This window comes from Tepidibacillus sp. LV47, assembly GCF_048381575.1.
GTDB lineage: Bacteria > Bacillota > Bacilli > Tepidibacillales > Tepidibacillaceae > Tepidibacillus.
This window is the reverse complement of the sequence record NZ_JBLWIF010000002.1, coordinates 230,687-346,029: the sequence shown is the minus strand read 5'-3', so window position 1 is coordinate 346,029 and position 115,343 is coordinate 230,687. Positions and strand designations below refer to the sequence as shown.

Sequence of the window (115,343 nt, the reverse complement as noted above, 5' to 3'; positions counted from 1 at the left end):
CGCATTTACTCTTTTGTCTTCTCTTTCAACAGTAATTTCCGAAGAATATCGATTTGCTTCTTGAACAAATAATGCAGCAGGTCGAGCCCGCAAACCCGTTTTTAGTTTCACAATAACTGTACTTTTGACCATCGTTACGTCCCCCTGTTTCATTCTTTTCGTTATTATACCATGACTTTAAAAAAATTACTGATGACTCCGTAATTTGTTCGCAATTTCGTCTAATTTTCTCAAGCGATGATTAATTCCTGATTTACTTACCTTTCCACTTGGAATGAGTTGACCTAATTCGGTAAGGTTTAATTCTGGATAACGCAATCTTAATTCTGCGATTTCTTTTAACTTAACTGGCAAATTCTCTAAACCAATTTCTTTATCGATTAATTTTATATTTTCAATCTGCCTCATGGCAGCTCCGATCGTTTTATTTAAATTCGCCGTTTCACAATTGACCAAACGATTTACAGAATTCCGCATATCTTTGACAATACGGACATCCTCAAATTTGAATAAAGCTTGATGTGCACCAATATTGCTAAGGAACTCCGTGATTTTTTCCCCTTCTTTAATATACATAAAATAACCTTTCTTACGTTCTGTCCATTTTGCATTTAAGCCAAATTCATTACATAAATTACAAAGATCGACGACATGGTTATAATCATTTGAGGAGATTTCTAAGTGATAGGAAGAACTTTCTGGATGATTGATGGAGCCTCCTGCTAAGAATGCGCCGCGAAGATAAGCCCTTTTACTATCCGTATCAGGAATAATACTCTTTTTAATCCCTGGGTAGAACGTAAACCCTTTTTCAGCAATCGCTAGTTCGTTTAAGATTTCTTCAATCTTAACCGGAATACGGACTAAATAAATATTGTTTTTCTTCAATCTCATCTTTTTTCGAACTAATAATTCTGCATGAATTTGAAAAAGGTCTTTGATCAGGGTATAGATTTTTCTAGCGATCGCCGCGTTTTCAGTCATGATTTCCAATTTGATTTGTTGGTTGCTGACTTGAACACTGCCATTCATTTTAACAATCGCAGATAGTTCAGCCAGTTTTGATTTCCGGTCTTCCCCAAAGACATAGGTGAGCTCTTTTTTTGTTTCGGAAGCAAAGGACATCAAGATCACCTCAATTCTATTTGCTTGCTTGCTTCCCTTCTCCCTCTAAAATCGTAAGAATTCGTTCGCTTAATTTATCAGCATTATGGCGGACATACTTTTTATATGTTAAAAATTGATCTGCCACAACCTGATACCCTTGAGATAAGAGAAGCTCTTTATTTGCTGTAACTGGTTCCGCCCCTTTATGCCGATAACGTTCAATAATTTCTTGAGAAATTTTTCCCTCGTGCACAATAACCACATCAATAAAGCGCTTTCCAACATGTTTTTCTACTGCCCTTACATGATCAATCGCTTGATAATGATCCGTTTCTCCAGGTTGGGTCATGACATTGCAAATAAAAATTTTCTTCCCTTTTGCGGATAAAATCGCATTTTGAATGCCTTTTACGAGAAGATTAGGAATAATGCTGGTATAAAGGCTACCTGGGCCAATTAAAATCCCGTCAGCTGTTAAAATCGCCTCAACCGCTTCATCCAATGGTTCAACATCGCGAGGTTCAATAAATACCTGTTGAATAGCTTTCCCCGTTTTTGGAATACTTGATTCTCCTTTTATTCTTGTGCCATCCGTATATTCAGCAATTAAAGAGACTTTCTGTAAGGTTGCAGGAAGGACTTTCCCTTTAACAGCTAAAACGCGGCTTAATTCTTTAATCGCAGAAAAAAAATCACCAGTTATATCCTGTAAAGCAGCTAGTAACAAGTTTCCCAAATTATGCCCTGCCAGCCCTTCCCCATGTTGAAAGCGGTATTGTAAAACTTTCTCCAACAAAGGTTCGGTATCGGCAAGGGAAACAAGGACATTACGAATATCTCCTGGAGGAAGCATATCTAGCTCATCTCGCAGTTTTCCTGAACTGCCACCATCATCAGAAACCGTTACAATCGCTGTGATATCCAGATTTTTTTTCTTTAACCCCCTTAAAATGGCAGATAACCCTGTTCCTCCTCCTATGGCTACAACCTTATATGGTTTCACTCTCATTGATTTGATCTCCTTATCATCGGTCTTTTTCAATATCACGATGTTGAACACTTACATTCCAGTCTTTTTCAAGTGAATGGGCAATATATTCTGCAATTGCAACAGAGCGATGCTTTCCCCCTGTACAGCCAATTGCAATGACGAGTTGACTTTTCCCTTCTTTTTGATATTTTGGTACAAGGAAATGAAGGAAATCCGTTAATTTAGTAATAAACTCTTGGGTTTCAGACCATTTCATCACATATTCATAAACAGGCTGATCTAAACCTGTTTGCGGACGCAATGAATCTACATAATGAGGATTTGCCAAAAAGCGAACATCAAAAACAAGATCCGCATCGATTGGGATTCCATACTTAAACCCAAAGGAAACCACATAAATGAATAAGCGATTTTTTTCTATTTCACCAAATCGAGCAATGATTTTTTCCCTTAATTGACTCGGTTTTAATGCACTTGTATCAATAAGATCACTTGCTTTTCCCTTTAATTCTTCAAGTAATTTCCTTTCTAAAATGATTCCTTCAATTGGCGATGAATTTGAAGATAAAGGATGTCTTCTTCTAGTTTCTTTATATCGACGAAGGAGTGTCTTATCATCTGCATCTAAAAAGAGAATTTGATAACGGATACCTTCAAGTTTATCAAGTGCCTTTAAAGCTTCTGATAAATTCTCAAAAAACTCTCGACCCCTTAAATCGATCACTAAGGCAACTTTATTGATTTTACCACCGGATTGAATCATTAAATCAACAAAGGTAGGAAGAAAGACAGGTGGTAAATTATCGACACAGAAAAAGCCAATATCCTCCAAACTTTGAATGGCAACTGTTTTTCCTGCACCTGACATTCCTGTAATAATAATTAAATGAATTGGACCCGATTCACTCATTTTATTCACCCTCGTCTCTCATATCTACGGCTTCTTTATACAACTTATACATGAAAAAGTGCAGCTGCTCCAATTATTCCCGCAGTATTTCCTAAAGTTGCCGGTACAATCTGAACATTTTTTACAATATTTTTTAATCCATGTTGATAAAACGCTTCGCGAATGGGTTCAAATAAAATATTTCCAGCTTTTGAAACCCCGCCGCCAATGATGATGATCTCAGGATCAAACAAATTAGCAACTGTAGCTAATGCTTTTCCTAAAAGGTAAGCTGCCTCTTTTACGATCGCCATCGCTTCTTTATCCTTTTCTTTTGCGGCATCTAAAACACTTTTTGCCGTAATCTCATCTAATTTTCCTTTGTATCTTTCCGTAAGTATTGAATCTTTTTCCTTCGCAACGACTTCTTTTGCCATGCGAATGATACCTGTTGCAGAAGATACGGTTTCTAAACAACCCACATTGCCGCAACCACAAACGATTCCCTTATCGGAGATGGGGATATGCCCTAATTCTGCAGCCATCCCATTTTTACCATGGAGGATTTTCCCATCCACGATAATTCCTCCACCAATTCCTGTACCGATCGTTGCCATTATCACATGTTTAAATCCTTTTCCCGCTCCAACCCAAGCTTCACCAATGGCAGCAACATTTGCATCATTTTCAATTTTTACAGGAATCAGCAACTCATTCTCCAAAATTTGCTTTATGGATAAATCCTTCCATTTGAGATTTGGAGCCATGCGAACAATTCCAGCGTCAATATCGAGGAGCCCTGGTATTCCCATTCCCATTCCTTTTACTTGTTCCCACGTTAAGCCAAAATCTGAGGCGATTTTTCTTACATTTTGGACAATATCGTCAATAATGGCTTGGTACCCATCTTTGGTACGCGTAGGAATCTCTGTCTCAAAAATAAGCTCTCCTATTTTCGAGATCAAACCCATTTTAATGGTTGTACCACCTAAATCAACACCTACATAAATTTCTTTCTTTTCCATCGCTATTCCCCATTCTATTTTTTTATACTGTAAGTACTTTTTGTTTATAAATAGGATCGAGATGGTAAGAGATTAAATCATAATCAGGTGTATAGATAAACTTTCCCGTAATGACTTGATCTGATGAAAAAATGTGTTCAAAATAAATATTATCACCTTTAGCTTTAGGTAAAGAAAGTACTTGATTCATATTTATCCATTCAAGAGTTCCTTCTTCACAATCCTTTTTTAATGTTCCACGAAATTCGGTTGCATAATAGGTAAACAGCATCCATTCCTCAACTAACTCTCCATTATTTTCGATAATGATGGAAAAAATTCCTCGAAGTTGAGGATTTTCTAAAATTAGATTTGTTTCTTCATAAAATTCTCTTTTCACCGACTCTTGAAGGCTTTCTTTTGGTTCGACTTTGCCACCAGGTACCACCCACCAACCTCGTTTAGGCTTTTGTAACATTAAGATCTGGTCCCCTCTTTGCAAAATACAATTTGTTACTCTTTTCACAAGATTCACCTCTATTACAAGAATAGCACCTTTTTAGTATATTAACAATCTTTCTCCTTTAATACTGGCGTTTAAAAAATGTGTTTGTATATTCCATAAGCACTGATCTTTCGTCAAAAAAAAGAGGCATGGTTATCTACCATGCACACATTGATATACTGTAAACCATTGATTATTCTTGATCCTCTAGGCTTTCGATATAATGTTGTGCAGCCATCGCTGCAATACTTCCATCTCCAGTAGCCGTTACGACTTGGCGAAGTTGTTTCTCTCTGACATCTCCTGCAGCAAAGATTCCAGAAATTTTTGTTTCCATATTTTCATTGGTTAAAATATACCCAGCCTCATTAGTGATACCAAGATTCTGAAATGGCTCTGTCATTGGGTCCATTCCAACATAGATAAATACACCTTGTACAGGTAAATCTTTGATTTCTCCTGTTACTTTATTTTTAATCCGAACGCCTTCGACACGGTTTTCTCCTAGAATTTCTTCAACTGTAGTATTCCAAATAAATTCGATTTTTTCGTTTTTAAAAGCGCGGTCTTGTAGAATTTTTTGTGCTCTTAATTGGTCGCGACGATGAATGATGGTGACTTTGGAAGCATATTTGGTTAAGAATACAGCCTCTTCTACTGCTGAATCTCCACCACCTACTACGACTAATTCTTTCCCTTTAAAAAATGCACCATCGCAAACAGCACAATAAGAAACGCCACGGCCAGCCAATTCTTTTTCACCAGGTACACCAAGTAAGCGGGGCTTGGCTCCTGTTGCAATGATGACTGCTTTTGCTTTATAGTCGCCATTTCCGGTTTTCACGATTTTATATGGAGTTCCATCTACAATTTCTTTTACATCCCCATATGCATATTCGGTTCCAAATTTTTTGGCATGATCCAGCATCTTATTGGCTAATTCTGGTCCAAGGATACTATCATAGCCTGGATAGTTTTCGATCTCTTCCGTATTTACCATTTGGCCGCCAGGAATTCCTCTTTCAATCATGACTGTTTTTAAATTGGCACGTGAAGCATATACAGCTGCAGTCATTCCAGCAGGACCAGCACCAATAATGACAACATCATACATTTTCTCTCCGCTCACAGATAGTTACCTCCTATCTAAACATGAACTTTATTATTGTTCAAATCATAATATATATCTTACTGATTTTTACTTCAATTGTCGAGTACCCCATAGGGTATAAGTTTTTACATCGTAGATCCTTCTTATTTTTCCCATTGAAAAGAAATCAATTAATTGAACTGATGATCATCTGAAAAATAGGCTGAAGTTAAAACTTCTTGGATTCGTTTTACATTTTTCATAATCGTATGTTTCGATACAAGATAGAATACTTCTAATCTTTCAATCGGAATCGGATGATCGCGAAAATGGGAAATTATATATTCAAGTGCAGCTGCCCATCCTTCTGCTTTGCGAATTTGCGGGGTATTAGGAATCGTATTCGCTAGAAATACATGCCATAATTTCTTGGCATCAAGGATTTCAAAAAAAGAATATCTTCCCATCATTTCTTTTTCTATAATAGCTAAAACTTTTATCCAAGAATCTTTCCAATGCTTTTTATCAGGAGTTAACCGGCCATATTCCATGACTTTTTGATTCTTCTTCAATAAATAAGGGGGCTTAGCATCAAGATCTTCTAAAATAAACAATACCCTCTTCTTTAACGAGAAAGATTGCTCTTCATCGATTAATATTTGACGGAGAATCTCTTCCCCTTGTTTTTCATCAACAAAACGAAGAATGGCAATCACTCGTTCTTTCGTTTCCTCATCTCCATACTTTAACCCCTTTAAAAGGCTAAAGGAGAGAAAAGGTTGGCTAAAATATTGTTCAGGATCCGCTTCAATCCGATCCATCCAATCATGAAAGGGAAGCTGATGATGATAAGGAAACTTTGGCAATTTTACCTTCGGTTCTTTTTCAAGCCAACTTAAAAGTTCCAGATAAAATTCAGCTACCTTCGATGGTTGTTGAAGCAGTAATTGTTTCCACCATTTTTCTGCTATGTCATAACGCTTTGTATTTAATGCAGCAATTGCACCGTAATGAAATATGAGCCAATCCCCTATACCATCTTTAATCATCTTTTTCAGATATTTAAAGGAAAATTCATCCTCTCCTAAGATGCCAAAAGTAGTGGCTAATTTATACATTCCTTCTCGATGAATAGGAACCACTTTTTTCAGTATCGTAAGATAGTTTTCATATTGCTTTTTGTCTTGTAAATGATAATAATAAATCGCAAGGTTCGCTAGTGCGTGAATATTGGTCTGTTCCCTTTCTAAGACCAACTCTGCTTGCTCGATTGCTTTATTTACATTCCCCATGTAAAAATAGGCAAGGGATAGATTGTTTCGAGCAATGATAAAGTCAGGATTGACTTCTAATATTTTTAGCAACAGTTTAATGGCTTCATAATATTTTCCCTCTTCAATGGCACGCTTTGCCTGACGATGCCAAATCAATAATTGCAAATTGTCGTTTTCTCTTTGTTCATTAGAAAGTTCTAACTCATAGGTCAAATATTCCAGCATTTCTTTCGCTTCATCTACGTATTCGCCATTAGGATCAATTTCAAGATAGTACTTTACATAATGATAGGAAGACTCCAAATCATCAAGATAGGTATAATTACTGGCTAAATAAAAATAACACTCGGTCAAGTTCGGATCAAGTTTTTCAACAACATAGAGTAAGAGTTGAGTGGATTCTTCAAATCTCCCCATCTCAGCTAAAATTTCGGCGATATAACAATAATGAATAGGGTTCGTGGAATCATATTCAACACTTTTCCAAAGGTATTTTAAGGCCTTTGTATAATTATGCTGTTCGTGATAATGCATGGCCCTTTCGAAGAAAAAATCCGCATCAAAAGCCATTGGAATCACGTTATTCTTTTGTTTGGCTGTCATGCGATTTCGTTTGTCCATAATAGCCTCCAGCTTTACACGATTTCCTATAAAAATAGTATAGCATAAATAAGACAAAGATTCTTGTACCTGTGCCATCCAAATAGATAAAAAGGGTTTGTATATTCCATCGCGCTCCGTCATCCGCGCCCTTCTATGAATAATGATGAAGGAGAGAAGGGCACTTTTGAAAGTCGCATATGGAATATACAAACCCCTAAATGACAAGTGGAAGAAAGTTATACTTATTTTTTTAAAAAAAGAAGGCAAAATGCCCTCTTCACCAATTTTGCTCCTCTAACCTGTTCATAGGATTAGAAGAGAAGAAATAAAGGTATGAATGTGGAATTAAAATATTACCAATTACTAATAAGGAAGTTTATAAAAATATTATTTCACTTTTGCTAAAACTTCTTGTTCAACGTAGCGTACAATTTCATCCGCCGTTTCCATTTGCAGAACTTTTTCGGTTACTTGTCTCATCTTTGCTACATTTAATTTTCGGATCAAAGAACGGGCTTTAAGAACGGATGACGCACTCATACTGAATTCATCCAAACCCATTCCTAATAAAATTGGGATCGCCGGAAGGGTACCTGCCATTTCGCCGCACATCCCTGCCCATTTTCCTTCTTTATGAGCAGCCTGAATTACCATATTAATTAAGCGTAATACGGCAGGATTAAAAGGTTGGTATAAGTAAGATACCCGCTCATTCATCCGGTCAACAGCCATCGTATATTGAATTAAGTCATTGGTACCAATGCTGAAAAAATCAACTTCTTTTGCAAGTTGATCGGCAATGACTGCTGCTGCAGGGATTTCAATCATCATCCCTACTTCCATCTCTTTGTTGTAGGGGATGTTTTGTTGATCTAGTTCTTGTTTGACCTCAGCTAAGACTTGATTTGCTTGTCGTAACTCCTGTAAAGAACTAATCATTGGATACATCATCTTAATATTGCCATAGACACTTGCACGCAGAATCGCACGAAGCTGTGTTTTAAAGATATCAGTACGATCTAAACAGAGACGAATCGCCCGATAGCCAAGGAACGGATTCAATTCCTTAGGCAGATCAAGGTAAGGTAATTCTTTGTCCCCGCCAATATCTAAGGTCCGAATCACAATGGGATGATCTTTTGCAAACATTTCTGCCACTTGTTTATATGCTTCAAACTGTTCCTCTTCAGAAGGGAGGTCGGTTCTTCCCATATATAAGAACTCTGTACGGAATAAGCCAATTCCTTCTGCCCCATTTTCAACAGCAGCTTTTGCATCATTTAGATTGCCGATATTGGCGGCGATTTCTACACGATGACCATCTTTGGTGATGGAAGGTTCTGTCTTCAGCTTTTTAAGTTCTGCAAGTTCTGCTTCATAGGCTTTTTTCTTTGCTGTATATTCTTCAATTAGCGAAGAACTCGGGTTTTTATAAACGACTCCCTCAATGCCATCAACAATGAGATAATCTCCTGCTTGTACCTCTTCAAGAATATTCTTTAGTCCTACAACTGCAGGAATTTCCATGGAACGAGCCATAATCGCCGAATGAGAAGTTCGACCGCCAATATTGGTGGCAAAGCCCGCAACTTTATCCCGATCTAATTGGGCTGTATCGGAGGGGGTTAGATCGTGAGCAACTAAAACAACAGGTTCATTGAAGTCTTCTAACGATTTTTCTTCTATTCCAGCAAGTCTTTTCAAAACCCGACTGCTTACGTCGCGAATATCGGCAGCCCGTTCTCTCATGTACTCATTATCCATACTTTCAAAAATGGTAATGAATTGATCTGTGATTTCCTTTAATGCGGCTTCTGCGTTAATGGACTCCCTTTGAATTTTATCTTTTACTGCGCCAATATATTCTGGATCTTGCAAAACGAGAATATGAGCAGCAAAGATCTGCGCTTCTTTTTCTCCTAATTTTTCCTTTGCTTTTTGTTGAATCGCTTCCAACTCGCTGATGGATTGCTTTACTTTTTCTTCAAAACGTTTTATTTCTTGTTCAATGTCATTTACTTGATATCTTGTTACATCTACTTTTTCTTCTTTTAGAAGAAAAGCAGGCCCCATAGCTATTCCTGATGAGGCAGCGATCCCTCTCCATTCCATTGCTCATCCTCCTTATTCGTGTTCTCGTTCGATAATTTCTCCGATTGCTTTTAATGCCTCTTCCTCGTTTTCTCCATTTGCAATCACTTTAATTTCATCACCTTGACGAACACCAAGGGACATAATGCCCATAATACTTTTAGCATTCACCTGTTTTTCTCCTTTTACGATCGTAATTTCACATGGGAAAGAGCTTGCCTTTTGTACTAATAGTGTAGCAGGTCTTGCATGAAGTCCTGTTGGATTTTTAACTGTAAATACTTTTTCTACCATTTGATTATTCCTCCTTGTGATTCTAAAATTTTTTAATTATGAACAAGTTATTTCTTTTCAATAATTGCAATTTCTGTGGTCCCAGCTTTTACTTCTCCTTTATTAACATGAAGGAATTGATTCTCATTTAAATTGGTGAAGACAATGGGTGTAATCGTTGATTTGGCATGGGTGCGGATATAATCCAAATCGACGTTTAACAACGGTGTTCCAACCTCTACTTCTTGTCCATCTTTCACCAATAATTCAAATCCTTTTCCTTGTAGATTAACCGTATCGATTCCTACATGGATGAGAACCTCTAAGCCACTATGAGAAACTAAACCAATCGCATGTTTAGTCGGAAAGATGGTGGTGATTTTTCCTTTTATAGGAGAAACAACTTTTCCATCTGAAGGATTGATCGCAAACCCATCCCCCATCATTTTACCAGCAAAAACTTGATCTGGCACCTCTGAAAGGTCAATGACTTCTCCATCTAATGGAGCAACGATATATTCGATACCTTCTTCAACGGTTTCTATATTGTTTGGAATGACATTGATCAAGTTCTTTTGTTCCACTGCTTCCGGTGATTGACCATTGATTATTGCTTTTATTTGTTCCTTTAAGGAGTCAGACTTTGTTCCAAAGATCGCTTGAAAGTTATTGCCCATTTCCATGACTCCTGCTGCTCCTAATTTTTTTAATTCTTCTTTATTCACTTTCGTTGGATCTTTTACCGTAACCCGTAAACGAGTAATACAAGCATCGAGTACACTTAAGTTTTCCTTCCCTCCAAAGGCTTTTAAAACTTTTGCAGCAAGACTATCTGAATGATCTGCTGTATTTTCAACTCGATTTTCCTCGTCTTCTCGGCCAGGGGTTTTTAGATCCCATTTGCGAATCGCAAAGCGAAAACCAAAATAATAAATTACAGAAAATACTAAGCCCACTGGTATGACGAGCCACCATGCAGTACGGTTTGGTAAAATTCCAAAGAGGATATAGTCGATGACACCGCCAGAGAAGGTCATCCCAATTTTCACATTTAGGATATGCATAATCATAAAGGATAAGCCAGCAAAGACCGCATGGATCGCAAATAAGACAGGTGCAATGAACAAGAATGTAAATTCAATCGGTTCTGTAATTCCTGTTAAAAACGATGTTAAGGCTGCAGAACCAAGGATTCCTGCAACAATCTTTTTCTTCTCAGGCCTTGCTTCGTGATACATCGCTAAGGCTGCGGCAGGAAGACCAAACATCATAAATGGGAATTTACCTGTCATAAATGTTCCAGCTGTAAAAGGTACCCCATCTTTTAACTGTGCGAAAAAGATATGTTGATCCCCATGAATGATTTGACCTGCTTTTGAGACATAGTTCCCAAATTCATACCAAAATGGGGCATACCAAATATGATGAAGTCCAAATGGAATTAAGGATCGTTCAATCAAACCAAAGATAAACGCAGCTAACGTTTTATTTTGATCGATCATACTGTGAGAAAACACATTTAACGCATTTTGAACAGGCGGCCAAATAAAAGTCATTAAAATACCCAAGATTAATGCAGATCCTGCAGTGACAATCGGCACAAAACGTTTCCCTGCAAAAAAACCTAAAAATGGCGGGAGTTGGATGGTGTAATATTTTCGATATAAATAAGCGGCTAAAATACCTACGATGATCCCACCAAAAACCCCTGTTTGCAGCGTTGGAATACCAAGTACTGTTGCATAAGATTGACTTTTTGCAACCATTTCAGGGGTGATATGAAGAATGTCTCCCATCGTAATATTCATGATCAGAAAACCAATGATTGCGGCAAGACCAGCAACTCCTTCTCCACCAGCAAGTCCAACAGCAACTCCCACAGCAAAAAGGAGTGGAAGATTACTAAATACGATTCCTCCTGCATCCTCCATCACATTTGCAACCAGTTGAATACCTGGACTAGTTAAAGCTGGAATTTTTTCTATTAACTCAGGGTTTTGCAGTGCATTCCCAAAAGCTAACAAAATTCCAGCTGCAGGTAGAATGGCAACAGGTAACATCAATGCTTTACCTACTTGTTGCAACACACCAAAGATTTTTTTTAGCATCGTTAATCCTCCTTTAATTTATAATTTCTGCTAATATCAGCAGGAAATACCAAAAAAGAAAAAGGCATGAGTAATAATTGTGATCTATGACTAGGATGTCATAATCACCAAAAAATTACTCATGCCTGATCGAATCAGTAACACGTAGACGCTTTCATTTTTGATTGTCATTGATATGATCTAAGATTCTTTGAATATGCAACGTAAGATAGCTTACCTCTGCCTCTGGTATTTCTGCCTTTAACGTATTTTGCATGATCTTAACTAATTTCCAAGCGAGATTATAACATATGGGGTACTCTTTTTGCAATAAAGAACTTAAGGGATGATTTTCTCCTAAGTGTTGGTTTTGCTCCGTTCTTTCAATGGCAAAGCGCAAGTGTGTCACTAGGCGGGCATAATCGATGGACTCCTTGTCAATCTTGATCGCTAATTCTTCTTCAATCACATGAATCAACTGATTGACAAGTGCTGAAAAACGATTCATTTTGTTAATACTTTGATTGGTCCTAAGACTATTAAGATGAAGGGTAATAAACCCAGCCTCATCTTCTGGGATTTCCAGATTTAATTTTTGTTCTAAAATCTTCAATCCTTGTAATGCGAGAGCAAACTCTTCTGGGTAAAGGGTTCGAATTTCAAATAAAAAGGGGTTATCGATATTAATTCCCTGTTGTAAACGTTTTATCGCAAAGGAAATATGATCAATAAAAGAGACTAAAAATTGTTCTGTAAAATGAAGATCCGACTTCTTTTCAATATATTGAATCACATCATGAATCGCATGTATCGTTTCATCATCAGCTTCTGTAAGAACACGTAAGATGGAATCGCGGTTTGCATCAGAAGAAAGGGTAAATACTTTTTCAATCGCTTGTAGTTGTTCATCAGCCAAATATTCTCCTTTTTTACGGTTAAAACCAATCCCTTTCCCTAAAAGTACAACTTCGTTTCCCCGTTCATCTTTGGCTAATATGGTATTATTATTTAGAATTCGCAGGATTTGATAAATTTTTTTATTCTTCATTTCCTTTCCATCCTCTTTTTTATATTGACAACCCTTGTTCATAGATTTGGCGAATAATATCTTCGATTTCTGGTTCCTCGATGGTTAAATCCCTAATTTCATATCGATTCGATAGTTGATGGATTAACTCCGAAGCACTTATCTTTTCCCGATCAAATTGAATCCATTTCCGTTTTCCTTCCTCTTTAATAAGTTTTGCCCCCTGTACCTCTATCTTTGCATCAACTTCTAAATCCACAATCAAAAAGCGATTTTTCCCATATAACTCCTTAATTTTCGCTAATTCCCCATCATACATGACACGGCCTTGATCAATGAGGATCATCCTTTTTGTCAGCTTTTCAATATCTGCCATATCATGGGTCGTTAATATGACAGTAACCCCCCGCTCTTTATTGATCTGTTGAATAAAGTTACGAATCTTTTCTTTTGCAACGACATCTAAGCCAATGGTAGGTTCATCTAAAAAGAGGATGATGGGATCGTGAAGTAACGCTGCGGCAATATCTGCTCTCATTCTTTGTCCTAGAGAAAGTTGACGGACAGGGGTCTGGTAGAACTCATCAATTCCCAGTATCTCTGTAAAAATCTCCATATTCATTTTATAGCGCTGTTCAGGGATTTGGTAGACCCGTTTCAACAATTCAAAAGAATCAATGGTCGGAAGATCCCACCAAAGTTGGATCCGTTGGCCAAAGACCACACCTATTTGTTTGGCATTTTTTTGCCTTTCCCGATAAGGAATCAATCCATTCACCCGTATTTCCCCTGAAGTAGGAACAAGGATACCGGTTAACATTTTGATCGTTGTCGACTTACCAGCTCCGTTTGGCCCAATATAGCCAACCATCTCTCCTGCCTCAATGGAAAAAGAGATATCATCAACCGCAATCTTTGTGATATATTCGCGGTGAAAAAGGCTTTTTAAAGCCCCTATTATCCCTTCTTCTCTTTTTGGGATTTGATACTGTTTTGTAATATGTTTTACTTCAATAAGACTCACAGAAACACCTCCAGCGTTAAGAACCCGTTCCCTTATATCGATCTAATCCTTTCATCCAAAACCGCCAGCAAAGATAGAAGAAGATAATCCCCACAAACGGACTGAAAAAACCGAAAAAGGATGGAAAATCCCCTGTTTTCCCTAACAATAATAAGGATGGAAAATAATTGACAAAAGCGAAGGGGATGACGAAAATTAAAAACCACTGAACAATCCTAGGATAGATGGATAACGGATAATTCATTAAATTTTTGGCAGGAAATAATACCACCCAGTAAAGCTGTTCTGAACGGGTTGTCCAGAAGGCTACTGCCGAAATGAAGACTAAGATTCCCCCTTGAATCAATACTCCTCCAAGAACGGAACCAGCAAAGACTAGCCATTGTAGCAAGCTAAATGAAAGATGAAGTTGATGGTAAGCAAAGATAAAGGCAATGATACTAAAAAGGAGTTGGCCAAAGGCGCCCACATCAAACTTCATAGCAATAAAATGGAAAAAAGGATGTATGGGGCGCACCAAAAAGCGATCAAACGTTCCATTTAAAATATATTGGTCCAAATTATGGAAATGAAAGAAAAAAAGCAAAGAAATACTCCACGATAAGACGGATAAGGCAAACAAAAAAAGCAATTGCCAAAAGGTCCATCCTGCTAAAGCTTTAAAGGAATATAACATCACCCACATAGTAATGGCCATTCCTGTGTAATTCATCGCCCATCCGAGAATATTCATAATAAACCCATAGCGGTATTGGAGTTGAGCCCGGATACTTGCGGAAACAAAGTGAAGGTATAATTGAATGGGTAACAGAACAGATTTCTTATCCAATTGACATTTATCCCCCTTGCACCGTTACCTTTTGCGAGACTTTGCGCCAAACAAACCGCAATACGAAAAAGCTAACTAGAACCCAGAAGAGTTGAATAAAAATGGCACTGATTGCTTCAGGCCCTGCTAGTTTTTCGACGAAAATGGCGTTAGGAACAAAAAAGATGCCCTGAAAAGGTAAAAAACGAGCCAATGTTTCTAACCAATCAGGGAAAAACCATAAAGGTACAACCGATCCGGAAAACAAGGAAATAGAGAAATAAAAAATATCCTCGACACCGCCTGTTTCCACTAACCAAAAGGTAAACAACCCAAAAATTAATTCAATGCTAAAGCGAATGAGAAAACCTAATATGGCAGAAAAAATAAAAAGAAACCATTGACTGAAAGTATAGGGTACTTGCAAATGAAACCACCAAAATAAGAGAACATATAAGGGTAAAACAGCCGTAAGCATATGAAAAGCAATGCTTCCTAGATCCGAAAATAAGGCCCGCAGGGGGTAATCATAAGGGCGAATCAATTCCATCACGATATCTCCTGTACGCACCTTTTCTTGAATCTCCCAAAGAGGAGTACCTGCGCTATGAATTCCTTGCAGCATTTGGCTGACAAAGATATAACTGAGCATGGATTGAAAAGACACTCCTGCTACAATGTTTTTATCAAGGTATAAACCGTACCAAATGACACCCCATATAAATAGAAAAATAAAATTAGAGAACACACGAGTCCAAGCATCAAAACGATAGGCGGCTGCCCGTCTGAAAGAACTGCGGGAAAAAGCCAAGTACATCTGTAATTGTCCCATAAAACCTCCTTGTAATGAATAAAAAATCAAGTGAACATAGCCACTTGATTTTTTAATTCTATTATTTTATTGTAAACCAATTGATTAAGCAAGATGAATTTTTAATACTTGAGTTTGTCCTTTACTTACATTCTCTTGCGCCAGTTTTTCCATCTTTCCTACTTTCTCCCGGTTTGTAATCACCAATGGAGTAATGGTACTTTTGGCCTTTTCCTTGATGAGATTAAGGTCAAAACTAATCAAAGCATCACCGGCTTTAACTTTGTCCCCTTCTTTCACATGTGCAGTGAAACCTTCTCCTTCCATTTGTACCGTTTCTAAACCGATGTGGATTAAAATTTCTAATCCACCTTTACTGCGAATTCCCACTGCATGTTTCGTATGGAAAAGTTGAATAATCTCCCCATCAATGGGTGCAACTACTTCTCCTTCTGTTGGTTCAAAGGCAATGCCATCTCCCATCATTTTTTGAGAAAAGACAGGATCAGGAACTTCTTCGATCGAAACGATTTTACCACTTATTGGAGCGACAAAGGTTTCTTCTGTTACTTTTTCTCTTTTACCAAATAATTTTCCTAACATCCCAATCACCTATCATTTTAGAATTTATTTTTATTTTATATAAAAGGCTACTGACTCATACGGACGTAAAGTTAATTTGTGGATATTATTTTCTGTGTCCTTATAATTGGAAATTAAAATTTTTGCATTTCCCTCAAGCTTGATTTCTTCAGGCAACGCAAATATCGTTTCTTTGCCGTAGAAATTATTGATTACAAGAAGAGCCTCGTTTTGGTACCTGCGAATATAGGCAAAAATTTGCGGATCGTCTTCTAAGATTAGTTGATAATCCCCATAAGCAATTATATCGTATTCTTTTCGCAATTGAATCAGCTTTTTGTAGTGATAAAAGATCGAATCAGGATCCTTTAAGGCTTGTGCAACATTGATTTTTTGGTAGTTGGGAGCAACAGGGATCCAAGGCGTTCCCGTTGTAAACCCTGCATTTTTATCCCCATTCCACTGCATCGGTGTACGGGAATTATCTCGCGATTTTTGCTTGAGCGCTGCCATGATCTCTTCTTCTGATTTTCCTTTTTCTTTTAATAAATGGTAAGCATTAATCGATTCCACATCGCGATAATCGAAAATATCATCAAAGTAAGGGTTGGTCATCCCGATTTCTTCCCCTTGATAGATATAAGGAGTTCCTTCCATCAAATGAATGGTAGTGGCTAACATTTTGGCTGATTCTTTATGGTATTCTTGATCATTGCCAAAACGAGAAACAATCCTTGGCTGGTCGTGATTGCTCCAAAAGAGAGCATTCCAGCCACCGCCTTGATGCATGCCTACTTGCCATTCACTTAGGATTTTTTTCAACTTAATAAAGTCAAAAGGAGCCGCCACAAACTTTTCTCCATTTGGATAATCCACTTTTAAATGATGAAAACTAAAGGTCATGCTTAATTCTTTTTCCTCTGGATTCGTATAACGAATACAATTTTCAATCGACGTGGATGACATTTCTCCTACAGTTAAAATGTCAGGGCGTTTGGCAAAGACCTCACGGTTCATTTCTTTTAAAAATTCATGAATGCGCGGGCCATCGGTGTAGAATTTCCTTCCATCATCCGTTGGCGTCTCTAAGGTATCATTTGGAAAGGATTGATCCTTTGAGATGAGATTAATCACATCTAAACGGAAACCATCCACACCTTTATCTAACCAAAAATTCATCATTTCATATATCTTTTTCCGAAGTTCTGGATTTTCCCAGTTTAAATCGGCTTGGGTCACATCAAAGAGATGGAGATAGTATTGGTCCGTTTTTTCATCATATTGCCAAGCACTCCCCCCGAACTTAGACAGCCAATTGTTCGGAGGTTGTCCATTGACACCATCCTTCCAGATATAAAAGTTACGATAAGGATTCTCTTTTGATTTTTTCGCTTCCTTAAACCATGGATGTTCAGTGGATGTATGGTTGACCACGATATCTATAATGATTTTGATCCCGATTTCATGGGCTTTTTTCAACAGTTCATCAAAAGTTTCCATGGTTCCATAGTCTGGATTAATTTTGTAGTAATCACTGATGTCATAGCCATTATCCCGTTGGGGAGATTCATAAATAGGGGTAAGCCAGATTACATCAATACCAAGCTCTTTTAAGTAATCTAGTTTTTCAATGATCCCTTGTAAATCGCCAATTCCATCCCCTGTTGTGTCTTTAAAACTTTTTGGATAGATTTGATAAACGACTGCTTTTTTCCACCAAGGCTGTTTCAACGTCAACACCACCAATTTTATCTTAATTTATTAGAGATTGTAAATCGATAAAAAAGGAATACCATTGGCGTAATCCCAACGAAAACACCAATGGTAAACGCAGTTCGCCTTACTTTCTTCTCAATTTACCCCATACATAGGTTAATACGAAAGGTACGATCAGAACAATTGCCATGCCGATAAAGAAGGGTACCCATTTTTCTGGAACAATGGAAAGAAAACCAGGTAGTCCACCTACACCAATCGATGGTGCAATAACATCACTAACAGTAATCACCATTGCCCCAATGGCAGATCCAATCATTGCCGAGATAAATGGATATCTAAAGCGCAAGTTCACTCCAAACATCGCTGGTTCGGTAATCCCTAAGAAAGCAGAGATTGCCGATGTTAGTGATAAACCTTTTACTTTTTCATCTTTTGAAACAAACATCATGGCTAAAGCTGCAGAACCTTGAGATATATTGGATAATGCTACAATTGGCCATAAGAAAGTTCCGCCAATAGAACCGATGAGTTGTAAGTCAACGGCAAGAAAAGTATGGTGCATTCCTGTAATAACAATAGGTGCATAGAACGCTCCATAAATAAGTCCTCCGATGATAGGTACAGTATCAAAGATGCCGGTAATGCCTGCTGTTAACCAACTACCAATCTTAAACGTTACTGGTCCGATGATGACAAAAGCAAGAAACCCAGTAACTAATAATGCGATTGGAGCAACCAGTAATAATTGAAACGCTTCAGGAATGCGGTTTCTTAAATAAATTTCCAGTTTCGCTAGAACGTAGGAAGCAACCAATATAGGAAGTACTTGCCCTTGATAACCTACTTTTTGCACAACTAAACCAAATAGATTCCAAGTTGGGATCTCTTTTGCTGCCCCATATCCCCATGCATTTAAAAGATCAGGATGAACAAGCATCAAACCAAGAACAATTCCAAACAGCGGGCTTCCTCCAAATTTCTTCACGGCCGACCAACCAATTAAACCAGGTAAGAAGACAAAGGCGGTATTAGCAATTAGATTAATCATACTCGCCAAATCTTTCCACTCTGGATATACATCTACTACCGCTTCCTTAAAGAAAATCCCTTTTCCCGTCAGAATATTATTAATTCCCATTAACAAACCAGCGGTTACAATTGCCGGTAGAATCGGAATAAAAATATCCGCAAGCGTTTTCACGGCACGTTGTAAAGGATTTAGTTTACTCTCTGCTGCATCTTTAATATCTTGTTTGCTTCCTCTTTCAATTCCCGTGATTTCAACCAATTGATCATAGGCTTTATCCACTAATCCTTGCCCAATCACCACTTGAAATTGGCCATTTGCTGAAAAGGAACCTTTGACAATATCTATTTTTTCTAGTGCTTCTTTATCAACAAGGCTTTCATCTTTTAATGCAAAACGTAATCTTGTCACACAATGGGTGGCAGCTATAATGTTCTCTTTTCCACCGATTGCTTCGACAATTTTCTCAACTGACTCTCTTTTAATGCTCATGATATTCCCTCCTTGTATTCGTTTTCATAACAAAATGATAACTTGTTCAAACAAGTTTTGTCAATACTTGTTTAGACAAGTTTATACTTATTTCGACATTTTATGACATAAACATTCTTTCTTTTATCATAAATAAAAATAGGTTTGTATATTCCAACATGCTTATGGAAACAAAAAATGGCTTGTATGCTTAATAGAACATACAAGCCCAGGTTTTTAGTAGTAAGGGAGCTATTGCTCCAAAATCCTAAACCCCGCAGTTATCTACGACGGGCAAAATCAGAGAAAACAAAACGATCAGGTCGGTGACGTGATTCTGTATATTCAAATTGAGTTCCATCTTGGAAATGGACAAAGTTTTTCACAACAACGACTAAATTAAATCCTTTTAAATCTAAATGCTCTTTGTCTTTTATTGTCACAGGTTCCACTTGAATAATTCGTTTTGCAAAACCAATTTTTAATTGCAGGATATTTTCTATATAGTCATAGATTGAAACTCGAGCGATTTCTTCTGTTAGATCAGAAACATATTTTTTTAAAAAATAGTTAACATCAAAAATAATTTTTTCCCCTGCTAATTCCCTTACACGATAGATATGATATGCTTCTTCACCAATTGGTAAATTTGTTTTCTTATGGAGGGATTGATCAATGATGATCTCCTCAAATTTAGGAACATATGTCTGAAAAGGCTGATTATTACCTTCACTTGCTTCCTTGAAACTAACAAGACCTCCGAAGGAGAATGTAATTGGGTGTTTATCTAAGACAAAAACGCCCTTCCCGTGCAAACTGTGAACAAAACCTTCTTCTGCAAGCAACTCTAGTGCTCTACGAATAGTCCCTCGGCTGACCCTATATTTTTGACAAAATTCGTGTTCAGAAGGTAGTTTTTCACCTGGCCGATAGGTTCCGGCTAGTATTGCATTTTTAATCTCTTCGTAGATTTCGAGGTATCTCCTGTGCATAAAACCCCTCCATGGTCTTCCTATCTCTTTTATACCATAATACCCGATTTTATACACTACATATCTAAAGCTTTATATTTTTGTTCTTCTAATTCACGTAATTCGACCCGACGAATTTTCCCTGAATTTGTTTTTGGTAATTCTTTTATAAATTCAATTCTTCTTGGATATTTGTAAGGAGCTGTCAGGCGCTTCACATGTTCTTTCAATTCTTCTTCTAATTCCAATCCACCATAAAATCCTTCCTTTAAGACGATAAATGCCTTAACGACATGCCCTCTGATTTCATCAGGACTAGCAACAACGGCGCATTCTTTCACTGCAGGATGTTTCATCAATGCATCTTCTACCTCAAACGGTCCAATCGTATACCCTGAACTGATAATAATATCATCTCTACGACCTTCAAACCAGAAATACCCTTCTTGATCTTTTCGCGCACGATCGCCTGTAATATAGTAATCACTACGAAAGGCAGCTAAAGTTCTTTCTGGATCTTTAAAATAACCTTTAAAAAGTGCTGGATGATTACGATGAATTGCAAGATCCCCTACTTCACCTATGGCAACCGGCTCTCCGTTTTCATTGATAATTTCAATAGCGTCGTTAACAGTTGGTTTACCCATTGATCCAGGCTTTACTTTCATATCTTTTAAAGTCGCTACCATTAAAGTTCCTTCGGTTTGACCATAGCCATCACGTACTTCAATTTGAAAATAATTTCTAAAAACATCAATCACTTCACGATTTAACGGCTCTCCTGCAGATACAGCACTACGTAAATGAGAGAGATTATATTGACTTAATCCATCCACTTTAGCCATTAAACGGTACTCTGTCGGGGTACAACATAAGACATTCACCTTGTAATTCTGTAATAGGGTTAAATATTTATGAGGCTGAAACCTTCCATGATAGATAAATCCTGTTGCTCCTTTGCCTAAGATCGATAAGAAAGGACTCCAAACCCATTTCTGCCATCCAGGCCCCGCTGTTGCCCAAACAAGATCATGTTCTTGAATATCTAGCCATAAATCTGCAGCGATCCGTAAATGGGCATAGGCCCATCCATGACTATGCAATACTCCTTTTGGAAAACCAGTTGTTCCTGAAGTGTAAGTTAGAAAAGCAATATCGTCTTTTGTAGTTCGTATTGTTTCAAAGGTTTGCGATTCATTTTCCATTAATTGTTCAACCGAGAGCCAACCATCAATTTCTTTCCCGTAAGAAATTTTAACTTGTAATGTTGGCATCGGTTCAGTAATCAAATCAATCTCTTGATGGAATTCGGAATATGCGATGATCGCTTTTGCTTCTCCATGGTTGATTCGATAACTAAGATCTTTGGCACGTAACATCTCTGAAGCAGGAATGATTACAAGACCAGCTTTTAAACAAGCGAGATAAATCACGTAGGAGAAAATGAATCGTGGCATCATTACTAATACCCGATCCCCTTTTGTTAAACCCAACTTTGTCAATGCATTGGCAAGTTGATTGGCCTTGTTTAAGAGGTCGTTATAGGTTATCTCTTCATAATGTCCTTCTTCATTTTCCCATTTCAGTGCAACTTTGTCGGAAGCAAACTTCTCAATCTCTTGTGTTAAGTTGTATCTATTCGGTGCGATCAGTTGTTTAAGATCCATGACCATTCTCCTTTTCTTCAGTACTTATTCTTTTAATCCTCTTCTTTTAATCCTTTACTTCTTTATTACTTTATTATAATACTAATTCATATGACTTGGTACTAATTTTTATTTTAAAAAAAATCCCATATCCTATTTTTTTGAGGATAGGATTGGGATTTTATTGAATTCAATCGATATTATTCCCGAGGATTGCTTATTTTTAATGATTGTAAAATCGCTTTGGCAACTCCATTTTCATCATTGGTGGCTGTTACTTGATCTGCCTTTTCTTTGATTTCTGCATTCGCGTTTCCCATTGCGACAGCCAACCCTACGCGCGAAAACATAGATAGATCATTATAGCTATCACCAATCGCCATTGTTTCTTCCATCTTAATTTTTCGTTCACGGGTAAAGTATTCTAACGCGAGTCCTTTTTGGGCATGAATATCGGTAATTTCTAGGTTATCATACCCTGAGGAACTGACGGCAACGTCAAATTGAAGGAGATATTGTTCTACTTCTTTTTTCTTTCCTACATCTAAAGAAAAAGCGAGTATTTTTAGAATTTCGATGTTCGGATCAACAAACAGAGGTTGATAATCATCAACGACGCGAACACTACCCCGTTCAATCCGTTCTTTTGCATTCTCAAGGAATCGATCAGTGTCGAAATAAGGATTCGCACTTGATAAAATATCAATAATGGTAGCTAAGCCTTTTTGATAATCTTTAATATATGTTCCTTCATTCGTAAAAACTTCATAATACATTTCTTTTTGGTCAAGGTAATCGGCGATTTTTCTTGCCTTATCCCCTTGTAATGGAAATGATGCAATTCTTTCCCCGGTTTCTGAACGTATTTCTGCACCATTTGTAGAAATAATCGGGCAAGAAATTCCTGCTTCTTGCAGTAAATAAATCGCTTCCTGATAGGAACGGCCGGTAGCAACGACGAATTCGATTCCTGCTTTTTGCGCTTGTTTGATCACAGTACGGTTTTCTTCACTGACCGTTTGTTTGCTACTTAATAATGTCCCATCCATATCGCTAGCGATGCATTTAATCATGATAACACCTCTTTTATTAAAAATGGACCATGATTCTTTTGTGCTGATCGAAGGTGGCAATTTCGTTTACACCCAATTCTTTTAACACCCTTCTTCCTTCTTCTACGCCAACATGAACATGTTCAGGTTTATGGGCATCAGAGCCTAAGGTAAAAGGAATACCTAGTGAAACCGCCTTTTTAATAATTGCAGGGGCAGGAAAAATTTCTTTTACTACTTTAAAAAGTCCTGAGGTATTGACTTCCAAGGTGAGATCCTGTTCTTTGATCACTTTTAGCGTTTCAACGATCAATGGTGTTAAATCCCTTTGAGGTACATGGCCATGTTTTTTAATCACGTCGAAATGGCCAATAATGTCATAAAGTCCTGACTTTGCAGCTCCTTGAACAGCACGATAATATTCGGTAAAAATCTCATCAATCGGTTTCTTTTGCCAACCTTCTATTTGCCGACTGTCTGAATGATCCCATTCCCCTAAAAAATGAACCGAACCAATAATATAATCAAAAGGGTAAGGAGAAAGTAAATTTTCGATCTTTTCTTCAAACCCTTCAACATAATCAGCTTCAATACCTACTTTAATATCGATTTGCCCCCGATATTCCTTTTTTAAATCGAGCGCTTCTTGAACATATTCATCTAATTGCTGAAGTTTCATAGCAGTTCCAGATGGAATTTTTTCCTCTGGAAGATGAATAATGGGCATATGATCAGATAGTCCCAATTGATCAAGCCCAATTTTAATCCCTTGTTCGATATAATCTCTTAACCTTCCATCAGCATGGCCACAACGTTCATGGTGTGTATGATAATCGATAAACATCTGTATCACATCCTGCTTACGATTCTCTTTTACTTAAGTTTGGTTTTCGGTTATATTTTTGATCTTGCAAAGGACTTTGGTGGCGTCTTTGTAATTCTTCCATTACCTCCCGTAAAAGGATTCCTTTTGCTTGAAATAATACAAGCAAATGATAGAGTAGGTCACTTGCTTCATTAATGATTTCTTGACGATTTTCATTTTTTGTAGCGATAATCACTTCACTTGTCTCTTCCCCAATTTTTTTCAATATTTTATCTGTACCTTGTTCAAAGAGATAAGTGGTATAAGAACCTTCAGGACGTTCTTGATCTCTTTTTAGAATGAGGTTGGCCAATTCTTCAAGTATTTTACTAGGCTCATGTTCTTTTTCTTCTTGAAAGCAAGTATATGAACCCGTATGGCAGGCGACTCCTATTTGTTCTACTAGCACAAGCAAGGTATCTTGATCACAATCCAAGCGTAATTCTTTCACTTTTTGAATGTGACCAGAAGTTGCACCTTTATGCCATAGTTCTTGTCTTGAACGACTCCAAAACCATGTTTCCCCAGATTCAAGCGTTTTTTTCAAAGATTCTTCATTCATATAAGCAACCATGAGTACTTGTTTTGTTTGAACATCTTGAATCACCGCTGGCAATAACCCTTGTTCATTCCATTTGATTTGCGAAAGATCGATTTTTGGTATCAATTCACTCACCGAATGTTCAACCCTCTTTCTCGTAGTTCCCTTTTTAATTCGGGAATTTTTACTTCACCATAATGAAAGATGGAAGCAGCTAATGCTGCATCTGCTTTTCCGATTTCAAAGGCTTCTGCAAAATGTTCCGCATTTCCACCACCACCAGAAGCAATCACAGGGATTTGAACAGCTTCAGCAACCATTCTTGTTAATTTTAAATCAAAACCTTGTTTTTTTCCATCCTGATCCATACTTGTTAGAAGGATCTCACCTGCTCCTCGTTTTTCTACCTCTTTTGCCCAATCGCGAACCCGTAAACCCGTTGGTTTTCTTCCTCCATGAGTAACTACTTCATAATCTTCCCATTCCTCGTTATATTTAGCGTCGATGGCTACGACAATACATTGGTTGCCAAATACCTTTGCTCCTTGATTGATGAGGTCTGGATTGGCTACTGCACTGGAATTAATGGAGACTTTATCTGCTCCTGCTCGTAAGAGTGCTCTCATGTCGTCTACCGAACCAATCCCACCCCCAACAGTAAAAGGAATGGAAATCGATCCGGCCGTTTGTTCAACCACATCAATCATCGTTTTTCGCCCTTCATTAGTTGCGGAAATATCTAAAAAAACTAATTCATCGGCACCCTGTTGGTCATAAACCTTCGCCAACTCTACAGGATCACCTGCATCACGCAGTTGAACAAACTGAATTCCTTTTACAACCCGCCCATCTTTTACATCTAAACAAGGGATAATGCGCTTGGTTAACATCGTTATGCCTCCTTGATCCGTTGTAATGCTTCTTCAAAGGAGAGATTTCCTGTATAGAGGGCTTTGCCAACAATCGCTCCACCTATTCCCTCTTCTTCATATTGCTTTAACTGAATCAGATCCTCAATTTGGCTAACTCCACCAGAAGCAATTACTTCTCCTTTGGTTTCTTTGGCAAATTGTCGTGTCGCCACAATGTTTGGTCCTGTTAATGTCCCATCTTTTGCTATGTCGGTAAAAATAAACCGCCTTACTCCCATTTTAACTAATTCTTTTCCAAGTTCGATCGCAGGGACTTGACTGGTTTCTAGCCAACCCCGTGTTGCTACATATCCATTTCGTGCATCGATACCAACCGCAATCCCCTCAGGATTTAACTCAAGGGCTTGTTTTAACAATTCCCGGTTTTCTAATGCAGCCGTTCCCAAGATAAGACGAGAAACTCCAAGTTGAAAATATCTTTGGATCGTCTCCAATGTTCGGATCCCACCCCCTAATTGGACAGGAATATCAATCACTTTGACGATCTTCGCAATCACTTCCATTTGGATCGGTGCTCCTTCTTTGGCTCCATCAAGATCCACAAGATGCAACCAGGTTGCACCCCTTTTCTGCCATTGTTTTGCGATTTCGATGGGATCTCCATAAACCGTTTCTTGTCCATAATCTCCTTGAAATAAGCGGACACACTGTCCACCACGCAGATCGATGGCTGGGTAAATGTTAAAACTCATACGATCTCCCCCTTTGCAAATCGATCCAACAGTTTCATGCCAACCTGGCCACTTTTTTCTGGGTGAAATTGCATGCCGATGACATGGTTCTTCCCAACAATCGCTGGAACCTCTTGATAATAATCGGTCGTTGCTAATAAGATGCTTTTTTCTTCTACGTCAACATAGTAGGAATGGACAAAATAGACATGCCCTCCCTCTATCCCTGCAAACAATGGATGATCTTTTTGCAAAATCTTTAATTCATTCCAGCCCATATGGGGAATCTTATAATCTCCCGCAAAACGTTTCACATGACCGCGAAATATTCCTAATCCTTGATGATAGCCATGTTCTTCACTTGAATCAAACAATAACTGCATTCCAAGACAAATTCCTAAAAACGGTGTACCTTGTTCAATCAGTTGATGAATGACAGGGATAAGCTCTTTTTTTCGTAGATTCTCCATAGCATCGCCAAAAGCCCCAACACCAGGTAAGATCACTTTATCCGCAGATAGAATCTCTTTTGCCCCATCAGTAGCTTTTGCTTCAAAACCTAATCGTTCTAATGCTTTTTGCACACTGTGTAAATTCCCCATTCCATAATCTATAATGGCAATCATTACAATACCCCTTTACTCGAAGGAATTCCTTTTTGCTTTGGATTGATTTGAATCGCCTCATGCAGGCTTCTACCTAATGCCTTAAAAATCGCTTCAATCATATGGTGAGAATTGCGGCCATAGTGAACAATCGTATGAATCGTCATCCGTGATTCGAGAGCGAATTTCCATAAGAATTCATGAAATAATTCCGTTGCAAATGTCCCAATTCTTGAATCAGGAAGGTCAATCCGATATTCCAAATGGGGACGATTGCTAACATCGACAATCACTTGACCTAACGCTTCATCCATGGGAACAACACTCATTCCATACCGGTTGATCCCTTCCTTGGAACCTAATGCCTCTTTAAAGGCTTGACCTAAGCAAATCGCGATATCTTCAACGGTATGGTGATCATCAATCTCAATATCTCCTTTAGCTTTAACAGTTAAATCGAAATGACCGTGTTTGCTCCATAAATCCAACATATGTTCAAGGAAGGGAACCCCTGTCTCTAGTTCTGTTTTGCCTTCCCCATCGAGGTTTAATACCACTTCAATCTCTGTTTCCTTCGTTTTTCGATAGATTCTTGCTTTTCGTTCCCGTTCCATTACCGCTCACCTTCCAATCGAACTGCTATCGCTTTTCCATGGGCATGTAGCCCTTCCTTTTCTGCTAACGTGATAATTTTTTCCCCATGTGCAAAAAGTGCTTCCTTACTATATGCGATAATACTTGATTTCTTCATAAAATCATCCACATTTAACGGCGAAGAAAACCTTGCCGTACCACTTGTCGGTAGCACGTGATTTGGTCCTGCAAAATAATCGCCTACAGGTTCTGAACTATATGTTCCTAAGAAAATCGCGCCAGCATGCTTAATTTTTGGAAGCCATGCAAAGGGTTGTTCGACCATCACTTCCAAATGCTCAGGAGCCATTTGATTCACCTGTTTAAAAGCCTCTTCTAAACTCTCGACAACAATAATTCCACCATAATTCTCAATCGATTCCCTTGCTATTCGTTCACGTGGTAATTGCTGTAACTGTTTTTCCACCTCTAATTGGACTGCTTCTGCTAAAGACTCAGATGTTGTCCATAAGACCGACGAGGCCATTGGATCATGTTCAGCTTGGGATAATAAATCGGCCGCAAGATAAACAGGATTGGCATTCTCATCAGCCACAATCGCAATTTCACTAGGACCTGCGATCATATCGATTCCCACTTGGCCAAACACTTCCCGTTTGGCTAACGCAACGAAAATATTCCCAGGACCGACAATTTTGTCTACTGGTTTGATCGTCTCCGTTCCATAAGCTAAGGCAGCGATCGCTTGTGCTCCACCCACTGCATAAATCTCATCAATTCCTAAAATTTTTGCCGCTAACAATACATAAGAATTCACTTTTCCTTCTTTATTTGGCGGAGTAACCATCACAATCTCTTTTACTCCCGCTACTTGAGCAGGGATCGCATTCATCAATACGGAAGAGGGATATGCTGCTGTCCCTCCAGGTACATAGATCCCTACTCGATCCATTGGTGTTACCTTTTGCCCTAAAATGGTTCCATCTTCTTCGGTGCTAAACCATGATTCTCGTTTTTGTTTTTGGTGAAAGGAGCGAATCTTTTCTGCTGCCTCTTGTAAAGCAGAGACAAAAGCTGGATCTTCCTTCTGATCAGCTTGTTCAATTTCTTCAACAGGGACTCTAAGGGATGATAGTTCTACATGATCAAATTCCTTGGTAAAAGCAAGGAGGGCCTTGTCCCCATTCATTCGTACTTGTTGGATGATTTCTAAAACCCGTTGTCTTTTCTCTTCAAGATTGTCGTTGTTTTCCCGACGTTTAAATTCTGTATACTGGCGATAGATCTTGATCATCATAAACCCTCCTTAGATTACTTCTTTTAAGCGTTCTATAATCTCTTTAATGACTGCTTGTTTCATTCGGTAACTCACTTGATTGGCGATTAGGCGAGTCGATATTTCGGCAATGGTTTCATATTCGACAAGACCGTTTTCTTTTAATGTCTGCCCAGTAGAAACAATATCGACAATACGGTCAGCTAAACCAACGATCGGCCCTAATTCAACGGATCCATGAAGTTCAATCACTTCCACCTGTTTCCCCTGTTCGCGAAAATATCTTTCTGCCACTCTTGGATATTTACTTGCGATTCTTGGCATGATTCCCTTTGGCTCCACTCCAGATAGTCCAGCTACGGATAAACGGCATTGACTAATTTGCAGATCAAGGAGTTCATAGACTTCTCGCCCTGTTTCCATCAAAACGTCTTTGCCAACAATCCCGATATCTGCTACTCCATATTCCACATAAGTAGGGACATCCATCGGTTTTGCCAGGATCCATTCCATTTCTCCATCTTCCGTCGTCAAGATTAATTTGCGGGTATCCTCAATATCTAATGGGATAGGGAGCCCTGCCTTTCGCCATAGATCGATCGCTTCTCCCATAATCCGACCTTTTGGCACAGCAATGGTTAATCGTTGTTCTTTCATTCCTCTATGTCCTCCTGTAAAAAGTAAATCCGCTCAATAGAACGAATGAATTGAAGATCCTCTTTGGAATCTATGCGTATCGTCTCCACAACCATACCCTTTGTCTCACGTAATTTGACGGCATAACGTAATGCTTCATCCTGATGTGCCAAATCATAAATGATACAGACTTTTTCCTTTGATTCCTGTTTGATCGTTGCAAGTTCAAGAATCCGATCAATATGCATGGCAAAGCCTGTCGCATATTGGGGGTTATTAAACGAGGATAATAAGGAATCATATCGTCCACCACTACATATGGGAAAACCTAATCCTTCTCCAGTTGCTTCAAAGACCATTCCTGTATAGTATTCCAAATGGGGAACAAAAGCCAGATCAAAGGATACGTATTTTTCTACTTGATAGAGTTGAAGGAGCTCATAAATTTGCACAAGCTCATTAAGGGCTTTTTGTGCTTTTTCTGAAGAAGTGATTTTCCTTGCTTTTGCTAAAACGCTAAAATCCCCTTGTAAATCAAGAACGGATAAAAGGGTGTTTTCTTCAACAAATCGTTGATAGCCTACAAAATCCCGTTTTGCTAACATTTCTTTTAAAGCCTTTTTTTGTTCTTCTTTATCGATCCATTCATCCAATATTCCATTTAAATATTCTACATGACCAACGATAATACGAAATGAATCGATTCCTACTTGTTTCAACGATTGAATCGCAAGGGTTAACACTTCGGCATCCGCATCAGGTGTTCTTTCTCCGATCAGCTCAATTCCAGATTGATAAAATTCTGAAAAACGGCCTGCTTCATTTTCTTGTGCACGAAAGACATTTGCATGATAGGAAATACGAATCGGTAATGTTTCATTTCGTAAAACAGAAGAAACAACCCGTGCAATTGGAGCAGTCATATCTGGACGTAAAACAAGAGCATTCCCTTGACGGTCGAGTAAACGAAACATCTTCGAATCGGAGATCGCACTTGCTTTGCCGACGGTTTGATCGTATTCCAAGGTTGGGGTGATTATCTCTTGGTAGCCCCAACGGGAAAATAAGGTCTGTAAACGATTCTCTATTTCTCTTTTTTGACTTGCCATCTCTGGTAAAAGATCACGAAATCCGATTGGTTTCTCAAATTTTTTTAACGTTGCCATTGCTCTCATCCTTTTCGCTTCACGATACTTTACTATACTACCAAACTAAAGCGTTTTTATAAAGTCTATCACCAATGGACATAAGCGTCAAGAACTATTTTGTCTCTATGAGCATTTAGTATGGTTTGTATATTCCATAAGCAGCGACTTTTGGGAGTGTATACACGGACAACAGAGCGCGTTGGAATATGCAAACCTATTTAAAAAAGCTTTGCAGCAAAATGCTACAAAGCTTTCTCCTTAATCACTTTACTTTTCGACTTCTTCGAATGGTAATAAGCCTGTTCAATCGTTTGGCCAATTTTTTGTCTTCGTTCTATTTCCTTTTGTGGATTCAACCCTTGTTTTCGTTCTAGATCCTGATACAACAGGGTTGCAAAGGTACCAATCTCTGTTCTTAATCGTTCAATCTCAATCTCTTTATCAAAAGACAAGTGAAGGCTTTTTACCCCATAGATTGGACTCATTTCATCAAGTGCATCCTTTGCCATTCCTTCTGGCATACATTTAAAAGGATAGATATGAAGGATTCCGTCTACTCCATCTTGTTCAATATGATGGCGAGCATAGGCCACAGTGGGTTGCCCATCGCCGCCAATTTCATGTTCTAAAAAAGGTTTGGCAAAAGGTTCTCGAACCCAACGATTTCGATGATACCAGCCAAGAGCTTCCAGTTTCTCTAACCATGGTTTTAAAAGGGGGTGCTGATTTAGATAATGCATCTTTAATCCTTTAAATGCCCCTTTGATAAAATGACTTAAGCGTATTCCTTCTACCGCTTCGATTCCATGCTGCCCTAATAAATGGTCAACGGTTCCCCGATTGGCAAAGGAAGTAAGAGCCACATAAATTTCGCCAACAACCACCACTTTTGGCTTGGGCTCAGAATCTTGCGGAATTGAATCCAGATCATAGAGTGCCGCATTCTTAATCTCTTCAATTTCTTCTAACGTATGAACGTGATCCAATTTCTCAATCCAATATTTCAAACGGATAGTGGTCATCCCTTTTTGATATTCGTGAGCACGAGTTACTAATGCTTTATTTTGTAGTTCTTCATAAGCAAGGAGCTTTTGCCACCCAGGCCAAACAATCTGTTTTAATTGTTTGATCAATTTGAATTCTGCCTTTATAGTCTGAAAACGTCCTTTACCTTTACCATGGTCAATTAAGATGGTGTCTAAAAGTCGAATGAGTTTGTTAATCTGATCATTTTCTGCCACATTGGCTAATTCTTGAAGGAATGGGATCAGATCACGCCCCTCATTATCCAACGCAATCATTTCAAAAGTATGTCCATAACGCTTTAACTTATCCGCGTATTCTTCACGTAATGCTTTTTCGCCAGCGATGGCATACCAGCCAAAAGTACATGGTCCCTTTCCCCTTGCCATAAGTAAAATAATCCTTCTTGGTTCAACAATTTGCCCTATTTCCTTTGCCTCTTTTTCTAAATCCTCTAGTAAACGATCCAGAGTTTCACGGACACTTCCCATGCTGAAAGCATAAGGAGAGCAGGTTTCCGTGTAATGAACATTTCCCCTTTGGATAGTTTCCTCATTTACTGGTTTTGGCGGGTATAAATAATGTTGTAGTCCTAGTTGATACCAAGTTTCTTTTAAAAGCAAATCAATTCCTGGACCCATATATGGCCAAATAAAAATCGGTCTAAGATTTCCCTGTTGAGCCACTTCTTTAACTACAGGATTTTTTTCTAAACTGCTTGTGAGAATCACCCTGTTATTCTGTAATCGTTCATCCCGTTTTTGTTTAAGAAAACCAAGAATGGTTTCAAAGCGGGTATGAAAACCAACTCCGCCTGTTTGTTCATCAAATTTAAACGTCCAAACGGGTTTTCCTCTCTCACGAATATATTGACTAAAATATTCAACTTGAAATGCGTCAGGATGGCAGCCAAAACTGCCAATGACAATAAAACCATCCACTTGCTCGAATACATAATCAATAAAAGCAAGTCCTAATTTATGAGTATCATAAAATCCATTGATCTGTTGGTAGTATTGCTTTAGTTGTTCAAAGGGAATATCCTGAATCGTAAAGACTTCTACACCTTTTTTCATAAAATACTTTTTAATATCAGCAGATAGTGCAGGATCTTCAGTTAAATAGTGCCGCCCAACGATCGCTAAACGAACTTTCTCTTCATTTGCCAGTTTCTGTTCGTAATGATCGCTTTTCTTCACAACGATCATCTGGTAAGCCTCTTCAAAAGCATTTTCTAATTTTTCTTTGAACGATTTATCTAGACCGTTACTTTTTCCCATGATATCTTGATATAGTTTGAAACAAACATGGCGCATATGAGATTTCTCAATGGATTCTATCTCTGGTGCGATAATTCTAGGAAGGGATTCAACTTTATTCAAAAGATATTGGGTTTTTTGAGGACCTACCAATTCTTGGAATACTTTGATTTGTTTTTCATTGCTTTGCCTTAGATGATAACCGGCGATACTCCCTAAAGAGCGAATAATCACGCCATTTAAATCGCGATACTTGGCACATGTGGTAGAATCGGGATATTCTCCTTTTACAATCGGTGTGATTAACAGATCAATCTCTGGATGTTCTTGAAGAAGATAGTAAATATGACCCACATAAATTCTTAAGGGTAAACAAAAGTCAGAACTCGCCAAAGTACTTCCTGCTTCAACCATTTGCGGTTTTGTCATTTTTGTTTTTCTTATAGGAAACTGCAAATTTTCCAGAAAGCGAAAAATCACTTGGCTTCCTAAATATTTTCCCGTAAAAGCAGTCGATACCCCGATAATTGGTTTTTGTAAACCTTTCATGCTTATGCGGTCCCCCTTTCAAACAAACGTTCTACGAAATTTCGCTCTTGTTGATCTGAAATCATGCCATCAAACATACCAAAGTCGCAATCAATGGATTTATATCCAGAGATAGGAACCCCATTTTCTAAAAGGGTGATTACACCATGACAAGTTCGATCACAAGAAGGATGCTTACAAGTTAACGATTCCGTCTGATAATGAGAATTAAGTACCCATTCAAAACCTTTAAATGCTGTATCATACCCTTTCTCATATGCTTCTTTGGCTAGCAAAGCGACTCCTAATGCCCCTGCGCCAACAACCAAACGGGGATCGTCAGCAATAATAAACTCATCCTTCGATAACTGTAATGTCTCTTGAAATGCTTTTTGTATCGCTTGATTGAGGAAAGTACCTCCTTGGGCAACGATGGGAACGGATAACACTTTTCCTTTTCCGATATCAGATAAATAGGTACGGCAAATAGAATAAGCAAGTCCCATAAACAAATCATTGGTTTTAAACCCTAATCTTGCTTTATGAATGATGTCTGATTCACCAAAAACAGCACAACGGCCAGATATTCTTGCTGGCGCTTTGGAAGTTAGGGCAATCTTGCCAAATTCCTCTAAAGGAACTTCAAACCTTCTTGCAATGGCTTCAATGAACGCCCCTGCGCCAGCTGCACATTTATCATTCATCGCAAAATCAATTCCATGATCATTGAGCACAATGATTTTGGCATCATTGCCACCAATATCCATAATCACCTTCACATCGGGAACAAAATGTTTCGCCCATGTCGTATGAGCAATGATTTCGGTTGCCTTTATATCTGAAGTGTCTTTGGTTTTTCTCGTAATCATATCCCTTGCTAATTCAGCTGCACTTCCCGTTGTACCGATTCCCCCTAAGGTTTGGCCGTTAGGAAGATGTTGTTCTAATTGGCTCAATGCCGTTTGAATCGCCTTAATCGCATCGCCTGAGGTTTCCACTGACCCAACTGCCACGATGTCGATTCCTTTTTCTGTCCCTTTAATTAACGCATACTTGGTACCCCGTGATCCTCCATCAATCCCTGCAAAGTAGATTCCATCTGCTAAACGCACTTTATTTGAGGGAGTAGGAGTCTTATCATCGATCTTTTTCTTGCTTTCCTTTACCCGATTGATCGGGATTTGCAGTTGACTTTGAGCTTGAGGGTATTCTTTTACATTTTTTGCTAGAAGAGATCCTTCACACCTTCCACCTAACGTATCAAGGATCGTAACCTGATCTCCGATTCGCTCAATCGGTTGGGAGAGTTCACAAGCATTATGACAACCATGGCAAAAACGAACCTGACTATCAAATTCCCGTGTAAAGAAATCCTCTTTAAACGAAGATCCATTCCCTGCTTTTAATTTTTCATCGCGAACAATAACTGCCATACCGATGGCGCCCATAATATCATGGTGAGGAGGAACGATCACTTTTGTCTCAAGTTGACGTTCAAAAGCATCTATGACTCCTTTATTAAAAGCAACCCCACCTTGAAAGAGAATAGGTTCCTTTAGTTTCTGCTCTTTGACTACGTTGTTTCGATAGTTTTTCACCATGGCATCACAAACGCCACGAAGTCGTTCCGACAATGCTACCCCTTTTTGTGTGAGGTGACGAAAATCTCGACGGGAAAAAACGGTACAGGTGGAGTCAATTTTTGCTGATGTTTTGGCTTTAAGCGCAATATCGCCAAAATCATCAAGAGAGATTCCCGCTTCATCGGCAATCTGTTTTAAAAATTCCCCTGTGCCTGCTGAACAAATGGTATTCATATTAAAGTAAACAGGAGTATTATTCTCATCAAAAACGATTACTTTCGAATCTTGACCGCCAATTTCGATAATTGTTCCTATTTTCGTTAAAGATTGGTGAGGGTCGTTTGGATCTTTTATTAATCCTTTTTTCAATAAATGGAGAATTCCCATTGAATGGGCAAAAATTTCGGTCCTTGTTAAATCACCGCCAAGGAGATGGCGGTTCAATTCCCGGCCGCTACCTGTTAGTCCAAGACCAGCAACTTGATGGTCAGAGATGGACTCTAAATAGGACTGAAGAGCATGTTTTACTGCATCCACTTGTGTCGGAAATTGATCATGACGCATATAGACTGGTTTCCCAATTAAATCTCCATTTTCGTTAATGCCAACAACCTTCACTGTTGCCGACCCGATATCAACTCCAAGATAAACCTTTTGCATTCTTAACTCACCCTTAACCTATATCATTTGATCTAAATTTATCAATCAAATATTGATTATCTCCAATCGTTAGCTTTTTTAAACAGCAAAAAACTCTCATAACCTACCTCGCAAAAGTATCTAATATCTAATTCGCTAGAAGGTATAAAAATCCTTTATTTTACCAATTAGATCTATGATTTGTATTTGTTATGCAAAGCAAAGACCCACATATAAAAAAAGGGTTGTATATTCCATCGCGCTCCGTCATCCGTGCCTTTCTATGAATAAAGATGAAGGAGAGAAGGGCACTTCTGAAAGTCGCAGCTTAAGGAATATACAAACCCCTAAATGCTATTTATTTACCATCCGAATCAACTTAGCCGGGTTTCCTGCCACAAACGCATACGGGGGAACATCTTGGGTCACTACAGACCCAGCACCAACAACGGCATGATCCCCGATCGTCACGCCAGGTAAAATGAGCGAATTGGCACCAATCATTACATTAGAACCAATATACACATCACCAAGCCGATATTCGTCGATCAGATATTCATGGGCTAAAATCGTGGTATTATAGCCAATAATCGTATTCTCCCCAATATGGATTTTTTCTGGAAACATCGTATCCATCATCACCATTAAGGCAATCGCAGTTTTTTCCCCTATTTCCATATGAAGAAACGTCCGATACAACCAATTTTTCACAGACAACCAAGGGGTAAAACGACCAATCGTAATGATGATAAAACTTTTAATGACCTTCCAAAAGCTTACTGTATCATACACTTGCCAAAGGGAATTACTTCCTTGCACTGGATATCTCTTTGTTTTCCTCATCTTCCTTGATTCCTCTTACAATGGGAATTAAATCACGCATATCCTCAATAATATAATCTGGATGAAATTGTTTTAGGAATTCTGGTCCTTTTAAGCTCCACGCTACACCAATCGCAGTTATACCCGCGCTTTTCGCAGCTTGAATATCATATTGGGAGTCTCCTACCATTAACGTCGTTTCTGGATCGGCATCAAGACGTTCCATTGCTAATAACACGGGTTCAGGGGCAGGTTTATGAAACTCTGTATCTTCATAAGAGACAATCGTACTTATCAATGTATCCAAGCCAAAACGCTTAAGCCCCATCATCGTTGTCTTTAACATTTTCGTTGTAACAATACCTAGGGTAGCCCCTTCCTGTTTTAATGTTTCCAGCACTTCTTTCACATGAGGGAATTCCCTTACATACTCATCATGGGTACGTAGATTATGTTCACGGTAAACTTCAACCATCTTCTGTGCAAGCTCTTTACCACCAAAAATCTCCATTTGTTCATATAATGGTTTGCCCATATGAGGAATAATCATCTCGCGATTGTATTTGCCTGGAAAAAATTTCTCCAGTGTATATAAAAACGAATTTAAAATCAATTCATTCGTATTCAGAATCGTTCCATCTAAATCGAACAATAGTGTCTTATATTTCACTTTGCTTCTCCCTTCATCACAAAATCAGTATGAATGATAATTCGCTGCCACACCTTTGCTGTTAATATCGTCATCAAAAAGGCCACACTCACACGAATCAATAAAAGATAAAGCACATTAATCCCTAAAGGAACAAAAATTAACGTATCTTCAATAACGGCGTGGCTGGCAACTAAAAAAATCGATAGTAAATATAAATCTTTTTTTGAAAAATTCTCTTCTTTTGCACTCTCGATGATCACCCCAGCCCCATATGCTAATCCAAAAATCAATCCCGCAAGCAGTGGAACAGAGGTTTTTCCTGAAGAGAGCCCTAAGATTCTCGTTAAGGGTTCTAACCATTTGGAAATAGTTTCAATCACATGTAAATCTTTTAGAATCTGAATACCAAGCATTAAGGGAAACACAATGATGATAATCTGCCAAATACCAAGCAAGGCCTTTTCAATTGCGAACAGTACAATTTCCGTCCATGTTTCAGGATTTTGTGTCGAACTGGCGACCAAACCATATTGAGCTGCCTCTCCCCCTCCATTCCAAAAAAGATGGATCAAGAAGGCAGCCAGAAAAGACAATCCAATGCGAATTCCTATTGGCACCATCACATGAACACCGATTTTTTTCGCAACCGCTGTTTCCACGAGTAAATTATGTGCAAAACTTAACATCATGGCAAGGATAAAGACATGTTTTACGGTCAAATGAAGGGATAAAATCGCCCCAATTGCTGCATAAAGATTCAATAAATAGCCTAACGCCAAAGGAATCGCTGCTTCTCCAGGAAGTCCTATCCATTTCATTAGTGGATAAAAGATCCGAACGACCCAGTAAATGACAGGTGTAAAATTAAGGATCGTTACGATAAAGGTGATAGGAAAAATTACCTTCCCTAAAACCCATGTCGTTTTTACACCTGACATAATTCCCTTTTTCCATGTTTCTTTCGTCATCATTCTCTCTGCCTCTCAAATCTAGAATTGGCTTGTATGTTCTAACGCTCCGATCCCTCGCAGCATATAGAACATACAAGCCTTTTTAATCTTCATAATGAAGAGGATGATCTACTTTATATTTCCGGTACCACATCAGAATCAGCGCAGTTAAAATGAGAACCACACCAATCAACTGAGCAATTCTAATGTTTCCATATTCCATATAACCTGGTTCGAATAAGATTCTCATCGGCGACCACAATGCATTCATCAAGTCTGCAAGCCACCTTGGTCCATTAAATGCCAAGCTGTCGGTTCGCAATCCTTCGATATAAAAACGTCCAATGGAATACCAAATAAAATAGCTGAGGAAAACCATTCCGCGAATTGGATTCTTTTTTCGTAACCATAACAACAAAAAGACGCCAATGAAATCCCAAAGAGATTCATATAAAAAGGTGGGATGATAATATACTCCATTAATATTCATCTGGTTAATGATAAATTGTGGCAGGTGCAGCTTTTGCAAAAATTCAAGAGAAACTGGGCCACCATGGGCCTCTTGATTCATAAAATTCCCCCAGCGACCAATCGCCTGACCGAGTAAAATACTGGGTGCTAATAGATCAGCCAGTTTCCAAAAGGAAATACCTTTCTTCTTCGCAAAGAGATACCCTGTTAACACCGATCCGATTAGCGCACCGTGAATCGCTAATCCCCCATGCCAAATGGCAATGATTTCCGAGGGATGCTTTGAATAGTAATCCCATTGGAAAAGGACATAATAGGCTCTTGCTCCAATAATCGCGGCAGGAACAGCATAAATCAAAAGATCCATCAAAAGATCCGAATCAAAGCCAATTCGTTTTGTTTCCCACAATGCTAATAACAAACCAACAATCGCTGCCGATCCTAGGATGATTCCATACCAATGAACCTGTAGTGGTCCAAGTTGAAACGCAATGGGATCCATATAACCTGTAGCCATTTTTATTTTCTCCTTTCTAATGCTCCTCGTCCATCAATTCAGACAGACGTTCTGTGAATTCTTTTGCTGCGTGATGTCCCATTCTTTTTAGCCGATAGTTCATCGCAGCAACCTCAACAATGACAGCAAGATTACGTCCAGGACGGACGGGGATTGTAATTTCAGGAATTTCGGTATCGATAATCTTTATCGTTTTTTCATCGAGGCCCAAACGTTCATAATCTTTATCCTTATCCCACATTTCCAATTTAATGGCAAGGGTAATTTTCTTATGAATACGGACAGCACCAGCTCCAAAAAGAGTCATGACATTAATAATTCCTAAACCACGGATTTCTAAGAGGTGACGAATCACTTCTGGTGCTGTACCGATCAATTCATTTTCTGCCGTTTGACGAATTTCCACCGCATCATCAGCAACTAAACGATGACCGCGCTTGACCAGTTCTAATGCCGTTTCACTTTTACCGATTCCACTTGAACCCATGATTAAGATGCCGACACCATATACATCGACTAACACACCGTGAATGGTAATGGTTGGAGCCAATTGAGCTTCAAGATAGTTGGTGAGTTTACTGATAAAACGTGTGGTATTCATCGATGTTCTGAGAAGGGGAATTCTCTTCTCACAAGCAACATCGATCAATTCTTTTGGTGCAGGAAGATTACGAGCGATAATAATCGATGGTGTCTCATCATGGCATAATTTTTCCATTCTTTCTTTCCGTACTGTTGAAGATAATCCTTCAAGAAAGGTTAATTCTGTCTTTCCTAATATTTGTACTCGTTCATAAGGATAATAGGTAAAAAAACCCGCCATTTCTAGACCCGGCCGGCTTAAGTCACTCACCGTGATTTTTCGGTCAAGATCAGCAAGCTCGCAGACTAACTCTAAATCAAAAGCATCTTTTAAATCTTTTACTTTTAGTGGCTTAATCACAATATTCCCTCCATTAGGAGATGATATGAAATCTAAATTAGCAGAACAGCGACTGATGTACATCAGTCGCTGTTTGTTTTTTTCATTATTATAAAATTTTTGCAATTGAAAGTAAAGAAATAGAATTTTCATCAGATTACACTTTCTTCTGTATCCTTATCGAAGATGTGAATCTTATTCATATCAAAAGCCAACTTCACATTCGTACCTGCTTTGATTTGGGAACGGGCATTGACTCTTGCTGTAACCGAATCTTTTCCGATTCCCGATAGGTAGAGGTACATTTCCGCACCCATATGTTCTGCAACTTCAACTACCGCACTAAACTGACTGTTTGGCGAAGACTCTAAGAAGATTAATTCATCATGAATATCTTCTGGACGAATTCCTAATATGACCTCTTTTCCTACATACCCTTTTTCCCGTAAAGTTTTGGCTTTTCCTTCAGGGATGACAAATTGTGCCCCCTCTGTTTGAAATACGACAGAATTGTCACTGGCTAGCAATTTTCCAGGAATAAAATTCATAGATGGAGAACCGATAAATCCGGCAACAAACATATTTTTTGGATGGTTATAGATATCTGTTGGTGTGTCGACTTGTTGAATCACGCCATCTTTCATAACTACAATTCGATCTCCCATGGTCATTGCTTCCGTTTGGTCGTGAGTAACATAGATGACCGTTGTCTCTAGACGTTTATGCAATTTACTAATCTCAGTTCTCATTTGTACACGTAGTTTAGCATCGAGGTTTGATAATGGTTCGTCCATTAAGAATACTTTTGGTTCACGAACAATGGCGCGCCCTAAAGCAACCCTTTGTCTTTGTCCGCCAGAAAGAGCTTTTGGTTTCCGGTCAAGGAGATGCTCGATATCTAGGATTTTGGCAGCTTCATGAACTCGTTTATCAATTTCTTTTTTGGGGAACTTCCTTAATTTCAGACCGAATGCCATATTGTCATAAACGGTCATGTGTGGATATAAAGCATAGTTTTGGAATACCATTGCAATGTCTCGATCTTTTGGTGCTTTGTCATTGACTCTCTCATCACCAATATACAGATCACCTTCAGAAATTTCTTCAAGACCCGCTATCATCCGCAATGTGGTTGATTTCCCGCAACCCGATGGACCAACTAATACGAGGAACTCTTTATCTTTGATTTCAAGATTAATATCTTTGACTACTTCATGGTTGCCGTAACGTTTGTACACATGTTTCAATGTTACACTTGCCATAACTTATCCCTCCATCGTAAGAACATAGAATCATTTATTTCTTGTTTCTAGTCTACCTTTTGATGAAAACGTTTTCCATTCGCATTTCTTACAAAAAATTATTAGCGATTCTGTTCAATTTGCTCAAAACGCTTTTTCAAGAGGGATAGCCATTTAAAAGTCATGGCATCATGAAATCGTTTCACATCTAAACCAGTCAGTTGTTTGACCTTATCAATACGATATTGCAAGGTATTGCGATGAATATAAAGCCTTCTTGCCGTTTCGCTCATGTTCAGATTTTCTTCCAAGAAAACCCGAATCGTCTCTTCTATTTCTGGATCTAACGTCAACATCCATTGCTTCGGAATAAGAGATTTCAACTCCTCACTAGGTATTTTCGCGATCATCCTTTCGAAAAAATGATTCCAAGGGGAGAAGATTTTCACATCAACATAGAACCATGTTATCCAAGACATATCTTGAATCAATTGAACACTATGATTTAAAAGTTTCTCGATACTTGTTGCAGGTTTATGAATTCCGATTTTCACTTCTTCATGCCACTCATTTTGTAACATTTCATACAGTCCAAAGGCAAACTCATCTACTTCGTCCTTTTGATCAAGTCGTAGTTTCTCGTTAGAGACCAAGACCAGTAAACTACGTTGAGAGATTGGAATCGGTAATAATGTACCAGGTATATAGGACTGAATAATATCAATGAATGACTTTTCTTCCCAACCTTGTTCCTTTTTAAGAAACAACACGGGAAACCAACCGTTATGCCATCCTTTTGCTTCCTTGACCCAATTTGGGATTTGCATCCTTTCTATGGCCTTTTCATTGGTTAGAATTTCCGTCAACCAGTCTTTTAGTTTTTCTTCGATCGACTTGGTATTTACCAAAAAATCGCGAATGGAGGAAGCGATTTGTTGCAATTCTTCGATTGTTAGGGTTTGTTTTTGATCTGCAACTTTTAAATAGATTCTCTCTTCTTCTGTTTCTAAGAGGAGTATTGTATTCGTATCTCGTTGCTGTTCTTTTTCCATTCCTTTTTTGACGCGAATCAGTTCCATTCCCTTTTTCAATCCAAATCTCTCCTAGCACCCAATTAAGCAAGGACGAATTTTTGAAACACTTCCCATACCCCATGATCATTATTCGTTTTGGTCACATAGTCAGCAATCGCTTTTACCTCAGGGCGAGCATTTCCCATGGCAACACCTAAACCTGCTAATTCAATCATATCTCGATCATTATAACTATCGCCAATCGCTATCACTTGCTCCATCGTAATCCCTTTTTGCTTAGCAAGAAAGCGAATCGCATTTCCTTTTGTCGCTTCAGGATGGGTAATTTCCAAAAAGTATGGTTTGGAAATTGTAACATGAAGTTGATTTCCATATCGGTATTGATATTCTTTCTCTAATGTTTGAATGTTAGCAGGATCATCGATAATTAGGATTTTGATGGGCTCAGTTTGTGATTCATCCATTTGTTGAAGCAAATCATCAACCACATGATAGGATACATCTGATGCTTTTGCATAGTCTCGAATATACCGATCCTCTTCTTCCACATAAAGTTGATCATCGAGATAGATTTGAATGTGTTTATTCTTCTCTTTTAAATCTTTTATAACATCGATCGATAACTCATAGGGAACCAATCTTTGAAAAAGGAGCTCACCACTTAAAACATTCTTAATATATGCTCCATGATAAGTGATAATGGGAACGTCTAATTCAATGGCTTTTGCATATTTTTTAGCGGATTGGAACATCCGCCCTGTTGCTAAAGTCACCATTACTCCTTTATCGACGGCTTCGCGAATCGCTTCAATCGTTTGTGACGATATCGTCAAATCATCAGCTAGCAATGTGTCGTCTAGATCGATTGCAACAAGTTTGTAGTTCATCTTGGATTTCCTTTCTGATCTGAAATTTCACTTTATTTATTTTAGCATAATAATTGAAAGTAAAGACAAAAAAAGGGCACTAATGTTAATGATTAATGCCCCATTATTTACAAACAAACCATCTACTCCCCAAAATTTTGCTCAAATAAAGCGACTAGACCATTTAAGGCATTTACTTCATCAGGTCCTGATACCTTTAATTCAACTACTTCTCCTTTTGTAACCCCTAAGGCTAATACACTCATTAAACTTTTCCCATTTGCTTCCTTATCATTTTTTGCAATCTTGATCTCACTTTGATACTTACTCGTCTCTTTAACTAACTTGGATGCAGGTCTAGCATGTAAACCTGTCTCATTTGTTACGATCACTTTTTTTGTAAGCATCATTTCACTCTCCCAAAAAATTTTTAATCGTCTTTATTCTAATCGCTAATTTAATATAAAGCGGTAGATGGCATGCGCAACTCCGTTTATTGATTATCTGATTTTGGTTTAAAAAATTGAGGTAAATATTCCTTATGAGCTTCTAACATTTCATCAAGAATTTGTTTTGCAATAGTGTCAGAAGGAACTAATGGATTAATCGTCATAGCTAATAATGCTTTATGATAATCTCCTGTGACTGCAGCTTCTACTGTAACACGTTCAAATGATTTTATTTGTTGTACTAAACCCCTTACAGGTATAGGTAAATCCCCAATAGCAATAGGTTTAGGACCTTCTTTTGTAATGACACAGCTGATTTCTACTGCTGATTCATCAGGTATACTTGCAATTGCCCCATTATTTCTTGTATTTACTGGTTGTATATCGCCTTTATCATTATAGATGGAACTAATTAAGTTACACGCAGCATCACTGTAATATGCTCCTCCCCGTTTTTCCAATTGAGGAGGTTTAATATCTAAATTAGGGTCTTTGTAAAGTTCAAATAATTCTTCTTCTATTTTCTTAACTACTTCAGCACGTGTTCCTTCTTTTTGGAAAGATTCCAATTCTTGTTCTAGCATCTTGCTAGTTTGATAATAATAACGATGGTAAGGACATGGTAAGATACCTAACGCCTTTATAAAATCTTTTTCCCATTCCAAATCAGGAATATTTGCTGGAGTAATTCCTGAAGGAGTTCCACCAGTCATTAACTCGATCAATTTATCCGTTATCTTCTCACCATCAAGATAAACATTAAGCCCAAATACCATATGGTTTAGACCAGCAAAATCAATCCGTACACGTTGGCTCTGTACTCCTAACATCTTTGCTACACCCATATGCATCCCAACTGGAACATTACATAACCCAATCACTTTTTTGATAGCACCGTAACGTAATAAAGCCTCAGTAACCATTCCTGCAGGATTTGTAAAGTTGATTAACCATGCGTCTGGGCAAAGCTCTGCCATATCTTTTGCAATATCTAAAATGACAGGTATGGTTCGCAGTGCTTTAAACAATCCTCCAGGTCCATTGGTTTCTTGACCAATCACACCATATTTTAGTGGAATCTTCTCATCCTTAATTCTAGCATCTAACAATCCTACACGAAGTTGAGTCGTAACGAAATCTGCACCTTTAAGGGCTTCTCTTCTATCTAGAGTTAGGTGGATCTCCATAGGAATTCCTGCTTTTTTCACCATTCTTTTAGCTAATTCACCAACAATTTTTAGTTTTTCTTCCCCTTCCGGTATATCTACTAGCCATAATTCTCTAACTGGAAGTTCATGATAGCGCTTTATAAAACCTTCTACTAACTCAGGAGTATAACTAGAACCTCCACCAATCGTTACTACCTTAATTCCATCTTTCTTCATATTCCTAACCTCCTGTTTTTAAAAATAGATTCATATAAATCAACAAATTCACTTGCTAAATCTTTAATTGTTATCGCATTCATTAAATGGTCTTGAGCATGAATCATAAGTAAGCTTATTTCTTTTTTTTCCCCAGCTGCTTCTTGGTGAATTAAATTGGTTTGAATCTGATGTGCATTACTTAATTCTTTAGAAGCTTCGTCTAGTGATTTTCTAGCAGCTGTGATGTCACCAGCTTTGGCATGCATGATCGCTTCCATTGCTGAACTTCTTGCATTTCCTCCAAAAAGGATTAACTGAAACACTGCCTCCACATTATCCATTTTTTATACTTCCTTCCAAATTCTTTATTCGTTTAAATATGTTTATAATTGATAAGTTCAATATGGTGTTTGTTAATAACTTCCAGAGTTTTTGGATGGGTTAATATATTCAGTTCATTTACCCGCTGTACATTATAAGAACTTCCTTTTAACAAATCATGATCTAGATAGGCTGGATGACACATCAATTCTACGGTTTCTCCTGTATACTGTAATTCTAATAAATGTTCAATTATTTCTAATGTAAGGTTATCTCCATAAAATTGATAAATAAAATGATCTGTTGTTTTAATTTGCTTGTATTTTTCCTCTTGAAGAGGATCCTGAGTAAATTTGCGTACAGGAAGCTGGTATTTTTCAGCTAACTTTATGACAATGGGTAAAATTGCTTCGTGGGTATGGACATGGTGATGACTATCGATGTGTGTTGGTTTAAAACCAAATGATAAAAACTTTTCAAGTTGATAAGTAAATTCCTTTTCTACGTCTTCTATTTTTACGTACTTATCTAAATCTCTAAGGGAATGAAAATATCCACTATCGTTTACTAATGATGGAACATTTTCAGCCACTGGTTTTCCTGTTGTTAAGACAAGATGGATTCCCACTCCAAGATCTGGATTCTCTTTCATTAAAGAAATTGCATGTTCAGTTCCTGGCATGTTTGTCATCATAGAAGTTGAACGAACAATCCCATGTTTAAACGCTTCAATAATTCCTAAATTAACTCCCTTAGAATATCCAAAATCATCTGCATTTACTATAAGTTTGATTTTCATCATCCCCTATGTTTGAAGTTTGGGATATCTTAGTTATCACCTGCTGCTACTGCATTTTTACTAGTAGCCAATTCCATCTTGGCATAATCATTTTCTTCTTCTAGTTTTTGTTTATCCCATATACGGAAGAATGGATAGTAGATAATAAAAGCCACAACCATATTAACTAATTGAAGTATACTACCGGAAATTTTCCCACCCGTTGCTAAATAACCACTAATGATAACAGGAGTCGTCCATGGCACTGCAATTCCACTTGGTCTGGCAACTAGTCCTGTTTTCATCGCAAAATAAGAAACAAGGACAAGGGTGATTGGCGTTAAAATAAATGGGATTATTAAAATTGGATTCATCACAATAGGCATACCAAAAGTGATCGGCTCATTAATATTAAAGATACCTGCACCAATAGCTAATTTTCCTAAACTTTTCATTTGCTTACTTCTCGCTTTCAAGATCATAATCAGAACGAGAGATAAGGTCGCACCTGAACCACCTACATAGATCCATAAGTCAAAGAATTGTTGCGTAATCACATTTGGAAGTAAAGCATCTGGATTGGCTTGATAAGCAAGACGATTTTGATCCATAAGTGATAACCAAATTGGGCCCATCACTCCTCCAACAATTGCTGCACCGTGCAAACCAGTTGACCATAATAATTGGACCAACATTACTGCAATTAATGCTCCACCTAAACTACCACCTAAGGAATTTAAAGGTGCAGCTAATATATCACTAATAATGTTATGAATGCTTTGGAATGATGTTTGTTCGATAATTAAGCGTAATAGCCAAACCACAGTAATAACTGCAAATGCAGGAATTAAAGCAATAAATGATTTTGCAACAGCAGGTGGAACACCATCTGGCATTTTAATAACAATATTCTTTTGAATGATTTTCCGATAAATTTCAGTAGACAAAATCGCTAAAATCATCGCAACGAACATACCCTTGCTTCCCATCAAAGCTTGTGGAATAGCTCCTCCAACTGTAAAAACCTCTTTAGATCCTGGTGGTGTAAACATAACATTAAAAGGTGTAGCTAACAAAAATGCGGCTACGGATATGGCACCTGCAGATAGAGCATCTACTTTATATTTTTCAGCCAAACGATAAGCAACCCCGAAACTTACAAATAATGCCATAAGGTCAAAAGTCGCTCCCACAGGATATAATAACTTCGTTAACCACTGTTCACCAAAAGTTCTTGCCATAAATTCGTTATAACCAGGTATAGGCAAAAAGCCTAGAACTAGAAAAACAGACCCAATAATTAATAAAGGCATCGCTAGAATAATACCATCTCTTATCGCTTGCAGGTGTCTTTGTTCAGCAATTTTCCCTGCAATAGGCATCACATGCTCTTCTAGGAATTTAATAAATTTTTCCATATACTTCCCTCCCTATTTTTTCAAACTCAAGGCAAACTCTAAGACTTTCTTACCATTTACCATTCCGTAATCAGTTGGATTAATCATTTCAACAGGGATTCCTTTTGTTTCACCATCCTTCTTAAATTGAGTGAGTTTATAGCGAATTTGCGGTCCTAAAAGCAATACATCAGCTCGATCAAGATGATTTTTCACTTCATCAACTGATACAGCCCAAATTTCTGCATCTATACCTTGATTATTGGCCTCCTGTTGCATCTTTTGGACTAACAGACTTGTAGACATTCCTGCTGCACAACATAACAATATTTTCATACATCATTCCTCCCTTATTTTTTTAGTTCTATAATATTTGCAAGGATTATGCCAAAACACTAACACAATGAATGCGTTTTCAACAAAACACTTGATAGTTATTATCATTTTTTTCGGAAAATATTAAAAAATATATTTTTTAAATCTAGTGTTTTATTCAATGATACTTGTGTTTCGCCCAAACATATGCAAAAATAAAAAAAGCAAACACTATTTTGTAGTGCTTGCTCTTATACATAATAGTCAACACCCTCTTGAACCTTTTTCACATCAAAAAAATTCATAATATAACATATTTCATCATCAGGTATTTCAATATCATAAATTTGTTCTAATGATTTCAAAGCATTTTTCACTACAACATATAGATGTTGATGATTGGTAATATATTTCTGACTATCCTTATATTCGACGATTGTTTCTTCAGACTTTAATCGGTCAACCATTACGCTCATGTGAAGTGCTATCCCAATTAAATTGTCTCGATTAACTTTTAAACCCAAGTTGTTTTCAATTTCTACTATAGTCTTGCGAATGTTAGGAAGCACGGTATCGCCATTAACATATTTCATATGATATTTAAGTGTCTCCCCCATTTTGCTAAATGCTTGTTCAATGTCTATTAAATGTTGAATTGAATTAATGGCTTTTAAATTTAAAACCTCTTCTATGGAAAATTCAGGTATATTGTCATCAATATTGAAATTACTGATCACACAAAGTATATTTTTCTGGGATTTTAGTTTTTTAATTCTCAGTTTAATATCTTCTTTCCCAACTATATTAATAGGGATTATTTCAAGTAATTGTTTGTCAAATTTCAAATGACTTTGGAGAATGTTTTTTATCATTAAGGCACTACCTTCCCCTGTTAAACAAGCCGTAATAATGGCCAATTTTGATAAGGAGTTATTATTACGTATTTCTTGAGAATTTAAAATATCAAACTGTGTAATATTTATTACATCTTTATATATTTTTTCTAAAGAATATCCTAACATAGCTTTACGCACAGCTTCTACTACATGTAATGTACTTACAAAAGGTACGACTTTTATTGGAACTCCAGTATCCTCTTCTACCATATCTCCAAACGCAAGAAGAGAACCCATATCAACTAAAAATAGATATCCTGCCTTTCTATTTTCATCTTTAATCTGTTTCTTTAATTGTTCTAATACCACCTGTGGATTTTGATCAAGAGGCATATCGATACTAGTTGCATATTTTGTCCCTAGAAGTCGATGGGCAACTTCAACCATCCCTTTTGAAATTCCATTTCCATGAGTTATCACAGCAATTCCAACAGATTGTTTCGTTTCTTCTACATCTTTTTCATCTAAAACAAAAAACATTGTAAGAAAACCTACTTCATCTATAGGTAAGTCAATTTGAAGTGTTTCTTCAATCATCTTCACACATTCTAAAGCTAAATTAAATTCATTTTTATATTTAATTCTTACCTTATTTAACTGTGGATTTATTATTTTTTTTCCTCTTCTAATCCTTTCTATAGAAGATTGAATGTGAAATGCCAGCCCTAAAAATACCTTTTGACTTAAGCCCTTGTTTAGTTTTTTTTCGGCATATTCCACTATTTGTTCAACTAAATGTATGATATTAGAATCAATGACATTGCTGATATCCTTTTGTTCAATCTTTTCTTTTACTCCTAAAATATACTTAGCAAAGAAATTTTCAATATCATTTTCCATAATCATATCTAACTCTTTTTCATCAATTCCTCGCTGTCTTAGTTCATGAATTTTTGAATCAATCATTTCATAAATGTTTTCAGTATACTTTTCAGTTTCTACAGAAAAATTTTCGTGATTTGGATCAAACAAATAATACTTGTTATCCAATCCAATCAACTTATCAATTATGTGACGATTTTTTTTGGCAATTAAAAGTCCTTCCTTAACATAGTTAGGTAAATCAGTACTGTTAATTTTAATACTTTCCTTTTTCTTTGAAACAAAATCTGCATAGGCTTTTGCACAAGCTAATTGAATATCTGTCTTTAATTGGCCAATGTTATTAGGACAATGATAACTTAAAAAGGCTCGTAGCGAATTAGTTGAAACTTTGATGTCCTGTCCCAATCGAAATGACTCTTCTCTAAAAAAACTAGTTATTAAATTTAATCTTTCCTCTAAACTCCTCTCCCTTAAGGGAGAAAGATTAATGATCATTGGTATTCTCCTGGTAAACGTTTTCAATAATGTTGATTCAGGACTTTCTGTGGTTGCAGAAATAATAAGTACATTTGCGGCTCTTTCAACATCAGTTTCGCCCAACCTACGATAAATTCCTTTATCCATAAAAGTAAAGAACATCTCTTGTCCTTCAGCAGGAAGTCGATGAACTTCATCTAAAAAAAGAATTCCATCATTCGCTTTTTCAATAAGTCCTATTCGATCAGAATCCGCACCAGTATAAGCCCCCTTTTTTACACCAAATAATTGGCTAATCAATAATTGTGGATTATTTGCATAATCTGCACAATTAAATGTAACAAAAGGAGCATCTTTTTTTAATTTCCCTATCTCAATCGCGTAGGTATGCATTAAACCTGCGAACATTGTTTTTCCTACACCTGTTTCTCCTAAAATTAAGCTGTGCATTCCTTTAGGTGGATAAAGTATTGCGGCCTTTGCTTGCTCTACTGCAGTAGTGAGGCTTTTATTTATACTTACAAATTTATCTAACGTTGTATCATGTTTATTTCTTTTAGATTCTTTTAGATGAAATAATACAGGTCGACTTTTTGTCTTTTCTATTTTTCCTTCTTTCCATAGCTGATTTAGGTCACTACTAACATTTGCGCGGCTAAGTCCTAATGAATCAGCTATATCTTTTGCTGTAATTCCTTTATCCTTTGCTAATTCGCTAAGTTTTTTATAAACTAAATCAATTCTCCTCATATATTGATCATCCTCTAAACTTTAATAGTTTAGATAAAATCGATTAAAAAGCAAAGGCGCCATTTTATCTATTCTCTAAATTTCAGTGTAATTTAAAATCTTGATATAATTTTATTTAATATATTTTTAGTACGTACCACTTGTATTTTTACTATAATATTTTAATATCACATTATCAATTAAAATCAAATACAATGTCAATCCCTTTGATCGTGCTTATAATTAGGAAGATATGCTTTTTCTGCAATGTCTCCTAAACCTATTACACCTATTTTCAAAACGATCTCCCTCTTTTATTGGATATGTTATTCTTTATTCCTATTTTTCAAACCCATTGGGATGAAATCTGTGCCAATTCCATGCATCTTGGATAATGTCTTCTAATGTTGGATATTGAGGTTTCCAGCCTAGTTCTTTTCTCGCTTTTTCCGAAGAAGCGATCAAGATCGCCGGATCTCCTGCTCTCCGTGGTGCAACCACTGCAGGAATCGGATGCCCAGTTACCTTTCTGCAGACCTCAATCACCTCTTTGACTGAGAATCCCTTCCCATTCCCAAGATTATAGATTCCACTTTCATTGGTATTGTTTAATTTTTGTAAGGCAAGGTAATGTGCTTCAGCTAAATCCATCACGTGAATATAATCACGAATCGCGCTGCCATCTGGAGTGGGATAATCGTCACCAAAGATGGATACGTTCTCCCTTCTCCCTAAAGCAACTTGAAGAATAATAGGGATAAGATGAGTTTCTGGAGTATGATCTTCCCCTATTCTTCCTTCAGGATCTGCACCTGCCGCATTAAAATAACGAAGGATTACATATTTCAGCCCATATGCTTGATCTGACCACTTCAGCATCCTTTCAATTGCTAATTTGGTTTCTCCATAAGGATTTGTTGGTAAGGTAGGATCGTCTTCTTGGATAGGAATGTTTTGTGGTTCACCATAGGTAGCAGCAGTAGAAGAGAAAACCATTTTCATTACCCCATATTCCACCATTTTCCTAACAAGATGATATGTACCAAGTACATTATTCTCATAATAATCAAGGGGTTTTGCTACGCTTTCACCGACTAAGGAATTTGCAGCAAAATGAATCACCGCATTTATCGAGTGTTCGGTGAAAATCTGATCTAATAGTTCGCTATCACGGATATCCCCATGATAAAAATGTTCACTTAAAATGGCATCTTTATGTCCTTTTTGCAAATTATCTAGAATTATCACTTCTTCTCCTTTATGTTGTAATAATAATACCGTATGACTTCCTATGTATCCTGCTCCACCTGTTACTAGAATTGCCATGTTCCCTGTTCTCCTTGTTTCATAAGATACTCTTTGACTGTATGAAAAATATATTGGTTGCCCATTACATTGGGACTACGCCCATCTTTTAAAAGAACTTGAGATAAAGCCCGTCCCTCATTTAACCTTTGCTTTTCAAATCCTTCATAAATATCAATAAAATTCCAACCTTTCGCTTGAATAAATTCTTTTGACCGTTCTAAATAATCTTTCGGTTTTAAACCTAATAAGTTACTCCCCATTTCCGTAGTACGGTTTGGAGAAAGGAATACAACCTTGGCATTGGGCGCTTTTTCTGCAAATTGATTCATGATCTTTTCAAGATTTGCTAGTGTTAGCTCAATAGGGATATTTTGTCGATAATCATTAAATATGGCCATTTCAAAGAGAATGATTGTGGGAACTTGTTGTTTTATCACTTCTGCCAAATCCTGCTTTAAAATCTCTGTTGTCGTAAGAGATCCATAATCATTCACTATATAACTAAGTTGTCCTAAATCTTTAACATTCGATTTTAAGTCAGATTGTAATAGAGAAATCCAGGTTTTCTCTTTTGGAAGAGATGACTTTTGCGGGATACTGCTTCCCAATAAAGAAATACGCGCAGAACCGTATCGTTGTGATTCTTTCACTAAATCATTAAGAATTGTATCATTTGCCACATCCGATTTTAAATCCCCTTCATTAGGAGCATCATCTTTATTTTGTTCTTGATCTACCTTTGTTTTTTGCCCAATATTTGCTACTATGGCTTGGTTTTTATTCCTTTGATCGAAATAGATGTTACCAAATATGATGACAAAAATCGTAGATAAGAAAAGAAGAATAATGAGTAAATATTGACGGACTAAAACTCTCATATGATATCCCCTTTTTGTTCTTCAGGTATGATAAATAAAGCAATAATGTAAGCGAAGATTAGAGGAAATAGCCCTGTGGGGATGATTAATAAAGCATAAATTAAACGGACAATAGTTACATCAATGTTAAAATATTCTGCGATTCCGCCCATGACTCCCCCAATCATCCGATTCCGCTTCGATCTTCGCAACTTTTTCATTCGGTTTTCACCCTTTCTAACAATACATTATATATCTAATATACATCATCCTTATTTATTCAAGGATACTTCTATTTTTTGTTCTGAACGTTTGCGATCTCGTTCTAAAATCCGTTTCAGATATATACCAGTGTATGACTCAGGAACATTTACAATTTCTTCTGGGGTACCCGTTGCAACAACCGTTCCTCCACCATCTCCGCCTTCAGGACCTAAATCGATAATATAATCAGCGGTTTTAATCACATCAAGATTATGCTCAATCACAAGAACAGTGTCGCCATTATCGACCAACCGATGAAGCACCTTAAGCAATCTTGCTACATCATCCATATGAAGACCTGTCGTTGGTTCGTCAAGAATGTATAAAGTTCTTCCATTACTGCGACGGTAAAGCTCAGATGCTAGTTTTACCCGTTGTGCTTCTCCACCGGATAACGTGGTGGCGGGTTGTCCTAATTGAATATACCCTAAACCAACATCATAAAGAGTTTGTAATTTTCTTTGAATCCGAGGAATGTTTTTGAAGAATTCTAATGCATCTTCGACCGTCATATCAAGAACATCAGCAATGGTTTTCCCCTTATATTTCACCTCTAATGTTTCCCGATTATACCGTTTTCCTTTACATACTTCACATGGTACATAAACATCCGGCAGAAAATGCATCTCGATTTTAATAATCCCATCGCCTCGACAAGCTTCACAACGCCCGCCTTTCACATTAAAACTAAAACGCCCTTTCTTGTAACCTCTTACCTTTGCTTCTTGTGTTGAAGCAAATACCTCACGAATGTCATCAAACACCCCAGTATAAGTTGCTGGATTGGAACGAGGGGTTCGACCGATGGGTGATTGGTCGATCGCAATCACTTTATCCAGATGCTCCAATCCTTCAACTTTTTTGTATTGCCCAGGTTTTACTTTTGCGTGGTTTAATTCTTTTGCTAATGCTTTGTAGAGAATTTCATTTACCAATGTACTTTTGCCAGAACCTGAAACACCGGTTACACTGATAAACACTCCTAAGGGAATATCTACTGTAATATTTTTTAGATTGTTTTCTTTTGCCCCCACAACTTTTAACCATTTCCCATTTGGTTTTCTTCTTTCTCTTGGAACAGGAATAAACTTTTTCCCACTTAAATATTGCCCAGTTAACGATTGATCATTTTGCATAATTTCTTCTGGTGTACCTTGTGCCGTGACATAACCTCCGTGAATCCCTGCGCCTGGGCCAATATCAATAATATAATCAGCAGCTAACATCGTGTCTTCATCATGTTCGACAACAATCAAGGTGTTCCCTAGATCCCTCATTCGTTCTAAAGTTTTAATCAGTCGGTCGTTATCCCGCTGATGCAAGCCGATACTTGGTTCATCAAGGATATATAGTACCCCCATTAAACTAGATCCGATTTGCGTAGCTAAACGAATCCGCTGTGCCTCTCCACCAGAAAGGGTGCCAGCAGAACGGCTTAATGTGAGGTAATCAAGTCCCACATTTGCTAAAAAGGAAAGGCGGGATTTAATCTCCTTCAATACTAAAGAAGCAATCGTTTTTTCTTTTTCCGTTAACTCTAGTTTTTCAAAAAAAAGAATCGCCTCTTTAATCGATAGATCGGTTACATAAGCAATGTTTTTACCGCCAACGGTTACCGCTAACACCTCTTTTTTGAGGCGTGTTCCTTTACAAGTGGGACAAGCTTTATGGCTCATATATTGCTCGATATGATCACGAACATGGTCAGAAACAGTCTCTTTGTATCTTCGTTCAAGGTTAGGGATGACTCCTTCAAAAGGGATGAAAGCTTCCTTTACTTGGCCAAAATCATTTGTATAATGAAACCGAATCTTTTCCCCTTCACTTCCATAAAGGATGAGGTTTAACTGCTCTTTTGTGAGTTGTTCCACAGGAGTTTCCATATCAATACCAATATGGTCGCAGATCGCCTCTAGGAGTTGAGGGTAATAATTAGAACTACTTCCCGCCCAAGGTTCAATTGCCCCTTCGGCTAAGGTCCGTTTGGGATCGGGGATAACAAGATCGGGATCCACTTCCATCTTACTTCCTAGGCCATCACAAGTAGGACAAGCTCCATATGGACTATTAAAGGAAAACATTCTTGGTGAAAGCTCATCGATGCTAAAACCGCAAATAGGACAAGCCAATTTTTGGCTAAATAATAACTCTTCTTGGCCAATGATATCGACCAATACTTGCCCATCTGCCAATTGTAAGGCCGTTTCAAGGGAATCGGCTAACCTTGTTTCAATATCAGATTTAAGAATAATACGATCGACCACTACTTCGATGGTATGTTTTTTGTTTTTTTCTAGTTTGATTTCTTCTCCAAGATCATAGATTTCTCCGTCGATCCGAACGCGAACAAATCCTTCTTTTTTTATATAGTCTAATGTTTTCACATGTTCCCCTTTACGTCCCTTGACAATCGGGGCTAAGATTTGGATTTTCGTTCGTTCTGGATAAGTTAAAATCCGATCTACCATCTGATCGATGGTTTGGGCAGAGATTTCGACACCATGTTCAGGACAATGGGGTTTGCCAATTCGCGCAAATAACAAGCGCAAATAGTCATAGATTTCAGTAACCGTTCCCACGGTTGAACGGGGATTGCGGCTTGTTGTTTTTTGATCAATAGAGATCGCTGGAGATAGACCTTCAATGGAATCTACATCTGGTTTATCCATCTGACCTAAGAATTGCCTTGCATAGGCTGAAAGAGATTCTACATAACGGCGCTGCCCTTCTGCATAAATCGTATCAAAAGCTAAAGAGGACTTCCCTGAACCGCTTAGTCCTGTTAAGACAACGAATTTATCTCGTGGTATAGATACATCGATATTTTTCAGGTTATGAACTCTCGCTCCTTTAATTTCAATCGATTCTTTTGCCATTTTTAAGCTCCTTCCGCCTTCAATTCAAATAAGAGATCACGCAATTTTGCTGCTTGTTCGAAATCCAATGCTTTTGCAGCGGCATGCATTTCCTTTTCGATGCGTTCGATCATTTGTGCCCGCTCTTTTTTCGTGAGCTTTTTCTTTTTACCGTATTCAGCTTGATCTTCGGCTACTTTTACAGCTTCAATCACATCGCTGATTTTTTTCTTAATCGTTTTTGGAATGATGCCATGTTCCTGATTATATGCCATTTGGATCCTGCGACGACGATTGGTTTCATCGATGGCGATTTTCATTGAATCCGTCATTTTGTCCGCATACATAATCACTTTTCCATTGGCATTCCTTGCCGCTCGGCCAATCGTTTGAATTAATGATCGTTCTGAGCGCAAGAAGCCTTCTTTATCCGCATCTAAGATGGCAACAAGGGAAACTTCGGGAATGTCTAATCCCTCACGCAAAAGGTTAATTCCGATTAAAACGTCAAATTCACCTAAACGTAAATCGCGAATAATTTGCATTCTTTCTAATGTTTTGATATCCGAATGAAGATAACGAACCTTAATTCCAATTTCTTCTAGGTAGTCGGTTAAGTCTTCTGCCATTTTTTTTGTTAATGTAGTGACTAATACCCGTTCCTCTCGTTTAATCCGTTCTTGGATTTCTCCTATTAAATCATCGATTTGTCCTTTAATAGGTCTTACTTCGATTTCAGGGTCCAATAATCCTGTTGGCCGGATAATCTGTTCCACCACTTCAGGGGATTGTTCTAATTCATAAGGTCCAGGTGTTGCCGAAACGTAAATAATTTGATGAATATGCTTTTCAAACTCTTCAAACGTTAGTGGTCGGTTATCTAATGCGGATGGCAGGCGGAAACCATGCTCTACTAATATTTCTTTTCGTGCCCTGTCTCCGTTATACATTCCTCGAATCTGTGGGATGGTAACATGGGATTCATCGATAATCATGAGAAAATCATCTGGGAAATAATCTAACAATGTATAAGGGGTGGAACCAGCAGGTCTTCCCTCAAGATGGCGAGAATAATTTTCAATCCCAGAACAAAATCCTACTTCCTGCATCATTTCAATATCATATCTGGTGCGTTGTTCTAATCGTTGAGCTTCTAATAATTTTCCTTGTTCTTTTAGCTCCTTTAACCGTTCTTCTAATTCTGCCTCAATATTTTTAATTGCCCTTCTCATCTTTTCTTCACGTGTGACAAAGTGGGAAGCAGGGAAAATGGCCACATGTTCCCGATCCCCAATAATTTCCCCTGTTAAAACATCGATTTCACGAATTCGTTCAATTTCATCGCCAAAAAACTCGATCCGAACCGCTTGCTCTCCTCGAGATACAGGGAAAATTTCCAAAACATCTCCTCGAACCCGAAATGTACCACGGACGAAATTCAGATCATTTCGTTGATATTGAATATCTACCAGCTTGCGCAGGATTTCTTTCATGTCTTTTTCCATGCCAACTCGCAAGGAAAGAACAAGATTGCGGTATTCTTCTGGCGAACCTAAACCATAGATACTAGAAACACTAGCAACAATAATCACATCTCTCCGTTCAAATAAAGCACTGGTTGCTGAGTGACGCAATTTATCGATTTCATCGTTAATCTTCGCATCTTTTTCAATATAAGTATCTGTTTGTGGAACATAAGCTTCTGGTTGATAATAATCATAATAGCTTACAAAATATTCTACTGCATTATGAGGAAAGAATTGTTTGAACTCACTGGCCAATTGTGCAGCTAAGGTTTTATTATGAGCGATAACCAATGTTGGTTTATTCACTTTAGCAATGACGTTGGCCATGGTAAAGGTTTTCCCTGTACCTGTTGCTCCTAATAGTATTTGATGTTTTTTATTCGCTTTTATCCCTTGAACTAAAGCTTCAATCGCTTTAGGTTGATCTCCTTGTGGTTGAAAATCGGATACTAATTGGAAGATCTGTTCCACAACCAATCTCCCCTTTCGTAACAATTTAGCAAAGCAAATCGTTCAAAACTCGAACTCTTAGTACATACTAAAAGATAATTATAACATATTTATAGTAAAAATTAGCTTTTGACCAGTATTTTATCATTAGAAGTTATGTTCTTTTACCTATTCAAGAACAAATGTTCTTTATTCATTATAGGCTTTTTGTCAACCATTTTCAAATCTTGTTGCTTGCTTTTTATGTTCTATATCTATTTTCATACGTTAAAAAAAGGTTTGTATATTCCATCGCGCTCCGTTATCCGTGCCCTTCTATGAATAAAGATAAAGGCGAGAAGGGCACTTCTGAAAGTCGCAGCTTATGGAATATACAAACCCCCTAAATGATAAATGTTATCTGGTAGCCTAGATCAATCATATTTTTATGTTTAAGCGCTTCGGGAAACTTTTATTACTTTTTGTTTCAATAATTGCAATAGATTCGTATCTTTTACCTCGATGTAATAAGGGGCTTGATCATCAGGTGCAAGTAAAATTCCTAACTGGTGATGGTCCCCTGCATATAGAGAATGTTGTACCAACTTAATGTGGCCTGCTTCATTGATGATCTCCAATTTCGTAAAAGCAGGCTGTAATTGAAGTGCATCATACAACTCTGTTCGGGTAGCAACCTGCATACCATTTACCTTTTTAATCACTTCACCAGCTTTAATCCCCATTCGATCTGCAGGACTGTTTGGAAGTACTGCTAATATCTTCAAACCATCTTTTGGATGAACGTATATTGGTGGCAAAACTCTTTCTTTACGTTTTCCCCACAAATGAATTCCTTCGTGTGCAAGTCCCGCAAAAATCGCAGCAATGAATTGAAACGGCATCCATTGTTCAGCTAGAAAAGCCATAGCGAGTAACAACATGCTATAAATGATGAGGTGCTTTGCTGCGATCTTACTTTTCTCATAGGAAGAATAAACAATTGTCAATTCAGAATAGCCAATGAGAACAGGAACAGGAAACAGCGAAAACGTAGTTGCTGCCCCAAAGATTGGCCACCATGATCCAAACTGAAGCGAATTCATCGTAGCATCTCCTGTTGCTACTAGAAGAAATAACGGGGCAAGCCAAAAGGATTGGATATGATATCCACCCACTAATTTCCCTCGTTTGGTTTCAACAAATAGTGGGGTTGCTTGTTTCCCTGCTTGAAGTCGAATCAGGATCCCCTCTACCAAATGTAAAATGGCTACGATCGCAATAAGGGAGGGTACATGAATATCTTTTAGAACATTTAAAATTGGGTCAAAAACTGATGCCTGAGGAACTGGGAATATCTGTATCAGTGAAACCATGAGACCTAAGATCCCAACAGAATAAGATAAACAGAGAAAACGTATATGAAAAAGGGCTAAGATTCCAGTAATCAGCCAAAGAAGCCACATCCCCGTTGGCTGAAATACCACACCTAAACCAACCATTAATAAAGAAGCAATCATTCCGCCTATAAAACCATAACTAAGAGAAAGGATTACTTCTTGAGAAAGGGAATGAATACGGGCACTAAATAATTTCCGTTCCAACTGAATTTGTCTCCTATATTGTAATACAAGCAGGAATATACCAATATAAAATAACGGTTGGAGAAATAATAAACCGATTTGAGTTAACATCTGTTGTAGAATGGCCATTCGCCGTTTCCTCCTTTAAATACAAAAACCACAAAACAAAACGTTTTGTGGTTTTACATTCGACATTTCCCAGATGATTCCTTCTTATTTGATCAATTTTAATAAAGTCTCAATCGCTGCCTTTAATTGCAAATCATTTTCAGGATCTTTGATTCGCTCAATAATTTTATCTTGTAATTGATTAGCCGTTTGTTGATCCACAATCCCGGTAGCTTTTAACCCATTTGCCCGTTGAAAAGCGATCACTGCTTTTTCTGTCCCTTCATCAAAGTAACCATCCTTTCTTCCAGGCCTATAGCCGATCCCTTCAAGGATTAATTGTAGATTTTTCACATCATTATTATTCATATCTAGTTTAAGAAGAACATTTTCAGGAAACGGTGTAGTGTGGAAATACTCAGGTTGAGATATTTTTACATCAGGTTGAATTCCTTTCCCATTAATCCAATATCCCTTTGGTGTAAGCCATTTTGCAACGGTTAATTTCATATTACTTCCATCTGGAAGATCAAATGGATTCTGAACCGTACCTTTACCAAAACTGTTCTCACCAACGACAGGGTAATGTCCCGCTTCTTGCAATGCAGCTGCTAATATCTCAGATGCACTGGCACTTCCTTTATTAATCAGGACCACAATAGGATATTTTGCTGATTCCATTTCGGAGCGATAAGTTTGTCGTTTCTTATTCCGATCTTCGATTTGAACAATAATACCATGGTTTGGAACTACAAGGTTACCAATCTCTAAGACACTCTGCAAATACCCTCCTGGGTTTCCACGTACATCTACAATTAGCCCTTTGATGTTTTGGCTCTCTAATTCCTTTAACGTTTTTGCAAAATCATCAGCTGTTTTCTCTGCAAAATTGGAAATTTCAATTTTCCCTATCAAGCCTTTTGCTGTTTGAATCGTACTTCCTTGAACGGTTTCAATAGGAATCTCATCACGAATCACGGTTATCGTAATCGGTTTATCCATTCCTTGTCTTAAAATCTCTAATTCCGCTTTACTCCCTTTGGGACCTCTAATTTTGTTTACAGCCTCAAAAAGACTTAATCCTTCTAGCGATTCACCATTCACTTTTAAGATTTGATCTCGAGGGCGTAAACCAGCTTTTTCTGATGGACTGCCCTTAATGGGGGCAATAATGGTCACTTTACCATTTTCCATTGTGACTTCTGCGCCTATCCCTTCAAAGGAGGAGTCCAACGTACTATAGAATTCTTTGGCTTCCTCTGCATTCATATAGGTGGAATGAGGATCTCCTAATGTATCTACCATTCCGCGTATAGCTCCATCTACTAATTCTTTTCCATCCTTTTTTTCCACATAGGAATTAAGGATGGTATTATAAGCGGCAATCAGTTTATCCATATCTTTTGGGATTTGCTTTCCTTGCCCAATCGCTGTGGATTCTAATCCGACCAGTGCGCCAAAGGTCGAGTTATTACGAGCAACCACGATGGTCAAAAAACTGCTTAACATCATTGTTATGACTAAAAGCACTGCTAAAGTACGGCCCTTCATCTTCATACCACGCACCACCTTTATTCAGTCTGTTCTCATTATATGATGGGCATGTACAAAATATTATTCGATTATCTTAAATATGTCCATGGGTTTACAACTGAACCGTTTTTCCGTACTTCAAAGTGAAGATGAGGACCAGTTGATCTTCCTGTGGAGCCAACTTCTGCAATTTTTTGCCCTTTCTTCACCGCTTGGCCAACACTTACCATAATTCCACCATTGCGAATATGACCATATAACGTTTGTATTCCGCTTCCGTGATCGATCATCACCACATTCCCATATCCATTCATCGTGGATGCAACAATGACAACCCCATCATCAGGAGCAATGATTGTAGTTCCTTGAGGTGCTGGAATATCTAACCCAGCATGGAATTTTCTTGTTTTGTAAATGGGATGAATTCGCCAACCAAAATCGGAAGATATGCGACTATATCCAGGTACAGGCCAAGCGAATTTTCCGCCATTATAGGAAACAGGGAGTTTATTCTGTTTCTTTAATGCTTCAGCTTGAGCTTTTGCCAATTGGTCTAATAATCTTGCTTCTTCTTCTGTCGCTTCATTAAAATCTTCTTGTTCTTGCCGTAATTTCTGTACCAATTGTTGTTGGGTCGAATCAAGAGAAGCCATTCTTACCTTTTGTTTTGCTTGTTCAGCTAATAAACTACTTTTCGTTTGTTCCACTTCTGCATATAATTCCTTTAGATTGGCTAAAGATTGATCGATTTCTTTTTTCTTTTCAGCCACAAGATTTCGATCTTTCACATTCTCTTCTAAGATTTTTTTATCTGATTCAATAATTTGTTGGATAGCATCGAACCGCTGAATAAAATCGGAAAAACTTTCAGCCGATAATAAAACTTCAAGATAATCGACATCACCATGCTTGTACATCAAACGAACCCGTTCTTTTAATAATCCTTCTCTTTCTTTAATTCGTTTTTCTGCCTCTTCTAATTCAAGTGCTGCCTTTTTTGCTTTATCCTGTACCGCTTCAATTTGTGTTTCTAGATTGATCAATTTTTGTTCTTGTTGATCAATTTTTTCGGCGATCGACAAGACTTCCTGTTCGGTAATCTTCTTATTTCTCTTGATTTGATCAATTTGTTGGTTTAAATTTTGTTTCTGTTTTTCTGACTCTCTTTTTTCTTTACGGATCGCTTCGATTTTCTTCTTTATTTCTGATATGGTGTCTGCCTTAACAGGAGTTGATAAAGGAATCAAAAGCCAACCCAGAAAGGTTAGTGTTAAGAGTACAGTCACCCATTTTTTTCTTCTCATCCGTTTTCTCCTCTCCTTTAAAATTTTTATTTCATATCTTTAAGAATCGACGAACAGACATCATGCTTCCCCAGACTCCAATAAAAGCTCCAATTCCGATTAATAACCCAGAAATCTGGTAAGCTAATGGATATAAGGGCAGGAATTGAAGGAATGATATGGATAGATTCGTATTCATCTGTTCTAGCAAATAGCGATAACCGAGGATAATTGCGAGAATCGGTATGATCGAACCAATAATTCCTAGTAATAGACCTTCTACGAAAAACGGCCAACGAATAAACCAATTGGTTGCTCCTACGAGTTTCATGATTTGAATTTCTCGTCTTCTTGAATAGATTGTAATTTTTATCGTATTGGAGATTAAGAACATGGCTGTAAAAGCAAGTCCAATTATAAAGACGATTCCAATATTACGAATCCAGTCGGTAATTTTAAATAGTCTTGAAATCGTTGTTTTTCCGTAATCAACGTCTTCTACGAAATTCAATTTGGCAATTTTCAAAGCTATTTCTTCAGTTTTTCTAGGATCTTTCGCTTGTACAATAAATGTATCATTTAATGGATTATCCTTTTCTAACCCTTCTAGAAGATCTGCATCCTTACCTAAACGCTCTTTTAATCTCTTTAATCCTTCTTCTTTAGATATAAAGATTAACGACTTGACGCCCTCTATTTTTTTTATTTCGTTTTCTACGGTTTTTATTTGACTGTCGTTAATATTTAAATCTAAAGAAACAACAATCTCTACTTGGTTTTCTACTAAATTTGCCATGTGATTCACATTCAATGCGAGTAAAAGAAATATGCCTAAGATGAGGAGAGTTACAGTAACAGCACTGATCGATGCAAATGTCATCCAACCATTTCGCCCAATGTTTTTTAGTCCTTCTCTAAAATGTCGGCCGAATGTTCTAATCGTCATAGCCATATTCACCTCGTTGCTGATCCCTTACGACTTGTCCGTTTTCAATCGCTATGACCCTTTTTCGCATATGATTCACAATTTCTCGATTGTGTGTTGCCATAACGACCGTTGTTCCTCTGAAATTAACTTTTTCAAATAACTCCATGATCTCCCATGAAGTATCTGGGTCAAGATTTCCTGTTGGCTCGTCCGCGATAATAATAGAAGGGTTATTAACAAGGGCGCGTGCTAGTGCTACCCGTTGTTGTTCTCCCCCCGATAATTGGTTTGGAAAAGCTTTTAATTTATCTTGTAGTCCTACTAATTCAAGAACTTCTGGTACACGTTTGCGTATTTTGCTTTTTGGTGTCTCGATCACTTCCATTGCAAAAGCTACATTTTCATATACTGTAAGGTTAGGAAGCAATCGAAAATCCTGAAAAACAACGCCAATATTTCGACGAATCATGGGAATCTGTCTTTCTTTTAAACGATCGATGTTAAACCCATTAATGAAAATTTCACCTTTTGTCGGCTTTTCTTCACGATACATTAATTTAATAAACGTTGATTTCCCTGCCCCACTTGGCCCTACGACATAAACAAACTCATTTGGTTTTATTTTTATATTGATTCCTTGAAGAGCATTTACACCATTGGGGTAAGTCTTCCAGACATCAAACATTTCAATCATCTTTTCACACCCTTTTTAATATTCTAAGCTGCAATAACCAAGTCTAGTTTTAACCATTCGACATTATCTTGTTAAATCCTTTTTTTTATTGCAATGTAAATTATGTTTTTGCAGTCGTTTTTTACCATAAACGACAAATTTTCATCTTTTCGCCATATGATTTGCTAGAAAAAGTATTTCCTAGGAAATTTTTAGCGAAAGAATCAAGATAATGTAGAAAGGGTCTTTTATTAGAACGAATTTGTCGAAAGGAATGTTTCATTGTAACATAAAAAAGCCTCTACCAACTTCGTGATAAAGGCTTGGAATCTACCATTTCCTCACATTCTACTCCTCTTTTATCGATTGGGCGATTTCATCAAGTAATTGAATAATCTCATTCGAATAACCTTCTAGTTCCTTTAACTTCTGTTCAGCTAATGCAAGATCTCCCTTTGAATAGGCTATAGCTGCTTCTTTTGCTGTTTGATGGACCAGTCGATGCGGCTCTTCCATCCTTTGATAGGTCGTCAAATTTTTAAATCGACTAGCTTGTTGACTATAATACCATTTCCCTAAGCGACATTGTTTCTCACTTTGAATAGAATCTGTATCAACTTGGACATAACCTAACAACATATTATAGATTCGCCATTTCCATAATAGATGATCAGTTTTGGCTAAGTTTAATAACCCCTTCTCATCCACTTGAATTCCAATTTGATCAATACTCTTCCGTAATCTTTCAGACATTGTACTTAAATTATAAATCGCTTCTCCAGTGGCGATACCTTTTTCTTTCCCAACACGAATTAATTCATCAATCTGCTGATTTTGTTCTGTGATCTGAGCAATTGCGGCAGCTTGTTCTTGATTCGCGGCAGCAATCCCTTGCATTGATTCGCTGATTTGATTAAATGTATCAATAATCTGCACTAACTGTTGAATCGCCTGTGTTGATTCTTGAACACCGTGGTTGACAATCTCCCCCGTCTCAAGAATCCAGGATTTAATAGAGTCTGCATCAGATACTAATTCCTGAATGGTCGTCGATATGGAATTCACCGATTCCTTCGAATGCTCAGATAACTTCCGTACTTCTTGAGCCACAACAGCAAAACCAAGTCCATGTTCTCCAGCTCTTGCCGCTTCAATATTTGCATTTAATGCTAATAAATTGGTTTGATCGGCAATATCGCGGATGAATTGGATCATGTTTTCCATTTGTGAAATTTTTTTCACAAAATCATGAATAGCGGCAATCACTTTTTCGTATTGATCTTCTAAATTGGCCATTTTCTGCAAGGCATCTTCAATCACTTTCTGCCCTTTTTTTGCTTCTGATACAGATTGATGAGAAAAGTCAGCTGCTGAATTAGAAGTCGATGCAACTTCCTCGACTGCCGAATTAATCTCCTGAATCATTTGTTGAATTCCCGACGACAATTGTACTTGTTGATCAAGGGACTCTAAAAGTCCTTTCACCTGATCAATTTGAGCATTATAGAAGACTAACTCAGATACACCATTTGAAAATAATGATACGAGATGGGTTGTATACATTTCGACCCAAACCATTTGACAAAGTAATAGCAATTTTTGAAAATAGCGTAATTTAGGTGCAACCATTCTCCAATCCGATTCTGAAAGAAGCTGTTCTTGAATGGTATCTATTATTGTTTCTGTAGCACCGATGAGCCAATCGGGTTGAAGTTTTGTTTCAAGTAGTAGTTCGATGATTTTCCATTGCTTTTTCCGAAAATACTGACCATTTTCCACCACTAGTTCAGTCAAAAATGAAGAAATATATTGTTGCCAAGTACTTATTTGAAAATCATCGCCTACAATCTCTTTGACTTTCTCTAATAATCGTTGTTCAATGATTGGTTGGTGCTTCTGAATAAGTTGACGAAATTCTACCAGAAGTTCAGGATTTAATTCCTCAAGTCCGATATATCGCATTTTTTCGCGAACCTTTGAATCTAAGTCCTCTATATGATTTTTTTCACTTATGAATTCCGATTGAACTCCTTGAACTTTATATTTCCAAAACCAGCCCACGAATTTCCCCCCTATAATGATCACACTACTTATGTATAAACATTTATACAAAGTTTGACATTTTCCTGCTCTTTTTTTAGATGATTTTGTGAAATTTTTGAAGGAGACATCACTCCATTTTTAAATCATATCAAGATATCGGCTTGTATTACTACGTAAAAAAAGGAACAAAGTCTTTTCACAACTTTGTTCCTTAAAGTCTAACTATTTTTTATGCACTTTTGCGTATACTTTTGTGGGTAAACCCCAAATATGAATAAAACCAACAGCCGCTTGATGGTCAAACTGGTCATCTTGATTGTATGTGGCCAGTTCATAAGAATATAATGATTCCTCAGAAGAACGGCCAACGACAATGGCATGGCCTTTATGCAGTTTGACCCGAACTTTACCCGTTACCACTTCCTGTGTTTTATCAATAAATGCTTGTAAACTTTCCATTAATGGTGAAAACCATAATCCTTCATAAATCATATTGGCAATCTTTTGTTCAATCATCGGTTTAAATTGAGCCATCTCTCTTGTATGAACGAGACTTTCTAGAGCTTGATGAGCTGTGATCAAAACGGTGGCAGCAGGGGTTTCATAGATTTCACGGGATTTGATTCCCACTAACCTATTCTCCACATGGTCGATGCGGCCGACTCCATGTTTTCCTGCGATTTTGTTTAATGTTAAGATTAATTCATCAAGGGGTAATACTTCTGAATTTAGGGCAACGGGAACACCTTTGTTAAAGGTAATCTCCACTTCTTCTGCTTCATCTGGTGCGTTTTCAATCGAAGCGGTTAATTCATACGCTTCTTCTGGCGGAGCTACCCATGGGTCTTCAAGAACACCTGCTTCACAACTTCTTCCCCACATATTTTGGTCGATACTGAAGGGATTTTCTTTTTTAATCGGAATGGGTATTCCATGTTTTGCTGCATATTCGATTTCTTCATCCCTTGTCATCGACCATTCGCGAACTGGTGCAACGATTTTCAAATCAGGTGCTAACGCAGTTACCGACACATCAAAACGCACTTGATCATTTCCTTTTCCTGTTGATCCATGGGCGACTGCAACTGCTCCTTCTTCCCTTGCAATCTTAACCAGCCACTTGGCAATTAATGGCCTGGATAATGCAGAAACCAATGGATATTTGCCTTCATATAAGGCATTTGCTTTTAACGCAGGTAAGATCATTTCTTCGGCAAATTCTTTTTTCGCATCGATGACATAAGATTTGATTGCCCCTACTTTTAATGCCTTCTCTTTGACAAAATCAAGGTCTTTTCCTTCCCCAACGTCTAAGGCCACAGCAATGACATCGTAATTATATTTCTCCTGCAACCATTTGATGGCAACCGAAGTGTCCAAACCTCCCGAATAGGCTAAAACAACTTTCTCCTTTTCCATTCCCCTCAAGTCCTTTCTCTTTAAATCTGAAACAAAGAGGTTGTTTAATATTTATTCATACAAGAGAATAATAATACAAACAGAAGAAAAAATAAAGACCCTATTTCTTCCCCATTAACGCAACCAAAATCGCTTTATGTGCATGAAGCCGATTTTCCGCTTCATCGAAAACAACAGAATGTTTCCCTTCTAGTATTTCTTCTGTTACCTCTAATTCTCGGTATGCAGGCAAACAATGCATAAAAATATAATCTTCCTTTGCTCGCATTACCAACTCTTGGTTCACCTGATAAGGTGCAAAAATTTTTTTTCGAAGTTCTTTCTCCTCTTCTTGCCCCATACTTGCCCAAACATCAGTATAGACCACATCAGCACCCTCAATCGCTTCCTTAGGATCGTTGGTAATCAGGATTTTACTTCCAGTTTTCATTGCTTCTTCTTCTGCTAGCTCGACGATTTCTTTCTTCGGTTCATAGCCACTTGGAGAGGCAATCGCAATATTCATTCCTAATTTGGCTCCACCAATCAATAACGAATGAGCCACATTATTCCCATCACCAAGGAAAGCTAACTTCAATCCCTGTAGTTTGCCCTTATTTTCATAAATCGTCATAAAATCAGCAATTGCTTGTGTTGGATGAAAGAAATCAGATAAACCATTAATAACGGGAATAGTCGCATGCCTTGCCATTTCGACCAGTTTTTTCTGATCATCGGTTCTCATCATAATCCCATCGAGATAGCGGGAGAGGACACGAGCTGTATCGGCGATGGTCTCGCCACGGCCGATTTGTAAATCTTGCTTGCTAAGAAACAACGCATGCCCCCCTAATTGGATCATTCCCACTTCAAAGGAAACTCTTGTACGAGTGGAAGATTTTTCAAAGATCATTCCTAATGTTTTCCCCTGCAAAGGTTGATAGATGATTCCTTTTTTTTGCTTTTCTTTTAGCTCTAATCCTAAAAAAATGAAATATTTAATTTCTTCAGGCGTATAATCGGCTAATGTTAAAAAATCTTTTCCTTCAAAAGCAAACGAAGATTCGGAAAAAGTTTCAGATAACCTCATTTCGAACTCCTCCTTTTTGCAAGATTTTTTCCTGAAATTCTCTTAATGTAAAGGGAAACGCCTGGCTCTTTTTCGAATAGGAATTCACTTTTGCTAATGCTTCATCTAAGCTCCACCCTAAAGCCATAATTTCACCTGTCGACTTCATTTCTGGTCCCAATTGATCGGTAATCCCTGGTAATTTTTGATTAGAAAAAACAGGAGCCTTCACGGTATAAAAAGGAGTTTCCTCTAAAACGCCGATTGGATAAGGAAGGGACTTTAATTTCTGTCCTAATTGAACCATTGTCGCAATTTTGATCATTGGAATCCCTGTTACTTTACTGATGACCGGAATCGTTCGCGAAGCCCGAGGATTGACCTCTAAAACATAGATTTTATCACCATAAAGGATCATTTGAATATTTACAAGACCCACAAATTTCCCGTGTTTAAGTACTTTTTCTACAGTTTTTATCACTCTTTTTTTCTCATTAGAACTGAGTGAAAACGTTGGTAAGACAGCTGTACTATCTCCTGAGTGAATTCCTGCAGGTTCAATATGTTCCATAATCGCAGGGATAATCCAATCCTCTCCATCTGCGACTGCATCCACTTCGATTTCCTTTCCAGGGATAAATTGATCGATAAGCAATGGATAGAAAGATTGATCCTGAAGAGATTGTTGCAACTGATTAAGATATTGGGTTAATTCTTCTTGTGAATGAATCACTCTCATCCACTGGCCGCCAATGACAAAAGAAGGACGAATCAGTATGGGAAATCCCAGTTCAGCTATCGCCTGATCCAGATCCGCCATATTCCAGATGATTTTACCGGGTATCGGCTCAATTCCAGCTTGAACAAGAAACTGATTAAATTGTTCCCGATCCTCCATTTGCTCGACAACCGATAATGGCGTTCCTAATAGCGGTACCAATGAATCTAGTTCTTTTCCAAGCTTTAACCCCGTTTGCCCGCCAACTTGATAGATGACGCCATCGACTTGTTCCTTTTCAAGGATCGGAAGGATATCCTCAACCGTTAATGGTTCAAAATAAAGACGGCTAGACATATGGTAATCGGTGCTCACGGTCTCTGGATTATTATTGATCACAATGGAATGAATTCCTTGTTCTTGTAAAGTTAATGCCGTATGAACCGCACAATAATCAAATTCGATTCCTTGGCCGATCCGAATCGGTCCAGAACCAATAACGGCAATTTTCTTCCCTGTTAACCTTTCTCCATCATCTTTCCCATGTCTTGTGGAATAAAAATAAGGAGTTCTCGCTTCAAACTCTCCTGCACAAGTATCCACCGCTTTATAGGTGGGTTTAATCTGTAATTCTTTCCATTTCTCCCTTACTTCCCTTTCGGAGATACCAAGAGTTTTGGCAATAAAACGATCAGAAACCCCTTTTGTTTTAACGGCAGCTAGTTCTTCCGGTAAAATGTCGTCGAGGGAATATTGCTTTTCCTTCCAAGATAAAACTTGTTGTTCTAGTTGAACCATTCCTTGAAACTTAGTTAAGAAAAAAGGATGGATATGAGACCAACGTTGGATGGTTTGAATGCTGATTCCCCTTCGTATCGCTTCTGCGATCATAAAAATCCTGCGATCATCGGCGATTTTAATCCCTTTTTCTAGTTCCTCATTCGAAAGCACTTTTAATTCATCGAATAGCAAATGATCTTTGCCAATCTCTAAACCACGTATCGCTTTATAAAATGCTCTTTCAAACGTCCGATCAATCGTCATCACTTCTCCTGTAGCCTTCATTTGTGTACCCAGCCGACGATTGATATAAGGAAATTTATCAAAAGGCCACCTTGGAATTTTTACAACAACATAATCTAAGGCAGGTTCGAAACTAGCGTATGTGTTTTGTGTAATTGGATTCTTAATTTCATGTAAGGTGTATCCTAATGCCAGTTTGGTAGAAATGCGGGCAATGGGATATCCTGTTGCTTTTGAGGCTAAAGCACTAGAGCGACTTACCCGTGGGTTCACTTCAATGACATAATATTTGTCCCCATCAGGATGAAGGGCAAATTGAATATTACATCCACCTACCACACCTAAAGCTTTAATCACTTTTATTGCTGCTGTTCGCAGCATTTGATATTCCCGATCATTTAATGTCTGGGATGGAGCGACAACAATACTATCTCCCGTATGAATTCCCATTGGGTCGATATTTTCCATATTACAAACGATAATACAATTGTCTTCTTTATCGCGCATCACTTCATATTCAATTTCCTTCCATCCAAGTAGACTGCGATCCACTTGGATTTGACCAATGGGACTCTCCTTCATTCCTCTTGTTGCAATTTCCAGTAATTCTTCCAAATTCTCAGCTACTCCGCCTCCTGTTCCCCCTAATGTATAGGCAGGGCGGATAATAACAGGGAAGCCAATAGTCTTTGCAAATTGAACAGCTTCTTCAATCTTATTCGTAGTGATACTTTCAGGAACAGGTTCGCCAATTTCTTCCATTGTTTTCTTAAAAAGTTCGCGATCCTCTCCTTTTTGAATCGCCTCAATGGAAGTACCTAGTATTTCCACCTGATACTTCTTTAACACTCCTGCTTTTTCTAGTTCAATCGCAAGATTGAGTCCTGTCTGACCCCCTAATGTCGCCAATAGTCCATCAGGTCGTTCTTTGGCTATAATCGCAGTTAAAGATTCAACGGTTAAAGGTTCAAAATAAACCTCATCCACAATCTCCTCATCAGTCATAATCGTCGCTGGATTATTATTCACTAAGATAATCTTTTTTCCTTCTTCACGCAAAGCCATACATGCTTGTGTTCCCGCATAATCAAACTCAGCCGCCTGACCAATCACGATAGGTCCTGAACCGATCACGAGTACTTTTTGAATCTGCTTTTCCATTTTATGCATATTGCCTGACTCCTTTTGCTAGCTTACATGTTTCGACAAAATCTTTAAAAATCTCAAAGGCTTCGACGGGGCCTGGATGGGCCTCTGGATGAAATTGTACCGATTGAATCGGGAGATAACGATGCTTCATCCCTTCCACCGATCCATCATTCACATTCCGATGGGTGACAATAAAATCCGTCTTTTCTAGCGACTTTTCATTAACGACATACCCATGGTTTTGGGAAGTAATCCAGATCTGTCCTGTTTCCAGATTAATCACAGGATGGTTAACACCTCGATGACCAAATGGGAGTTTTTCCGTATCTGCACCAAAGGCTAAGCCAAGAATTTGATGCCCTAAACAGATTCCTAAAGTAGGATGAGAACTAGCCAATCGGTGGTACCCTTTTAACCAAGGGGTTAATTCTTTAGGATCCCCTGGGCCATTAGAGAATAAGATACCATCCGCATCCAATTTCATGATTTCCTCAATAGGATAATCATAGGGAATAACAGTCACCGCACAACCTAAAGATCGTAAAGATTCGATAATCGAAAACTTACTGCCAAAATCGACCACCACCACATGTACCCCATCTCCCGGATAGTATTGGGGAGTAGAAGTTGTTACCCGTTCAACGATTGGCAGAATTTCTCCTTTTTTCACTCGTTTTTCTTCCTTCTTTCGTTGTTCCAAAAATTGACGTAATCGATCAAAATCTAATGTTTGACTAATCATGCCATAAAGGGTTCCATGTTTGCGAATGATTTTGGTCAATTCCCTTGTATCAACACCTGATAACCCTGGAATTTGATATTGTTGTAATACTTGTTCAAACGTCTGTCGATATTGACTATGACTAGGTTGATGGCATAATTCAGCTACAATTACACCAGCTACATAGGGACGAATACTCTGATCATCCACCACATTAATTCCATAGTTACCAATTAAAGGATAGGTGAAATTCACGATTTGTCCTGCATAGGAAGGATCGGTGAGTACCTCCTGATAACCGGTCATTCCTGTTTGAAAAACAACTTCACCCGCCGAATCTTGTACTGCACCGATCCATTCTCCCTCAAACCAATCGCCTGTTTCTAAAAGAAGATATCCTTTTCTCATTTTCTTTCTCCTCCTATCCGCTTTACACTGATCTTGTTTGCCTTTCACTCGCTCTTTTTTTCTCATTTTTCAACCATTGATCGATACTTCTTTTTAAGATTGCGACGGCTTGATCAATCTCCTCTTGTGAAACATTTAACGGTGGTAATAAACGTAACACATGAGGTCCAGCTGTTAATAATAGCAATCCTTGATCTTTTGCAATTTGAATCAAGTCAGCAACAGGGATCTCCCATTCGATACCGATCATTAACCCTTTTCCGCGGATCTCTTTAAGTTGCGGGATATCTCCTATTTCTTGCTGTAATTGCTCTATTAGATAGCTACCCATCTTCACCACATGGGCTAATAGATTTTGTTTTTCGATGGTTTCAATCGTGGCCAAACCTGCTGTTGTCGCTAAGAAATTTCCGCCAAAAGTAGATCCGTGGCTTCCTAAAGAAAATCCCTCTTTTAATTTTTCACGCGCAGCCATTGCTCCAATTGGAAATCCGCTTCCAAGCCCTTTTGCCATCGTGATGATGTCTGGTTGAATGGGATAATGTTGAAAACCAAACCATTTTCCCGTTCTGCCAATACCCGTCTGTACCTCATCAATGATCAGTAAAAGATCATGTTTTCTTACTAATTTTTCTACTTCCACTAACCACTTTTCATCAGCTGGATGAATTCCCCCTTCACCCTGTACCACTTCTAAGAGGATTGCCGCAGTATGAGCGGAAATAGTTTGCTTAAGCTTTTCAATATCCCCAAAAGGAATGGAAACAAACCCTTCTGGCAGTGGCTGAAACCCTTCTTTTACTTTTGCTTGCCCTGTTGCTGTCAGTGTTGCTAATGTTCGGCCATGAAAAGATTGTTCAAAGGTAATGATCTGGTACCGGGCTTGCTTTTTTATGACTTGCTGGTATCTCCGTGCTAATTTGATCGCCGCTTCATTAGCTTCTGCACCACTATTGGCAAAGAAAACAAGATCCATCCCACTAATTTCCGCCACTTTTTTCGCCAATTGAATCTGAGGTTCGATGACAAAGAGATTGGATGTATGCCAAAGCTTATCAAGTTGTTCGGCCACTTTTTGTTTTACTTCTTGAGGAACATGACCCAGCTGCAGGACGCCAATTCCAGAGGTGAAATCCAGATAAGCATTCCCCTTTTCATCCCAAAGCAAGCTCCCTTCACCTTTTACAGGATGAATCAGTCCAGCAGGATATGTAGGAAAAAGCGGAATCATAAAACCACCTCTTGTTTACAAATTCTTGTTCCAATTTCATCTTCATCAAGGACTTTGGCTAAAACGCCATCTTGGCGCCCATCTACCACATAGATATCATCGATTCCCTTTTCTAGACATTCCATTGCTGCCTGTACTTTGGGAATCATTCCTTTCACAATTTCACCTTTTGCAATGAGATGCTCAATATTCTTTGGACTTAATTGATGGATAATCTTTTTCTTTCCTTCTTCCGTGCGAAAGATTCCTGGAGTATCAGAGACCATGATTAATTTTTTCGCTTGTAAGTAGACGGCAAATGCTTGTGCCACCATGTCCGCATTAATGTTATAGATTTGACCCTGTAAATCGATCCCTAAAGGACTGATAACAGGGATCACCTTCTCTCTCTGAAAAAAAGGTAACAAAGGAAACGAAACACTTTTTACTTTTCCTACATAGCCAAGAGAAGGATCAAGACGTTCTGCTTGAATCATTCCGTAATCAATTCCGCTTAATCCAACTGCCTTTCCACCTAGGGCTTGAATTCTTCTGACGATCTCCTTATTTTCTTTTCCATTTAACACCATCTCGACCACTTGTAACGTTTCTTGATCGGTGATCCTTAATCCATTGACAAAGGAAGATTGGATCCCTAATCGTTCTAGCATCTTGGTTATCGAAGGACCTCCGCCATGAACAATAACCGGAAACCAACCGTCAGCTATCATTTCGATCATCTCTTGGTAAAATTGATCTGTTAATTCATTTAAGACACTGCCACCGATTTTGATGACAATCAATTTAGGTTCGATACGTTGCATTGATCCGAACGTACTCATAAGTTAAATCACACCCCCAGGCTTCAGCAGAATATTCCCCAAGATGCAGATCGACTTGAATCTCTACTTCACTTTGGCTTAATGCTTCTGTTACCTCTTCTTCCTCATATCGTTGTTTTTGGCCATTTTTTAGGACCATAATCGGACCTAAGGTAATATCGATTGTATGAGGATCTACTGGATAGCCGCTATTTCCAATCGCCACAATGATCCGCCCCCAATTCCCGTCTGCACCATACAATGCTGCTTTGACTAAATTACTTCCTACGATTTTTTTGGCAATAGTTTTGGCCATCATCAAAGAAGAGGCGCCATCCACTTTTACCGAGACCAATTTAGTTGCTCCTTCACCATCTTTTGCAATCCATTTAGCTAATTGTTGTGCTATATAAGTAAAACCTTGATAAAAAACTTCCCACTCGGGATGATTTTCATTAAGAGGCGTGTTTCCTGCTAAGCCATTTGCCATGGCCAGAACCATATCATTGGTCGAAGTATCCCCATCTACCGTAATCATATTGAACGTTTGATCGGTTACATCACGTAATATCTTTTGTAATGCTTCTGGATGGATGTTGGCATCGGTCGTAATAAAGGCTAACATCGTTGCCATATTGGGATGAATCATCCCTGAACCTTTCGCAGTACCGCCGATGGTGATCTTCTTTCCTTCTATTCCAATTTCTATGGCGAGAGACTTTACAAATGTATCTGTGGTTAAAATCGCTTCACCAAAAGCGAGCCCATTTTCACTTGATATCGAATCAGGGAGTTTTGCAATTCCTTCAACAATTCGCTCCATCGGCAGCCTCTCACCAATGACACCCGTTGAAGAAACCGCTACATTCATAGGTGAAAGATCAAAGGTTTTCGCTACCGTATCCCTCATCTCATAAGCATCCAATAATCCTTGTTCACCTGTATATGCATTGGCATTGCCGCTATTGACAATGACAGCTTGCAAGTAAGGTGAATCGGCTAATGATTCCTTAGTTACTTGAATGGGTGCTGCTTGAAAGATATTCAATGTATAAACAGCAGCACTTACTGCGGGAACTGCGGAAATGATAAGACCTAAATCTTTCTTTTTCTTGCGAATTCCGCAATGAATACCACCTGCTTGAAACCCTTTAGGCGAAGAAACACTTCCATTTGGGATAACCCTGATTTTTTCTTGTTTCAGTTGATTCATCATTTTCCACACCTTCTTATGGATAAATTGGAATTTGGGTAAGTCCTAATGTTTGCTCCCAACCCATCATTAAATTTAGATTTTGGACAGCCTGACCAGCCGCACCTTTCATTAAATTATCAATAACTGAAAAAAGAATAACCCGGCCTGTACGTTTATCGACATAATAGCCGATATCACAAAAATTGGTTCCATAAACCTGCTTAGTTTCGGGATATTCCCCTTGTTTGCGGATACGGATAAATGGCTGATCCTGATAATCCTCTTGATAAAGCTTTGCTACAGCTTCATCGCTGATGTCGTCTTCTAGTTCTAAATAAATCGTTGATAAAATTCCCCGTGTTATTGGTAAGAGATGAGTCATCATTTGCACCGTTTCTTTTTTTCCACTAAGTTTCGTAAGGATTTGTTCAATTTCAGGAATATGTTGATGTTTTCCCACTTTATAAGCTTTAAAATTCTCATTCACTTCCGAGAAATGAGTATTTCGTGAAAGCCCTCGACCTGCACCTGACACTCCTGACTTTGCATCAATGATTACAGAGCGAATGGGAAGTTTTCTCCGATAAAACGGAGCTAACGCCAATAAAATACTTGTCGCATAACAACCTGGATTGGCAATAAAATTAGCTTCTTTAATTTCATTCACAAAGACTTCGGCCAACCCATAAACCGACCGTTCTAAGAAACGAGGTTCTGCGGCATTCTTTTTATACCATTCTTCATATAACACCGGATCTTTTAAACGAAAATCCCCTGATAAGTCGATTACTTTAAATCCCGCATTGAGAAATTTTGGAGCAAGATCTTTACTCACTCCTGAAGGTGTTGCCAGAAAAACCAGTTCGCTCGTTTCTTTTAAATCGGCTATTTTTTCATCAGCAAGTTCGGAAACACTCCGGATTGGGATATTGATGAAAGAACGAAAATGGGGATATAACTCATCTAATTTTTCTTGTTCTTGCGTATGGACAAATAAGTGGCGAATTGATACGTTTGGATGCTGATGCAAAATTCGAATCAATTCAACACCACTATAACCACTCGCTCCAACGATCACTACATTTAACACCATTCATTCCTCTCCCATAAGAAACTTTTTCCTTGTCACATAATTATTAATTTCTTTGAATCATTATACAATCGTATATTTATAAATTCAATTGTTTTTTTATACATAGTTTGTACTTTTTTAAAAATCTATAAAAAAGGTTGTACTTTGCAAAACGAGTTCCTTGCAAAATACAACCATATTAAAGTTATTCACACTTAACAAATTCTCGGTAGAAGCATACCCGATAATCGATCTAAACGGCGAGTACTTCCCAGTGGGGTTTTTAGGTAAAGCCGTCCTTTTCCTTTTCCCGTCACCTTTCCAATGGCTTTTGCGTATTTTCCTATTTCATATTGATGTAAAATGGATAGAACCTTCTCTTCATCCTCTTTTCCTACGATAAAAATGACTTTTCCTTCATTTGCCAAATAAAATGGCTCATAACCAAGGATATCGCAAGCTCCTTGCACTTCCCTTCTTACGGGGAGGAGCAATTCATCAATTTCCATCGTGACGTGAAAGTCTTCACAGATCTCTACAAGTGTCGTAGCCAGACCACCCCGAGTTGGATCTCTCATGATCCGAACATGATTAGAGGCTTGTAAAACCTCATCAATCATATGATTTAATGTCGCACAATCACTTTGAACTTCTGTCTGAATCCCTAAGTCTCCTCGAGCAGCAAGAATCGCTATCCCATGATCACCTATTGTCCCACTAATGATGATAGAATCCCCTTCTTGCATTCTTTCAGGGTTTACCGTATGTTGTTCATCTATCCAACCGATCCCTGTGGTATTAATATAGAGTCCATCTGCACTTCCTTTTTCAACTACTTTTGTATCACCAGCAACGATTTTTACACCAGCTTTTTTCGCTTCTTCTGCCATGGAATGAACGATTTTCTTTAGATCAACAATCGGAAAGCCTTCTTCGATGATAAAACTGGCAGTGAGAAACTTTGGAATCGCTCCACTTACTGCTAAATCATTAACAGTTCCTGTTACGGCTAATTTCCCTATATCTCCCCCTGGGAAAAAGAGCGGTTTGATTACAAAACTATCTGTGGAAATAGCAAGCCTTGAATGTTCCATAGAAAGAATGGCTGCATCCAATTTGGCTTGTTCTTCATGGCCAAAGGTATCTACAAATACTTCCTGAATCAGTTGGTGGGCTAATTCTCCCCCATCCCCGTGGGCTAAGCCGATTCGATCATTCATAATTATTCCTCCCTCATATATTGATAGTGGGCAGCACATGTTCCTTCACTCGATACCATGCAGGGCCCAATGGGATGAAGAGGGGTACAAGCTTTATTAAAAAGAGGACACTCCTCAGGTGTAATAATCCCCCGAATGATTTCCCCACAGCGACATGCGGTTTTACGCGGCTCTCCTACTATAATATTAAATCTTTTCTTCGCATTTAAGTGGGCATATTCTTCTCGCAAATCTAAGCCACTGTTTTTGATGATCCCGATTCCCCGCCACGCTTCATCACTCAGTGTCAAATACGTTTCCATTAGTTTCTGGGCTACTTGATTGCCTGTATCGGTGACGATACTTCGATGATCATTGATAATCTCTGCTTTTTCTTGAAGGAGCAATTGTAAAAGTTTATAGATACTGCTTAATATTTCTACCGATTCAAACCCGCTTATCACACCAGGGATCTGATATTCATCCACCAGATATTGATAACTATTTTTCCCTAATACAATGGATACATGGCCTGGTAATAGGAATCCATCGATCTTAACAACCTCAGATTCTAGTAAATGACGAATGATTGGTTCTACCAATTTCGTGGTTAACCACATCGAAAAGTTCGTAATTCCTTCATCATCTGCCATTTTCAGGGCAACAGCAAGAACAGGAATCGTGGTTTCAAACCCGATTCCTAGAAAAACGACTTCTTTATCTGGATGCTTCTTGGCGATTTCCACTGCATCGACAGGGGAATAAACGACTCGAATCTCTCTGCCTTCAGTTTTCGCCTCCATCAGCGAACGCTTCGTACCTGGGACCCTGATCATATCGCCAAAGGTACAAATGATTCGATTTTCCCCTTCCGCCAATTGGATCATTGCGTCAATCGATTTTTGATCGGTCACACAAACGGGGCAACCAGGACCAGAAATAAGCTTCACATGATCCTTTAACGACTTTTTAATCCCCGTTCTTGCTAAAGCCATCGTATGGGAACCACATACTTCCATGATCGCTGGAAGTCTTCCATATTTATCTTTATATAAATTCGCTAAGTTCATCACTTTTGCTAATAACTTTCGACTCAACTCAGGGTTGGAGGATTCATTCAGAATCTCTAGCATCAGCAAGCTTCCTCCATTCCTCAATACTGACCATTGCATATTCTTCGTCAACGATGGACATAGCTTGTCCTGCATGAACAACCACGTATTCACCCACTTGCACATCGGGGACAAAGATAATACCTACTCTCATTTTTGACCCCATAACATCCACTACTGCCGTATATTCCTCTTTTTCAATTACTTTTGCTGGAACCCCTACACACATTCCTTACTCTCCCTTTCCTCAATCCTTTAATTCGAGTCTTTATTTATAGCATTTGCTGCGACGATTAACTGACCGAATGCAATTCCCCCATCATTACAAGGAACCTTTTTATGGGTATAAACTTCAAAGCCTAGCTGCGAAAGTCTCCTTTTCATTTCACTAGTTAAAAATGGATTATGAAAGCTGCCCCCTGATAAAACCACTTTTCGGTTCCAGTCTGTTTGGAAACTGGAGACCTGTAGAAGTGCCTCCACAAGAGCAGTAACCACTGTTTGATGAAACATCTGAACGATATCAACCACTGGTTTCTTCTGTAAAATATCCTGTGTTATATGATCAATCATTTTGGTAAAATCGATCTCTAGTCCCTGATCCCCATTTTCTTTAATTTCAAAGGGGTAGGATTCTTGAATCGTGATTTCTTCAGGCATCATTTCAGACAAACGGATTGCTGCTTCACCATCATAGGTGGAAACCTGACAAATGCCTAACATAGCACTAATCGCATCAAACAAACGGCCACACGTCCCTGCTAGCGGCGTATTGACCTTCTTTTCGATCATTTTCTTTAAAATATTAATCTCGTATTCTTTCTCTTTAAAAAGTTGATTTGCTAGTCTTACTCCCTTTTCTCCTAAATAACCAATCATCATCCCGACAGCATTGCGCCAAGGCTCTTTAATCGCTTTTTCCCCACCTGGGAGGGGAGTATAAGTAAGATGAGCTAGTCGCTTAAAAGAACGGGCGTCTCCATAGAGGATTTCAAAACCCCAAATATTACCATCTTCACCATAGCCAGTACCATCTAAAATGATCCCGTACACAGGTTCAGTCAGCTGATTATCTTCCATACACGCCACATGATGGGCATGATGATGTTGCACTTCAAACATCTTCCCCTGCATGTCCTCCGCCAATCTTCTCGTTGTAAACTGGGGATGCATGTCTACAGCAATCACTTTTCCTTGAGTTCCCATCCATTTCATGAGATGGTGAAATTCATTCTTAAAAAAATCGACAACCTCCAAGTGATCCATATCCCCAATGTGAGGTCCTAAAAAGATCTGCTCATGTCTGCCAATGGCAAAGGTATTTTTTTGCTGCCCACCTAAAGCTATCACATCATGGACAGGCTGCTGTGTTGGGATTGGATCGGGAACATAACCTCTTGAACGCCTTAGAAAAGTAAGCTCACCATCAATGACCTGAACCACCGAATCGTCTAAAGGATGTAAAATTTCTCGATTCGTGGTAAGGATAAAATCTGCAATTCCCTTTAATCCTTTTCGTGCCTCCTCATCTTTATAAAGAATCGGCATTCCTGAAGGATTAGCACTTGTCATCACCAACAAACGAAGGTCTGGATCTTCGAATAATAAATGATGTAATGGCGTATATGGCAACATGACCCCTAGTGTCTTTAACCCTGGAGCCAAGTTTTTCGGCAACTGGTTTTTTTTCTTTTGCCTTAAGACGACAATCGGTGATTCGGGGGATTGAAGGATTTTCTCTTCTTTTGGGCTAACAAAACAGTGATCCCTTGCAACTTCTATCGAAGCAGCCATTACCGCAAGGGGACGGTTTGGCCGTCTTTTTCTTTCCCTTAATTGAGAGATAGCATCCTCATTAAACGCATCACAAGCAAGGTGATAGCCCCCTAGGCCTTTAATGGCAACAATAAAACCTTGTTTCAACAGCTGTTGTACTTTTTCAATGGCTTGGTTATGTTTCCCCATCACTTCTCCATCGATGGATAATAATTCAACTTCTGGCCCACAGGAAGGACATGCAATTGGTTGGGCATGATGTCGACGATTCTTAGGATTCTCATATTCCTCCTGACAGGTTTCACACATCTCAAAGGAAGACATGGCCGTATAGGGTCGATCATAGGGTAATTCAGAGATAATCGTATAACGGGGACCACATTGGGTACAGTTGATAAAGGGATAACGATAGCGAAAATTACTTGGGTCTTTCATCTCCCGTAGACAATCTTCACATACCGCCGAATCGACAGGAATCACTAAGGAGGACTTCCCCGTTCGTTCACTTGGGATAATCGTAAAATCTTGATATCCTTTAGGATCTATTTCTTCAATATCAATCGAATCCACTCTCGATAACCTTGGAGGATGGAGCTTGACTTCAGCGATCATTTGTTGCAGGGATTCTTCCTCCCCCTCCGCTACAATTCGTACCCCATCCATATTATTTTGGACAATTCCCTTGATGTCATATTTTTTAGCCAATTGAAAGATAAAGGGGCGAAACCCCACCCCTTGAACCCGTCCTTTTATTATTAATTGGCTGGCTTTAAGCATTTTTGATAGGCACCCCTGATCCAATTGAGCCATTCTTCTAATCCTTCTTCAGTCTTCGCTGAAAGTTGGATCAATCGCGATTCAGGGTTAATCCCTTTTAAGTCTTCGATCGCTTGTTGTACATCAAAATCTAGATAAGGAAGCAAATCAATTTTATTTAACACAACCAATTCTGTTCTGCGGAACATCACAGGATACTTTGGAATTTTATCATTTCCTTCTGGAATACTCAAAACCACCACTTTATGAGCTTGACCTAGATCATACCCAGATGGACAAACGAGGTTACCTACATTCTCAATAAATAAGATATCAATTTCATCTAAATTAAATTCAGGTAACACTTTTGCCACCATTCTTGCATCGAGATGACAGCCACCATTGGTATTAATTTGTACCGCTTTTGCTCCTAATGCACGAATACGGTCCGCATCTTTTTCCGTAGCCAAATCCCCTTCGATCACACCAATGCGAAATTCACTGGATAAGGCCTGTACGGTTTTTTCTAACAATGTCGTCTTTCCCGCCCCAGGTGAACTCATAATATTAATCACTAAGGTTCTACTTTTTTGGAATTGCTCTCTATTAAATTCAGCGGCCTTATTATTATTTGATAGAATGTCTTCCTCTAGAACGATTTTCATATTGATTTCCCCCTCTGTAAAGATTGTACACAACTTTGACACATAGCTTTTCGTGGTTTGTATATTCCAACCCTATACAAACCTATCTAATTTCCTTTGTAAGATTTCACTTTAAACGTTTCCCCAGCAATCAACTTCCCACTCGGAAAGTTACATACAGGACATACCGCAATCCGTTGTTCCGGCATATACTCTAATTCACAAATCACACATTTGGCTTTTGCTTTCTCATGAATGATGGTTAGCTTGGCATTCCTGTCCAGAAAATCAAACCCCTGAGATTTATATACATCAAAAGCCATTTCTAATGCATCTGGCAGTGCATTACTCAATTCTCCAACTATTAATTCTACTGCTTCTATTTTTTTGATATTCCTCTTTCTCGCATCTTCTTCAATTAATTGGAGGATATCACCCATCAAGGCCATTTCATGCATCTTCATCCTCCCCTTTCTACTAAAATAAACCATTTACCATTTTTTTCTTTTAAAGAGTAAAACTTTGGAGTGAATTCGCCTTCACTTTTTTCAATAAAATATTGCTTATTACATGCCAGACAGATCAATTTCTTTTCAAAAGGAATCCAATGAATCAAGGAATGACAGGCTGGACAGGTTTTATCCAGGGCTTTCATCTCTTTCCCATTAGAATAAAGACTAATCGAACGATTCTCCAAAAAAAGATCCTTAACTCCTATAAACTCATTGGGATGAAGCTGACCAAGAGGGAGCCATTTCATCCCAGCCATCTCATCAAGAAATTGATCGATCTTCTCAAAATCCTCTTCTATCAAAGGGGAAACAAATTCTTTTGCAGCCCCAAAAAGGCTCTTTTTCATCTGAGATAAGAACTCTGCCCGGTTCACATGGTTTCCCTCCAAATTTTAACCTGTTGAACTACTTTTTCTATGAGCTTTGGCAATTGTTTTTGAACCGTTTCTGATAATTCAAGACCTAATTGAAGGGAATAGGGCTGAATACCAAACATGATCATTTTTTCGGGTAATCTTTCCCGAAGTTTGGCTGCAGATAATACTTCTTGAAAACCCACTTGATGAATTGACATTTTGATCCCGTAATACTTGGGTATTTCCTCATCCTCAATGGTTATTAGTTCTCCTGCCAGTTTTCCCGCATTGATCGCATCAATGATAATCAAATAATCAGCTTCCTCAACGGGTTCTAATAATTTGATTCCATCCGTTGTCCCTTCTACGATCTCAAGATAAGGTGACTCTGGTAGAAGTTCCCGTAAATAAGGAAGAATATGCACGCCAACACCCTCATCAGAATAGAGGGTGTTGCCAATGCCAATAATAATGATTTTTTTTTCTTTCTTTTCTTCTGTCATCATCTGTTACACACCTTCAGTTTCTATGTTCGCATTCAAACTTGTAACCTGTGAAAATGGAAGATACCGTTCCGTTTCTTGTGAGCCAATCTTCACGAAATGCCATATAAATATGGATCACCATAAACACCATAAATCCCCATGCCACAAGATGATGCCAAGATCGAACGGAAAAACTATCTCCACCAAAAAGGTATGGAACCCAAGAAAAGAATTTCCCCCAAAACGATTCTGGATTGGGTTCAAAATATAAGTAGTATCCAGTAAACATCATGATCAGTGATCCTGCGCCAATAAAAATCCAGTAGCTTAGTTCAGCTAAGGCGTTATGGCCAATATAATGTTTTTTCTTATTTTTTAAGAATAGATAAAATTTAAGTGTTTCAAATGTTCCCTTCCAAAACTCTTTTCGTAGCGGATTAGACTTTGCATATTGATTCCCAACAAAAACCCAATAGAACCGAACAAGTAAATTGATCGTAAAAACAAAAGCAGTAAAAAAGTGAATATAACGGACCCAGCCCATCAAATAGGAATAATAAGCTTCTCCTTGGACCGAAGCAGCAACAAAAGGATGAGCAATATAAACACCTGTAATCATCAAGATGATGATGGCAAGGGCATTGATCCAATGGAATATACGTACTGGAAGCTCCCATACATAGACTTTTGTGAAGTTTCCTTTCATATTTCTGCTTACATGGTTTGGGTCAAAGGTAAATTCAGGCTGATACCTAGGAATTGGATTTGGTTCAGTAGGGATCGACATCAATTTTCCCCTCCTAATAACCAATTTTCAGTTCGGTCATTTTTTCATTTTCTAAGTCTGTCAAATGAACAGCACAAGCCAAACATGGGTCAAAGGAATGGATAACCCTGAGAATTTCGATAGGTCTTTCTGGATCTAAAACAGGCGTACCTCTTAACGCGGCTTCATACGCGCCCACATTTTGATCATCAATTCTTGGTGAAGCATTCCAAGTCGTTGGAACAACCGCTTGGTAATTTTTTGTCTTCCCATCTTCAATTTCAATCCAGTGACCTAACGAACCGCGAGGAGCCTCCATCCAGCCTACACCTTTTGTTTGTTTTGGCCATGTACTTGGTTCCCACTTTGTACGGTCAAATGTTGTTTGATCCCCATTCTTGATATTCTTCAATAGTTCATCCATATCGTTGCGTAACCAATTGGAAATTAAAACCGTTTCAAGTCCTCTTGCTAACGTTCTACCCAAAGCAGACTGCATCGCAGTGATCGGTAAATCTAATTTTTTCAAAGTGCTGTCGATAATCTCAACAAACTCTTTTTTGCCTAGCGCATATCCTACTAACATCCGAGCTAACGGACCTGTTTCCATCGGTTTGTTCTTCCAACGTGGGGATTTTAACCAACTATATTTATCATCCGTGTTTAAATTTTTATAAGGTGCTTTTGGACCATTATAATTTAGTGTGGTTTCCCCTTCCCAAGGATGCCTAGCACCTGTTCCTTGCCCATCATAGGTATACCAAGAACGATCAATAAATTCCTTGATTTGTTCTGGATCTCTTGGATCAACATCATAAACTTTACTTAAATCACCGTCAAGGATAACACCACGAGGCATTCGGTAATCCTTTACTTCCTTCCAATCACTCGTGGAAAAATCCCCATAAACCAAGTAATTGTTTAATCCTCCCCCATAGGTCCAATCTTTATAGTATGAGCCTATAGTTAAAAGGTCAGGAATATAGACTTTGTTCACAAATTCTATTGCGTCATCAATGAGTTGGGAAATATAAGCTAATCGTTCTGCATTCACGCCTGTATCACTATTGATATTGAGTGGAGTCGCCATTCCACCAACCACATAAAATGGATGAGGGTTCTTTCCTCCAAAGATTGTTTGAATTTTTACCACTTCTTTTTGCCAATCTAGTGCTTCAAGATAATGAGCTACTGCAAGTAGATTGACCTCAGGTGGTAACTTATAAGCAGGATGGCCCCAATAGCCGTTTGCAAAAATACCCAGTTGCCCACTATCCACTAATTTTTTAATTTTATTTTGAACCTCTTTAAAATAACCAACAGAAGATTTTGGCCAATCCGAGATCGACTGAGCAATGCGACTTGTCTCAGCAGGGTCTGCTTTTAATGCATTAACCACATCCACCCAGTCTAAAGCATGCAAGTGATAAAAATGAACCACATGGTCATGGACAAATAAAGTTTCATTCATCATCTCTCTGATTAAATGAGCATTTCGAGGAATATGAATATCCAAAGCATCTTCAACGGAACGGACGGAGGACAAGGCATGGACAGTGGTACAAACTCCACAGATCCTTTGAACATAGGCCCAAACATCTCTTGGGTCCCTACCTTGAACAATAAGTTCAATCCCCCTTACCGATGTTCCCGAACTAAAAGCATCTTTAATCACTCCGTTATTAAAATCTGCTTCAATTCTTAAATGCCCTTCTATTCGACTAACTGGATCGATCACCAATCGCTCCATTGATTATTCACCTCTATTTATTGAGATTTCTTGTTTTTTATGGTCTTTTTTCATCGCGGTAACTGATGCATGAATAGCAACACCTGCTAATGCAGCCCCTGTTGCGTAGAGGCCAACTTTTTCAGGATTGATCGTCGTTTGTGTACCAGGGATTTCTGCCTGACGAACATAGAAAGGACCTTTATCCCAAAATTGATTTTCCGTACAACCAATACATGGATTGCCTGATTGGATAGGGAAGCTCACCCCACCATTCCAGCGAATTTGTGCACAAGAACTATATGTAGTAGGACCTTTACAGCCGAGTTTATATAAACAATATCCTTGTTTTGTTCCTTCATCATCAAAGCTTTCTGCAAACAGGCCTGCATCAAAATACGCACGACGGTTACATGTATCATGAACTCTGTGTTGATAGAAAGCTTTTGGCCTCTTCTGATTGTCCAGTTCAGGAATCGTCCCAAACGTGATAATATGGGCAATTACACCCGTCATTACTTCGGCAATTGGTGGACAACCTGGTATTCGAATGACGGGTTTATCTTTAATCAAATCAGTAACAGGTACTGCGTGTGTCGGATTAGGCTTGGCTGCTGCAATTCCCCCCCAAGAAGAACAACTTCCATAAGTGATTACCGCCATTGCTCCTTTTGCTGTTTCAAGAAGAAGTTCTTTTGCAGACCTTCCACCAATCATTAAAAAGTCATCCTTTAAAGGAATACTTCCTTCTACAACTAAGACATACTCCCCATTATATTTTTTAAGGACATTTTGACGTGCTGCCTCAATATGGTGACCAGAAGCAGCAGATAAGACTTCACTATATTCTAGCGAAATCATCTCTAGTAAAACGCTTTCAGCTTTAGGATGAGTAGAGCGTATAAATGATTCAGAACAACCGGTACAGTCTTGCATTTGTAGCCAAATCACTGGAACACGTTTTTTAGTTTCCATGGCCTTTACTACAACATCTGTTTGAGAAAAACTTAAACCCATTGTAGCAGCCAACGCCGTACACATCTGTAAGAAACGTCGACGAGAAATCCCCCTTTCCAGAGCCGATTCTAAAATCGTTTTCTCCCCATCCATTCTTTTCTCCCCCATCTTTTCTAGAATCATAATAATAAAATATTTGATTTATAATTTTTAAAACATTATATCATATAAAAATAGTAGCACTTATTATTATAAAAAGAAAGATTATACAATTATTTTGTTCACAAATTATTCATAAATTACGACATATAGACAATATATTCATAGTAGAAATACTAGATTTATACCTTAATTTCCAACTTAATAAGATCTATAATTCGCTAATATTATAAATATTCATAATTCATCTCATTTATATTAAATTCTCTAAAAATAATAAATTTTTTTTGAAATGACTTCCAACATTTTTAACTTATCTTTATAATGATGAATAGACAATAAATTTTTTAAGTTACAAGAGAAGAGGGGATCTGGGTGGAAGTTGGCTTTTTAGAAGTGTTAATGATCGGATTTGTCCTCGGAATGAAACACGCCATTGAGCCTGACCATATCATCGCTGTCTCTACCATTGCCAGTCAAAGCAAAAGTCTTTGGCGCTCCACATTGGCAGGTGTTTTTTGGGGGATAGGACACACAGCAACGATTTTTATTGTTGGGATCTCTTTCATTTGGATTAAAGGAGAAATTCCAGAAACATGGGCTATGTCCTTAGAATTTTTGGTTGGGATTATGCTTGTGGTTCTTGGAGTCTCAACGATTCTTACCTACAAAAAGAATAAAATCCATGTTCATCAGCATGAACATGATGGGGTCATTCATAGCCATTTTCATCACCGTCATCATGCTCATGACCATCCAAAAGACGAAAAGAAGACTTCCTATTTAAAATCTTTAATGATTGGTTTTATTCATGGACTAGCAGGCAGTGCAGCCATGATTATTTTGACGATGTCTACCGTACATAGTCCGTTGGAAGGAGCCATTTATATTCTCGTTTTCGGGATTGGCACAACTCTTAGTATGTTAACCTTTACAACCCTGATCGGTATTCCTTTTGTTTTGAGTGCAAAACATGTTCAGATGAATCAATCCTTAACGATTTTTGCTGGGGTATTAAGTACAATATTTGGAATTTATTATATGTATAATTTAGGAATTACTGAGGGTTTGTTTAAGCTGTGGGTCCAATAAAAAAACGGGCATAGCCCTAACGGGTTCCGTTTTAGAGTATAAAAAATGGAGAGATATTGAAATATCCCTCCATTTTTTATTTCATTTCTATACAGTCCTATTGATTGACGATTTCTTTTGCTTTTTTGATGATATGTTCAGCGGTTAAGCCGTACTTTTCTAATAACTCATCAGGCTTTCCTGATTCACCAAAAGTATCTTCTACACCGACGCGTTTTACAATCGTTGGTGCGTGTTCAGTAACCACTTCAGCAACTGCACTTCCTAAACCGCCATAAATATTATGTTCTTCAGCAGTGACGATTCCCTTCGTTTCTTTAGCAGCCTTGATGATGATCTCCTTATCAATTGGCTTCACTGAAGACATGTTGACCACACGAGCAGAAATTCCTTCTTGCTCCAATTGTTTTGCCGCTTCAAGAGCAGGACTTACCATCACACCCATGGCAATGATAGTTACATCTGTCCCATCTTTTAGAACTGTCCCTTTGCCAATCTCAAATTTGTAATTTTCATCAAAAATAACAGGAACGGCTGGACGGCCTAAACGAATGTACATCGGTCCATCATATTCTACTGCTGCATGAATGGCTTGTCTTGTTTCTTCTGCATCTGCTGGAACAATCACGGTCATATTGGGAATCGCTCTCATCATCGCAACATCTTCCACAGCTTGGTGGGAAGCACCATCTTCGCCTAAAGTGAGTCCAGAGTGGGTGACGACAATCTTTACATTGAGTTTAGGATAACAAATGGAGTTACGAATCATATCTCCCACACGAAGGGTCCCAAAGAGAGCAAATGTACTAACAAAAGGAATTTTTCCTGTGGTTGCAAGACCTGCAGCTGTGCCAATCATATTAGCTTCAGCAATTCCCATATCAAAGAAACGATCCGGATATTTCTTAGCAAAATCAATGGTCTTCGTTGATTTCGCAAGATCAGCATCTAAAACAACAACGTTTGGATATTTATCCCCAATTTCAAGTAATGCTTTCCCATATGCATCACGGGTTGCGATTTTAGTCATTTTGCTTCCCTCCCAATTCTGCTAATGCTTGTTGTAATTGTTCTTCATTTGGAGCCGTTCCATGCCAACCGACCTGATTTTCCATAAAGGATACACCTTTTCCTTTTATAGTGTTGGCAATAATTAAGGTTGGTTTCCCTTTGGTTTGTTTTGCCTCTTGAATCGCATCATGAATTTGATTCAGATCATGGCCATCAATTTCAATCACATGCCAACCAAATGCGCGGAATTTCTCATCAACTGGTGCTGGATTGAGAATATCTTCAACAGGACCATCAATTTGCAGATGGTTGTAATCAAGGATTGCAGTTAGATTGTCCAATTTGTAATGAGCAGCTGCCATAGCTGCTTCCCAGATCATTCCCTCTTGGATTTCCCCGTCACCAATCATGACATAGACCCGATAATCTCTTTGATCTAATTTCCCGCCAAGGGCCATACCATTGGCAGAAGATAATCCTTGGCCCAAGGAACCTGTACTTTGTTCTACTCCTGGTAGGGATTTACGACTTGGGTGTCCTTGGAGTCGAGAATTAATCTTCCTGAAAGTCATTAGCTCTTCTTTTGGAAAAAATCCCTTTTCTGCTAGAGCAGCGTAAAGAACAGGACTCGCATGACCTTTACTTAAAACAAAGCGGTCACGATCTGGGTCTTGAGGATTCTGAGGATCAATCTTCATCTCATGAAAGTATAAATAGGTAACAATGTCTGCGGCAGATAAAGAACCACCCGGGTGACCGGACTTGGCTTCAGCTACCATTTTGACAATATCTTGCCGAATGGTGTTCGCAATTTTCTTTAATGAAACATGTGTTTGTTCATCTAAAGGCATATTCTTCCCTCCATCAAAATGTGATTTAGTGATTTTGATTGGCGATTTTATTTTTTAAGTAGGCATCGATAAAAATATCGATCTCTCCATCCATAACGGCATTCACATTTCCTACCTCAACATTGGTTCGATGGTCTTTCACTAGAGAATAAGGATGAAAGACATAAGAACGGATTTGGCTTCCCCAGCCGATTTCCTTTTGTTCCCCACGTAATGCGGCTAATTCTTTTTCTTGTTCTTCCCGTTGTTTTTCATACAATCTCGCTTTTAGAATCTTCATCGCTTTTTCCCTATTCTTAATCTGAGAACGTTCTGATTGACAAGTGACCACAATATTCGTAGGAAGGTGAGTGATCCGAACCGCTGAATCGGTAGTATTGACATGTTGGCCACCAGCACCACTGGAACGATAAGTATCGATTTTTAAATCCTCGGGGCGAATCTCAATATCGATATCCTCCTCAATCTCAGGCAGAACATTAACAGAACTAAAAGAAGTATGACGCCTTCCTGATGCATCAAAAGGAGAAATGCGAACCAGACGATGAACTCCTTTTTCCGCTTTTAAATAACCATAAGCATTACGACCTTTAATCAAAAGGGTTACACTTTTCACCCCTGCTTCTTCACCAGCCAAATAGTCTAAGGTTTCTACCTTATAGCCATGATCTTCAGCCCACCTTGTATACATTCGCAGTAACATCGAGGCCCAATCCTGTGATTCCGTTCCCCCTGCACCAGGGTGAATTTCTAAAATGGCATTATTTTTGTCATATGGTTCATTAAGTAATAGCTGAAGTTCAAATTCCGAAAACCGTTTGCTTAATGACTTAATACTTTTCTCTATGTCCGCAAGCATCGTTTCATCTTGTTCCTCTAGGGCTAATTCGAACATCACTTGCAGATCTTCATATTGTTGTTCAAGGTTATTCATTTGCTCTGTTAATTCTTTTAATGCATTGATTTCACTAATCACTTTTTGTGCCGCTTCATTATCATCCCAGAAATTAGGTTGGGCCATGATCTGTTCTAACTCTGAGATTTTTTTCTTTTTACTATCGACGTCAAAGAGACCCCCTAATTTCAGCCAGACGTTTGGCCATTTTTTCTAGTTCATGCTTTAATTCGCTTTCTGATAACATAGATTCACCTCTTTGAACAAATCTCAAATTTCATCATACCATAGTTTACCCATCACTCCAAGGATTACAAGTTATATAAAATAGGTTTGCATATTCCAACGCGCTTAGGTGAGAAAGTGCTTCCCAAAAGTCGCTGCTTATGGAATATACAAACCTACATTTTCATATCACTGACTTGTATGTTCTATAACCTGAGAACATACAAGCCATTATTATTTCTATCTTTGGCTAGCTTGCAGGGCTTGATCGAGATCGGCAATTAGATCATTCACATTTTCAATTCCGATGGATAAACGAATCATTTCAGGAGTAACACCGGCACTAAGTTGCTCTTCAAGAGATAATTGTTGATGGGTTGTACTTGCCGGATGAATCACTAATGATTTGGCATCGCCGACATTGGCTAAATGGGAGAATAGTTTTAAGTTGTTAATAAATTTCTTTCCTTCCTCGACTCCACCTTTAATGCCAAAGGTGAGGATTGCCCCTTGACCTTTGGGCAGGTATTTTTGCGCTAAATCATAATATGGATTTGAAGGAAGTCCAGGATAATTCACCCAAGTAACGAAATCATGGTTTTCTAAAAATTGCGCCACTTGCAAAGCATTTGCACTATGTCGTTCCATTCGTAAATGTAGTGTTTCTAATCCTTGAAGGAGTAAAAAAGCATTAAAAGGCGAAATCGCTGCTCCCATATCCCTTAATAACTGAACCCTTGCTTTGATAATATATGCTAATGAACCAAAGTCTCTTGTATATACCACCCCATGATAGCTTGGATCTGGTTCAGTTAAACCTGGAAATTTGCCATTATTCCAGTTAAATTTTCCTCCGTCGACAATCACTCCACCAATGGCGGTTCCGTGTCCACCAATAAATTTGGTCGCAGAATGAACAACGATATCGGCTCCATGATCAAAAGGACGAAGAAGATAAGGGGTAGCAAAAGTATTATCCACGATCAGAGGAATTCCTGCTTCATGGGCAATGTTGGCAACAGTCTCGATATCTAGCACATCAATTTTTGGATTACCGATACTTTCAGCATATATCGCTTTTGTTTTTTCGGTTATGGCTTGGCGAAAATTCTCTGGGTCATTTTGATTAACAAATTTAACCTTGATTCCCAATTTAGGGAGTGTGGTAGAGAAAAGATTATATGTACCACCATACAAACTGCTTGAGGATACGATTTCATCTCCAGCACCAGCAATGTTAAGAATCGCATAGGTAATAGCTGCAGATCCAGAAGCAAGAGCCAAGGCTCCAACTCCGCCTTCTAATTGGGCCACGCGATTTTCAAATACATCTTGAGTTGGGTTCATAATTCGGGTATAAATATTACCTGATTCTTTTAAAGCAAATAAGTTCGCGGCATGATCAGTGTCTTTAAATACATAAGAAGTAGTTTGATAGATAGGTACTGCCCTTGAACCTGTTACTGGATCAGGTTGCTGACCTCCATGTAAAGCAATCGTTTCAAATTCATAACTTTTTTCCTGACTCATCTTGTTTCTCCTCTCTTTCTATTAAAATAAAAAACTCCTTCTCGATGAGAAGGAGCAAATGACCTTTCCCTCTCATCTTTCAGAATCACAAGATTCTGCTGGAATTAGCACCTGCCAACACAGTTAGACTGCGTGTCGGTTGCCGGGCTTCACTGGGCCAGTCCCTCCGCCACTCTGGATAAGAGGCATAACCAATATGAAATTGTAAAGGAATTGAATTCATTATATTTTAACCCTGACATCTTGTCAATAAATTAATGTGCTGCTCCATGACAATGTTTATATTTTTTGCCACTGCCACATGGGCATGGATCATTCCGGCCGATTTTCTGTCCAACCCGAACGGGTTTTTTCTTCGAATTGGACTCTGGATTGGTATTATTTACGGCATGCCCCACAGCAACTGCTTTACGCTGAAGATTATTTTGGATTTGCGCCTTCATAATATAGGTAGCCACTTCTTCTTCGATCGCTTGGATCATCGCCTGAAACATTTCATATCCTTCCATCTGATATTCTCGTAAAGGATCCGTTTGCCCATAAGCGCGAAGATGAATCCCCTGACGCAATTGATCCATCGCATCAATATGGTCCATCCACTTGCTATCAACAGCGCGAAGGAGAATCACTTTTTCAAATTCGCGCATATTCTCGCCAAGTTCTTCTTCTCTCCGATCATATTGTCTCTCTACCGCTTTGCGAATCACCTCCAAAATCTCTTCTGGTTCTTTGCCCCAAATATCTTTTTCCGTTATTACCCCTTCATCTAAGAAAGTGGCTTGCATATGATCTAACAATGCTTTTAAATCCCATTCTTCCTGAATTTGCTCAGCAGGACAATGAATATCAATAAGACGCTTTGCAAAATTCATAATCATGTTGATAATGACATCGCGTAAGTTGTCACTTTCTAATACTTGGCGACGTTGACTATAAATCACTTCCCGTTGCTGGTTCATCACATCGTCATATTGCAAAACGACACGGCGAATATCAAAATTATGGCCTTCCACTTTCTTCTGTGCCGATTCAATCGCCCTTGTCACCATCTTGCTTTCAATCGGTTGATCCTCATCCATCCCTAAACGATCCATCATACTCATAATGTGTTCAGAACCAAATCTTCTCATTAAATCATCTTCTAGGGAGATGAAAAATTGACTGGAGCCAGGATCCCCTTGACGTCCAGCACGTCCTCTTAATTGGTTGTCAATTCTTCTACTCTCATGCCGTTCTGTACCGATAATGTGAAGTCCCCCTAATTCAGCAACTCCTTCGCCAAGAACAATATCGGTACCGCGACCTGCCATATTGGTAGCAATGGTGACCGCACTAGCTTGGCCTGCTTTTGCGATAATTTCCGCTTCTTTCTCATGATACTTGGCATTTAATACATTATGGGGAATGCCTTTTCGTTTCAACATTTCGGATAAAAGTTCCGATTTTTCAATGGAAATGGTACCTACTAATACAGGTTGTTTTTTCTCATGGCGACGAACAATTTCATCGACGACCGCTTTAAATTTGGCCCGTTCCGTTTTATATACCACATCAGGCAAATCAACACGAATCATCGGTTTATTGGTTGGAATCACCACAACGTCTAAACCATAAATTCGTTTAAATTCTTCTTCCTCTGTTTTTGCTGTACCCGTCATCCCTGCTAATTTTTTGTACATGCGGAAATAGTTTTGCAAGGTAATGGTTGCTAAAGTCATGCTTTCGTTTTGTACCCTTAGACCTTCTTTGGCTTCAATACTTTGATGCAAACCATCGCTATAACGGCGACCATACATTAAGCGGCCAGTGAATTCATCAACAATAATAACTTCTCCATCTTTTACTACATAGTCGCGGTCTCGTTTCATCAAAACATGGGCTTTTAGGGCTTGGTTAATATGATGATTCAAGGTCATATGATTGGTATCATAAAGGTTATCCACCCCAAAGGCTTTTTCTGCTTTATCAACACCAGATTCGGTTAAAGTAACTGTATTTGCTTTTTCATCGATAGCATAATCTTCATTAGCAACCAAACGTCTGACAAAGCGATCAGCAGCATAGTATAAATCGGTGGATTTTTCAGCTGTCCCAGAAATAATTAAAGGGGTCCTTGCCTCATCGATGAGGATACTATCCACCTCGTCAATGATGGCATAATTTAGAGAACGTTGAACCATTTGTTCTTTGTATAACACCATATTATCCCGTAAATAGTCAAAACCAAACTCATTATTGGTTCCGTAGGTGATATCTGCTTGATAAGCTGCTTGTTTTTCTTCTGGCGAAATTCCATGGATATTCAAACCAACGGTCAAACCGAGGAATTCATAAATTTTCCCCATGGTAGTTCTGTCCCGTTGTGCCAAATAATCGTTAACAGTTACAACATGGACCCCTTGGCCTGTTAAAGCATTTAAATATGCGGGCAAGGTAGCAACAAGGGTTTTCCCTTCCCCTGTTTTCATCTCGGCAATACGGCCTTCATGAAGCACAATACCCCCAATTAACTGAACATCAAAATGACGCATTCCCAAGACCCGCTTAGAAGCTTCACGCACAACGGCAAAGGCTTCAGGCAAAAGATCGTCAAGGGTTTCTCCTTTTTGTAACCGTTCTTTGAATTCTAATGTTTTCCCATGTAGTTGTTCATCAGAAAGGGAACCTATTTGTTCTTCAAGTTGATTGATTTTTTCAACGGTTTTATTTAAACGTTTAATTTCCCGTTCATTCATGTCACCGATGACTTTTTTTAGTAATCCGAACACAAGTCCAACTCCTCTCACAGGAAAAGTTTTAGTTTTTATTTTATCACTCTTTCATTATAGGAGCAAAAAATCTTTATTGATCCTTTTCATTCCATTATTTATATAACGTTTTTGACGCCGATTTCGTTCCAAAAAAAAAACTGCCAGCTTGGCAGCAATAGATTAGAATAATTTCCCCTTTGTGTTTTTCCCTTTATCTTGGGCAGTAATACCTAATGTTATCGCAAACAGGAGGAGAACGAACCAATGGGAGGGGATGATCATCCAGAACATAATTGTAATCACGCTGAACAGAGGAGCGATCCAATCTGACTCAAAAGAATAAGACTTTTTCAATCCACTATAAACCATTTGCGTTATCGTTGAAATGGCGAAAAAAATGACAACATAAAGGAGAAATTTTAGAAATGCCATTTTTCTTCACCTCCTGACATATCCTATGTAGGCAAAAGCCTAGTGGTGCAGGTCCAATCTATGTTATACTTTATATGCACAAACAAAAAAAATACACTCCCAAAAGTCGCTGCTTATGGAATATACAAACCTAATAAGCTAGGCTTGTATGTTTCTATAAGCCGCGACTTTCGCGAGCGTTTTCCAACCGACACTATATGTCAAAATAAACTGGACAGATTACCATTAAAATTCTGGCTCAATTAAACCATAACGGCCATCTTTACGTTTATATACAATATTGGTTTCTTCGGTTTCCGCATTGGAAAATACGAAGAAGGAATGGCCCAACATATTCATTTGTAAAATGGCTTCTTCTACATCCATTGGTTTAAGATTAAAACGTTTGATCTTGACGATTTGGAATTCTTCTTCCTCTTCATCAGCCTTTGTACCAACAGGATCCTCTTTAAAAAGGGTTTTTAGACTTCCTTGTTCCCTGAATTTTCGGTTAATTTTTGTTTTATGTTTACGGATCTGTCTTTCTAATTTTTCCACCACGAGGTCAATTGCAGCATACATATCTTCGTTTTGTTCTTCTCCCCGCAAGACAACTCCTGGTAGTTGAATCGTTACCTCAACACTATGAAGATCGCGAACCACCTTCATTGTTACATAAACAGGTGCTGTAAGAGGAGTATCGAAATATTTCTCGATGCGACCCACTTTCTTCTCCACATACTCTCTTAATGCCTCAGTCACTTCAATGTTGTCCCCACGAACGATGAAATTCATGGTCACCGCTCCTTTCAAATGTAAAGTTTGTCCTTTCCTATTTTCATTATAACACATATCATTCGGTATATTCTACCAATGGTAAAAACATAATGAACCGTCAATTGATATAAGAATTCACAATACTTTACTAAGAAAGGATTGTGTCCGTGGGTGTCTAGGTTGAGAAAAGATTTCTTCTGGTTTCCCCTCCTCTATAATTTGCCCTTGATCCATAAATACGACCCGATCAGCTACTTCTCTTGCAAAGCCCATCTCATGAGTGACCACAACCATAGTCATGCCTTCTTTGGCTAACTGTTTCATCACTTCCAATACCTCACCAACCATCTCCGGATCCAAAGCAGAAGTAGGTTCATCAAAGAGCATCACATCCGGTTCCATTGCTAAAGCTCTGGCGATCGCTACCCTCTGTTTTTGTCCACCAGAGAGTTGATCAGGATAGGCATTTGCCTTATCTAATAATCCAACTTTTCCTAAATATTTCTTGGCAATTTCTTCAGCTTTACTTTTTTCCATTCCTAACACTTTAATGGGGGCAATTGTGATATTCTCTAGAACCGTCATATGCGGGAAAAGATTAAAATGTTGAAAAACCATTCCCACATGAGTTCTTACTTTGTTTACATCGATTTTAGGGTCAGATAAATCTTCTCCCCTTACAATTACCTTTCCTGCTTGAAAATCTTCTAATTTATTTAAACAGCGTAAAAAGGTACTTTTCCCTGAACCGCTTGGACCAATGATGCAAACTACTTCTTTTGGCTGAATTTCAATATCGATTCCTTTTAAAACTTCTAAATCACCATATTGTTTATACAAACCTTCTACCTTAATCATTGGAAAACTTCCTTTCTAACCCTCTTACCCCTTTAGACAAGATTAACGTCAAGATTAAATAGAGTGCTGCCACTGTTAAATAAGGACCGAAAGAGGTAAAGGTATTCTTTGCCGTCATTTGTCCCGCATAAGTTAATTCAGGTGTCGCAATGACAGCGAGCAATGACGAATCTTTTAATAAAGCAATAAACTCATTTCCTAAAGGTGGTAACATTCGTTTAAATGCCTGAGGCAAAATAATATATCTCATCGCTTGACGATAAGTCATTCCCAAAGAACGGGCCGCTTCCATTTGCCCTTTATCAATCGATTGAATCCCTGCACGGAAGATCTCTGCCACATAGGCACCTGAGTTTAAAGATAAAGCGACAAATCCAGAAAAGATGGCCGATGGAGCCTCATCGCCAAAAATAGCAGGCATCACGGCAAAATGAACAATTAAAATCTGAACAAATAAAGGCGTCCCGCGAAAAAGATCCACATAAGCCCGACTTAATATACGGAATATCCGCTGTTGAGATAATTGACCTAACCCCAAAAACAAGCCAATAATGGTACCAAAAAACACTCCTACCGAGGTAAGGAGGATGGTATAGCCAACGCCTCGGATAAACCAGATTTTATATTCTAAAACGGCATTCCACTCAGCCATTTTCATCCCTTCTTTCTTAAACGATCCTTTATACTTTCCTATACGGGAAAAAAGTGCGCAGAGTTGTCCACGCACTCATTTATTTTCAGTTTTGTTTTTTACTCAGCAAAATATTTATTTTTAATTTCTTGATATTTCCCATTCTCCTTGATTTTCTTTAAACCTTCATTTAGTTGTTTGAGTAATTCCGTATTTCCTTTTTTGACCATAATTCCATAATGTTCAACTTCAAAACGGTCATCTTTGACCACTTTTAACTTTTTGTCTGGATACTTCTTCACAAACTCACCAACAACGGCATTATCGCCGACGATCGCGACAATTCGTCCTGTTAATAAGTCGTTGACCGCTGCTGGCAAATCTTCGTATCCTTTAGCCCCTTTATAGTCTTTGCCAAAAATTTTTTGGACGGCTTTTTCTCCTGTTGTTCCACTTTGAAAACCAATGTTTTGTCCTTGTAGATCATCAAGGGATTTTACATTGGAATTCTCAGGAACTAAAATATATTGTGTCGCATCAAAGTACGGCTCTGTAAAGTCATACTTTTGCTTTCGCTCTTCATCAATGGTAATTCCAGCAATGGCAATGTCACCTTTGCCATTATCAATCGCATTTAACATCGGCTGCCAGCCAACATGTTGGATATCTACTTTAAATCCTTGAACTTCAGCGATCGCTTTGATCAAATCAATATCAAAACCGACGATTTCTCCTGATGGCAGTGTTGATTCAAATGGGGGAAAAGTAGCATCGGTTACTACTTTATACGTCTTTTCTCCACCAGTATTGGAGTTATCGTCCCCTTTGTCGCTTGCACCACAACCGAATAATGATAATGAACCAATGATCAATAGCAACACAAATATTGCTAATTTTACTTTTTTCACAAAATGTGCCTCCTTAGTATCTTAGAATCCTTGTATGCTGACCATTTCATCATATTTTATCCTTTTTTATACACACGTGTATTATTATACGTGCTCAAGAATAAAAATCAATTATTTTTTATAAAAAAAAGTGTGCTAATTTTTTCGCACACTTTATCTATCTATTGTTCTTCTTTACAATCATTTAATTTGCAAAATATTGATTATATATCTTCTGATAAGTACCATCTTCTTTTATTTTCTTTAATCCACTTTCCAGCTTATCAAGAAGTTCTTTGTTCCCCTTTTTAACGATAAAGCCGTAATATTCTTTTTCAAAAGCATCATCCTTAATTAATTGTAACTTTTTATCAGGATTCTTTTTCACAAATTCAGCCACTACGGCATTATCGCCAATGACCGCAGCAATTCGACCGGTAAATAGGTCATTCACCGCTGTTGGCAAGTCAGGATATCCTTTTAACCCTTTATAGTCTTTACCAAAAATATTTTGAGCGGCTGTTTCTCCTGTAGTTCCACTTTGGAAACCAATATTTTTCCCTTTTAAGTCATTTGCCGATTTGATATTCGATTCTTGAGGAACTAAGATCAATTGGGTCGCTCCAAAATATGGAGAAGTAAAGTCATACTTTTCTTTACGATCATCACGAATGGTAATTCCCGATGCACCAATATCTGCTGTCCCTGTCTCTACAGCTTTTAACATCGCTTCCCAACCTTGATGTTGGATTTTGATTTTCATATTCTCAGCTTTGGCAATCGCATTGATCAAATCAATATCAAATCCAACGATCTCACCAGATGGTAAGGTGGATTCAAATGGAGGAAATTCTGCATTTGTCACAACAACGTAGGTTTTTTCTTCTGCAGCTTTTTGACCTTCTTGTGGTTTTGTTCCTGTTTGTTCTGAAGAACAACCAATAAGTCCTAAACTCCCAACTACAAATAAGAACATCAATAATACAACTTTTAATCCTTTACTTTTCATCAACGATCCTCCCTTAATCATTCCTTATGCTTATGAATGATTATACATATATACGAATAAATAATCAACCTATTTTTCATTGAAAATACAAAACAAAAAAGTTATCCACAGATTTATAAACTTTTCAACAGGGTTATACACAAAAGTAAATACTGTTATTCTCGTTATTCACATGGTTATGCACATTATCCACATTTTTTTGTGCACATTGTTCACAAGAATGCCTGTTCTATTTGTGAAATATAAAAATCAGGTTAATTTTCTGTGAATAAATAGATATACAAAAAAAGTCATGCTTATAGAAGCATACAAGCTAAGCTTATTAGGGGTAAGGAAGCTTAGTCGCAAATTCTTATACTTAAAAAAGTGGCTGACTCTTGTGAGTCAGCCCTAAATGTGCAACCTTATTCTATTGTTGAATCCGTGGAAAGAGGCGTTTTTGGACTTCCCTCGACCATTCTAAATAAGCAGGGAATACTTGACCAACGAGAATTTCCACGACGCGACCGGTCTCTTTTTTTTCCATCAATTGTTTTACTTGTTCGATATGAGACTTATATTGATCAAATGAGTGAATCAGCTCATAGGTAGGAAAATCAACTTTTTTCATGATATTCGCAGATAAGAAATTGGCATTCTCAAGAGTTCGAAAAACTTCGATACAATCTTGAAGTTGCGTTAAATCCAGCGTTTGCCCATTTTCAACCCTTTTGCTTAAATAATGAATTCCTTGCTCACACGTTTGCAGCATATGCAGATAGTAACGCAAAAAGACAAATTGGTTGTCATGTAATTTAGTGTTATCGTAGTAATGTTCGTGCTCATCGTCGTGGTGATGGTGGTGTCCCATGGTTTTAGTTTTCTCCCCCATTATATTATGCTTCAGCTATTTCCGCTTATCAAAAAACATACCATCGACAGATAACCCTTGGTAAGGATGGATGTATTTTTGTTGAAGTTTTTTTCGTTCCTGTAATTGTCGAACATCTGCGGCAATCGATCGATAAAGTCGCTCTAACATCAGATCGATCCCTTGGTTATAGTCGACGATTTTTTTTCCTAATTCTTTTTCCTCTTTCGTATACTCTGTTTTTCCTTTTAATTGATCGATGAGTTTTTCCCTTTGATCAAGATAGGCTTGAATTTGCCCAATATATTCGTCCCGTTCCTCTCTCTTTGGTTCCTTTTGCAAATGTTGATGAAGTTGTATCGTAATCTGGTAGATTTGTTTTACAAGCTTCAAGATTATGCCCCACCTTGGCCATATTGCATTCTGCGATTGATTTGGATGACTTCTCTCCAAGTATCACGAAATTCAACGACATATCCTTCGATTTCATTTAAGATCTCTATGTCACTCTTAATGTTAGCTTCAATCAGCCGGCGCAAAATATATTCGTACATTTGCATCATGTGCTTGGCGACTTCATAATCCATGTTTAATGTGACCATTAATTCGCGAATGATGTTTTGGGCTTTGATTAAGTTTGTATTCTTTTCCTCGATTTTCTTTTCCTGAATCGCTTGTTTAGCCTGTTTGATAAATTTTAGACAGCCATTGTATAGCATTAACGTAAGCTCTCCAGGAGAAGCAGTAGTTACTGAATTCTGTTGATAGGTTTGATATGGATGATTGACGGACATGATTCAAAGGTACTCCCCTTTCCTTATTGTCCGAGTCCAAATTGTTGCATCAGATACATACTTTGTTGGTTCGATTGGTTGATCGCTTGTTCCATTGCAGTGAATTGACGCCAATATCGATCTTCAATCTGTTTTAATCTTTGTTCAAAATCGGTGATATCTGAATTCACCTGGTCCAAAAGCCGTCCTAATGTATATTGATTGTTGGTATAATAACTTTTCCCTGCTTTTACCTCGATATTTTTTATCGTTTGGCCAATTACTTCTTCAAGACGTGTCACGATACCGCTTTGCTTAAAGTTTAGACTGCCATCTGCATTTTTCACTTCTTTATTAAAAAGTTCATAAATGGCCATCGGATTTTGCGAAATTGCTTCTTTTAACTTTGCTTCATCAATCACTAACTTTCCTTTATCCAGATAGTTGGAAGATGTGGTAATGCCAATGTTTGCAAGTTGATTAATCGTAGTATCCGCTTTTTTTGCAGAATCATAAAACGTAGAGGTCAAACCATCGACCGAATCATAGATTTGAAGACGCATTTGATTTAAGCCACTAGAAAGAATATTGTCGTTATACAATAACCCGCTCTTCGCCTTTTCTTCCCATAGTTCGATCTCTTTATCCTTCATTTCTTTCTTCTGGGCTTCAGTTAACGGCGGATAATCCCGGTAACGCTTTTCCGAGATCTTGGAGTTGATCTTATCAATCGTTTCATTGTATTTATCAACAAATTTTTTTATCGAGTCAAAAATGGCATCCGTATCTGTTGTGGAAGTAAGAGTTACAGAATTAGCCGTTATATTTTTTAAGGTATATTCATAGCCATTGATTTGAAAAATATTAGAGGTTCTTTCCATAGACATACCATTAAATGTAAACTTGGCGTTTTGCCCAACTTGACCTATAGAATTATTAGCTGCTGTATCGCTATCTGCCGATAAACGTAGTACGCTTGTCATAAAATTATAGCCATTAGTATCGGTATCCATTATTTTTATTTCAGGTTGGTTTGCTGCATCACCTGTATGTTTAGCCGAAAGAACCACTTTCCCACTATTCGTATCATAAAAGGCATTCACATCTAAGCTTTTATTGATTTCATTTATCACTTGGTTTAAACTCATCTTGCTCGGATCAACCGTGATTGATTTATCCACAACGGAACCATCGGCCTGAATCGCCTGGATATGAATATTAAATGACGTGGTTGGTAAATCAGCCCCATTAACCAGATTATCCTTTTGATTAACTAATAAGTCATCTGGATTAAAGTTTTGATTACTTCTTATATCTCCAGCACTCCACATAGAAGCAGCTTTTGCTAATTGGGTCACACTAATCTGTGTATTGATGTCTGTCGTCCCACTTATATTTTTAGCGGTTACGGCACTCTCATTGGAACTAGAAATCACTTTCTTTAAAAACGTACTTTGTCTTCCAATTCCATCCGTTTGGGTGACGCTAAGAAATGTTTTAAAATCATATAACAAGGTATTCATTTCCCGATATGCATCACGTTGCCATTCGAGAATCTGTTTCTTTTGTGTTAATTTATCTAACGGGATTCGTTCCACTTTCATTAACTTCTCAACTATACTATCGATATCCATCCCTGATGCTAAACCACCAATTCGCAAGCTCATTTTTATCACCACCTATTAAATTCGATGATCTATAATTAAACCGATCTGTTCCATAATATTAGCATACATATCTAAGAATTTCTTTGGCGGTATTTCTTTAATCACTTCTTTTGTATTCTCATCAATAATTTGAACATAATATTCTTGTAATTTGTCATGCAATTGGAATCGAATCGATGTTTGGGCGGTTTTTAAAAATTGGTTGACACTTTCAATCTGTTTGGCAAGCTTTTCTTTTGTAACGGTGATATTTTGATTTTTTTCTTCTCCTTGATTTTCCTGTATTTGCTTGATTGGAGTAACTTTATTATCTTGTATACGATCCATTGCATTTACCATTTGACGTGTTGTTAAAACACCTTCAATCCCCATTTACACACTTCACCTCCCATAATAACCTTTGTTATCATTATCGGAAATTTTATTTAAATTGTTTAGTGATACCCAATAAAATTTCCGTTGAACCAGTATCTACAATATATAATCTCGTCTACTACATCTTTTACAGAATCTAAACAACGCTTTAATACTTTTTCTTCGTCTTTTACTATCATACATAAAGAAATAAATGGTTTCATTATAACACCTCGTTATATTCTAAAGATTAAAAAAAATATCGTGTCAATAAAAAGACTGACACGATATTTTTTAAACCAACCCTCTAAAAAAGGGTGTTATTTATTTATCGTAATAATTGAAGTACTCCCTGAGGTAGCTGGTTAGCTTGCGCTAACATAGCTTGTGCTGCTTGTTGTAAGATGTTATTCTTGGTGAACTCCATCATTTCTTTGGCCATGTCCACGTCACGGATGCGGGATTCGGCAGCGGTCAGATTTTCGGATGCAGTGCCAAGGTTATTTATGGTGTGTTCCAGGCGGTTTTGAACGGCACCCAGCTTGGAGCGCTCAGCCGACACTCTGTCCAATGCCGTTTGAATTTTGGTAATCGCACTGCTGGCATCGTTTGACGTCATAATGCTTATGCCTTCGCCCTTTTCAAGAACATTGATCGAGATGGAACCTGCGTTAGTCGCCACCGCAGTAGTCGTATCTGTATCTTTGATATCAATCGTCAAATCAACCTGAGTTGTACCGTCCACCAAGTAATTTGCATTTGTAATGCTCAACGTAACAGAAGTACCAGCATCTGCCAAAGTGGCCGACGCAACAGTGTTACCGGCTTCATCTTTTAGAGTTACCGTACCATTAGCTGCAACCTCAGCCGTATAGGCGCCACCCTTCAGATTGTCAAGATTGGTCGGGGTAATGGTTGTTGCATTGGTGCCCGTAATATCATATGTCATCACCGCACTCGCGGCTACCACGCTAAGGGCTTCGGCGCGCATGTCGCCAATTTCAAGAGACAAGTTTTGCCCTTCGTTTGCACCTATATGAAATATGCTAGTCAAGTTTCCATCCAACAACTTCATGGTGTTAAATTCGGTGTTGTTGCCGATGCGGGTGATTTCCTCAGCCAGCTGGTTGGCTTCTTTTTGCAGTTCAAAACGGTCCTTATTCGTATTCGTGTCGTTTGCCGCTTGCACCGCCAGTTCGCGCATGCGCTGCAGGATGCTGTGGACCTCGTTGAGGGCACCTTCAGCAGTCTGAATAAGGGATATGCCATCCTGCGCATTCTTTGAAGCCATTTCGAGACCGCGAATCTGGGCGCGCATTTTTTCGGAGATGGCCAGACCAGCAGCGTCGTCACCAGCGCGGTTGATCCGTAGACCAGATGAAAGCTTTTCCAGCGACTTTTGTGTATTCACATTATTGTTACTCAACTGACGATACGTGTTTAATGCAGCAATGTTGTGATTAATTCTCATTTTATTTTCCTCCTTGAATTTTGTTTTTCCACATCCTTGTGGTTGGATGAGAATTCATGCGGCCGCTTATGAATTCCCAATCTACTTTATATATCGATCAAAAAGAGAATTGCTTTTTTATTTAAATTTTGCGATTAAAAGTAAATAGAGCGAATCTTCCCATTCCATCTCCCTTTTTCTCATTCATTCATCTATTTTTCTCGTTATTTTGGAAGATTTCTTTTAATGTATGAATAGAAATGGTTGGTTTTGCTGCCTTCTTATTCTCTTCTTGAATCATTAAATAGATTTCTTTACGATGAATCTCAATATGTTTGGGTGCATTAATGCCCAGTTTGATCTGATCACCGTCTATGTCAACAACCGTGATCTCTATATCATGACCTAACATAATCGATTCGCCTTTTTTCCGGGTTAGAACCAACATCTATTTAACCCCCTCTATTAATTTTTGCGAAAATAAAGGGGTTTTGATTTCATAAAGCGTATCATGTAAAATAACTTGTTTTCCTTTTCTATTTTTCACATTGATAATCACAGGTGCTTTTAAATTGATGGTTGTTTTTTTAAAGTCTTCTGGAATCGAGAGAATTCCCCATACTGTGATATCCTCAACATTATTTATTTCTAATTCTTCTTTACTCTGTTCATCTAAGTCAAACTCATAATTTGGATAAAAGATAAAAGGATTGACAATCACAAAAGCCAATTCTGATGTTTGAACCGATTGCAAGAAAGCATAGGGCTGATCAACATCAGGTTGAATAAGTAGAAACAGTTGCTCCTTCTCAAATCCAGGGATTCCGTTTTCAAAATGGATTATATCTTCTTCGTTATACTCCACCCGACCAAAACGAGTCGTTTCAATTTTTGCCATTCTAATTTCCCCTTCTATTAGATTTTTTCAATTATCTTCACATCCTGAAACTTTTCTCAATGTTGGTTTGTATATTCATAAGCAGCGACTTTTGGGAGTGTATTTCTTACCTTAATTTTTCATTAAATAGAAATACACGGACAACGGAGCGCGTTGAATATACAAATCAGTGCATCAACAAATACATCAAAAAAATGCTATAGAATCTACTATAGCATTTCTCGATTCATTCCTTAAATCCTTTGTTCTATTTTTGGTAGAAAGATTTGTAGTGAATTTCTTTGTTTAAGATAGACTTCCACGTTTCCGGGAATATAATGCATCTCTGGTTTATTGGGTTGAACCTCCAATTCCACTCCGCCTTTGATCCATTGGATATTCAATATGGGTGGTTTCACATCAATATCCACATTATCATAAGAAGGAGTATCAAAATAATCCAATTCAGGTAAAGAAACGGATAGATCTGTTGCCATTTCTGCAAACGGGTCTTCTTGTAGTTGGATCGCTGCAAATCGATCCCCTTTTTCGGCCATTAGTGCTAGATTGTTTAAAAACACTTGTTGCAAACGTTCATAAATACGATTAGGAAAATCAGGAAATGGAACGAAACCTAATGCTCCCCATGCTTTCCTTTGATTAATCTCAATTTTGGGATAAGAATGTTCAATTTCCAATTTGATCGGTTCTTGATGCATTTTGATGATTGCTTGCGGTTGTCTGATTTCTAACTTGGCTGGAGTGCTATCCATACCGATTTTTGCATAAGTTTGGCGAATTTGGATTTGAGGGATAGAAGGCATATGTCATTCCCCTTTATTATCTAGAGCGTATTGCGATTTACCCCACTATTGGAGAATTTATGAAGTGACAAAACATAAAAGCCCAAAGAGGGGGAGTCACTTTGTATATTCTCTATGAAACTCTGTTTTCCTTCAAAGAATGGTTAAAAATTGAGTCAAAAAAGTGTTTGCGAGCAAAGTCTATTATTTAGTCCTGTTGAAACAGTGTTGTACTTAATGCCATCAATTGCTTGCCTCTTTGTTTATTTCGTTTAATAATATTGGTGTGATTACAAACGTACTTCTATTTAATTTTCTGTTTTCAATTTGAGATATTGGCATAATCCCTAATAATGAACTAGTCAAAAAAGCTTCATCACATGTTTCTAGGAAATTATTTGGAATCGTATCAATGATTACATTAAATCCTAGTTTTTTTGCAATATTTATTGTTTTATTACGAGTCACGCCTTCTAGTAAACCACAAGAAGTTCTTGGAGTATATATGTTGCCATTACAAACTAAAAAAATATTACTTCTTGTTCCCTCAGTAATAGCTCCAATCTCGTTAAGAAAAATAACTTCATCAAAACCTTTACCTTGAGCTTTTTCTAATTCTAATTTATTCAGAAGATAATTTGTTGTCTTATGGTAAAGTAATGGATTAGAACTATGTCTTATAACACTTGACCGACTGATCTTAAAACCTCTCTCATAATCTTCTTTTTGATATGGAAAATGATTCGCAGAAATAATAATATCAGCTGGTTCGTTTTTAGTGGATTGAATAACCGCAATACGTAAAGCAACTTTCTTCTCATCAATATGCTTGATAAAATATTCTACTTGTGAGATTAATTCTTGTTTTGAACTTTTAACATGAAGGTTAAAAAACTTAAGAGATAGAAATAAGCGATCAATATGAGAATTTAAATCAATTGCCTTTTTATGATAAACGGTTAATGTTTCAAAAATACCTGTTCCTAAAATAACATTACTTGAAAAAAGGGAACTATTATTATTCATCATTTGACCATTATATAGAATCATACCTTTCCCCCTTTTTCATCTTCTACGATTTTAAAATCTCAAAGAACACCTTTCCCTTAGCAAGGGTCTCATTATATTCCTTCTCTGGATCAGAATCCCATACAATACCTCCACCGACTTGAAAATGTGCAGTCCCATCTTTCATTACAATTGTTCGGATCGCTATATTTAGATCGGTATTTCCTCTAAAATCGATATATCCAATCGATCCTGTATAAACATTTCTTTTTGTAGGCTCTAACTCATCAATAATCTCCATAGCTCGAATTTTTGGTGCTCCAGTAATCGATCCTCCCGGAAACATTGCTTGAATTAAATCAACGACATCGTATGCATCATCTAAAACAGCTCTAATCGTTGAAACCAGATGGAAAACTGTAGCATATGCTTCAACTTTAAATAAATCTACGACTTGAACAGAACCTACTTTAGCAACTTTACCAAGATCATTTCGTTCTAAATCTACGATCATCAAAAGTTCTGCCTTATCTTTTGCGCTATTTTCTAATATTACTTTGTTTTTAGCATCTTCTGCTGGCGTTAATCCTCTTGGAATCGTTCCTTTTATTGGTCTAGTTTCTATAATTCTATCTTTTAGCTTGATAAATCTCTCAGGTGAACTAGAAAGAATGTAGCTGTCCCCTATATCAAGATAAGCTGCAAATGGTGCAGGATTTTTTTCCCTTAATTGAAGATAAAGCTGGACAGGATCTTCTTTAAATGTTGCAGAAAAGCGTTGTGTAAAGTTAGCTTGGTATATATCTCCATTCTTAATATACTCTTTAATTTTTAATATACTTTCAAAATATTCTTGTTTACTCATGTTCCCTTTAAATGCGCTGTGATCTTTTTTTATATGGTAATGAGGTGGAATTTGACGAGTATGTAAGCCCACAGATAAAGCACTTATTTTTTTTATTTTTTCTTCCCACCATAAAATCCGATCATTTTCATTTTGCCTAATACCACTATCAACAATAAATACCTTGTCATTGAAATGATCAAATATTACTCCACCATCATAAAGTCCAAAAAACATATCTGGTATTTGAATATCATCTATTGCATTAGATGGTAGCTTCTCAATAAAATGAACAAGATCATAAGCAAGGTATCCAACTGCCCCTCCAATAAATGGTAGTTCTGTATTATTTTTAACTTTATATTTAGTAAGAATATTTTTTAATATTTTAAAAGGATTTTCTATTATTCTTTCATGGCCGGTTGGAAGATAGAGAGCAGTTTGATTTCCTATGGTTTTTAGATAGCCAAAAGGATTAGCTACAATGATAGAATAACGGCCCAATTCTGCAAAATTATGATTACTATCAAGAAACATAGGATATTTTTCATTTGATATGGCTAAAAATAAGTCCACACTTTTAATAGAAGTCCTACACGTTTTGATAATCATTCTTTTTCACCTTCACATTACGTAAGAAATTTTTAAGCATGTCTATACCATGTTCAGTTAGAATGGCCTCAGGATGAAATTGAATCCCTTCGACTAACTTATATTTATGTCGTATACCCATTATTTCTCCTTCAGCAGTAGTAGAAGTGATGACTAGGTCTTCAGGTAATGTTTTTTTATCTACAATTAATGAGTGATATCGTGTAACATTCAGAGGATTTTTGAGACCTCTAAATACACCTTTACCATCATGTGTAATCGGATGAACTTTGCCATGTACTGGAGCTAAAGCGTGAACAATCTTTGCACCAAATGCCTGAGCGATAATTTGATGGCCTAAGCAAATTCCCAAAATAGGAAATTCATCGGATAATTGTTCTACTACCGAAACTGAAATCCCTGCTTCCTTGGGCGTACATGGCCCCGGTGAAATCACAATCAAGTCTGGATTCATCATTCTAATTTGATCAATGGTTATTGCATCATTGCGTTTAACTTCTACTGACTCCCCAAGCATTTTTAAGTACTGAACTAAATTAAAGGTAAATGAATCATAATTATCAATCATTAATATCATCCAGCTCCACTCCTTGAGATTAAAAAATAACTAACTAATTAATTATATTTCCAATCTATGATGACAACAAGAAATAAGAAAAACCGGGCATAGCCCGGTCTTTTTAAAGTGCTTTATCTCTTTATTGGAAAATTTTTGAAATGATAAAGCTTATTTTGCAAAACTTACCTTAAGAAATCAATTAATGTTGGACGAATAATTCTGGCACCTGTTGATAAAGAAGCTTGATAAATATTTTCTTCCATTTTTAAATTAATCATCACTTCAGCTAAGTCAGCATCCTCTGCTTTTGACAAAAGAGTTTGGATGTTGATGTTCTCATTATCTAAGCGATTTTTCATCATTTCTACTCGGTTCGCTCGTGCTCCTACTTCAGCCCATTTGGACATGACATTATCTAACACGTTATCAAGTTTACCTAGAACCGTATTGACATCCGATTGATTATGATTCATTAACGCACTTCTTAACTCTTCTAATACTTGGAAAGCATTAGGATTCGTAGCATCATTTGCCCCAAACAACTCTTTCCCAGATATATTCACTGGAATGGTAATTCCAGTCCCAATCTCAAATAAAATTTTCCCCGTATCGGGATCCGCTGTCCCTAATAGCTTAGCCGTATCCATATCATAAGGCGGTTGATCCGTTTTTTGTCCATTAAACACGTATTTGCCGTTAAATTGGCTATTCCCTATATTCACCAGTTGTTCATATAATTGTTCTACTTCCATCGCTAATGCTTCCATTGATTCATCAGAGTTCGTGCCATTTGCCCCTTGCACCGCAAGTTCTCTTGCTTTTTGCAGAACATCATTCGTTTCGCTAATCAATTTATCTGTATATTCTAACCAGGAAATAGCAGAATCCACATTCCTCTGATATTGCTCATTAGCAACAAGCTCACTACGATAGCGTAAAGCAAAACTCAAGCCAACAGGATCATCGGAAGGTTTATTAATCCGTTTTCCCGTTGCCATTTGGTTTTGCAATACTTCTAGTCTAGATAAATTCATATTAAGATTACGTAACAACTGATTATTTAACATCCCTTGTGTGACTCGCATTTCTCTCACCTGCTTTCTAATGTTATCTGCCGACGATACCCATTCCGTTAATCACCTTATCTAACATTTCATCAATTGCTGTGATCATCCGCGCTGAAGCATTATAGGCATGTTGGTATTTAATTAAATCAGCCATCTCTTCATCTAAAGAAACCCCACTTACAGCTTGTCGACGATGGTCAACTTGTTCAACCAATACTTTTTGACTTTCATATTGGCGAACAGCTTCCTGGGATCTAACACCCAAATTACCAACCATTGAGCGGAAGTATTCATCAGAGCTCCCGATTCCCGCGATCTTAGTATAGCGCATATCTGCGATCCATAAAGCAACTTGGTTATTCCCTTTTAATACGACCCCATTCTCTAAACGATTCGACGTCACAATTTTGGTCACATCATTGAGGATCTCTGTGTTGACTTGAATATTGCTTGCAGACATTGGCTTCGTATTATCCTTTTTTGTAAAGAATTCTATTCCCGGATTGCTATTCAAGTCATAACCCATTTGATGGAGACCATTGATACCAGGGACTTTAACCGCAACATCCTTTGTAACGGTCTGTGTAGAAGAATCATAATTTGTTGCATCTAAGCCGAGACGATTAGCCATGTTTTGGGGTAATTGGGTACCACTTGCTAATGTCAGATCTATTTCTCCCGAAACTAACCCATTCACTAAGTTATCCAACTGCGTTTGAATCTTTTCTACTTCTTCGATCGATTGCAAATATCCATGTACTTCTCCGCTACTAAAAACATCTTTCAATGTTTGCGTATTTGGTGTAAGATCAGTAATCGTCTTTGTCTCTGGATCATACAAAAATCCTTTCAATGCGGATGGATTTGAAGAATCCATGTATACCTGGTTTGCATGATTCGCTTTTACCAATTGTGTTCCATTTGACAATGTAATCGTATACCCGCTATTATCCTTTTCATCCTTCACGGTGATATCGATTAATTTAGACAATTGATCGGTTAAGAGATCACGCTGATCACGTAAATCATTAGCATGATCACCTTGGGCCTCTACTTGATAAATTTGCTCATTTAATTTGGCAATCTGCGTGAGAAGGGTATTCACTTCACCAATATTCTCGATCTGTAGTTCTCCATTTGCATCGATTGACCCTGAACCTAATTTTACTTTCAAACTTTCTACGAGATCAGATTTTAAATCTTCTAGCTTCTGAGCCACATCGTTAAACGCATCGGTCATTGCAACAGCTCTTTCAATAACAACCGATCTAGCAGTGAGATTATCCGGTTGCCCTGCTAAATCTTGCCATGCATTCCAAAAATGATCGATGACGGTACGAATTCCATAATCGGAAGGTTCATTAATAATTGCTTCTAATTTTTCAAAGGTGCTTTGACGGACTTCCCAATCACCAAAGTTTTGGTTTTGATTGCGAAATTGTCCGTCCAGATAAGAGTCTCTTAATCGACGAATGTTGGAATAATCGACACCTGTTCCCAATTGTCCAGGTGAAGTACTTCTTGTCCAAGCAAGAGCCTCCATTGGCTTTGAAGCGACAAAATCGACTACTTGTCTTGTATATCCTTTTGTATTCGCATTTGCAATATTATGTCCAGTCGTCTGAATAGCTGTTTGTGCAGCAAATAACCCACGTTTCGCTGTTTCTAAACTATGAAATGTGGAACGCATTTCTTCCACTCCTTCCCTTTGTTCATGCTTTTTGATCAAAAAAACCTCGACGAGATCCAACCGTTTGTGGCTTTACTGAGATCGGATTTCCATAAGTATAAGAATTCTTGGGTTCTCCCATCACCGTTTCAATTGAATTAGAAATGTAATCGAGTGATTGCTGAATTAACAAGGAATTCAAATCATTTAACTTCTGAATCTCTTGAATGACTTCAGTAAGTTTTAAACGTATTTGTTGAAGCTGTTCTTTTTCCTGGGGCGAAGTCATCATTTTGACTAGATCATTCATGGTTACTTCTTGCAAAACAATTCCTTTTTCTTTTAATAGTTGTTCAACAGCAGCGATTCTCTCATCTTCCAACTTGCCAACCCGTTTCACCCATTGAGATTCCACATTCATGATTCTAGATAATTCTTCTATATTTCCTTCAATCAGAATTTGCTTCTTATTTTTCGCAATTTCAAGCATTTCTGTATGCGCTTGATAAAGATCTCTCATTACATTCATCAATAATTGAAAATTAGACATTTCTCTTCCCCCTGATCCCCGATTTACTTCAACCAATCAAGAATCTTATCGGCCACTTTCTTGGGATCAATGGTATAAGTTCCCTTTTGAATCTGTTCTTTGATCTGATTGATTTTTTCGCGGCGAGTCAGATCCTTAGACTTCTCTAGGAGTTCTTTTGCTTCTTCTGAAATGGAAACCTGATCTTTCTTTTCTTCGCTTTTCTTTATATCTTCTTTTTTCTGGTTCATTTTTTGGTATTGATTGATCCCCTGGATTCGATTAATATCATTGATCCTCACTGATACCACTCCTTTACAATAAAAAAGCCGACACATAAGGTTTACCTTATATATCGACAAATGAAAGAAAAATATTTAGTGGTTTTCTCTATTTTTCATTTTCTCATTTAATCTTTCCCTAAAAAGTCTCGGCGAAATCCTATCCCTTTACTTTGTTCTTCCTTCATGGTTTGCATTTCAATGGCTTGCTTGATTCCCTTCTCTAATCGACTTCGACAACTTGGACATAGTTTCCCTTCACGAATCGGTTCTCCACATGACTCACACGGGTAAGTCATATTTGGCAATTCTGCAATGGAAATTCTACCTTCTTTGATGAATTTGGTAATCTGTTTCACGCTAACTTTTGTTGCTTCACTTAACTCGTAAAGATTCACAAGCCGATGTTCACGGATATATTCTGCACATCGTTGATACTCTTCTTCGATCTCTCGATCACAAGCAGGGCAAACATCCTTAGTCCCCTTAACAAAAACCTTTCCACACCGTGGGCAGTTTTGCAGATTTCCTATTCCCATCAACGGTTCCTCCTCAAACTCTTCTTAAATAAAAGTGTAGCGAAAAAGTGAAGATTTGTCATGAGATCATTTTACGTTAAATGGTAAGTAGTTTATGCCCTGGCTAGGGTAAGAGTATAAACCTTGCTTGCACCGGAATGGGCTAACACTTTAGCACATTCATTCAGGGTTGCACCAGTTGTATAGATATCATCAATCATGAGAATCGTTTTCCCTTGGATTTGTCCGATGATTTGTTCTTTCACTTGAAACGCATTTTCTATTTCAGAAAAGCGTTCCCATTTCCCACTTTTACTCTGTTTATGGGTTTCTTTCACTCGTTCTAAACTATTCACCACCGGAATCCCGATCATCCTGCTTAGGCCCATCGCAAGTTGTTCCGCTTGGTTAAAACTTCGCTCTTGTAAACGGTTGGGATGTAAGGGGACATATGTGATCACATCAATCGAAACATTTTGATAGTATTGGTCATACGCCAGCTTAAGTAAGCGACTAAACACGATGGATAGGCTTTCTTTTCCTCGATACTTATATAGAGCAATGGAATCCTTCATAAATTCGTTATACAGTACTGCACTCCGATTCATAACAATCGTATGGTTAGATTGATATTGACAATCAAGACAGAGGTAAGGATCAGAGGATTGGTTTATTTTTGTCGATGCCACATGATCCAGTGGTTTATGACAATGGTGACAATAGGGGAAAGGAGGAATTTCCATTTGTTCTTTGCAAGTCATACAGATGTCTTTCATTTGTGACAAATGATGGGATACATCTGTAGTATGTCTGGCGATGGGCTTTTCACATAACAAGCACTTTTGCTCTGGAAAGAGCAAATCATGAAAAAAGGACCGAAGCAAAACCTTTAATTCCATACCCTCTCCCCCATTACATCTCACACAACATTTTGCAAACTATGCTAAAAAAGCTTAACAACCAATAAAAGAACCATGACCCAAATAAGGAAAATCACGATCATTCCTATCCAGCTTTTTGGATGTTTCATATCTTTTGCTTTCTCCCGATATTCTTCGATCACTTCTTTGGGGATTAAACGTAAGGCGAACAAAATCCCTAATGGAATCAAAACCAAATCATCCAAATAGCCTAAAATGGGAATAAAATCAGGAATCAGATCAATCGGGCTAAAGGCATAGACTAAAACCATGGCCGTCCATAGTTTTGCATACCAAGGAACCCTTGGATCGCGATAAGATAGATAGAGAACCATCAGTTCCAATTTGAGTTGTTTCGCGCGTCGTTTCCAATCCATTTTCCCCCGTTTCTCTTTTTGTTGTAACATACCTTACTCCTTTCCGAAGCCAAACCATTACTTATTAACAGTCGTGAACTTAATCCTCTGGTATTAAAACCTTATGTAGATCTTGGAAAAATGTGAGGATTCCGATATCGCTGACTGGGATGGAGAAACGCGAAAAATCGTGGATAGTCGTAAGAATGACATTGTCGCTCCCCTTTATGCTTCCTCTTTCCCTTGACCAATGGCAATCGCTTTTTGTAATAAATC

General features: G+C 38.0%; 108 protein-coding genes, 2 pseudogenes and 1 riboswitch (2 of these 111 running past the window's edge). Of the genes and pseudogenes, 1 reads left to right on the top strand and 109 read right to left on the bottom strand.

Going from position 1 to position 115,343, the window contains the following annotated elements; all coding sequences use genetic code 11:
- The 77 genes from ACMW72_RS04815 to ACMW72_RS04435 all read right to left on the bottom strand — a co-directional run.
- A protein-coding gene (locus ACMW72_RS04815) for an HPr family phosphocarrier protein (RefSeq protein WP_418367699.1) crosses the window boundary here: on the bottom strand, nucleotides 1-132 show its 5' portion. The gene continues 126 nt to the left of window position 1, outside the view; only the first 132 of its 258 coding nucleotides appear in the window; it begins with the start codon at nucleotides 130-132; its stop codon lies off the left edge, out of view.
- Between the two features lie 54 nt (nucleotides 133-186).
- The gene (gene whiA, locus ACMW72_RS04810) at nucleotides 187-1,125 is read right to left on the bottom strand and encodes a DNA-binding protein WhiA (RefSeq protein ID WP_418367698.1); all 939 of its coding nucleotides are present in this window, start codon (nucleotides 1,123-1,125) and stop codon (nucleotides 187-189) included.
- Between the two features lie 16 nt (nucleotides 1,126-1,141).
- Nucleotides 1,142-2,116, bottom strand: a complete 975-nt coding sequence (locus ACMW72_RS04805; RefSeq protein ID WP_418367697.1) for a gluconeogenesis factor YvcK family protein — start codon at nucleotides 2,114-2,116, stop codon at nucleotides 1,142-1,144.
- Between the two features lie 16 nt (nucleotides 2,117-2,132).
- Nucleotides 2,133-3,008 (bottom strand): RNase adapter RapZ, encoded by an 876-nt coding sequence (gene rapZ / locus ACMW72_RS04800; protein ID WP_418367696.1) that lies wholly within the window; start codon nucleotides 3,006-3,008, stop codon nucleotides 2,133-2,135.
- A gap of 44 nt (nucleotides 3,009-3,052) precedes the next feature.
- Complete coding sequence (locus tag ACMW72_RS04795) at nucleotides 3,053-4,012, bottom strand: ROK family glucokinase (RefSeq protein WP_418367695.1); 960 nt, start codon at nucleotides 4,010-4,012, stop codon at nucleotides 3,053-3,055.
- 22 nt (nucleotides 4,013-4,034) lie between these two features.
- A complete protein-coding gene (locus ACMW72_RS04790) occupies nucleotides 4,035-4,517 on the bottom strand; it encodes an NUDIX hydrolase (protein WP_418367694.1) in 483 nt (160 codons plus the stop codon).
- A gap of 172 nt (nucleotides 4,518-4,689) precedes the next feature.
- On the bottom strand, nucleotides 4,690-5,625 hold the full coding sequence (trxB, locus tag ACMW72_RS04785; RefSeq protein WP_418367693.1) for a thioredoxin-disulfide reductase: 936 nt from the start codon (nucleotides 5,623-5,625) through the stop codon (nucleotides 4,690-4,692).
- A gap of 152 nt (nucleotides 5,626-5,777) precedes the next feature.
- Nucleotides 5,778-7,481, bottom strand: coding sequence for a tetratricopeptide repeat protein (locus ACMW72_RS04780; protein WP_418367692.1), 1,704 nt, complete (start codon nucleotides 7,479-7,481; stop codon nucleotides 5,778-5,780).
- 369 nt (nucleotides 7,482-7,850) lie between these two features.
- Nucleotides 7,851-9,575 (bottom strand): phosphoenolpyruvate--protein phosphotransferase, encoded by a 1,725-nt coding sequence (gene ptsP, locus ACMW72_RS04775; protein WP_418367691.1) that lies wholly within the window; start codon nucleotides 9,573-9,575, stop codon nucleotides 7,851-7,853.
- 12 nt (nucleotides 9,576-9,587) lie between these two features.
- Entirely contained in the window at nucleotides 9,588-9,848 is a 261-nt protein-coding gene (locus tag ACMW72_RS04770) for an HPr family phosphocarrier protein (protein ID WP_418367690.1), read from the bottom strand.
- A gap of 47 nt (nucleotides 9,849-9,895) precedes the next feature.
- Nucleotides 9,896-11,935, bottom strand: coding sequence for a glucose-specific PTS transporter subunit IIBC (ptsG, locus tag ACMW72_RS04765; RefSeq protein WP_418367689.1), 2,040 nt, complete (start codon nucleotides 11,933-11,935; stop codon nucleotides 9,896-9,898).
- Nucleotides 11,936-12,089: 154 nt separating this feature from the next.
- Nucleotides 12,090-12,962 (bottom strand): glucose PTS transporter transcription antiterminator GlcT, encoded by an 873-nt coding sequence (gene glcT, locus ACMW72_RS04760; RefSeq protein WP_418367688.1) that lies wholly within the window; start codon nucleotides 12,960-12,962, stop codon nucleotides 12,090-12,092.
- A gap of 19 nt (nucleotides 12,963-12,981) precedes the next feature.
- Nucleotides 12,982-13,965, bottom strand: coding sequence for an ABC transporter ATP-binding protein (locus ACMW72_RS04755; RefSeq protein ID WP_418367687.1), 984 nt, complete (start codon nucleotides 13,963-13,965; stop codon nucleotides 12,982-12,984).
- A gap of 16 nt (nucleotides 13,966-13,981) precedes the next feature.
- On the bottom strand, nucleotides 13,982-14,794 hold the full coding sequence (locus ACMW72_RS04750) for an ABC transporter permease (RefSeq protein WP_418367686.1): 813 nt from the start codon (nucleotides 14,792-14,794) through the stop codon (nucleotides 13,982-13,984).
- A 7-nt stretch (nucleotides 14,795-14,801) separates the two neighbouring features.
- Nucleotides 14,802-15,605 (bottom strand): ABC transporter permease, encoded by an 804-nt coding sequence (locus tag ACMW72_RS04745; RefSeq protein ID WP_418367685.1) that lies wholly within the window; start codon nucleotides 15,603-15,605, stop codon nucleotides 14,802-14,804.
- A gap of 84 nt (nucleotides 15,606-15,689) precedes the next feature.
- Nucleotides 15,690-16,187, bottom strand: coding sequence for a PTS sugar transporter subunit IIA (locus ACMW72_RS04740; RefSeq protein WP_418367684.1), 498 nt, complete (start codon nucleotides 16,185-16,187; stop codon nucleotides 15,690-15,692).
- Nucleotides 16,188-16,217: 30 nt separating this feature from the next.
- A complete protein-coding gene (gene treC, locus ACMW72_RS04735; RefSeq protein WP_418367683.1) occupies nucleotides 16,218-17,897 on the bottom strand; it encodes an alpha,alpha-phosphotrehalase in 1,680 nt (559 codons plus the stop codon).
- A gap of 109 nt (nucleotides 17,898-18,006) precedes the next feature.
- Complete coding sequence (gene treP / locus ACMW72_RS04730; protein ID WP_418367682.1) at nucleotides 18,007-19,404, bottom strand: PTS system trehalose-specific EIIBC component; 1,398 nt, start codon at nucleotides 19,402-19,404, stop codon at nucleotides 18,007-18,009.
- 260 nt (nucleotides 19,405-19,664) lie between these two features.
- A complete protein-coding gene (gene treR / locus ACMW72_RS04725; protein WP_418367681.1) occupies nucleotides 19,665-20,375 on the bottom strand; it encodes a trehalose operon repressor in 711 nt (236 codons plus the stop codon).
- 56 nt (nucleotides 20,376-20,431) lie between these two features.
- Nucleotides 20,432-22,021 (bottom strand): acyl-CoA synthetase MbcS, encoded by a 1,590-nt coding sequence (gene mbcS, locus ACMW72_RS04720; protein WP_418367680.1) that lies wholly within the window; start codon nucleotides 22,019-22,021, stop codon nucleotides 20,432-20,434.
- 179 nt (nucleotides 22,022-22,200) lie between these two features.
- On the bottom strand, nucleotides 22,201-23,073 hold the full coding sequence (locus ACMW72_RS04715) for a Cof-type HAD-IIB family hydrolase (protein WP_418367679.1): 873 nt from the start codon (nucleotides 23,071-23,073) through the stop codon (nucleotides 22,201-22,203).
- A 16-nt stretch (nucleotides 23,074-23,089) separates the two neighbouring features.
- Nucleotides 23,090-23,896, bottom strand: a complete 807-nt coding sequence (gene hisJ / locus ACMW72_RS04710; RefSeq protein ID WP_418367678.1) for a histidinol-phosphatase HisJ — start codon at nucleotides 23,894-23,896, stop codon at nucleotides 23,090-23,092.
- Between the two features lie 16 nt (nucleotides 23,897-23,912).
- A complete protein-coding gene (gene hisIE / locus ACMW72_RS04705; RefSeq protein WP_418367677.1) occupies nucleotides 23,913-24,593 on the bottom strand; it encodes a bifunctional phosphoribosyl-AMP cyclohydrolase/phosphoribosyl-ATP diphosphatase HisIE in 681 nt (226 codons plus the stop codon).
- Nucleotides 24,590-25,348, bottom strand: coding sequence for an imidazole glycerol phosphate synthase subunit HisF (gene hisF / locus ACMW72_RS04700; RefSeq protein ID WP_418367676.1), 759 nt, complete (start codon nucleotides 25,346-25,348; stop codon nucleotides 24,590-24,592). The genes hisIE and hisF overlap by 4 nt, the downstream gene beginning before the upstream one ends.
- Nucleotides 25,349-25,350: 2 nt before the next feature.
- Nucleotides 25,351-26,082: a 1-(5-phosphoribosyl)-5-[(5-phosphoribosylamino)methylideneamino]imidazole-4-carboxamide isomerase gene (gene hisA, locus ACMW72_RS04695; RefSeq protein WP_418367675.1), complete on the bottom strand. Its 732-nt coding sequence runs from the start codon at nucleotides 26,080-26,082 to the stop codon at nucleotides 25,351-25,353.
- Entirely contained in the window at nucleotides 26,079-26,687 is a 609-nt protein-coding gene (gene hisH, locus ACMW72_RS04690) for an imidazole glycerol phosphate synthase subunit HisH (RefSeq protein WP_418367674.1), read from the bottom strand. The genes hisA and hisH overlap by 4 nt, the downstream gene beginning before the upstream one ends.
- Nucleotides 26,687-27,280 (bottom strand): imidazoleglycerol-phosphate dehydratase HisB, encoded by a 594-nt coding sequence (gene hisB, locus ACMW72_RS04685; RefSeq protein WP_418367673.1) that lies wholly within the window; start codon nucleotides 27,278-27,280, stop codon nucleotides 26,687-26,689. The genes hisH and hisB overlap by 1 nt, the downstream gene beginning before the upstream one ends.
- A complete protein-coding gene (gene hisD, locus ACMW72_RS04680) occupies nucleotides 27,280-28,554 on the bottom strand; it encodes a histidinol dehydrogenase (RefSeq protein WP_418367672.1) in 1,275 nt (424 codons plus the stop codon). The genes hisB and hisD overlap by 1 nt, the downstream gene beginning before the upstream one ends.
- A gap of 12 nt (nucleotides 28,555-28,566) precedes the next feature.
- Nucleotides 28,567-29,193 (bottom strand): ATP phosphoribosyltransferase, encoded by a 627-nt coding sequence (gene hisG / locus ACMW72_RS04675; protein ID WP_418367671.1) that lies wholly within the window; start codon nucleotides 29,191-29,193, stop codon nucleotides 28,567-28,569.
- Nucleotides 29,190-30,338 carry an ATP phosphoribosyltransferase regulatory subunit gene (locus ACMW72_RS04670; RefSeq protein WP_418367670.1) on the bottom strand — a complete coding sequence of 383 codons (1,149 nt, stop codon included), beginning with the start codon at nucleotides 30,336-30,338 and terminating at the stop codon, nucleotides 29,190-29,192. The genes hisG and ACMW72_RS04670 overlap by 4 nt, the downstream gene beginning before the upstream one ends.
- Nucleotides 30,339-30,562: 224 nt before the next feature.
- Entirely contained in the window at nucleotides 30,563-33,151 is a 2,589-nt protein-coding gene (locus tag ACMW72_RS04665; RefSeq protein ID WP_418367669.1) for an acyl-CoA dehydratase activase-related protein, read from the bottom strand.
- Between the two features lie 2 nt (nucleotides 33,152-33,153).
- A complete protein-coding gene (locus tag ACMW72_RS04660) occupies nucleotides 33,154-35,373 on the bottom strand; it encodes an acyl-CoA dehydratase activase (protein WP_418367668.1) in 2,220 nt (739 codons plus the stop codon).
- Nucleotides 35,374-35,706: 333 nt separating this feature from the next.
- Nucleotides 35,707-36,195 (bottom strand): acyltransferase, encoded by a 489-nt coding sequence (locus ACMW72_RS04655; protein WP_418367667.1) that lies wholly within the window; start codon nucleotides 36,193-36,195, stop codon nucleotides 35,707-35,709.
- Nucleotides 36,158-36,844, bottom strand: coding sequence for a pyrophosphatase PpaX (gene ppaX, locus ACMW72_RS04650; protein WP_418367666.1), 687 nt, complete (start codon nucleotides 36,842-36,844; stop codon nucleotides 36,158-36,160). Before ppaX ends, ACMW72_RS04655 begins: the two co-directional genes overlap by 38 nt.
- A complete protein-coding gene (locus tag ACMW72_RS04645; protein WP_418367665.1) occupies nucleotides 36,841-37,797 on the bottom strand; it encodes a nucleoside recognition domain-containing protein in 957 nt (318 codons plus the stop codon). Before ACMW72_RS04645 ends, ppaX begins: the two co-directional genes overlap by 4 nt.
- 82 nt (nucleotides 37,798-37,879) lie before the next feature.
- Nucleotides 37,880-38,764 (bottom strand): prolipoprotein diacylglyceryl transferase, encoded by an 885-nt coding sequence (gene lgt, locus ACMW72_RS04640; protein WP_418367664.1) that lies wholly within the window; start codon nucleotides 38,762-38,764, stop codon nucleotides 37,880-37,882.
- A gap of 16 nt (nucleotides 38,765-38,780) precedes the next feature.
- The gene (gene hprK / locus ACMW72_RS04635) at nucleotides 38,781-39,704 is read right to left on the bottom strand and encodes an HPr(Ser) kinase/phosphatase (protein WP_418367724.1); all 924 of its coding nucleotides are present in this window, start codon (nucleotides 39,702-39,704) and stop codon (nucleotides 38,781-38,783) included.
- A 134-nt stretch (nucleotides 39,705-39,838) separates the two neighbouring features.
- Nucleotides 39,839-40,948, bottom strand: a complete 1,110-nt coding sequence (locus ACMW72_RS04630) for an ABC transporter ATP-binding protein (protein WP_418367663.1) — start codon at nucleotides 40,946-40,948, stop codon at nucleotides 39,839-39,841.
- A gap of 101 nt (nucleotides 40,949-41,049) precedes the next feature.
- Nucleotides 41,050-42,018 carry a PucR family transcriptional regulator gene (locus ACMW72_RS04625; RefSeq protein WP_418367662.1) on the bottom strand — a complete coding sequence of 323 codons (969 nt, stop codon included), beginning with the start codon at nucleotides 42,016-42,018 and terminating at the stop codon, nucleotides 41,050-41,052.
- Between the two features lie 23 nt (nucleotides 42,019-42,041).
- Nucleotides 42,042-42,848 carry a Cof-type HAD-IIB family hydrolase gene (locus tag ACMW72_RS04620; protein WP_418367661.1) on the bottom strand — a complete coding sequence of 269 codons (807 nt, stop codon included), beginning with the start codon at nucleotides 42,846-42,848 and terminating at the stop codon, nucleotides 42,042-42,044.
- Nucleotides 42,849-42,970: 122 nt separating this feature from the next.
- Nucleotides 42,971-43,234 carry an HPr family phosphocarrier protein gene (locus ACMW72_RS04615; protein WP_418367660.1) on the bottom strand — a complete coding sequence of 88 codons (264 nt, stop codon included), beginning with the start codon at nucleotides 43,232-43,234 and terminating at the stop codon, nucleotides 42,971-42,973.
- 86 nt (nucleotides 43,235-43,320) lie between these two features.
- A complete protein-coding gene (locus ACMW72_RS04610; RefSeq protein WP_418367659.1) occupies nucleotides 43,321-44,661 on the bottom strand; it encodes a 6-phospho-beta-glucosidase in 1,341 nt (446 codons plus the stop codon).
- A complete protein-coding gene (locus ACMW72_RS04605; protein WP_418367658.1) occupies nucleotides 44,658-44,984 on the bottom strand; it encodes a PTS lactose/cellobiose transporter subunit IIA in 327 nt (108 codons plus the stop codon). The genes ACMW72_RS04610 and ACMW72_RS04605 overlap by 4 nt, the downstream gene beginning before the upstream one ends.
- Nucleotides 44,985-45,016: 32 nt before the next feature.
- Nucleotides 45,017-45,757, bottom strand: coding sequence for a chitin disaccharide deacetylase (chbG, locus tag ACMW72_RS04600; RefSeq protein ID WP_418367723.1), 741 nt, complete (start codon nucleotides 45,755-45,757; stop codon nucleotides 45,017-45,019).
- A 35-nt stretch (nucleotides 45,758-45,792) separates the two neighbouring features.
- Nucleotides 45,793-47,160 (bottom strand): PTS cellobiose transporter subunit IIC, encoded by a 1,368-nt coding sequence (celB, locus tag ACMW72_RS04595; protein ID WP_418367657.1) that lies wholly within the window; start codon nucleotides 47,158-47,160, stop codon nucleotides 45,793-45,795.
- A 12-nt stretch (nucleotides 47,161-47,172) separates the two neighbouring features.
- Nucleotides 47,173-47,475 carry a PTS sugar transporter subunit IIB gene (locus ACMW72_RS04590; RefSeq protein ID WP_418367656.1) on the bottom strand — a complete coding sequence of 101 codons (303 nt, stop codon included), beginning with the start codon at nucleotides 47,473-47,475 and terminating at the stop codon, nucleotides 47,173-47,175.
- Between the two features lie 230 nt (nucleotides 47,476-47,705).
- The gene (locus ACMW72_RS04585) at nucleotides 47,706-50,402 is read right to left on the bottom strand and encodes a sigma 54-interacting transcriptional regulator (RefSeq protein ID WP_418367655.1); all 2,697 of its coding nucleotides are present in this window, start codon (nucleotides 50,400-50,402) and stop codon (nucleotides 47,706-47,708) included.
- A gap of 318 nt (nucleotides 50,403-50,720) precedes the next feature.
- Nucleotides 50,721-51,707, bottom strand: a complete 987-nt coding sequence (galE, locus tag ACMW72_RS04580) for a UDP-glucose 4-epimerase GalE (protein ID WP_418367654.1) — start codon at nucleotides 51,705-51,707, stop codon at nucleotides 50,721-50,723.
- Nucleotides 51,695-52,567, bottom strand: coding sequence for an SGNH/GDSL hydrolase family protein (locus ACMW72_RS04575; protein ID WP_418367653.1), 873 nt, complete (start codon nucleotides 52,565-52,567; stop codon nucleotides 51,695-51,697). Before ACMW72_RS04575 ends, galE begins: the two co-directional genes overlap by 13 nt.
- A complete protein-coding gene (locus ACMW72_RS04570; protein ID WP_418367652.1) occupies nucleotides 52,564-52,767 on the bottom strand; it encodes a PspC domain-containing protein in 204 nt (67 codons plus the stop codon). The genes ACMW72_RS04575 and ACMW72_RS04570 overlap by 4 nt, the downstream gene beginning before the upstream one ends.
- Nucleotides 52,768-52,818: 51 nt before the next feature.
- Nucleotides 52,819-55,686 (bottom strand): excinuclease ABC subunit UvrA, encoded by a 2,868-nt coding sequence (gene uvrA, locus ACMW72_RS04565; RefSeq protein ID WP_418367651.1) that lies wholly within the window; start codon nucleotides 55,684-55,686, stop codon nucleotides 52,819-52,821.
- 2 nt (nucleotides 55,687-55,688) lie between these two features.
- A complete protein-coding gene (gene uvrB, locus ACMW72_RS04560; RefSeq protein WP_418367650.1) occupies nucleotides 55,689-57,662 on the bottom strand; it encodes an excinuclease ABC subunit UvrB in 1,974 nt (657 codons plus the stop codon).
- 410 nt (nucleotides 57,663-58,072) lie between these two features.
- Nucleotides 58,073-59,329 carry a PDZ domain-containing protein gene (locus ACMW72_RS04555; protein ID WP_418367649.1) on the bottom strand — a complete coding sequence of 419 codons (1,257 nt, stop codon included), beginning with the start codon at nucleotides 59,327-59,329 and terminating at the stop codon, nucleotides 58,073-58,075.
- Between the two features lie 84 nt (nucleotides 59,330-59,413).
- A complete protein-coding gene (locus ACMW72_RS04550) occupies nucleotides 59,414-60,865 on the bottom strand; it encodes a S41 family peptidase (protein ID WP_418367648.1) in 1,452 nt (483 codons plus the stop codon).
- A 65-nt stretch (nucleotides 60,866-60,930) separates the two neighbouring features.
- Nucleotides 60,931-62,145: a murein hydrolase activator EnvC family protein gene (locus ACMW72_RS04545; RefSeq protein WP_418367647.1), complete on the bottom strand. Its 1,215-nt coding sequence runs from the start codon at nucleotides 62,143-62,145 to the stop codon at nucleotides 60,931-60,933.
- 31 nt (nucleotides 62,146-62,176) lie between these two features.
- Nucleotides 62,177-63,070: a permease-like cell division protein FtsX gene (ftsX, locus tag ACMW72_RS04540; protein WP_418367646.1), complete on the bottom strand. Its 894-nt coding sequence runs from the start codon at nucleotides 63,068-63,070 to the stop codon at nucleotides 62,177-62,179.
- On the bottom strand, nucleotides 63,060-63,746 hold the full coding sequence (ftsE, locus tag ACMW72_RS04535) for a cell division ATP-binding protein FtsE (protein WP_418367645.1): 687 nt from the start codon (nucleotides 63,744-63,746) through the stop codon (nucleotides 63,060-63,062). The genes ftsX and ftsE overlap by 11 nt, the downstream gene beginning before the upstream one ends.
- A gap of 327 nt (nucleotides 63,747-64,073) precedes the next feature.
- Nucleotides 64,074-65,786, bottom strand: coding sequence for a methyl-accepting chemotaxis protein (locus ACMW72_RS04530; protein WP_418367644.1), 1,713 nt, complete (start codon nucleotides 65,784-65,786; stop codon nucleotides 64,074-64,076).
- Nucleotides 65,787-65,990: 204 nt separating this feature from the next.
- Nucleotides 65,991-67,187 (bottom strand): argininosuccinate synthase, encoded by a 1,197-nt coding sequence (locus ACMW72_RS04525; RefSeq protein ID WP_418367643.1) that lies wholly within the window; start codon nucleotides 67,185-67,187, stop codon nucleotides 65,991-65,993.
- Nucleotides 67,188-67,287: 100 nt separating this feature from the next.
- Entirely contained in the window at nucleotides 67,288-68,256 is a 969-nt protein-coding gene (gene argF / locus ACMW72_RS04520; RefSeq protein WP_418367642.1) for an ornithine carbamoyltransferase, read from the bottom strand.
- The gene (gene carB, locus ACMW72_RS04515; RefSeq protein ID WP_418367722.1) at nucleotides 68,243-71,137 is read right to left on the bottom strand and encodes a carbamoyl-phosphate synthase (glutamine-hydrolyzing) large subunit; all 2,895 of its coding nucleotides are present in this window, start codon (nucleotides 71,135-71,137) and stop codon (nucleotides 68,243-68,245) included. The genes argF and carB overlap by 14 nt, the downstream gene beginning before the upstream one ends.
- 1 nt (nucleotide 71,138) lies before the next feature.
- The gene (locus ACMW72_RS04510; RefSeq protein WP_418367641.1) at nucleotides 71,139-72,254 is read right to left on the bottom strand and encodes a carbamoyl phosphate synthase small subunit; all 1,116 of its coding nucleotides are present in this window, start codon (nucleotides 72,252-72,254) and stop codon (nucleotides 71,139-71,141) included.
- Between the two features lie 22 nt (nucleotides 72,255-72,276).
- Complete coding sequence (locus ACMW72_RS04505) at nucleotides 72,277-73,485, bottom strand: aspartate aminotransferase family protein (RefSeq protein ID WP_418367640.1); 1,209 nt, start codon at nucleotides 73,483-73,485, stop codon at nucleotides 72,277-72,279.
- Nucleotides 73,482-74,306 carry an acetylglutamate kinase gene (gene argB, locus ACMW72_RS04500; protein WP_418367639.1) on the bottom strand — a complete coding sequence of 275 codons (825 nt, stop codon included), beginning with the start codon at nucleotides 74,304-74,306 and terminating at the stop codon, nucleotides 73,482-73,484. Before argB ends, ACMW72_RS04505 begins: the two co-directional genes overlap by 4 nt.
- Nucleotides 74,269-75,498 (bottom strand): bifunctional ornithine acetyltransferase/N-acetylglutamate synthase, encoded by a 1,230-nt coding sequence (gene argJ / locus ACMW72_RS04495; protein WP_418367638.1) that lies wholly within the window; start codon nucleotides 75,496-75,498, stop codon nucleotides 74,269-74,271. The genes argB and argJ overlap by 38 nt, the downstream gene beginning before the upstream one ends.
- A gap of 16 nt (nucleotides 75,499-75,514) precedes the next feature.
- Nucleotides 75,515-76,573 (bottom strand): N-acetyl-gamma-glutamyl-phosphate reductase, encoded by a 1,059-nt coding sequence (gene argC, locus ACMW72_RS04490; protein ID WP_418367637.1) that lies wholly within the window; start codon nucleotides 76,571-76,573, stop codon nucleotides 75,515-75,517.
- A gap of 194 nt (nucleotides 76,574-76,767) precedes the next feature.
- Complete coding sequence (gene hypE / locus ACMW72_RS04485) at nucleotides 76,768-77,772, bottom strand: hydrogenase expression/formation protein HypE (protein ID WP_418367636.1); 1,005 nt, start codon at nucleotides 77,770-77,772, stop codon at nucleotides 76,768-76,770.
- Nucleotides 77,773-77,774: 2 nt separating this feature from the next.
- Nucleotides 77,775-78,884 (bottom strand): hydrogenase formation protein HypD, encoded by a 1,110-nt coding sequence (hypD, locus tag ACMW72_RS04480; protein ID WP_418367635.1) that lies wholly within the window; start codon nucleotides 78,882-78,884, stop codon nucleotides 77,775-77,777.
- The gene (locus tag ACMW72_RS04475) at nucleotides 78,865-79,092 is read right to left on the bottom strand and encodes a HypC/HybG/HupF family hydrogenase formation chaperone (RefSeq protein ID WP_418367634.1); all 228 of its coding nucleotides are present in this window, start codon (nucleotides 79,090-79,092) and stop codon (nucleotides 78,865-78,867) included. The genes hypD and ACMW72_RS04475 overlap by 20 nt, the downstream gene beginning before the upstream one ends.
- A gap of 26 nt (nucleotides 79,093-79,118) precedes the next feature.
- Nucleotides 79,119-81,416, bottom strand: coding sequence for a carbamoyltransferase HypF (gene hypF / locus ACMW72_RS04470; protein WP_418367633.1), 2,298 nt, complete (start codon nucleotides 81,414-81,416; stop codon nucleotides 79,119-79,121).
- Nucleotides 81,395-82,060: a hydrogenase nickel incorporation protein HypB gene (gene hypB / locus ACMW72_RS04465; protein WP_418367632.1), complete on the bottom strand. Its 666-nt coding sequence runs from the start codon at nucleotides 82,058-82,060 to the stop codon at nucleotides 81,395-81,397. The genes hypF and hypB overlap by 22 nt, the downstream gene beginning before the upstream one ends.
- An 86-nt stretch (nucleotides 82,061-82,146) precedes the next feature.
- On the bottom strand, nucleotides 82,147-82,497 hold the full coding sequence (locus ACMW72_RS04460) for a hydrogenase maturation nickel metallochaperone HypA (RefSeq protein WP_418367631.1): 351 nt from the start codon (nucleotides 82,495-82,497) through the stop codon (nucleotides 82,147-82,149).
- Nucleotides 82,498-82,499: 2 nt separating this feature from the next.
- A complete protein-coding gene (locus ACMW72_RS04455) occupies nucleotides 82,500-82,925 on the bottom strand; it encodes a Rieske (2Fe-2S) protein (protein ID WP_418367630.1) in 426 nt (141 codons plus the stop codon).
- Nucleotides 82,922-83,413, bottom strand: coding sequence for a HyaD/HybD family hydrogenase maturation endopeptidase (locus ACMW72_RS04450; RefSeq protein ID WP_418367629.1), 492 nt, complete (start codon nucleotides 83,411-83,413; stop codon nucleotides 82,922-82,924). Before ACMW72_RS04450 ends, ACMW72_RS04455 begins: the two co-directional genes overlap by 4 nt.
- 13 nt (nucleotides 83,414-83,426) lie before the next feature.
- On the bottom strand, nucleotides 83,427-84,098 hold the full coding sequence (gene cybH, locus ACMW72_RS04445) for a Ni/Fe-hydrogenase, b-type cytochrome subunit (RefSeq protein ID WP_418367721.1): 672 nt from the start codon (nucleotides 84,096-84,098) through the stop codon (nucleotides 83,427-83,429).
- 94 nt (nucleotides 84,099-84,192) lie between these two features.
- Complete coding sequence (locus tag ACMW72_RS04440) at nucleotides 84,193-85,908, bottom strand: nickel-dependent hydrogenase large subunit (RefSeq protein ID WP_418367628.1); 1,716 nt, start codon at nucleotides 85,906-85,908, stop codon at nucleotides 84,193-84,195.
- A 3-nt stretch (nucleotides 85,909-85,911) separates the two neighbouring features.
- Entirely contained in the window at nucleotides 85,912-86,997 is a 1,086-nt protein-coding gene (locus tag ACMW72_RS04435; protein WP_418367627.1) for a hydrogenase small subunit, read from the bottom strand.
- Between the two features lie 381 nt (nucleotides 86,998-87,378).
- Between ACMW72_RS04435 and ACMW72_RS04430 the strand changes: the two genes are divergently transcribed.
- Nucleotides 87,379-88,095, top strand: a complete 717-nt coding sequence (locus ACMW72_RS04430; protein WP_418367626.1) for a sulfite exporter TauE/SafE family protein — start codon at nucleotides 87,379-87,381, stop codon at nucleotides 88,093-88,095.
- 97 nt (nucleotides 88,096-88,192) lie between these two features.
- On the opposite strand, the gene ACMW72_RS04425 is transcribed toward ACMW72_RS04430, so the two are convergent.
- The 32 genes and pseudogenes from ACMW72_RS04425 to ACMW72_RS04270 all read right to left on the bottom strand — a co-directional run.
- Complete coding sequence (locus ACMW72_RS04425; RefSeq protein ID WP_418367625.1) at nucleotides 88,193-89,125, bottom strand: transketolase family protein; 933 nt, start codon at nucleotides 89,123-89,125, stop codon at nucleotides 88,193-88,195.
- Entirely contained in the window at nucleotides 89,118-89,957 is an 840-nt protein-coding gene (locus ACMW72_RS04420; protein ID WP_418367624.1) for a transketolase, read from the bottom strand. The genes ACMW72_RS04425 and ACMW72_RS04420 overlap by 8 nt, the downstream gene beginning before the upstream one ends.
- Nucleotides 89,958-89,982: 25 nt before the next feature.
- Nucleotides 89,983-91,099 (bottom strand): peptide chain release factor 2 gene (gene prfB / locus ACMW72_RS04415; protein WP_418367623.1). Its coding sequence is split into 2 segments (ribosomal slippage): nucleotides 89,983-91,023 and nucleotides 91,025-91,099, totalling 1,116 coding nucleotides; the frame shifts between segments, so codons are not numbered across the junction.
- Between the two features lie 218 nt (nucleotides 91,100-91,317).
- Complete coding sequence (locus tag ACMW72_RS04410; RefSeq protein WP_418367622.1) at nucleotides 91,318-92,607, bottom strand: homocysteine synthase; 1,290 nt, start codon at nucleotides 92,605-92,607, stop codon at nucleotides 91,318-91,320.
- A 69-nt stretch (nucleotides 92,608-92,676) separates the two neighbouring features.
- A riboswitch (SAM riboswitch) is annotated at nucleotides 92,677-92,792 on the bottom strand.
- Between the two features lie 69 nt (nucleotides 92,793-92,861).
- Nucleotides 92,862-95,375: an accessory Sec system translocase SecA2 gene (gene secA2 / locus ACMW72_RS04405; protein ID WP_418367621.1), complete on the bottom strand. Its 2,514-nt coding sequence runs from the start codon at nucleotides 95,373-95,375 to the stop codon at nucleotides 92,862-92,864.
- 162 nt (nucleotides 95,376-95,537) lie between these two features.
- Nucleotides 95,538-95,789 carry a hypothetical protein gene (locus ACMW72_RS04400; protein ID WP_418367620.1) on the bottom strand — a complete coding sequence of 84 codons (252 nt, stop codon included), beginning with the start codon at nucleotides 95,787-95,789 and terminating at the stop codon, nucleotides 95,538-95,540.
- 225 nt (nucleotides 95,790-96,014) lie between these two features.
- Entirely contained in the window at nucleotides 96,015-96,563 is a 549-nt protein-coding gene (gene hpf / locus ACMW72_RS04395; protein ID WP_418367619.1) for a ribosome hibernation-promoting factor, HPF/YfiA family, read from the bottom strand.
- A gap of 117 nt (nucleotides 96,564-96,680) precedes the next feature.
- A complete protein-coding gene (locus tag ACMW72_RS04390; protein WP_418367618.1) occupies nucleotides 96,681-97,403 on the bottom strand; it encodes an amino acid ABC transporter ATP-binding protein in 723 nt (240 codons plus the stop codon).
- On the bottom strand, nucleotides 97,396-98,055 hold the full coding sequence (locus ACMW72_RS04385; RefSeq protein WP_418367617.1) for an amino acid ABC transporter permease: 660 nt from the start codon (nucleotides 98,053-98,055) through the stop codon (nucleotides 97,396-97,398). Before ACMW72_RS04385 ends, ACMW72_RS04390 begins: the two co-directional genes overlap by 8 nt.
- A gap of 98 nt (nucleotides 98,056-98,153) precedes the next feature.
- The gene (locus ACMW72_RS04380) at nucleotides 98,154-98,942 is read right to left on the bottom strand and encodes a basic amino acid ABC transporter substrate-binding protein (RefSeq protein ID WP_418367616.1); all 789 of its coding nucleotides are present in this window, start codon (nucleotides 98,940-98,942) and stop codon (nucleotides 98,154-98,156) included.
- 184 nt (nucleotides 98,943-99,126) lie between these two features.
- A complete protein-coding gene (locus tag ACMW72_RS04375; RefSeq protein WP_418367615.1) occupies nucleotides 99,127-99,930 on the bottom strand; it encodes a basic amino acid ABC transporter substrate-binding protein in 804 nt (267 codons plus the stop codon).
- Nucleotides 99,931-100,339: 409 nt separating this feature from the next.
- Entirely contained in the window at nucleotides 100,340-100,801 is a 462-nt protein-coding gene (locus tag ACMW72_RS04370) for a hypothetical protein (RefSeq protein ID WP_418367614.1), read from the bottom strand.
- Between the two features lie 15 nt (nucleotides 100,802-100,816).
- The gene (locus ACMW72_RS04365; protein ID WP_418367613.1) at nucleotides 100,817-101,173 is read right to left on the bottom strand and encodes a hypothetical protein; all 357 of its coding nucleotides are present in this window, start codon (nucleotides 101,171-101,173) and stop codon (nucleotides 100,817-100,819) included.
- A 2-nt stretch (nucleotides 101,174-101,175) separates the two neighbouring features.
- Entirely contained in the window at nucleotides 101,176-101,574 is a 399-nt protein-coding gene (gene fliS, locus ACMW72_RS04360) for a flagellar export chaperone FliS (RefSeq protein WP_418367612.1), read from the bottom strand.
- 23 nt (nucleotides 101,575-101,597) lie between these two features.
- Nucleotides 101,598-103,220 (bottom strand): flagellar hook-associated protein 2, encoded by a 1,623-nt coding sequence (locus tag ACMW72_RS04355; RefSeq protein ID WP_418367611.1) that lies wholly within the window; start codon nucleotides 103,218-103,220, stop codon nucleotides 101,598-101,600.
- A 15-nt stretch (nucleotides 103,221-103,235) separates the two neighbouring features.
- Nucleotides 103,236-103,592: a flagellar protein FlaG gene (flaG, locus tag ACMW72_RS04350; RefSeq protein ID WP_418367610.1), complete on the bottom strand. Its 357-nt coding sequence runs from the start codon at nucleotides 103,590-103,592 to the stop codon at nucleotides 103,236-103,238.
- Nucleotides 103,593-103,647: 55 nt separating this feature from the next.
- Nucleotides 103,648-103,798 (bottom strand): annotated as a pseudogene (locus ACMW72_RS04345) (glycosyltransferase); the annotation flags it as partial.
- A gap of 104 nt (nucleotides 103,799-103,902) precedes the next feature.
- Nucleotides 103,903-105,045 carry a flagellin gene (locus tag ACMW72_RS04340; RefSeq protein ID WP_418367609.1) on the bottom strand — a complete coding sequence of 381 codons (1,143 nt, stop codon included), beginning with the start codon at nucleotides 105,043-105,045 and terminating at the stop codon, nucleotides 103,903-103,905.
- Nucleotides 105,046-105,232: 187 nt separating this feature from the next.
- Nucleotides 105,233-105,472 carry a carbon storage regulator CsrA gene (csrA, locus tag ACMW72_RS04335; RefSeq protein WP_418367608.1) on the bottom strand — a complete coding sequence of 80 codons (240 nt, stop codon included), beginning with the start codon at nucleotides 105,470-105,472 and terminating at the stop codon, nucleotides 105,233-105,235.
- Nucleotides 105,473-105,922 (bottom strand): flagellar assembly protein FliW, encoded by a 450-nt coding sequence (gene fliW, locus ACMW72_RS04330; RefSeq protein WP_418367607.1) that lies wholly within the window; start codon nucleotides 105,920-105,922, stop codon nucleotides 105,473-105,475. It lies immediately after the preceding gene.
- A 233-nt stretch (nucleotides 105,923-106,155) separates the two neighbouring features.
- Entirely contained in the window at nucleotides 106,156-106,725 is a 570-nt protein-coding gene (locus tag ACMW72_RS04325; RefSeq protein ID WP_418367606.1) for a DUF6470 family protein, read from the bottom strand.
- A gap of 222 nt (nucleotides 106,726-106,947) precedes the next feature.
- Nucleotides 106,948-107,754, bottom strand: a complete 807-nt coding sequence (locus tag ACMW72_RS04320) for an aminotransferase class IV (RefSeq protein ID WP_418367605.1) — start codon at nucleotides 107,752-107,754, stop codon at nucleotides 106,948-106,950.
- Nucleotides 107,755-107,776: 22 nt separating this feature from the next.
- Nucleotides 107,777-109,168: an aminodeoxychorismate synthase component I gene (gene pabB, locus ACMW72_RS04315; RefSeq protein WP_418367604.1), complete on the bottom strand. Its 1,392-nt coding sequence runs from the start codon at nucleotides 109,166-109,168 to the stop codon at nucleotides 107,777-107,779.
- Entirely contained in the window at nucleotides 109,149-109,745 is a 597-nt protein-coding gene (locus ACMW72_RS04310; protein ID WP_418367603.1) for an anthranilate synthase component II, read from the bottom strand. Before ACMW72_RS04310 ends, pabB begins: the two co-directional genes overlap by 20 nt.
- Before the next feature lie 164 nt (nucleotides 109,746-109,909).
- Nucleotides 109,910-110,812, bottom strand: a complete 903-nt coding sequence (gene flgL / locus ACMW72_RS04305) for a flagellar hook-associated protein FlgL (protein WP_418367602.1) — start codon at nucleotides 110,810-110,812, stop codon at nucleotides 109,910-109,912.
- Nucleotides 110,813-110,834: 22 nt separating this feature from the next.
- On the bottom strand, nucleotides 110,835-112,484 hold the full coding sequence (gene flgK / locus ACMW72_RS04300) for a flagellar hook-associated protein FlgK (RefSeq protein ID WP_418367601.1): 1,650 nt from the start codon (nucleotides 112,482-112,484) through the stop codon (nucleotides 110,835-110,837).
- A gap of 22 nt (nucleotides 112,485-112,506) precedes the next feature.
- Nucleotides 112,507-113,013, bottom strand: a complete 507-nt coding sequence (locus ACMW72_RS04295; protein ID WP_418367600.1) for a flagellar protein FlgN — start codon at nucleotides 113,011-113,013, stop codon at nucleotides 112,507-112,509.
- Between the two features lie 23 nt (nucleotides 113,014-113,036).
- Nucleotides 113,037-113,294, bottom strand: a complete 258-nt coding sequence (gene flgM / locus ACMW72_RS04290; protein WP_418367599.1) for a flagellar biosynthesis anti-sigma factor FlgM — start codon at nucleotides 113,292-113,294, stop codon at nucleotides 113,037-113,039.
- A gap of 107 nt (nucleotides 113,295-113,401) precedes the next feature.
- A complete protein-coding gene (locus ACMW72_RS04285) occupies nucleotides 113,402-113,812 on the bottom strand; it encodes a TIGR03826 family flagellar region protein (RefSeq protein ID WP_418367598.1) in 411 nt (136 codons plus the stop codon).
- A gap of 92 nt (nucleotides 113,813-113,904) precedes the next feature.
- A complete protein-coding gene (locus tag ACMW72_RS04280) occupies nucleotides 113,905-114,690 on the bottom strand; it encodes a ComF family protein (RefSeq protein ID WP_418367597.1) in 786 nt (261 codons plus the stop codon).
- Between the two features lie 151 nt (nucleotides 114,691-114,841).
- A pseudogene (locus ACMW72_RS04275) lies at nucleotides 114,842-115,034 on the bottom strand (YkvA family protein); the annotation flags it as partial.
- A gap of 258 nt (nucleotides 115,035-115,292) precedes the next feature.
- Nucleotides 115,293-115,343 carry the 3' portion of an aldo/keto reductase gene (locus ACMW72_RS04270; RefSeq protein ID WP_418367596.1) on the bottom strand. It continues 870 nt past the right edge of the window, so only the last 51 of its 921 coding nucleotides appear in the window; its start codon lies beyond the right edge, outside the window; the stop codon is at nucleotides 115,293-115,295.

Excerpts from the sequence above, each read along its gene's own strand:
- whiA (WP_418367698.1), bottom strand. The coding sequence starts at position 1,125 with ATGTCCTTTGCTTCCGAAACAAAAAAAGAGCTCACCTATGTCTTTGGG.
- ACMW72_RS04805 (WP_418367697.1), bottom strand. The coding sequence starts at position 2,116 with ATGAGAGTGAAACCATATAAGGTTGTAGCCATAGGAGGAGGAACAGGG.
- rapZ (WP_418367696.1), bottom strand. The coding sequence starts at position 3,008 with ATGAGTGAATCGGGTCCAATTCATTTAATTATTATTACAGGAATGTCA.
- ACMW72_RS04795 (WP_418367695.1), bottom strand. The coding sequence starts at position 4,012 with ATGGAAAAGAAAGAAATTTATGTAGGTGTTGATTTAGGTGGTACAACC.
- ACMW72_RS04780 (WP_418367692.1), bottom strand. The coding sequence starts at position 7,481 with ATGGACAAACGAAATCGCATGACAGCCAAACAAAAGAATAACGTGATT.
- ptsP (WP_418367691.1), bottom strand. The coding sequence starts at position 9,575 with ATGGAATGGAGAGGGATCGCTGCCTCATCAGGAATAGCTATGGGGCCT.
- ACMW72_RS04770 (WP_418367690.1), bottom strand. The coding sequence starts at position 9,848 with ATGGTAGAAAAAGTATTTACAGTTAAAAATCCAACAGGACTTCATGCA.
- ptsG (WP_418367689.1), bottom strand. The coding sequence starts at position 11,935 with ATGCTAAAAAAAATCTTTGGTGTGTTGCAACAAGTAGGTAAAGCATTG.
- glcT (WP_418367688.1), bottom strand. The coding sequence starts at position 12,962 with ATGAAGAATAAAAAAATTTATCAAATCCTGCGAATTCTAAATAATAAT.
- ACMW72_RS04745 (WP_418367685.1), bottom strand. The coding sequence starts at position 15,605 with ATGGGACAATTACAGATGTACTTGGCTTTTTCCCGCAGTTCTTTCAGA.
- ACMW72_RS04740 (WP_418367684.1), bottom strand. The coding sequence starts at position 16,187 with ATGTTAGGAAAATTATTTGGTAAAAGAGAAAAAGTAACAGAAGAAACC.
- treP (WP_418367682.1), bottom strand. The coding sequence starts at position 19,404 with ATGAGCATTAAAAGAGAGTCAGTTGAGAAAATTGTCGAAGCAATCGGT.
- treR (WP_418367681.1), bottom strand. The coding sequence starts at position 20,375 with ATGCACAGGAGATACCTCGAAATCTACGAAGAGATTAAAAATGCAATA.
- mbcS (WP_418367680.1), bottom strand. The coding sequence starts at position 22,021 with ATGGATCTTAAACAACTGATCGCACCGAATAGATACAACTTAACACAA.
- ACMW72_RS04715 (WP_418367679.1), bottom strand. The coding sequence starts at position 23,073 with ATGATTAAATGCATCGCTAGCGATATGGATGGGACATTATTAAGTAGC.
- hisJ (WP_418367678.1), bottom strand. The coding sequence starts at position 23,896 with ATGTTTATCGATTATCATACACACCATGAACGTTGTGGCCATGCTGAT.
- hisF (WP_418367676.1), bottom strand. The coding sequence starts at position 25,348 with ATGTTAACCAAGCGCATTATCCCTTGTTTAGATGTAAAAGATGGGCGG.
- hisA (WP_418367675.1), bottom strand. The coding sequence starts at position 26,082 with ATGAGTTTTAACATTTACCCAGCCATCGATCTGCGTGGTGGACAGTGT.
- hisH (WP_418367674.1), bottom strand. The coding sequence starts at position 26,687 with ATGATTGCCATTATAGATTATGGAATGGGGAATTTACACAGTGTGCAA.
- hisB (WP_418367673.1), bottom strand. The coding sequence starts at position 27,280 with ATGGAACGGGAACGAAAAGCAAGAATCTATCGAAAAACGAAGGAAACA.
- hisD (WP_418367672.1), bottom strand. The coding sequence starts at position 28,554 with ATGATCAAGATCTATCGCCAGTATACAGAATTTAAACGTCGGGAAAAC.
- hisG (WP_418367671.1), bottom strand. The coding sequence starts at position 29,193 with ATGAAAGAACAACGATTAACCATTGCTGTGCCAAAAGGTCGGATTATG.
- ACMW72_RS04670 (WP_418367670.1), bottom strand. The coding sequence starts at position 30,338 with ATGGCAACGTTAAAAAAATTTGAGAAACCAATCGGATTTCGTGATCTT.
- ACMW72_RS04665 (WP_418367669.1), bottom strand. The coding sequence starts at position 33,151 with ATGAAAGGTTTACAAAAACCAATTATCGGGGTATCGACTGCTTTTACG.
- ACMW72_RS04660 (WP_418367668.1), bottom strand. The coding sequence starts at position 35,373 with ATGCAAAAGGTTTATCTTGGAGTTGATATCGGGTCGGCAACAGTGAAG.
- ACMW72_RS04655 (WP_418367667.1), bottom strand. The coding sequence starts at position 36,195 with ATGAGGAAAACAAAGAGATATCCAGTGCAAGGAAGTAATTCCCTTTGG.
- ACMW72_RS04645 (WP_418367665.1), bottom strand. The coding sequence starts at position 37,797 with ATGATGACGAAAGAAACATGGAAAAAGGGAATTATGTCAGGTGTAAAA.
- lgt (WP_418367664.1), bottom strand. The coding sequence starts at position 38,764 with ATGGCTACAGGTTATATGGATCCCATTGCGTTTCAACTTGGACCACTA.
- ACMW72_RS04630 (WP_418367663.1), bottom strand. The coding sequence starts at position 40,948 with ATGGCAAGTGTAACATTGAAACATGTGTACAAACGTTACGGCAACCAT.
- ACMW72_RS04620 (WP_418367661.1), bottom strand. The coding sequence starts at position 42,848 with ATGAACTACAAACTTGTTGCAATCGATCTAGACGACACATTGCTAGCT.
- ACMW72_RS04615 (WP_418367660.1), bottom strand. The coding sequence starts at position 43,234 with ATGCTTACAAAAAAAGTGATCGTAACAAATGAGACAGGTTTACATGCT.
- ACMW72_RS04610 (WP_418367659.1), bottom strand. The coding sequence starts at position 44,661 with ATGAAGAAAGATGGAATTAAGGTAGTAACGATTGGTGGAGGTTCTAGT.
- ACMW72_RS04605 (WP_418367658.1), bottom strand. The coding sequence starts at position 44,984 with ATGGATAATGTGGAGGCAGTGTTTCAGTTAATCCTTTTTGGAGGAAAT.
- celB (WP_418367657.1), bottom strand. The coding sequence starts at position 47,160 with ATGGAAAAATTTATTAAATTCCTAGAAGAGCATGTGATGCCTATTGCA.
- ACMW72_RS04590 (WP_418367656.1), bottom strand. The coding sequence starts at position 47,475 with ATGAAAATATTGTTATGTTGTGCAGCAGGAATGTCTACAAGTCTGTTA.
- ACMW72_RS04585 (WP_418367655.1), bottom strand. The coding sequence starts at position 50,402 with ATGAGGAGAATTGATTTAGTTTATAAAAAACTTAGCGAATTAGCAAAG.
- galE (WP_418367654.1), bottom strand. The coding sequence starts at position 51,707 with ATGGCAATTCTAGTAACAGGTGGAGCAGGATACATAGGAAGTCATACG.
- ACMW72_RS04575 (WP_418367653.1), bottom strand. The coding sequence starts at position 52,567 with ATGAGAGTTTTAGTCCGTCAATATTTACTCATTATTCTTCTTTTCTTA.
- ACMW72_RS04570 (WP_418367652.1), bottom strand. The coding sequence starts at position 52,767 with ATGAAAAAGTTGCGAAGATCGAAGCGGAATCGGATGATTGGGGGAGTC.
- uvrA (WP_418367651.1), bottom strand. The coding sequence starts at position 55,686 with ATGGCAAAAGAATCGATTGAAATTAAAGGAGCGAGAGTTCATAACCTG.
- ACMW72_RS04555 (WP_418367649.1), bottom strand. The coding sequence starts at position 59,329 with ATGGCCATTCTACAACAGATGTTAACTCAAATCGGTTTATTATTTCTC.
- ACMW72_RS04550 (WP_418367648.1), bottom strand. The coding sequence starts at position 60,865 with ATGAAGATGAAGGGCCGTACTTTAGCAGTGCTTTTAGTCATAACAATG.
- ACMW72_RS04545 (WP_418367647.1), bottom strand. The coding sequence starts at position 62,145 with ATGAGAAGAAAAAAATGGGTGACTGTACTCTTAACACTAACCTTTCTG.
- ftsX (WP_418367646.1), bottom strand. The coding sequence starts at position 63,070 with ATGACGATTAGAACATTCGGCCGACATTTTAGAGAAGGACTAAAAAAC.
- ftsE (WP_418367645.1), bottom strand. The coding sequence starts at position 63,746 with ATGATTGAAATGTTTGATGTCTGGAAGACTTACCCCAATGGTGTAAAT.
- ACMW72_RS04525 (WP_418367643.1), bottom strand. The coding sequence starts at position 67,187 with ATGGAAAAGGAGAAAGTTGTTTTAGCCTATTCGGGAGGTTTGGACACT.
- argF (WP_418367642.1), bottom strand. The coding sequence starts at position 68,256 with ATGAGGTTATCTGAAACTTTTTCCGAATCTTCGTTTGCTTTTGAAGGA.
- carB (WP_418367722.1), bottom strand. The coding sequence starts at position 71,137 with ATGGAAAAGCAGATTCAAAAAGTACTCGTGATCGGTTCAGGACCTATC.
- ACMW72_RS04510 (WP_418367641.1), bottom strand. The coding sequence starts at position 72,254 with ATGAGAAAAGGATATCTTCTTTTAGAAACAGGCGATTGGTTTGAGGGA.
- ACMW72_RS04505 (WP_418367640.1), bottom strand. The coding sequence starts at position 73,485 with ATGATTCCGCTTTTTCCTACATATCCTGCTGGACTGATTCATCCTGTA.
- argB (WP_418367639.1), bottom strand. The coding sequence starts at position 74,306 with ATGAGTACGTTCGGATCAATGCAACGTATCGAACCTAAATTGATTGTC.
- argJ (WP_418367638.1), bottom strand. The coding sequence starts at position 75,498 with ATGAATCAACTGAAACAAGAAAAAATCAGGGTTATCCCAAATGGAAGT.
- argC (WP_418367637.1), bottom strand. The coding sequence starts at position 76,573 with ATGGTGTTAAATGTAGTGATCGTTGGAGCGAGTGGTTATAGTGGTGTT.
- hypE (WP_418367636.1), bottom strand. The coding sequence starts at position 77,772 with ATGAATGATCGAATCGGCTTAGCCCACGGGGATGGGGGAGAATTAGCC.
- hypD (WP_418367635.1), bottom strand. The coding sequence starts at position 78,884 with ATGCTAGAGATTCTGAATGAATCCTCCAACCCTGAGTTGAGTCGAAAG.
- ACMW72_RS04475 (WP_418367634.1), bottom strand. The coding sequence starts at position 79,092 with ATGTGTGTAGGGGTTCCAGCAAAAGTAATTGAAAAAGAGGAATATACG.
- hypF (WP_418367633.1), bottom strand. The coding sequence starts at position 81,416 with ATGCTTAAAGCCAGCCAATTAATAATAAAAGGACGGGTTCAAGGGGTG.
- hypB (WP_418367632.1), bottom strand. The coding sequence starts at position 82,060 with ATGAAAATCGTTCTAGAGGAAGACATTCTATCAAATAATAATAAGGCC.
- ACMW72_RS04460 (WP_418367631.1), bottom strand. The coding sequence starts at position 82,497 with ATGCATGAAATGGCCTTGATGGGTGATATCCTCCAATTAATTGAAGAA.
- ACMW72_RS04450 (WP_418367629.1), bottom strand. The coding sequence starts at position 83,413 with ATGATGACAGAAGAAAAGAAAGAAAAAAAAATCATTATTATTGGCATT.
- cybH (WP_418367721.1), bottom strand. The coding sequence starts at position 84,098 with ATGAAAGGAAACTTCACAAAAGTCTATGTATGGGAGCTTCCAGTACGT.
- ACMW72_RS04440 (WP_418367628.1), bottom strand. The coding sequence starts at position 85,908 with ATGGAGCGATTGGTGATCGATCCAGTTAGTCGAATAGAAGGGCATTTA.
- ACMW72_RS04435 (WP_418367627.1), bottom strand. The coding sequence starts at position 86,997 with ATGGATGGGGAGAAAACGATTTTAGAATCGGCTCTGGAAAGGGGGATT.
- ACMW72_RS04425 (WP_418367625.1), bottom strand. The coding sequence starts at position 89,125 with ATGACTAAAATCGCAACCCGTGATGCATATGGGAAAGCATTACTTGAA.
- ACMW72_RS04420 (WP_418367624.1), bottom strand. The coding sequence starts at position 89,957 with ATGCCTTTAGATGAACAAACACATGTTTCATTAAAGAAAATTGCGAAC.
- ACMW72_RS04410 (WP_418367622.1), bottom strand. The coding sequence starts at position 92,607 with ATGAGTCAGGAAAAAAGTTATGAATTTGAAACGATTGCTTTACATGGA.
- ACMW72_RS04400 (WP_418367620.1), bottom strand. The coding sequence starts at position 95,789 with ATGGCATTTCTAAAATTTCTCCTTTATGTTGTCATTTTTTTCGCCATT.
- hpf (WP_418367619.1), bottom strand. The coding sequence starts at position 96,563 with ATGAATTTCATCGTTCGTGGGGACAACATTGAAGTGACTGAGGCATTA.
- ACMW72_RS04390 (WP_418367618.1), bottom strand. The coding sequence starts at position 97,403 with ATGATTAAGGTAGAAGGTTTGTATAAACAATATGGTGATTTAGAAGTT.
- ACMW72_RS04385 (WP_418367617.1), bottom strand. The coding sequence starts at position 98,055 with ATGGCTGAGTGGAATGCCGTTTTAGAATATAAAATCTGGTTTATCCGA.
- ACMW72_RS04375 (WP_418367615.1), bottom strand. The coding sequence starts at position 99,930 with ATGAAAAGTAAAGGATTAAAAGTTGTATTATTGATGTTCTTATTTGTA.
- ACMW72_RS04370 (WP_418367614.1), bottom strand. The coding sequence starts at position 100,801 with ATGGGGGAGAAAACTAAAACCATGGGACACCACCATCACCACGACGAT.
- fliS (WP_418367612.1), bottom strand. The coding sequence starts at position 101,574 with ATGTCCGTCAATCATCCATATCAAACCTATCAACAGAATTCAGTAACT.
- ACMW72_RS04355 (WP_418367611.1), bottom strand. The coding sequence starts at position 103,220 with ATGAGCTTGCGAATTGGTGGTTTAGCATCAGGGATGGATATCGATAGT.
- flaG (WP_418367610.1), bottom strand. The coding sequence starts at position 103,592 with ATGGGGATTGAAGGTGTTTTAACAACACGTCAAATGGTAAATGCAATG.
- ACMW72_RS04340 (WP_418367609.1), bottom strand. The coding sequence starts at position 105,045 with ATGAGAATTAATCACAACATTGCTGCATTAAACACGTATCGTCAGTTG.
- csrA (WP_418367608.1), bottom strand. The coding sequence starts at position 105,472 with ATGTTGGTTCTAACCCGGAAAAAAGGCGAATCGATTATGTTAGGTCAT.
- fliW (WP_418367607.1), bottom strand. The coding sequence starts at position 105,922 with ATGGCAAAAATTGAAACGACTCGTTTTGGTCGGGTGGAGTATAACGAA.
- ACMW72_RS04325 (WP_418367606.1), bottom strand. The coding sequence starts at position 106,725 with ATGCCTTCTATCCCTCAAATCCAAATTCGCCAAACTTATGCAAAAATC.
- ACMW72_RS04320 (WP_418367605.1), bottom strand. The coding sequence starts at position 107,754 with ATGATTCTATATAATGGTCAAATGATGAATAATAATAGTTCCCTTTTT.
- pabB (WP_418367604.1), bottom strand. The coding sequence starts at position 109,168 with ATGATTATCAAAACGTGTAGGACTTCTATTAAAAGTGTGGACTTATTT.
- ACMW72_RS04310 (WP_418367603.1), bottom strand. The coding sequence starts at position 109,745 with ATGATATTAATGATTGATAATTATGATTCATTTACCTTTAATTTAGTT.
- flgL (WP_418367602.1), bottom strand. The coding sequence starts at position 110,812 with ATGCGAGTCACACAAGGGATGTTAAATAATCAGTTGTTACGTAATCTT.
- flgK (WP_418367601.1), bottom strand. The coding sequence starts at position 112,484 with ATGCGTTCCACATTTCATAGTTTAGAAACAGCGAAACGTGGGTTATTT.
- ACMW72_RS04295 (WP_418367600.1), bottom strand. The coding sequence starts at position 113,013 with ATGTCTAATTTTCAATTATTGATGAATGTAATGAGAGATCTTTATCAA.
- ACMW72_RS04285 (WP_418367598.1), bottom strand. The coding sequence starts at position 113,812 with ATGGGAATAGGAAATCTGCAAAACTGCCCACGGTGTGGAAAGGTTTTT.
- ACMW72_RS04280 (WP_418367597.1), bottom strand. The coding sequence starts at position 114,690 with ATGGAATTAAAGGTTTTGCTTCGGTCCTTTTTTCATGATTTGCTCTTT.